Source organism: Bradyrhizobium iriomotense (assembly GCF_018130765.1).
GTDB lineage: Bacteria > Pseudomonadota > Alphaproteobacteria > Rhizobiales > Xanthobacteraceae > Bradyrhizobium > Bradyrhizobium iriomotense_A.
Window position 1 is genome coordinate 1 of record NZ_JAFCJZ010000012.1, and the last position, 113,871, is coordinate 113,871.

104 protein-coding genes and 1 tRNA gene (1 of these 105 only partly in view) are annotated in these 113,871 nt (G+C 63.4%); 57 read left to right on the forward strand and 48 right to left on the reverse strand.

The genetic code is table 11. The annotated features are described in order from the left end of the window. Positions 1-120: 120 nt before the first annotated feature. The gene (locus JQ635_RS20670; protein WP_211411633.1) at positions 121-759 is read right to left on the reverse strand and encodes a TetR/AcrR family transcriptional regulator; all 639 of its coding nucleotides are present in this window, start codon (positions 757-759) and stop codon (positions 121-123) included. An 84-nt stretch (positions 760-843) separates the two neighbouring features. Between JQ635_RS20670 and JQ635_RS20675 the strand changes: the two genes are divergently transcribed. From JQ635_RS20675 to JQ635_RS20725, 11 genes are all read left to right on the forward strand, one after another. After that, complete coding sequence (locus JQ635_RS20675; RefSeq protein WP_211411634.1) at positions 844-1,782, forward strand: SDR family oxidoreductase; 939 nt, start codon at positions 844-846, stop codon at positions 1,780-1,782. A gap of 26 nt (positions 1,783-1,808) precedes the next feature. Then, entirely contained in the window at positions 1,809-2,468 is a 660-nt protein-coding gene (locus tag JQ635_RS20680; protein WP_211411635.1) for an NAD-dependent epimerase/dehydratase family protein, read from the forward strand. Between the two features lie 81 nt (positions 2,469-2,549). After that, complete coding sequence (locus JQ635_RS20685; protein WP_211411636.1) at positions 2,550-2,999, forward strand: DUF2948 family protein; 450 nt, start codon at positions 2,550-2,552, stop codon at positions 2,997-2,999. A 281-nt stretch (positions 3,000-3,280) separates the two neighbouring features. Continuing rightward, on the forward strand, positions 3,281-4,576 hold the full coding sequence (gene hisD / locus JQ635_RS20690; protein ID WP_211411637.1) for a histidinol dehydrogenase: 1,296 nt from the start codon (positions 3,281-3,283) through the stop codon (positions 4,574-4,576). After that, positions 4,573-5,070 (forward strand): UPF0262 family protein, encoded by a 498-nt coding sequence (locus tag JQ635_RS20695; RefSeq protein WP_211411638.1) that lies wholly within the window; start codon positions 4,573-4,575, stop codon positions 5,068-5,070. The genes hisD and JQ635_RS20695 overlap by 4 nt, the downstream gene beginning before the upstream one ends. Before the next feature lie 5 nt (positions 5,071-5,075). Continuing rightward, positions 5,076-5,543: a low molecular weight phosphatase family protein gene (locus tag JQ635_RS20700; RefSeq protein WP_211411639.1), complete on the forward strand. Its 468-nt coding sequence runs from the start codon at positions 5,076-5,078 to the stop codon at positions 5,541-5,543. A gap of 155 nt (positions 5,544-5,698) precedes the next feature. Continuing rightward, complete coding sequence (locus JQ635_RS20705; protein ID WP_018646418.1) at positions 5,699-6,328, forward strand: Maf-like protein; 630 nt, start codon at positions 5,699-5,701, stop codon at positions 6,326-6,328. Between the two features lie 155 nt (positions 6,329-6,483). Further along, positions 6,484-6,666 (forward strand): DNA gyrase inhibitor YacG, encoded by a 183-nt coding sequence (gene yacG / locus JQ635_RS20710; RefSeq protein ID WP_211411640.1) that lies wholly within the window; start codon positions 6,484-6,486, stop codon positions 6,664-6,666. Between the two features lie 175 nt (positions 6,667-6,841). Next, positions 6,842-6,917, forward strand: a tRNA-Phe gene (locus tag JQ635_RS20715). A gap of 214 nt (positions 6,918-7,131) precedes the next feature. After that, a complete protein-coding gene (locus tag JQ635_RS20720) occupies positions 7,132-7,887 on the forward strand; it encodes an outer membrane protein (protein ID WP_211411641.1) in 756 nt (251 codons plus the stop codon). A gap of 81 nt (positions 7,888-7,968) precedes the next feature. After that, positions 7,969-8,271: a DUF6916 family protein gene (locus JQ635_RS20725; protein WP_211411642.1), complete on the forward strand. Its 303-nt coding sequence runs from the start codon at positions 7,969-7,971 to the stop codon at positions 8,269-8,271. On the opposite strand, the gene JQ635_RS20730 is transcribed toward JQ635_RS20725, so the two are convergent. The 6 genes from JQ635_RS20730 to JQ635_RS20755 form a co-directional block, all read right to left on the reverse strand. Further along, on the reverse strand, positions 8,253-8,783 hold the full coding sequence (locus JQ635_RS20730; protein WP_349631875.1) for a GNAT family N-acetyltransferase: 531 nt from the start codon (positions 8,781-8,783) through the stop codon (positions 8,253-8,255). The two genes, JQ635_RS20725 and JQ635_RS20730, sit on opposite strands and share 19 nt — an antisense overlap. A gap of 8 nt (positions 8,784-8,791) precedes the next feature. Next, positions 8,792-9,319, reverse strand: coding sequence for a phage tail protein (locus JQ635_RS20735; protein WP_211411643.1), 528 nt, complete (start codon positions 9,317-9,319; stop codon positions 8,792-8,794). 10 nt (positions 9,320-9,329) lie between these two features. Then, positions 9,330-9,851 carry a phage tail protein gene (locus JQ635_RS20740; RefSeq protein ID WP_211411644.1) on the reverse strand — a complete coding sequence of 174 codons (522 nt, stop codon included), beginning with the start codon at positions 9,849-9,851 and terminating at the stop codon, positions 9,330-9,332. A 9-nt stretch (positions 9,852-9,860) separates the two neighbouring features. Further along, positions 9,861-10,367 (reverse strand): phage tail protein, encoded by a 507-nt coding sequence (locus tag JQ635_RS20745; protein WP_349631876.1) that lies wholly within the window; start codon positions 10,365-10,367, stop codon positions 9,861-9,863. Positions 10,368-10,519: 152 nt separating this feature from the next. Next, positions 10,520-17,482: a cadherin domain-containing protein gene (locus JQ635_RS20750; RefSeq protein ID WP_211411645.1), complete on the reverse strand. Its 6,963-nt coding sequence runs from the start codon at positions 17,480-17,482 to the stop codon at positions 10,520-10,522. An 862-nt stretch (positions 17,483-18,344) separates the two neighbouring features. Then, complete coding sequence (locus JQ635_RS20755; protein ID WP_246583670.1) at positions 18,345-20,972, reverse strand: putative bifunctional diguanylate cyclase/phosphodiesterase; 2,628 nt, start codon at positions 20,970-20,972, stop codon at positions 18,345-18,347. A 251-nt stretch (positions 20,973-21,223) separates the two neighbouring features. Here JQ635_RS20755 and JQ635_RS20760 point away from each other — a divergent pair, with 251 nt between their 5' ends. Further along, complete coding sequence (locus tag JQ635_RS20760) at positions 21,224-22,027, forward strand: PstS family phosphate ABC transporter substrate-binding protein (protein WP_211411646.1); 804 nt, start codon at positions 21,224-21,226, stop codon at positions 22,025-22,027. A gap of 47 nt (positions 22,028-22,074) precedes the next feature. Here JQ635_RS20760 and JQ635_RS20765 read toward each other — a convergent pair whose 3' ends face one another. Together JQ635_RS20765 and JQ635_RS20770 are read right to left on the reverse strand one after the other, a co-directional pair. Beyond that, positions 22,075-23,085, reverse strand: coding sequence for a 2Fe-2S iron-sulfur cluster-binding protein (locus JQ635_RS20765; RefSeq protein ID WP_211411647.1), 1,011 nt, complete (start codon positions 23,083-23,085; stop codon positions 22,075-22,077). Between the two features lie 54 nt (positions 23,086-23,139). Further along, positions 23,140-24,882, reverse strand: coding sequence for an ethylbenzene dehydrogenase-related protein (locus JQ635_RS20770; RefSeq protein ID WP_211411648.1), 1,743 nt, complete (start codon positions 24,880-24,882; stop codon positions 23,140-23,142). A gap of 659 nt (positions 24,883-25,541) precedes the next feature. On the opposite strand from JQ635_RS20770, the gene JQ635_RS20775 reads away from it, so the two are divergent. The 9 genes from JQ635_RS20775 to JQ635_RS20815 all read left to right on the forward strand — a co-directional run bounded on the left by JQ635_RS20775 (position 25,542) and on the right by JQ635_RS20815 (position 32,965). Continuing rightward, a complete protein-coding gene (locus JQ635_RS20775) occupies positions 25,542-26,762 on the forward strand; it encodes an ABC transporter substrate-binding protein (protein WP_211411649.1) in 1,221 nt (406 codons plus the stop codon). 99 nt (positions 26,763-26,861) lie between these two features. Then, positions 26,862-27,227, forward strand: a complete 366-nt coding sequence (locus tag JQ635_RS20780) for a hypothetical protein (protein ID WP_211411650.1) — start codon at positions 26,862-26,864, stop codon at positions 27,225-27,227. A 427-nt stretch (positions 27,228-27,654) separates the two neighbouring features. Further along, positions 27,655-27,909 carry a hypothetical protein gene (locus JQ635_RS20785; RefSeq protein ID WP_211411651.1) on the forward strand — a complete coding sequence of 85 codons (255 nt, stop codon included), beginning with the start codon at positions 27,655-27,657 and terminating at the stop codon, positions 27,907-27,909. A 49-nt stretch (positions 27,910-27,958) separates the two neighbouring features. Then, positions 27,959-28,204, forward strand: a complete 246-nt coding sequence (locus JQ635_RS20790) for a hypothetical protein (RefSeq protein ID WP_211411652.1) — start codon at positions 27,959-27,961, stop codon at positions 28,202-28,204. A gap of 159 nt (positions 28,205-28,363) precedes the next feature. Beyond that, on the forward strand, positions 28,364-29,683 hold the full coding sequence (locus tag JQ635_RS20795; RefSeq protein ID WP_211411653.1) for an aminotransferase class V-fold PLP-dependent enzyme: 1,320 nt from the start codon (positions 28,364-28,366) through the stop codon (positions 29,681-29,683). A gap of 230 nt (positions 29,684-29,913) precedes the next feature. Next, positions 29,914-30,093, forward strand: a complete 180-nt coding sequence (locus JQ635_RS20800; protein ID WP_211411654.1) for a hypothetical protein — start codon at positions 29,914-29,916, stop codon at positions 30,091-30,093. 189 nt (positions 30,094-30,282) lie between these two features. After that, on the forward strand, positions 30,283-30,954 hold the full coding sequence (locus JQ635_RS20805; RefSeq protein WP_211411655.1) for an FABP family protein: 672 nt from the start codon (positions 30,283-30,285) through the stop codon (positions 30,952-30,954). Positions 30,955-30,973: 19 nt separating this feature from the next. Further along, a complete protein-coding gene (locus JQ635_RS20810; RefSeq protein WP_211411656.1) occupies positions 30,974-31,684 on the forward strand; it encodes a RibD family protein in 711 nt (236 codons plus the stop codon). A gap of 9 nt (positions 31,685-31,693) precedes the next feature. Then, entirely contained in the window at positions 31,694-32,965 is a 1,272-nt protein-coding gene (locus tag JQ635_RS20815) for a flavin monoamine oxidase family protein (protein WP_211411657.1), read from the forward strand. A 49-nt stretch (positions 32,966-33,014) separates the two neighbouring features. Here the strand turns inward: JQ635_RS20815 and JQ635_RS20820 are convergent, their stop codons facing one another. From JQ635_RS20820 to JQ635_RS20830, 3 genes are all read right to left on the reverse strand, one after another. Continuing rightward, a complete protein-coding gene (locus JQ635_RS20820) occupies positions 33,015-33,317 on the reverse strand; it encodes a hypothetical protein (RefSeq protein WP_211411658.1) in 303 nt (100 codons plus the stop codon). 163 nt (positions 33,318-33,480) lie between these two features. Further along, the gene (locus JQ635_RS20825; protein ID WP_211411659.1) at positions 33,481-34,050 is read right to left on the reverse strand and encodes a cysteine hydrolase family protein; all 570 of its coding nucleotides are present in this window, start codon (positions 34,048-34,050) and stop codon (positions 33,481-33,483) included. A gap of 170 nt (positions 34,051-34,220) precedes the next feature. After that, positions 34,221-34,568 (reverse strand): DUF3088 domain-containing protein, encoded by a 348-nt coding sequence (locus tag JQ635_RS20830; RefSeq protein ID WP_211411660.1) that lies wholly within the window; start codon positions 34,566-34,568, stop codon positions 34,221-34,223. A gap of 111 nt (positions 34,569-34,679) precedes the next feature. Here JQ635_RS20830 and JQ635_RS20835 point away from each other — a divergent pair, with 111 nt between their 5' ends. Continuing rightward, the gene (locus JQ635_RS20835) at positions 34,680-36,494 is read left to right on the forward strand and encodes an AMP-dependent synthetase/ligase (RefSeq protein WP_211411661.1); all 1,815 of its coding nucleotides are present in this window, start codon (positions 34,680-34,682) and stop codon (positions 36,492-36,494) included. A gap of 106 nt (positions 36,495-36,600) precedes the next feature. Then, the gene (locus JQ635_RS20840; protein WP_211411662.1) at positions 36,601-38,160 is read left to right on the forward strand and encodes an oleate hydratase; all 1,560 of its coding nucleotides are present in this window, start codon (positions 36,601-36,603) and stop codon (positions 38,158-38,160) included. Positions 38,161-38,172: 12 nt separating this feature from the next. On the opposite strand, the gene JQ635_RS20845 is transcribed toward JQ635_RS20840, so the two are convergent. From JQ635_RS20845 to JQ635_RS20880, 8 genes are all read right to left on the reverse strand, one after another. Next, positions 38,173-39,069 (reverse strand): LysR family transcriptional regulator, encoded by an 897-nt coding sequence (locus tag JQ635_RS20845; RefSeq protein ID WP_211411663.1) that lies wholly within the window; start codon positions 39,067-39,069, stop codon positions 38,173-38,175. Between the two features lie 121 nt (positions 39,070-39,190). Next, positions 39,191-39,826 carry a hypothetical protein gene (locus JQ635_RS20850; RefSeq protein WP_211411664.1) on the reverse strand — a complete coding sequence of 212 codons (636 nt, stop codon included), beginning with the start codon at positions 39,824-39,826 and terminating at the stop codon, positions 39,191-39,193. Between the two features lie 87 nt (positions 39,827-39,913). Then, complete coding sequence (locus tag JQ635_RS20855; RefSeq protein ID WP_211411665.1) at positions 39,914-41,698, reverse strand: tannase/feruloyl esterase family alpha/beta hydrolase; 1,785 nt, start codon at positions 41,696-41,698, stop codon at positions 39,914-39,916. Between the two features lie 324 nt (positions 41,699-42,022). Then, positions 42,023-43,879 (reverse strand): sensor histidine kinase, encoded by a 1,857-nt coding sequence (locus JQ635_RS20860; protein WP_211411666.1) that lies wholly within the window; start codon positions 43,877-43,879, stop codon positions 42,023-42,025. Positions 43,880-44,021: 142 nt separating this feature from the next. After that, positions 44,022-44,612: a hypothetical protein gene (locus JQ635_RS20865; protein ID WP_211411667.1), complete on the reverse strand. Its 591-nt coding sequence runs from the start codon at positions 44,610-44,612 to the stop codon at positions 44,022-44,024. A 189-nt stretch (positions 44,613-44,801) separates the two neighbouring features. Continuing rightward, complete coding sequence (locus tag JQ635_RS20870; protein ID WP_211411668.1) at positions 44,802-46,115, reverse strand: tetratricopeptide repeat protein; 1,314 nt, start codon at positions 46,113-46,115, stop codon at positions 44,802-44,804. A gap of 15 nt (positions 46,116-46,130) precedes the next feature. Further along, positions 46,131-47,141: an aldo/keto reductase gene (locus JQ635_RS20875; RefSeq protein WP_211411669.1), complete on the reverse strand. Its 1,011-nt coding sequence runs from the start codon at positions 47,139-47,141 to the stop codon at positions 46,131-46,133. A gap of 277 nt (positions 47,142-47,418) precedes the next feature. After that, on the reverse strand, positions 47,419-47,844 hold the full coding sequence (locus tag JQ635_RS20880; protein ID WP_211411670.1) for a PaaI family thioesterase: 426 nt from the start codon (positions 47,842-47,844) through the stop codon (positions 47,419-47,421). A 67-nt stretch (positions 47,845-47,911) separates the two neighbouring features. On the opposite strand from JQ635_RS20880, the gene JQ635_RS20885 reads away from it, so the two are divergent. Further along, on the forward strand, positions 47,912-48,541 hold the full coding sequence (locus tag JQ635_RS20885; RefSeq protein ID WP_433996571.1) for an NUDIX hydrolase: 630 nt from the start codon (positions 47,912-47,914) through the stop codon (positions 48,539-48,541). 56 nt (positions 48,542-48,597) lie between these two features. Next, positions 48,598-49,812: a hypothetical protein gene (locus JQ635_RS20890; protein WP_211411672.1), complete on the forward strand. Its 1,215-nt coding sequence runs from the start codon at positions 48,598-48,600 to the stop codon at positions 49,810-49,812. Positions 49,813-49,984: 172 nt separating this feature from the next. On the opposite strand, the gene JQ635_RS20895 is transcribed toward JQ635_RS20890, so the two are convergent. Then, positions 49,985-50,287: a hypothetical protein gene (locus tag JQ635_RS20895; RefSeq protein ID WP_183245829.1), complete on the reverse strand. Its 303-nt coding sequence runs from the start codon at positions 50,285-50,287 to the stop codon at positions 49,985-49,987. A 196-nt stretch (positions 50,288-50,483) separates the two neighbouring features. On the opposite strand from JQ635_RS20895, the gene JQ635_RS20900 reads away from it, so the two are divergent. The 5 genes from JQ635_RS20900 (at position 50,484) to JQ635_RS20920 (ending at position 55,608) form a co-directional block, all read left to right on the forward strand. Then, complete coding sequence (locus tag JQ635_RS20900) at positions 50,484-50,963, forward strand: hypothetical protein (protein WP_211411673.1); 480 nt, start codon at positions 50,484-50,486, stop codon at positions 50,961-50,963. A gap of 173 nt (positions 50,964-51,136) precedes the next feature. Continuing rightward, a complete protein-coding gene (locus tag JQ635_RS20905; protein WP_211411674.1) occupies positions 51,137-52,084 on the forward strand; it encodes a TAXI family TRAP transporter solute-binding subunit in 948 nt (315 codons plus the stop codon). Positions 52,085-52,265: 181 nt separating this feature from the next. Next, positions 52,266-54,374 carry a TRAP transporter permease gene (locus JQ635_RS20910; protein ID WP_211411675.1) on the forward strand — a complete coding sequence of 703 codons (2,109 nt, stop codon included), beginning with the start codon at positions 52,266-52,268 and terminating at the stop codon, positions 54,372-54,374. After that, entirely contained in the window at positions 54,335-54,748 is a 414-nt protein-coding gene (locus JQ635_RS20915; RefSeq protein WP_211411676.1) for a DUF1850 domain-containing protein, read from the forward strand. Before JQ635_RS20910 ends, JQ635_RS20915 begins: the two co-directional genes overlap by 40 nt. A gap of 53 nt (positions 54,749-54,801) precedes the next feature. Continuing rightward, positions 54,802-55,608, forward strand: coding sequence for an SDR family NAD(P)-dependent oxidoreductase (locus JQ635_RS20920; RefSeq protein WP_211411677.1), 807 nt, complete (start codon positions 54,802-54,804; stop codon positions 55,606-55,608). Between the two features lie 103 nt (positions 55,609-55,711). On the opposite strand, the gene JQ635_RS20925 is transcribed toward JQ635_RS20920, so the two are convergent. Continuing rightward, positions 55,712-56,482, reverse strand: coding sequence for a hypothetical protein (locus JQ635_RS20925; protein ID WP_211411678.1), 771 nt, complete (start codon positions 56,480-56,482; stop codon positions 55,712-55,714). 205 nt (positions 56,483-56,687) lie between these two features. Further along, complete coding sequence (locus JQ635_RS20930; RefSeq protein ID WP_211411679.1) at positions 56,688-58,265, reverse strand: cation:proton antiporter; 1,578 nt, start codon at positions 58,263-58,265, stop codon at positions 56,688-56,690. A gap of 81 nt (positions 58,266-58,346) precedes the next feature. On the opposite strand from JQ635_RS20930, the gene JQ635_RS20935 reads away from it, so the two are divergent. The 5 genes from JQ635_RS20935 to JQ635_RS20955 all read left to right on the forward strand — a co-directional run bounded on the left by JQ635_RS20935 (position 58,347) and on the right by JQ635_RS20955 (position 64,206). Further along, complete coding sequence (locus JQ635_RS20935) at positions 58,347-59,111, forward strand: tetratricopeptide repeat protein (RefSeq protein WP_211411680.1); 765 nt, start codon at positions 58,347-58,349, stop codon at positions 59,109-59,111. A gap of 98 nt (positions 59,112-59,209) precedes the next feature. Further along, positions 59,210-60,592, forward strand: coding sequence for a tetratricopeptide repeat protein (locus tag JQ635_RS20940; protein WP_211411681.1), 1,383 nt, complete (start codon positions 59,210-59,212; stop codon positions 60,590-60,592). A 363-nt stretch (positions 60,593-60,955) separates the two neighbouring features. Further along, a complete protein-coding gene (locus JQ635_RS20945) occupies positions 60,956-62,878 on the forward strand; it encodes a propionyl-CoA synthetase (protein WP_211411682.1) in 1,923 nt (640 codons plus the stop codon). Positions 62,879-63,000: 122 nt separating this feature from the next. Continuing rightward, on the forward strand, positions 63,001-63,267 hold the full coding sequence (locus JQ635_RS20950; protein ID WP_211411683.1) for a hypothetical protein: 267 nt from the start codon (positions 63,001-63,003) through the stop codon (positions 63,265-63,267). 192 nt (positions 63,268-63,459) lie between these two features. Beyond that, positions 63,460-64,206, forward strand: a complete 747-nt coding sequence (locus JQ635_RS20955) for an OmpW/AlkL family protein (protein ID WP_211411684.1) — start codon at positions 63,460-63,462, stop codon at positions 64,204-64,206. 300 nt (positions 64,207-64,506) lie between these two features. Here the strand turns inward: JQ635_RS20955 and JQ635_RS20960 are convergent, their stop codons facing one another. Then, positions 64,507-65,202 (reverse strand): DUF1013 domain-containing protein, encoded by a 696-nt coding sequence (locus JQ635_RS20960; RefSeq protein WP_211411685.1) that lies wholly within the window; start codon positions 65,200-65,202, stop codon positions 64,507-64,509. Between the two features lie 254 nt (positions 65,203-65,456). Here JQ635_RS20960 and ispH point away from each other — a divergent pair, with 254 nt between their 5' ends. The 3 genes from ispH to rnhA are packed head-to-tail and all read left to right on the forward strand — an operon-like array spanning position 65,457 to position 67,876. Next, complete coding sequence (gene ispH, locus JQ635_RS20965) at positions 65,457-66,425, forward strand: 4-hydroxy-3-methylbut-2-enyl diphosphate reductase (protein WP_211411686.1); 969 nt, start codon at positions 65,457-65,459, stop codon at positions 66,423-66,425. 6 nt (positions 66,426-66,431) lie between these two features. Beyond that, a complete protein-coding gene (locus tag JQ635_RS20970; protein ID WP_211411687.1) occupies positions 66,432-67,415 on the forward strand; it encodes a homoserine kinase in 984 nt (327 codons plus the stop codon). Beyond that, a complete protein-coding gene (rnhA, locus tag JQ635_RS20975) occupies positions 67,412-67,876 on the forward strand; it encodes a ribonuclease HI (RefSeq protein WP_211411688.1) in 465 nt (154 codons plus the stop codon). Before JQ635_RS20970 ends, rnhA begins: the two co-directional genes overlap by 4 nt. Before the next feature lie 156 nt (positions 67,877-68,032). Here the strand turns inward: rnhA and JQ635_RS20980 are convergent, their stop codons facing one another. From JQ635_RS20980 to JQ635_RS21005, 6 genes are all read right to left on the reverse strand, one after another. Continuing rightward, the gene (locus JQ635_RS20980) at positions 68,033-68,518 is read right to left on the reverse strand and encodes a peroxiredoxin (RefSeq protein WP_008543132.1); all 486 of its coding nucleotides are present in this window, start codon (positions 68,516-68,518) and stop codon (positions 68,033-68,035) included. A gap of 108 nt (positions 68,519-68,626) precedes the next feature. Continuing rightward, a complete protein-coding gene (locus JQ635_RS20985) occupies positions 68,627-69,181 on the reverse strand; it encodes a DUF924 family protein (protein ID WP_211411689.1) in 555 nt (184 codons plus the stop codon). A gap of 16 nt (positions 69,182-69,197) precedes the next feature. Beyond that, the gene (locus JQ635_RS20990; protein WP_211411690.1) at positions 69,198-70,883 is read right to left on the reverse strand and encodes a long-chain fatty acid--CoA ligase; all 1,686 of its coding nucleotides are present in this window, start codon (positions 70,881-70,883) and stop codon (positions 69,198-69,200) included. Positions 70,884-71,076: 193 nt separating this feature from the next. Then, on the reverse strand, positions 71,077-72,546 hold the full coding sequence (locus tag JQ635_RS20995; RefSeq protein WP_211411691.1) for a D-alanyl-D-alanine carboxypeptidase family protein: 1,470 nt from the start codon (positions 72,544-72,546) through the stop codon (positions 71,077-71,079). Between the two features lie 190 nt (positions 72,547-72,736). Then, positions 72,737-74,533, reverse strand: coding sequence for a glucan ABC transporter ATP-binding protein/ permease (locus JQ635_RS21000; protein WP_211411692.1), 1,797 nt, complete (start codon positions 74,531-74,533; stop codon positions 72,737-72,739). 84 nt (positions 74,534-74,617) lie between these two features. Beyond that, entirely contained in the window at positions 74,618-75,667 is a 1,050-nt protein-coding gene (locus tag JQ635_RS21005; protein WP_211411693.1) for an ABC transporter substrate-binding protein, read from the reverse strand. 226 nt (positions 75,668-75,893) lie between these two features. Here JQ635_RS21005 and JQ635_RS21010 point away from each other — a divergent pair, with 226 nt between their 5' ends. The 7 genes from JQ635_RS21010 to JQ635_RS21040 all read left to right on the forward strand — a co-directional run bounded on the left by JQ635_RS21010 (position 75,894) and on the right by JQ635_RS21040 (position 81,647). Then, positions 75,894-76,262, forward strand: coding sequence for a hypothetical protein (locus JQ635_RS21010; protein WP_211411694.1), 369 nt, complete (start codon positions 75,894-75,896; stop codon positions 76,260-76,262). Between the two features lie 130 nt (positions 76,263-76,392). Continuing rightward, positions 76,393-76,797: a phosphoribosyl-ATP diphosphatase gene (gene hisE / locus JQ635_RS21015; protein WP_211411695.1), complete on the forward strand. Its 405-nt coding sequence runs from the start codon at positions 76,393-76,395 to the stop codon at positions 76,795-76,797. A 36-nt stretch (positions 76,798-76,833) separates the two neighbouring features. Then, complete coding sequence (locus tag JQ635_RS21020; protein WP_211411696.1) at positions 76,834-77,436, forward strand: YqaA family protein; 603 nt, start codon at positions 76,834-76,836, stop codon at positions 77,434-77,436. A gap of 45 nt (positions 77,437-77,481) precedes the next feature. Further along, positions 77,482-78,021 (forward strand): hypothetical protein, encoded by a 540-nt coding sequence (locus tag JQ635_RS21025; RefSeq protein ID WP_211411697.1) that lies wholly within the window; start codon positions 77,482-77,484, stop codon positions 78,019-78,021. Positions 78,022-78,057: 36 nt separating this feature from the next. Continuing rightward, a complete protein-coding gene (locus JQ635_RS21030; RefSeq protein ID WP_211411698.1) occupies positions 78,058-79,458 on the forward strand; it encodes an aspartate ammonia-lyase in 1,401 nt (466 codons plus the stop codon). 260 nt (positions 79,459-79,718) lie between these two features. Next, the gene (locus JQ635_RS21035; protein ID WP_211411699.1) at positions 79,719-80,687 is read left to right on the forward strand and encodes an NAD(P)H-dependent flavin oxidoreductase; all 969 of its coding nucleotides are present in this window, start codon (positions 79,719-79,721) and stop codon (positions 80,685-80,687) included. A gap of 186 nt (positions 80,688-80,873) precedes the next feature. Further along, positions 80,874-81,647, forward strand: a complete 774-nt coding sequence (locus JQ635_RS21040; protein WP_211411700.1) for a thioesterase family protein — start codon at positions 80,874-80,876, stop codon at positions 81,645-81,647. A 370-nt stretch (positions 81,648-82,017) separates the two neighbouring features. Here the strand turns inward: JQ635_RS21040 and JQ635_RS21045 are convergent, their stop codons facing one another. After that, on the reverse strand, positions 82,018-83,580 hold the full coding sequence (locus JQ635_RS21045; RefSeq protein ID WP_211411701.1) for an AMP-binding protein: 1,563 nt from the start codon (positions 83,578-83,580) through the stop codon (positions 82,018-82,020). A 108-nt stretch (positions 83,581-83,688) separates the two neighbouring features. Here JQ635_RS21045 and JQ635_RS21050 point away from each other — a divergent pair, with 108 nt between their 5' ends. The 4 genes from JQ635_RS21050 to JQ635_RS21065 all read left to right on the forward strand — a co-directional run bounded on the left by JQ635_RS21050 (position 83,689) and on the right by JQ635_RS21065 (position 86,619). Continuing rightward, complete coding sequence (locus tag JQ635_RS21050; protein WP_211411702.1) at positions 83,689-84,672, forward strand: NAD(P)H-dependent flavin oxidoreductase; 984 nt, start codon at positions 83,689-83,691, stop codon at positions 84,670-84,672. A gap of 99 nt (positions 84,673-84,771) precedes the next feature. Next, positions 84,772-85,020: a hypothetical protein gene (locus JQ635_RS21055; RefSeq protein WP_183246881.1), complete on the forward strand. Its 249-nt coding sequence runs from the start codon at positions 84,772-84,774 to the stop codon at positions 85,018-85,020. A gap of 133 nt (positions 85,021-85,153) precedes the next feature. Beyond that, on the forward strand, positions 85,154-85,867 hold the full coding sequence (locus JQ635_RS21060) for a hypothetical protein (RefSeq protein ID WP_211411703.1): 714 nt from the start codon (positions 85,154-85,156) through the stop codon (positions 85,865-85,867). Positions 85,868-85,953: 86 nt separating this feature from the next. Continuing rightward, positions 85,954-86,619 (forward strand): hypothetical protein, encoded by a 666-nt coding sequence (locus JQ635_RS21065; protein WP_211411704.1) that lies wholly within the window; start codon positions 85,954-85,956, stop codon positions 86,617-86,619. 3 nt (positions 86,620-86,622) lie between these two features. Here JQ635_RS21065 and JQ635_RS21070 read toward each other — a convergent pair whose 3' ends face one another. After that, positions 86,623-88,203 (reverse strand): GMC family oxidoreductase, encoded by a 1,581-nt coding sequence (locus tag JQ635_RS21070; RefSeq protein WP_211411705.1) that lies wholly within the window; start codon positions 88,201-88,203, stop codon positions 86,623-86,625. A 228-nt stretch (positions 88,204-88,431) separates the two neighbouring features. Beyond that, positions 88,432-88,656 (reverse strand): cysteine rich repeat-containing protein, encoded by a 225-nt coding sequence (locus JQ635_RS21075; protein WP_211411706.1) that lies wholly within the window; start codon positions 88,654-88,656, stop codon positions 88,432-88,434. Positions 88,657-88,890: 234 nt separating this feature from the next. On the opposite strand from JQ635_RS21075, the gene JQ635_RS21080 reads away from it, so the two are divergent. Continuing rightward, a complete protein-coding gene (locus JQ635_RS21080; RefSeq protein ID WP_211411707.1) occupies positions 88,891-89,181 on the forward strand; it encodes a hypothetical protein in 291 nt (96 codons plus the stop codon). 137 nt (positions 89,182-89,318) lie between these two features. Here JQ635_RS21080 and JQ635_RS21085 read toward each other — a convergent pair whose 3' ends face one another. From JQ635_RS21085 to JQ635_RS21100, 4 genes are all read right to left on the reverse strand, one after another. Next, on the reverse strand, positions 89,319-91,241 hold the full coding sequence (locus JQ635_RS21085; protein WP_211411708.1) for a sensor histidine kinase: 1,923 nt from the start codon (positions 91,239-91,241) through the stop codon (positions 89,319-89,321). Continuing rightward, entirely contained in the window at positions 91,238-91,921 is a 684-nt protein-coding gene (locus JQ635_RS21090; RefSeq protein ID WP_211402892.1) for a response regulator, read from the reverse strand. The genes JQ635_RS21085 and JQ635_RS21090 overlap by 4 nt, the downstream gene beginning before the upstream one ends. Positions 91,922-92,035: 114 nt before the next feature. Further along, complete coding sequence (locus JQ635_RS21095) at positions 92,036-94,762, reverse strand: DUF2235 domain-containing protein (RefSeq protein ID WP_211411709.1); 2,727 nt, start codon at positions 94,760-94,762, stop codon at positions 92,036-92,038. A gap of 250 nt (positions 94,763-95,012) precedes the next feature. After that, on the reverse strand, positions 95,013-95,246 hold the full coding sequence (locus JQ635_RS21100; protein WP_211411710.1) for a hypothetical protein: 234 nt from the start codon (positions 95,244-95,246) through the stop codon (positions 95,013-95,015). Positions 95,247-95,369: 123 nt separating this feature from the next. On the opposite strand from JQ635_RS21100, the gene JQ635_RS21105 reads away from it, so the two are divergent. Then, positions 95,370-95,831 carry a DUF6314 family protein gene (locus tag JQ635_RS21105; protein ID WP_211411711.1) on the forward strand — a complete coding sequence of 154 codons (462 nt, stop codon included), beginning with the start codon at positions 95,370-95,372 and terminating at the stop codon, positions 95,829-95,831. A gap of 29 nt (positions 95,832-95,860) precedes the next feature. Here JQ635_RS21105 and JQ635_RS21110 read toward each other — a convergent pair whose 3' ends face one another. From JQ635_RS21110 to JQ635_RS21125, 4 genes are all read right to left on the reverse strand, one after another. Beyond that, on the reverse strand, positions 95,861-96,163 hold the full coding sequence (locus JQ635_RS21110; protein ID WP_211411712.1) for a hypothetical protein: 303 nt from the start codon (positions 96,161-96,163) through the stop codon (positions 95,861-95,863). A gap of 380 nt (positions 96,164-96,543) precedes the next feature. Further along, positions 96,544-98,373 carry a helix-turn-helix domain-containing protein gene (locus tag JQ635_RS21115; protein WP_211411713.1) on the reverse strand — a complete coding sequence of 610 codons (1,830 nt, stop codon included), beginning with the start codon at positions 98,371-98,373 and terminating at the stop codon, positions 96,544-96,546. 64 nt (positions 98,374-98,437) lie between these two features. Further along, the gene (locus tag JQ635_RS21120) at positions 98,438-98,722 is read right to left on the reverse strand and encodes a hypothetical protein (protein WP_211411714.1); all 285 of its coding nucleotides are present in this window, start codon (positions 98,720-98,722) and stop codon (positions 98,438-98,440) included. Positions 98,723-98,734: 12 nt separating this feature from the next. Next, positions 98,735-100,123: a HEPN domain-containing protein gene (locus JQ635_RS21125; protein ID WP_211411715.1), complete on the reverse strand. Its 1,389-nt coding sequence runs from the start codon at positions 100,121-100,123 to the stop codon at positions 98,735-98,737. A 312-nt stretch (positions 100,124-100,435) separates the two neighbouring features. Here JQ635_RS21125 and JQ635_RS21130 point away from each other — a divergent pair, with 312 nt between their 5' ends. After that, entirely contained in the window at positions 100,436-101,056 is a 621-nt protein-coding gene (locus JQ635_RS21130) for a recombinase family protein (RefSeq protein ID WP_211411716.1), read from the forward strand. 187 nt (positions 101,057-101,243) lie between these two features. Next, the gene (locus JQ635_RS21135) at positions 101,244-101,993 is read left to right on the forward strand and encodes an HpcH/HpaI aldolase family protein (protein WP_211411717.1); all 750 of its coding nucleotides are present in this window, start codon (positions 101,244-101,246) and stop codon (positions 101,991-101,993) included. Between the two features lie 281 nt (positions 101,994-102,274). On the opposite strand, the gene JQ635_RS21140 is transcribed toward JQ635_RS21135, so the two are convergent. Continuing rightward, positions 102,275-102,814: a hypothetical protein gene (locus JQ635_RS21140; protein WP_211411718.1), complete on the reverse strand. Its 540-nt coding sequence runs from the start codon at positions 102,812-102,814 to the stop codon at positions 102,275-102,277. Positions 102,815-103,167: 353 nt separating this feature from the next. Here JQ635_RS21140 and JQ635_RS21145 point away from each other — a divergent pair, with 353 nt between their 5' ends. Then, positions 103,168-104,757, forward strand: coding sequence for a hypothetical protein (locus JQ635_RS21145; RefSeq protein ID WP_211411719.1), 1,590 nt, complete (start codon positions 103,168-103,170; stop codon positions 104,755-104,757). Here the strand turns inward: JQ635_RS21145 and JQ635_RS21150 are convergent. Beyond that, positions 104,738-105,127 (reverse strand): hypothetical protein, encoded by a 390-nt coding sequence (locus tag JQ635_RS21150; protein ID WP_211411720.1) that lies wholly within the window; start codon positions 105,125-105,127, stop codon positions 104,738-104,740. The genes JQ635_RS21145 and JQ635_RS21150 overlap by 20 nt on opposite strands. A 55-nt stretch (positions 105,128-105,182) precedes the next feature. Next, positions 105,183-106,280 carry a PD-(D/E)XK nuclease family protein gene (locus tag JQ635_RS21155; protein ID WP_211411721.1) on the reverse strand — a complete coding sequence of 366 codons (1,098 nt, stop codon included), beginning with the start codon at positions 106,278-106,280 and terminating at the stop codon, positions 105,183-105,185. 245 nt (positions 106,281-106,525) lie between these two features. Here JQ635_RS21155 and JQ635_RS21160 point away from each other — a divergent pair, with 245 nt between their 5' ends. Together JQ635_RS21160 and JQ635_RS21165 are read left to right on the forward strand one after the other, a co-directional pair. Then, positions 106,526-107,572, forward strand: a complete 1,047-nt coding sequence (locus tag JQ635_RS21160) for a DNA N-6-adenine-methyltransferase (RefSeq protein ID WP_211411722.1) — start codon at positions 106,526-106,528, stop codon at positions 107,570-107,572. 68 nt (positions 107,573-107,640) lie between these two features. Continuing rightward, positions 107,641-108,546, forward strand: coding sequence for a hypothetical protein (locus JQ635_RS21165; protein WP_211411723.1), 906 nt, complete (start codon positions 107,641-107,643; stop codon positions 108,544-108,546). Positions 108,547-108,743: 197 nt separating this feature from the next. Here JQ635_RS21165 and JQ635_RS21170 read toward each other — a convergent pair whose 3' ends face one another. After that, positions 108,744-109,265 (reverse strand): hypothetical protein, encoded by a 522-nt coding sequence (locus JQ635_RS21170; protein WP_211411724.1) that lies wholly within the window; start codon positions 109,263-109,265, stop codon positions 108,744-108,746. Positions 109,266-109,329: 64 nt separating this feature from the next. Then, positions 109,330-109,557, reverse strand: coding sequence for a helix-turn-helix domain-containing protein (locus JQ635_RS21175; RefSeq protein ID WP_211411725.1), 228 nt, complete (start codon positions 109,555-109,557; stop codon positions 109,330-109,332). A 151-nt stretch (positions 109,558-109,708) separates the two neighbouring features. Between JQ635_RS21175 and JQ635_RS21180 the strand changes: the two genes are divergently transcribed. Then, positions 109,709-111,526 (forward strand): peptidoglycan-binding protein, encoded by a 1,818-nt coding sequence (locus JQ635_RS21180; RefSeq protein ID WP_211411726.1) that lies wholly within the window; start codon positions 109,709-109,711, stop codon positions 111,524-111,526. Positions 111,527-111,552: 26 nt separating this feature from the next. Here JQ635_RS21180 and JQ635_RS21185 read toward each other — a convergent pair whose 3' ends face one another. Together JQ635_RS21185 and JQ635_RS21190 are read right to left on the reverse strand one after the other, a co-directional pair. Then, the gene (locus tag JQ635_RS21185; protein ID WP_211411727.1) at positions 111,553-111,885 is read right to left on the reverse strand and encodes a hypothetical protein; all 333 of its coding nucleotides are present in this window, start codon (positions 111,883-111,885) and stop codon (positions 111,553-111,555) included. 289 nt (positions 111,886-112,174) lie between these two features. Next, a protein-coding gene (locus tag JQ635_RS21190; RefSeq protein WP_211411728.1) for a hypothetical protein crosses the window boundary here: on the reverse strand, positions 112,175-113,871 show its 3' portion. 1,147 nt of this gene lie beyond the right edge of the window; the window shows 1,697 of its 2,844 coding nt (coding positions 1,148-2,844); the start codon falls outside the window, past its right edge; its stop codon occupies positions 112,175-112,177.

Consider the following 113,871-nt stretch of genomic DNA (forward strand, 5'->3'; position numbering starts at 1 on the left):
TCCACAAAGCTCGGCTGTCCTGTCCGCTTAACCGCCATCGCTACCCTCCAAGGCTCTGCCCTAGGGAATCACAACTGACGGATTACGCAACAGGCCCACAAGGGGAGAAGGAAGAAGACCTCACTTCAATATCGCCCGGATCGCATCGAAGGTGCGCTTCACGAAAGCCTCTCGCTTGTCGCACGTGCCTTCGTTGAGCCAGCTCTCGCCGCCGACGCGCATCGCGCCGGTTGAGATCATGGCGACGAGCCGCGCCTGCAGCTGGTCCGATTTGTTTCTCGCGCGACGTGCAAGCCCCTCGGCGAGTGCCCGCTCGAGCTTTTCGTATTTGAGCTGGTCGCGGGCGTGGAGCGCGGGATTGTCGCGCTTGAGGCGCGACATCGCGGCCGCTTCCGCGGGATCGAACCGCTTGACCGCCGCGGCGATCGCGTTCTCCGCGGCGGTGAGCATGGATTCCTCCGCAGGCCGTGCGAGGATCTCGGTGACCAGCGCGGCCGCGGCATCCTCCTGCCAGGCTGCGACGACGTCCTCCTTGGAGGCGAAGTAGTGGAAGAAGCTGCGGCGCGAAATGTCCGCGCCGGCTGCGATGTCGTCGATGGTGGTGGCCTCGAAGCCGTGCTCCAGGAACAGTGCCATCGCCGCGCGTTTCAGCCGCTCGCGCGTCTGTTGCTGCTTGCGCTCGCGCAGGCCCGGCGCCGGTGATTTTCCTCCCGGCGTCAATGGCTTGGCGCTTGTCCCGGCGGATTTCGAAACCTTCAAACTATTTCACCTCTTGCAAATTTGCACTCAGTGCACATTTAGACACGTCGCGGGCTTTTTGTAAGCCCCGAACGGAGACATGGCATGACCGACTGGACCACGGCAGACATCCCCTCCCTCACCGGCAAGACCGCGGTCGTCACCGGGGCCACCGGTGGGCTCGGCTACGAGACGGCGATGGCGCTGGCGGGCGCCGGTGCCATTGTCATACTCACCGGGCGCAACGACGCAAAGGGGCTGCGGGCGATCGAGGGGATTTGCGAGCGGTTTCCTGATGCGCTGGTCGCCTATGAGCATCTCGATCTCGCCAGCCTGTCCTCGGTCGCCGATTTCGCCAGGCGCTTTGCCGCCGGCAACGAGCAGCTCGATCTTCTCGTCAACAATGCCGGCGTGATGGCGCTGCCGAAGCGGCAGCAGACCGAGGACGGTTTCGAGATGCAGCTCGGCACCAACTATCTCGGCCATTACGCGCTGACGGCGCGCCTGCTGCCGCAGCTTCGCCGAGCGAAGGCGCCGCGCGTCGTCAGTCTCTCCAGCCTTGCGCATCGCTCCGGCGCGATCAACTTTGACGATCTGCAGAGCACGCGGTCCTATCGTCCCTGGCGCGCCTATTGCCAGTCCAAGCTCGCGATGCTGATGTTTGCGCTGGAATTGCAGCGCCACAGCCTCGCCGCCGGCTGGGGTGTGACGAGCCTTGCCGCGCATCCCGGCTACGCGCGGACCGATCTCATTTCGAACGGGCCGGGTGCCAACACGTTCCAGTGGCGGGTCGGCCGGTTGCTACAGCCGTTGATGAGCCAGTCCGCGGCCGAAGGCGCATTGCCCACCCTGTTCGCCGCGACCTCGCCCGGTGCTGAACCGGGCGGCTATTACGGACCGAACGGATTCTACGAATTGAAGGGGGCGCCCGCGCCTGCGAGGATCATGCCGCAGGCGAAGGATCTCGCCGCCGCGGCCATGCTGTGGGATGTCTCGGCGACGCTGACCGGTCTATCCTTCGACGATATCGCGGTCGCCGCATGAGCCGCGAGGCCGACGGGGTCGTCCCGATGCGAGTGATCATCTTCGGCGCGACCGGCATGGTCGGGCAGGGCGTGCTGCGCGAATGCCTGATCGACCCCGGCATCGAGCGCGTGCTCGTGGTTGGCCGCAGCCCGACCGGCGTGCACGACGCCAAGCTCGCCGAGATCATCCACGATGATTTCCTGAATTATTCGGCGATCGAAGCCCGGCTCACCGGCTACGATGCCTGCTTTTTCTGCCTCGGCGTCTCCTCGATCGGCATAAGCGAGGAGCGCTACCGTCATCTCACCTACGACCTCACGCTCGCGGCTGCCACGACGCTGGCGCGGCTCAATCCGCAGATGACTTTCACCTATGTTACCGGCGCCGGCACCGATTCCACCGAGCAGGGCTCGCGGATGTGGGCGCGCGTGAAGGGCAAGACGGAAAACGATTTGCTCAAGCTGCCGTTTAGGGGCGCCTACATGTTCCGGCCCGGCGCGATCCAGCCGCTGCACGGCGCCCGTTCCAAGACCGCCTGGGTGCAGGCCACCTATACTGCAACCTGGCCGCTCTGGTCGGTGCTGCGCCGGATCTCGCCCAGGCTCGTCACCTCGACCGAGCAGATCGGCCGCGCCATGATCCATGTCGCCCGGGAAGGGTATCCGCGGAAGGTGCTGGAGATGGAGGATATCAATGGCATCTAGCCGGCCAGCCCGTTAGTTGTGAGGAAATTTCGGCGCCTGCGCGCGTTGAACCCCGTCCGCCCTGAAGGAGAAGCGCCGGCGATGTCTCCCCAGCTCAAAATGATCGCGCTCGATGCCGACGACCTCGCTGTCATCTCCACCCATGTCCAGGACGCCCGCGTGCAGGCCTCGGACATCATCTGGCGGCAGGGCGAGAAGCGGCTGGTGGTCGGCATGAGCCGGCTGGACTGGGAGCAGACCCTGGACGGCGCGGCCGAGCCGCGCCGGCTGGTCGCCGCGCTGCGCTTCGACCGCGTGCTCGCCTGCAAATCGCGCAACATCGATTTGGGCGCGCTGGACAAGGTTCTGGACCTCGTTGGCATCGAGTTTCACCCCCAGGACGGCCGCGCCGAAGAGCCCGGCGGCAGCGCCCTCCTGCTGTTCGCCCAGGGCGGCGCCATCCGCCTCGACGTCGAATGCCTGGAATGCGAACTGACGGATCTGGGTACGGACGATTTGGGGACGGGTGTGGAGGTCGAAGGGGAGGGGTGAGGTGGCGCTTTGCGGTATACCAGTAAAACCTGCTCAGATGTCGTCCCGGCCTAGTGCGCAATTGCGCACGGGGGGCCGGGACCCATAACCACCGATGGTGGTTGTTGAGCAGGTCGGAGCCACATCCTCTTTCAACAACAAAGCCTTGGGGTTATGGGTCCCGGCCTTCGCCGGGACGACGCCTCTCAAGGGTTGACGGCGGGGGGCCGCCGCGCCATTGAGCAGGGGGGCCTTGTGACGCCGATCTGCCCCTAAAGCCCAGCCAAAAGATCATAGCCAAAATGCCCGTCCGTCTCGACCGCAGCAGCGCCGATTTTGACCAACGATTCGCGGCCTTCCTCGCCGCCAAGCGCGAGGTTTCAGCCGACGTGGAGGCCGCCGCGCGCGCCATCGTCGACGATGTTGCGAAGCGTGGCGATGCGGCCCTGCTCGAGGCCACCGCCAAGTTCGATCGGTTGAAGCTGGATACATCCGGCCTGCGCGTCACCGCCGCCGAGATCGAGACGGCCGTGAAGGCCTGTGATACCGCGACGCTGGATGCGCTCAAGCTTGCCCGCGACCGCATCGAGACCTACCACAGCCGCCAGCTGCCGAAGGACGAGCGTTTCACCGATCCGCTCGGAGTCGAGCTCGGCTGGCGCTATACCGCGATCGAATCTGCTGGCCTCTACGTGCCCGGCGGCACTGCGGCCTATCCGTCCTCGGTGCTGATGAATGCGGTGCCCGCAAAGGTCGCCGGCGTCTCGCGCCTCGTGATGGTGGTGCCCTCGCCCGACGGCAAGCTCAACCCGCTGGTGCTGGCTGCCGCGCATCTCGGCGGCGTCACCGAGATCTACCGCGTCGGCGGCGCGCAGGCCGTGGCCGCGCTTGCGCACGGCACCGCGACCATCGCGCCGGTCGCAAAAATCGTCGGGCCCGGCAATGCCTATGTCGCCGCCGCCAAGCGGCTGGTGTTCGGCAAGGTCGGCATCGACATGATCGCCGGTCCCTCCGAGGTGCTTGTCATCGCCGACGACACCGGCAATGCTGACTGGATCGCCGCCGACCTCTTGGCGCAGGCCGAGCACGACGCCAGCGCGCAATCGATCCTGATCACTGATTCCGCGCGGCTTGCCGCCGATGTCGAAAAGGCCGTCGAGGCGCAGCTGAAGACGCTGCCGCGCGCGGCGATCGCAGGCAGCTCGTGGGCCGATTTCGGCGCCGTCATCATGGTGAAGAACCTCACTGAGGCGATTCCGCTCGCGGATGCGATCGCGGCCGAGCATCTCGAGATCATGACCGTTGATCCTGACACGCTCGCGGCAAAGATCCGCAACGCCGGTGCGGTGTTCCTCGGGGCCCATACGCCGGAGGCGATCGGCGACTATGTCGGCGGCTCCAATCACGTGCTGCCGACGGCACGCTCGGCGCGGTTCTCCTCGGGCCTGTCGGTGCACGACTTCATGAAGCGCACCTCGATCCTGAAATGCGGCCCGGATCAGCTCCGCGCGCTGGGACCTGCCGCGATGACGCTCGGCAAGGCGGAGGGGCTGGACGCCCATTCGCGCTCGATTGGATTGCGCCTCAATCTGTCATGACAAAGCCGCCCGAACAGGACGACTCGCAGAACCGCATCGTCGGCGTCACGCTCGACGAGGACTCGATCGGCCGCTCCGGGCCGGACATCGAGCACGAGCGTGCGATCGCGATCTACGATCTGATCGAGCAGAACCTGTTCGCGCCCGATGGCGCCGACGGGAAGGGGCCGTTCACGCTGCATATCGGCATCACCGGCAATCGCCTGATGTTCGACATCCGCCGCGAGGACGGATCGCCCGTGGTGGCGCATCTGCTGTCGCTGACGCCGTTCCGGCGGATCGTGAAGGACTATTTCATGATCTGCGACAGCTACTACCAGGCGATCCGCACCGCGACGCCGGACAAGATCGAGGCCATCGACATGGGCCGCCGCGGCATCCATGACGAGGGATCGCGCACGCTGCAGGAGCGGCTGAAGGGCAAGGTGCGGGTCGATTTCGAGACGTCGCGCCGGCTGTTCACGCTCATTACTGTCCTTCATTGGAAGGGCTAAGTGCGATGGCGGGTCCGCCACGCGCACGCGATCCGCAATCGGTGCTGTTCGCCTGCGCGATGAACAGTGTGCGCTCGCCGATGGCCGAGAGCCTGCTGCAGCACATGTTTCCGCAAGGCCTCTACGTGAAGTCGGCCGGAGCCAGGAAGGGTGAGCTCGATCCCTTTGCGATCGCCGTGATGGCCGAGCTCGGCCAGGATATCTCCACGCACAGGCCGCAGACCTTCGAGGAGCTGGAGGACTGGGAGGGGCTGAACTTCGACCTCATCATCACGCTGTCGCCCGAGGCCCATCACAAGGCGCTGGAGCTGACCCGCACGCTCGCCGCCGACGTCGAATACTGGCCGACGCAAGATCCCACCACCATCGAGGGCAGCCGCGACCAGAAGCTCGCCGCCTACCGCGAGGTCTGCGACCAGCTCCTGCTGCGCATCCGCCGGCGGTTCGCCAAGGTCGGCGCGGCGAGCGGGTAGCATCCGGCGGGCGTAACACCCGCGTCACAGACTGAGGGCACAGCGATGTCGGACAGCTCGAATCAGCAAAGTCCGGGTTCCCGGGTTGTGAAATCAGCCCCCTTCCGATAGGTTCCGCGCGCAATTCACCCCTGCCTCATCCCCCAAATCACCTGATGCTTGGCCGCCCCAAATTCGTACTTGCCTCCGGTTCGCCGCGACGCCTGTCGTTGCTCAACCAGGCCGGCATCGAGCCGGACGCGCTCCGGCCGGCCGACGTCGACGAGACGCCGCGGCGGGGTGAGCTGCCGCGCGCCTGCGCCAATCGGCTCGCGCGGGCCAAGGCGGACGCGGCGCTCAAATCGGTGCAGCTCGACGACGAGCTGCGCGGCTCCTTCATCCTCTCCGCCGACACCGTGGTGGCGGTCGGCCGCCGCATCCTGCCCAAGGCCAATCTCGTCGACGAGGCCGCGCAGTGCCTGCGGCTGCTGTCGGGCCGCAATCACCGCGTCTACACCGCGATTTGCCTCGTGACCCCGCGCGAGGCCTTCCGCCAGCGCCTGGTCGAGACCCGCGTCCGTTTCAAGCGCCTCTCGGAGGACGACATCCAGGCCTATATCGGCTCCGGCGAATGGCGCGGCAAAGCCGGCGGCTACGCCGTGCAGGGCATCGCCGGCTCCTTCGTGGTGAAGATGGTGGGGTCCTACAGCAACGTCGTCGGCCTGCCGCTCTACGAGACCACGACGCTGCTCGGCGGGGAGGGCTTTCCGATCCGCTTCGGCTGGCTCAACTCCACCGCGGTCTGAGCGCCAGGGGCGCGCTGACAAAAACCTCGAAAACAACCCCATGCACAGTAGAATGGCCCGGCCGGGTCCGGTCGGCGGCGCGCGTGCCGTCGCTCCAGGAACCCCTTTGCCGACAGGCGTTTGAACTTCCTCACCCCGTGTAAGCTGCGCACCTCATGGACGACCACGTCAAAAAGCCCATCGGGCCGCTCAAAACCTGCCCGATCTGCGGCAAGCCGCAGGCGCAGGCCACCCGTCCGTTCTGTTCCTCGCGCTGCCGCGACGTCGATCTGAACCGCTGGCTGAAAGGCTCCTACGTCATCCCCGGTCGTGACGACGAGGTGGACGACGTGGAATAGTCAATTAATATCAAATGCTTAAGTTAGCTTCCGTCCGACGGTGCCAGCAAGGCCCCAGCTTGTGCACAGCCGGGCCACGCCCCGCGAAGCCAAAGGCGAAGCGTGGGTGGACAGGCAGCTCTCGGCCCACTATAAACCGCCCGCTCGATGGGCTTTGGCCCCTCTCTTGGAGCACGCCCAGGTAGCTCAGTTGGTAGAGCATGCGACTGAAAATCGCAGTGTCGGTGGTTCGATTCCGCCCCTGGGCACCACTTGCGTACAAAACTGCGAACGTTGGGGTCGCGTTTTGATCGCCCGCAATGACCTGCTCCAGGGATCGCGCGATCCCCCACAATGCTGATCGCTTTGTCATCGACCTCGACGCGGTCCACCACACAGGCCCACTTTAAGTTGCGCTTGTTGTCTCCCGGCTACAGCCAGCACCGCCGAATCCGGCTATTTTCGCCGGTCTAAGAGGGAACCGAGATGAAGAAACTACTGCTGGGTGCCATTGTTGTTGCTGCGTTGGATTTTGCCGGTCCGGCCTCCGCCGCCGACTTGGCGGCGCGCCCCCACACCAAGGCGCCGCCGATTCCGGTGGCCGCCGTGTATGACTGGACCGGATTCTACATCGGCGCCAACGGCGGCTGGGGATCGAGCCACAAGTGCTGGGACTTCACCACCCCGGCCGGCGTATTCGTCGCCGACGAGGGCTGCCACGATGCAACCGGCGCCGTTGCGGGCGGCCAGATTGGGTATCGCTGGCAGGCCAGCAACTGGGTGTTCGGCGTGGAAGCCCAGGGCGACTGGGCCGACCTCAAGGGCTCCAACACCAGCTTGGCGTTTGCTCCCTTCGTCAACGCCTCGCGCATTGACGCATTTGGCCTGTTCACCGGACAACTCGGCTACGCCTGGAACAACGTGCTGGTCTACGTGAAGGGCGGCGCCGCCGTGACGGCCGACCGGTTTCATGTCGACACCACGGTTGGCGGCGTGCTGGCGGCCACTGCGAGCAACGATACCCGCTGGGGTGGCGCTGTTGGTGCTGGCTTCGAATTCGGCTTCGCGCCGGGTTGGTCCGCCGCAGTCGAATATGATCATCTCTTCATGCAGGATCGCGTGATCACGTTCACGGACACGACCGGGGCCTTCTTTGCCACAGACCGGATTCGCCAGGACGTTGATCTCGTGACGGCACGAATCAACTATCGCTTCGGCGGCCCGGTCGTCGCCAAGTACTAGGCGGACGCGACGCTGACGAAAGAAGGGCCGGCTCGTCGCCGGCCTTTTTCATGGGTCGGAGCCAAGCAGGGGAGAGCGAAGATGGCGCCATCGGTGGATCTTGCGGCCCTTGTGATCGACGATTTCAGGCCACATCTCAACGGAACCTTCAATCTGCGCAACGGCGGGGAACAGGTGGCACTGCGGTTGGTCCGCGTCGATCGCGCGGGCGAGAGCGGACGCGCGGGCGGCGCATTCTCGCTGTTGTTCGCAACGGCGCAGGGGGCCTGGTTGCCGCAGGCGATCTATGCTGTCGAGCACGCAGCCTTCGGCGCGATCGATATCTTTCTGGTGCCGATCGGGCCGATCGCGGAAGGCAACGGCTATCAGGCGGTGTTTGCGTAGGCGGGGGACGGCGGCGCGCTCCAGCGCATCAGGTCGTAGACGCCCTTGTCCTGCTCGGTGATGAAGCCGAGCCGGCGATAGAGCCGCATGGCCGGGTTCTGTTTCTCGACATGGATCTCGACGCTGCGGCCGGCGGCCGCGGCTTCGTCGAGGAGATCGCGCAGCAGCGCTTCGCCGAGGCCGCATCGGCGATGCTCCGGCAGCAGAGCGATGTCGATGATGCGATCCTCCGTCGGCAATCGCTCGAGATAGAGCCGGCCGACATCCTCGCTGCCACGCATGATGATCAGCCAGTCGGCATCCGGATAATATTGCTGGTAGTGCGTGTGCTGGGCGCGGAACTGCATGTCCAGAAATGCCCTCTTCTGGGTGTCGCTCCATGGCACTGGCGCGAGTTCCTCCGTCCGCGTCGAGGCATAGATGCGTGCGAGCAATGGCAGATCGGCGTCCGTGATGCGCCGGAACGTCAGGCCGGCCTCGACCGCACGTCTCCAGTCCGGCGCCGCTATCACTTGCAAGCTCAGCCGCGCGGCGGGAAGACGCCCTGCAGGGCGATGATGTAGGTCAGCGTCAGGAACGGCGACATGTTGTTGTGCGGCTGATTCCCGCCGGTGAACGTCAGCGTCCCCTGGTTCATCTGGACCAGGTTGGTCGAGACGTTCGACTGATAGTTGGTGCCCGCCTTGGATTTTGCGAGAAACTCCGTCGGAGCCGGCTGCTTGAGTGTACCGACCTCGGTCGAGCCCTGGCCCAAATGGTTGTGGAATGGCATTTCTGATGTCAGCAAGGTGACGCTTTGGACGCCGCTGACCTCGCCGAGGATGCGGTCGGAGAGACCCGGGCCCTGTCCCTGGCCAATCGCGGACGAGCCCTGCAAGTTGGGCAGGGCGAAGGTCGATTTGCCGTCGCCGCCATAGGTGGTGCCGAGCAGCGAGAACAGCGCCGTGTTCTGCGAGATCGGCATCAATTGGCCGTTGCACAGCGCCCATCCGGTGGGCGCGAAAGTCCCGGCGAAAATCCTGATCTCGGCGACGAACGGATTCGACATGGATGGACTCTCAGGTTTGCGAGGGGAAGACGCCGAACAGCGACAGGATGTAGTTGATGCACAGGAACGGCATCATGTTCTCGTGCGGCTGGCTGCCGCCGACGCCCGTGATCGCGTTCGTCGCCAGCGTTGGACCGGCGACGTCGAGGACAAAGGATTCGATCGTCGGCGAGGTCGCCATGATGTTGCCGTTCGGGTTCGTGGCGGTCGCGGCGGCTGCCGTGCACACGAAGGTGTGGTTGTGGCTCGGGATTTGCTGCGTCGTCAGCGTCACGCTCTCGACGCCGTCGAACTGGCCAATAACGTAGCTCTGGGTGATCCCGGGCCCCTGGCCCTGATGGAGCGGCACGCGCCCGCGCAGATCGGGCACCGCGAAGGTCTCCTGCCCGTCGCCGCCATAGGTGGTGCCGATCAGGTTGAATAGCGCGTCGTTTTCCGAGATCGGCAGCAGCCTGCCGTCGCAGAACACCCAGCCGGTCGGTGCGAAATTGCCGCCGAACATCCTGATCTCGCCGATGAAGGGACTGGACATGGCAGGTCTCTAGTTTTGGGACGGGAAAATGCCCTGCAGGGCGATGACGAAATTGATCACCAGGAACGGTTGCCGGTTTTCGTGCGGCTGGTTGCCGCCGGTATTGGTGATCGTCGTGGGATGCAGCGAGGTGGCGCCGGGGAATGCGCCGTAGGGCTTGCCGACCTCCTGCGCGAGGAGGTGGCCCTGCACGGCGGTTTGGTCGCCCTGTATGTTGGACGCGTTGACCAGATGATTGTGCATCGGCATTTCGTTGATGATCAGCGTGTGAGCTTCCTGGCCACCGTTCTGACCGACGGTGAAACCCGAGCCCTGATGGATCGCCGCGCGTCCGCGCAGATCCGGCAGCCCAAACGTGGTCTGACCGTTGCCGCCATACATCGTGCCGAGAATCGAAAAGAGCGCCTGGTTCTGATTGATCGGCAGCAACTGACCATTGCAGAACGCCCAGCCCTTTGGCGGGAAATTCCAGGAAATGAGTTTGACTTCGCCGATGAAAGGTTGGGCCACGCTCACCCCCTGAGATTGGTGCGTACTATCTTACGTTTATCGAATTCGACTATGCTCGTCGATCGTATTGTGCAGGTCAGGCGGAACTTTTTCGATGGACAACCGCGCCACCCGTCGAAGCAGAGGGGCGCGCGGTTGTGTCTGAAAAAAACTACACGTCACATCAGCAGATAGCCGTGGGCCGTGTCGAAGTGCCACAGGCCCGCGAGTATTTTCGTGCCAAGGGCATGCACGTCGGGATGGATGGTGATGACGTCGCCCTGCGGCGGGATTGCCGGGCTGGAGAAGACGGAGAAGTCGCCGCTCTGATGGGTATCGCTGCTGGGCGTCCCGCTCGGTCCGTGCGTGGTCGGTGCGGCGTTCGGATCGAATTGGCTGGCTGCGAGCCATGCCGCGGGGAAGGCAGCGGTATTGTGCACGTCGACGAAGCCGGTGGCTGACGCTGGCGCCGTTGTCGTCGGTGCCCCCGGCGCCGGACCGTGCGGCTCGGAGAACACGAAGTTCTGGCTGGCCGAGGCATTCATGAAGCTGGTGTCGGATTGTGTGGTCGTTGCCTGTGGGGTCGTCGCCTGCGTGGTCGTCGCTTGTGTGGTCGTCGCTTGCGCCACGTCGGCCGTGGTGACCAGCCGCCGCTCACCGGTGTCGAGGTCGACGTTCATCACCCCGTCCTGGCTGGTATCGGGCAGGCCGAGCACGTGGCCGAGCTCGTGCTCGAGCACAGTGAGCAGGTCGATATGGCCGGCGGCGGCGCCTGATGTCGCCACCAGATCGTTCGGCGTCGCGGTGGTCTGGTATTCGCTGTTGTCGGATGGCGTCGGATCGACATACCAGCCCCAGCCCGCCGCGTTGACGTCGATGGTGATGCCATTGGCGTCGGTGTTGGCGAGATAGCCGGAGTCCGGCAGGTCGGCGATCGTCAGCTTGGTATTTTCCAGCAGCGCGATCTGCGACGCGGACGCGCCGGCATCAGCCCAGTGCTGGATCGCGGCGGCCAGAACCGGGGCCAGCGCATCCATGGTGAGGTCGGTACCGCCGTCATGGCCCTGGCCGCCCAGCGCCAATTGCGGCGTCGCCGGCGGCGTCGGCGGCGCCGCATGGTTGAAGGACACGTTGGTGTCGACGCGCATCGTGTTGCCGACCGCGTTGCTGGCGGTCAGGCCGTTGTCGGAGGCCAGCGTCGCGGCATTGGCCTGCGTGACGTTGACCGGGTCGGTGCCGGCGGGCGCGCCGCCGACACGCGCGGTCGTCAGCGTGCCGCTGCCGTCGGCATTGGAGAAGGTGTTGCCCGACAGCAGCAGGTTGATGGCGCTGGTGCCGGCGGTGTTGGAATCGAGCACGGTCAGGCCGCGGAAATCGAGAATGTCGCGGATCGTGTTGCCCGTCACCGTGGCATTGAGGACGCTCGCCGAGTCCTGGGTACCGACGGCGTTGGTGATCGCGATGCCGTCGGCGCCGTTGCCGTCGCCGCCGAGGCTCTGGATGATGTTGTTGGTGATGCTGACCGTCATCGTTCCGCTGGCGGCCTCGTCATGGATGTCGAAGCCGCTGCCGATCTGGACGCCGGAATCCTGCACGCCCTGGATGCCCACGGTGTTGTTCTGCAGGAAGCCGGTCACGGTGCCGGTGCCGAAATGATTGACGGCAATGCCGACCGCGCGGTTGTTGGTCAGCGTGTTGTCGTTGACGTCGAAGTTCAGCGATGCCGACCCCGTCTGGGTCAGCGTGATGCCGGAATCGTTGCTGTCGAACGTGTTCAGGCCGCCGGCGGTGCCGTCGCCGAGATGGACGTTGAGCGTGCCGTCGTCGACCGAGCCGGCAAAGCCCGTTGCGGTGAAATTGGCCGGCGTCGAGATGTTGCCGCTGAAGGTGTTGTTCGTCGCATGCACCGTCGCGGTCGGCGATCCCGCGATGCCGCCGGCGGCGAGATCGATCTGGAATTCGTCGCCGGCATGGGTCGACGCACCATTGTTGGTGAAGGAGCTGTTGGTGACCTGCAGGTCGGTCAGCGTGCCGCCGGTGTTCTTGATGAACACGTTGTGGACGTAGGAATTGCTGACGGTGAGGTTGTTGAAGGTGGTGGGGTGGCTGGCGTTGCCGGTCAGCTCGTAGAGATAGATGTTGCCTTCGCCGTCGCCGGCGGTCGAGTTGCCGTTGCCGGAGACGGTGTCGCCGTTCAGCACGATGCCGTTGACCGTGTTGCCGAGGATGCCGTTGCCCTGGCCGTTCTGGATATTCATGTTGCTGAGGCTGACATCCTGCGTCGATGTCAGGCTCACGCCGTCGCCGGTCGAGTTCTGGATCGTGCCGCCGGAGCCGGCGGTCGTGCCGGTGCCGGTCACCGCGAGGTGGCCGCTGGTGCCGGTATTGTTGAGCACGATGCCGTTCACGGCGCCGTTGGTCGAGATGCTCTTGAACGTGACGTCGTTGGAACCGATCGTGGTGTTGGCGATGTTGAGCGCGGTGCCGGTCGAGGTCGTCAGCGTATTGTTGGCCCCGGTGACGGTCACCGTGCCGCCGCCGGTCGCGGTGAAGGCGTTCGAGGTGCCCGTCGACAGGGTGACGCCGCCGTCGAAGCTCATCGTGGCGCCAGTATTGTTGGTCAGCGAGATGGCGCCGCCGTTGATCGCGCCGTTGAAGTCCTTGGTGCCGCCGGTCTGGCTCGAGATCGCGACCGTGCTGCCGATCGTATCGTTGATGTTGCCGTCATAGGTGAAGTTGACGTTGTTGGCGCCGGTGATGGAGACGTCGGCGGCGGTGGCAGCGCCGTTGTTCAGCGTGCCGCCCGATCCGGTGAACGATCCCGTGGTGTTGTTGAGCGAGATGGCGCTGGTGGTGGTGCCGCTCGCGCTGATGCTGCTGAAATTCATGGCGAGCGTGCCGCCATTGGCGATGTTCACCGCGCCGCCATTGGCGTTGTTGATCGAGCTGTGCGCGACGGTGGCGGTCCCGACAGACGCACCGGAATCCTGCAGCGAGAAGCCGCTGGTGTTGCCGAAGCTGACGCCGTCGATGGTGTTGCCGCTTGCCAGCGTCACCGTGCCGTTGATCGTGACGGAGCCGGCGACCGCTGCTTCGAGCGTGGTGCCGTTGATCGTCAGGCCCTGGTTCTGCGCGATCAGCTGCTGGCCGTTTTCCAGCACGATGCCGCTGTTATAGGTGCCGTTGTAGAGGAAGATGGTGTCGTTGGCGCCGTCGAGCCCGTCCGCAGAGCCGCCGGTCGACAGCGGCGCAAGCGAGGCGAAAGGCTTTTCGGATGAACCGTCGCCGGTGGTGTCGCTGCCGGTCGCCGAATTGACGTACCAGACTTTCGGCGTCGCGACATTGATCGTCACCGTCCCGGTGCCGAGCCCGACACCGGAGGCGCCGGCGTTCTGGTCCGAGACCTGGTAATTGAAGGAATCCGTTCCGGTAAAGCCGACCGCCGGCTTGTAGATGAAGTCGCCGTCCGACTGCATGGTGACGCTGCCGCCCTGCGCGGTCGCAATCGTGCCGGCGACAACGATCAGCGGTCCGGGGCCGTCGATGTCGCTGGCGCCGCTGAGCAGGCTGCCGGAAATGGTCTTCTGCGGGCCGGCCGGATCCGGCGCGCCGTCGGTCGGATCGTTGACCACGAGGTCGGTGTTGCCGATCGCGCTGTTGGCGCCGTTGAAGGTGAAGTTGCTGGCGACCGGCGCATCGTTCACGCCGTTCACCGTGACATGAAGCGTCGCCGTCGAGGTGTCGCCGGCCTGGTCGCCATGCAGCGTGTAGGCGACGTCGAACGTGGCGCTCTCGCCGTCCTGCAGATGCTGGAAGTCGGAGCCGAGATTGACCACGATCTGGTTCGAGCCGTTGACGCTGACCGCGATGTCGGTGACGTCGATGCCTTCGCCCGCGGGCCCAACCACGTTCGTAACTGCACCCGTCGTGATGTTGTTCGGCGCGCCGTGGTCGGCATCGAGCGTGTCGTTGGTGAGCACGGTGAAGGCATGGCCGGACTGGTCTTCGGTCATGCTGCCGGAATCATCGACGGCGACCGGCACGTCGTTGACGCCGTTGACGGTGACGACGAGGTTGGCCGTCGAGGTCTCTCCGGTGTCGCCGGTCAGCGTGTAGGGCACCGTGACGGTGGCGTGCTCGCCGAGCGCCAGCTGCTGGAAGTGGGCGTTGTTCAGCGTCACCTGCACCTGGTTCGCGACGATCGAGGCGGTCGCGTCGGTGTTGACGAAGGTCTCGCCGGCCGGGCCGGTGACGGTGATGCCCGCCGGTCCGAGCGTGATGACGTTCGACGCGGTGGAATCCGGGTCCTGCGAATCGTTGGCGATGACGTTGAACGAGGTCGGCGCATCGTCCTCGGTCATGCTGCCGGTGTCGGCGACGGCCACCGGAAGATCGTCCGCACCATGGATGGTGAAGGTGATCGTCGCGGTGTCCTGCAGGCCGCCGGTGTCCTGGATCGTGTAGTTGAACTGGTCGGTGATCGTGTTGGCCGACGTGTGCAGCGCCTGCACCTGCGCGTCGTTCTGATTGACGGCGTACGTATAGGTGCCGTTGCTGTTGAGATGCAGGGTGCCGTGACTTCCGATCAAATCCTGGCCGACCGTGCCGGTGCCGGTCGAGGCACCCTCGGCGCCGGTGTGAACCGCGACGACGGTCAGCGCGCTGCTCGGATCCTCCGCGTCGGTGTCCTGGACGGCGCCGGCCGAACCGGTGCCGAGGATGACGTTGCCGGACGGATTGGAGCCGGCGATCGCATTGTTGGCACCGCCGGCCTCGGTGGCCGAGAGCGAATCGTCGTTGGCGACGGGCGGTGTGTTCGGGACGATGGTGATGGTGAAGGTCTGCTGGCTGGTCAGCGTGCCGTCGCTGGCCTGAACCGTGACGTCGAAGGTCGGGCTGCCCGCGTTGTAGGGAATCTTGGTGGAATCGGCGACCTTCACCTGACCGGTGGACGCATCGACGGTGAAGCCGCCGCCGGAGGTGTCGCCGACCAGCGAATAGGTCACCGCCGGTCCGTTGACGTCGGTCGATGACGCGGTCACGCCGGCATAGGTGCCGGCCGGGGCATTCATCGACACCTGGTTGACGGCGCCGTCGCTGTCGACCGGGGTCGAGGGCGCAACGTCGGTGACGGCGATGGTGAAGGCTTGCGAGCTCGCCAGCGTGCCGTCGCTGGCTTGCGCGGTCACGGTGTAGCTGCCGCCGGAGGTTTCGAAGTCGACCTTGGTCGAATCGGCGACGGTGACGACGCCGGTGGTCGCATTGATGGTGAAGCCGCCGCCGGAGGTGTCGCCGATCAGCGACCAGGTCACGGCCGGGCCGTTGACGTCGGTCGCGGACGCGGTGATGCCGACGGTCGAGCCATTGGCCGCGCCCTCGGCGATCGTGTTGGTCGCTGCGTTGGCGTCGACCGGGGTCGACGGGGACACGTCTGCCACGGCGATGGTGAAGGTTTGCGAGCTGGTCAGCAAGCCGTCGCTGGCCTGCGCGGTGACGGTGTAGCTGCCGCCGGAGGTCTCGAAGTCGATCTTGGTGGGATCGGCAACGGTGACGACGCCGGTGGTCGCGTTGATGGTGAAGCCGCCGCCCGAGGTATCGCCAGTCAGGCTGTAGGTTACCGGCGGGCCGTTGACGTCGATCGACGACGCGGTGACGCCGACGGTCGAGCCGGCAGCCGCGCCTTCGGCGACCGAGTTGGCCGCCGCGTTGGCATCGACCGGGATCGACGGCGCGACGTCTGACACGGCGATGGTGAAGGTCTGCGAGCTCGCCAGCGTGCCGTCGCTGGCCTGCGCGGTGACGGTATAGGCGTGGCCGGCCGCGCTCTCGTAGTCGATCTTGCTGGGATCGGCGACGGCGACGACACCGGTCGCCGCATTGATGGTGAAGCCGCCGCCGGAGGTGTCGCCGATCAGGCTGTAGGTGACGGCGGGACCGTTGACGTCAGTCGACGATGCGGTGATGCCGACGGTGGTGCCGAGAGCAGCCCCTTCCTGAACCTGGTTGGTCGCGGCATTGCTGTCGACGGGCGTCGACGGCGCCACGTCATCGACCGCGATCGCAAAGCTGCTCGAGGTCGTCGTGGCGCCGTTGGTCGCCTGTACGGTGACGCTGTAGCTGTGGCCTGCGCCGCTGCTCTCGAAATCGATCTTGGTCGGATCGGCGACGGTGACCACGCCGGTGGCCGCATTGATGGTGAAGCCGCCGCCCGAGGTGTCGCCGATCAGCGAATAGGTCGTCGCCGGGCCGTTCGGATCGATCGCGGAGGCGGTGACGCCGACGGTGGTGCCGACTGCGGCGCCTTCCGAGACATGATTGGCCGCGGCATTGGTGTCGGTCGGCGCGCCGATCGTGACGTCGTCGACGCCGATGGTGAAGGTCTGCGAACTCGTCAGCGTGCCGTCGCTGGCCGTGATCGTGACCGAATAGGCGTGCCCGGCCGCGTTCTCGTAGTCGATCTTGCTGCCGTCGGCGACGCTGACCACCCCGGTATTCGGGTCGACCTTGAAGCCGCCGCCCGAGGTGTCGCCGGTGAGCGAAAACGTGACGGTGCCGCCATTGACGTCGGTCGATGCCGCGGTGATGCCGACGAGCGTGTTGACCGCTGCGCCTTCGGCAACGTGGTTGGCGCCCGCATTGCTGTCGGTCGGCGTCGACGGCGCGACGTCCGTCACGTTAATCGTGAACGACTGGGTCGAGGCGAGAATTCCATCGGAGGCCTTCACGCTGATGGTATAAGCATGACCCGGCGCGCTTTCGAAATTGATCTTGGTTGGATCGTTGACTGTGACCACGCCGGTCGCGGCGTCGATCTTGAATCCGCCGCCTGAATTGTCGCCCACCAACGAATAGGTGACGGGACCGATCGCGCTCGTCGCCGACGCAGTGATGCCGACGGGGGTGTTCGCGACCGCGCCTTCTGCCACGCTGTTCGCTCCAGCGTTGGTGTCGACAGGCGTCGATACCGAATCGTGCACCGGGGGCCAGGGCGTGCCGGGCGGGCAGCCGAGATACAGGGCCTTCAGGCCGTAGGTCGCCGCGAACGTCGACGCCGCATCGTCGAGGACGATGTTGCCGTGCGAGTCCAGGATGAGGGCCGGTCGGGTGATGCCACCAGAGGTGTAGGCCGGAATGGTCGTCATGGGAAACTCCTGCAACCGGCGTTGCGCCGATCATTCGCTACGCTGGCCTGGCGCGGATGTTTGTGAACTAGTTAACACGCTGAAGTTGAATTCCGCTTGATGATACGTCGATCGAGCGGGACCGACGTCGATCGGGCCGACGCGCGTAGCGGGATAAAAGCGCTGGCTCAGAAAGCTGATGGTCGGCGGAATCGAAATCGGCCGTCATTGCGCAAACGCCTCACACAAACTCGACGCCGCGACCGGGATCAAAAACAAGGTTCAATAAAAGGGCGGCGACCAAGAAAATTAACGCTTTGGCAACCAAGACGTTAGTGGGGGCGCAACCAGGAGTCAATGTGGCGAAAATGTTCGCCAACTATTCCTGGTAGCATGTTGATGCGGCTGATGTCTTCGCAACCGGTGCGCGTGAGCTGCGCTCTTCGAGCAGGGGACGAAAGCCTGACAGCGATCCGCCCGTCGTTTGGCATGCTGCCGATCTATTTGGACCCGGTGTTGCCGAGGAGTGTGTCGCGCGCGTCCGCCCGAGTCAGTGCCTCCATAGCGCTTGGGTAACGGATCACGGCTCGTGTTGGACGACCCCGGCTCATCTGAACTGGCTCGCGCTCGGCGCCCGGTTGATAAATGCTTTTGCCGCCCATGGCGGTCAACGCTTGGTTCTGTAAGCCCCATTCGCCGTCTGCATCTGGGCCAGCGGCCTTCGAAATTATATCGCAATTTCAAATATATAAGAGTTCGCGGTTTTGCTCTGAATGGCGCACCATTTTCCCACCATTCAGTATAAAACCGCGAGCCATTGCAGAGCTCTCATAGGCCTGTTCGGTCTCCGATCGGCATCTGCGGCGGTGTCGTCGCCGACGCCTCAGCGGATAGCAGCCTGCCGCTCCGCTCCGTGTCGCCCGGGCGCCACTTCGACCGCCGAAGCCAAAAGGCTCGGCTGGAGCAGGACAGTGAACGCTTCGAGCGATATCGGCGGAGAGAAAATATAACCTTGCGCCATGGTCGCGCCGTGTTCGGCCGCGAACCGAAGGTCTTCGGCCGTTTCGATGCCTTCTACGACCGTTTCGAACCCCAATTCGTCCGCAAGTCCGAGCGCCAGGCGAAGGATCGTCTGCTTCTCGCGGTCTTCCGCGACACCCGCGACGAGCGTGCGATCGAGCTTCACGGCATCGAAGGGGAGCCTCGCCATCGTCGAAAGATTCGAATAGCCGGCTCCGAAATCGTCCATAGCGAAGCGTATGCCCAATTGCCTGAGCAGGCTTATTCTCTCGCGCACGACATCAGGATTGCGCATCGCGACCGATTCTGTGACCTCGATCTCGAGGTGTGGCGGCGGGAAGTCGGCCTCGCGAACGGTCGTGACGATATCCTTGATGAACAGCGGGTCCTCGATTTCCGTCGCCGCGACATTTACGGCGAGCACGAGGTTTGAGCCGGCTCGGATCAAGCCCCCGATTTCGGCGAGCGCGCGCCTGAGCACAAAGCGGTCGATCTCCATGATGAGGCCGATCTCTTCCGCGATCTTGATGAAGCGTTGAGGAGGAATGTCACCCTCCTTCGGATGATGCCAGCGCGCCAGCGCCTCCACCCCCAGGATGCGGCCATCCACGCAAGACACCTTGGGCTGGTAATGGACGACGAGCTCTTCATTGCGGATCGCCAAGGCGAGATCGGTTTCGAGCGCATGCCGGGCACGCGCGACCTCTGCGAGATCCGGAGTGAAGAACGCGTGGGTATTGCGTCCCGAGCTCTTCGCGACGTACATCGCAAGGTCGGCGCGGATCAGGAGATCGTCATAGGTTGTGCCGTGGGTGGGCCAGATCGCAACGCCGATGCTGACGCCGATGGTCGCATGGTTGCTCTGGAGCTTGAAGGAAACCTGCAGCGTCTCGATCATATCGCGGGAACAGAGGCTCGCGGCCTCGACCGTCTTCACCCCAGCGATGATGGCGACGAACTCGTCGCCCCCGACCCGGGCGAGCAGACTTTTGCCGGCAGCGACCTTGGACGTCAGCAAATTGCTCAAGCGCTCGGCCACCATCCTGAGCAGCTCGTCGCCAGCCTTGTGCCCGAAAGTGTCGTTGATGGATTTGAAGCCATCGAGGTCGAGGAAGAACAGCGCTCCGCCTTCTTCAGCGTCGATGAGCGCCGGCGCATCGACGCGCATCTTCTCCCGATTGGGAATGCGGCTCACCGTATCGTAGAAAGCGAGTTGACGAATTCTTCGCGTGCTGGCCCGCAAATGCGTCAGCATTCGCTCGAATGCGAGGCCGAGGCCGCGAACCTCGCCGATGCCCGTTGCGCGGAACGGAACGTCGAGATTGCCTCCCGCGATTTCCTGGGCGGTCTTGGCGAGCGCCGAAAGTCCTTTCGTGAAGTGCCTTACGGCGGCCAATAGCGCGACGACCAAGGCACCGAGCGCCAGCGCCGCGGATGCCAGGAACTGCCACATCAGCGAACGGGTATGGGTGGCGCCGATCTGGAACATCTGATCGCGTGTCGTCGTCACGAGCGATGCGCTCGCGAACGTACACACCTTGAGCGTCGCCTCATATTCAACACAGCGCGCGACGTAGTTGCCGTCATCGGAGCGCTGCAGCCCGCCCAAACGCGTCCTGGCGCTGCTGAATTTCACCCCTTCAGGCCCCGCGGAAGACACGATCTCGTTGTCACCCGTGATGATGACCACGCCGGCATTAGCTAGCGAAGTGAAGTTCTCGAGAGTCCGCTCCGTGCGCCCGAGCGGTCGGATGGCGACAAGCGCGCCGATGAGGTCGCCGAAGTCGTCGAACACGGGCTCGATTGCCGTGTGCGCTATAGTGTGGCGCTTCGGCAGGCCTAGCGCTGACAATTCACCCGCTTTGAGCTCATAGGTGCCTTCCTCACCCCGCGGGTGCGAGCGGCTATTGTCCTTGAGGATCGCCCTGAGATTGACAGAGAGGTCGGTCCCCTCGATCGCCCCGTTCAGAGCGAGGAGGTCGAGGGGCGTGTTGGCACCGATCACGCGGCCGGTTTCGTCGAAGGCGATCAGCCTTTCGAAGCCGGAGGTCGAAGCAACGATGCTGAGCAGCTCGCGGATAGTCACATCGTTGTTCGAGGCGACCGCCTTTGCGATATCGGCGCGCTGAGCGATCTGACGCAGGCGTGATGCGGTTTCCGCGCCGAGGACCTCGATTCGCGCGCGCGCCAACTGCGCCTCGCCGTCGAGGCGATGAGCGAGCTGGTCTTCTGAGAGTTCGCCCAGTGCCGCAGCCTGCTGCCCCAGTTGCTGCTGCAGGCGTAGCGCCGTCACGCCACCGATGAGGCCGAGCCCGAGCACGCCGGTCGCGAGCACGACGGCGACAAGGCGCATGGCGATAGAGGAGGGAAAACCTGGAACCCCGGACGGAACGGCCCAACGACGCCAGCGGGGCGGCGCCCTCGATGCCTTCGCCATATCGGTGTCAGTCGCCACCACTGCCAGCACCCTGAACTTGCGGGGACCGATCAAATGTCGCTCACTGAGGCCCCCACTGACTTGTCTTCCAGGCGCCGAATTTAGGCGAGTGAAACCCTCTAAATCGTCTATTTGTCGTCTATTTGTGGCTAGTTAATTACCAACTGGTTTTTCGAAACCATCAGATTGTGTGCTTTTACTTTCCGTTCGCCACACTGATGATTCCAAAAGGCACGGCGTTGCGACAACAGAAGGTTTAGGTTTCTTTGCCAGATTGTGCACCTCGTGGTTCGAAGGGGTCTGCAATGGCATTTTCGAGGTTAATGGCAGCCCTCTTGGGCCTTTGCCTTGCGGGGGTGAATGCCGCTGGCGCCGAAACACGCAGGCTCGACATCGTTGGGACCGGAGACGGCATCGATGTCCTGCGCGCCATCGCCGCGAGCTTCATGCAGCAGGAAGGATCGGCACAGGTCGAGGTCCCGCCGAGCATCGGTTCTGGCGGAGGCATCGCGGCCGTGGGGTCCGGTAAGGCGATCTTGGGGCGCGTCGCACGCCGCCTGACCGACGCCGAAGCGGCTTCCGGCATCGTCTACAAGGCGATCGCCCGCCTGCCCTCAGCTTTCATCGTCCATCCCGGCTGCGGAGTGAGTGCCGTCACAAGTGCTCAGCTCGTTGCGATCTATTCGGGCCGCGTTGCGAATTGGAAGGAGCTGGGCGGCGCCGATATGCGCATCCGCGTCGTGCGGCGCGAGGACCAGGACAGCACTCTCACCGTGCTACGGGCCAGCATGCCCGGCTGGCATGATCTCGAGATCACCGAGAAATCGAAGATGGCAACGACCACACAGGAAGCGATCGAGACGGTTCGCGATGTGCAAGGCGCGATCGGCTTCGGTCCTTTCTCGCGGCCGTTGGAACAGGGGCTCACGGTGCTTCGCGTGGACGGCCACTACCCGACGGACGCGGATTATCCCTCGAGCGTGGTGCTGGCGCTGATCTATTTAAATACGTTGCAGGATCCGGACGCCCTGGCCTTTCTGCGCTTTGCCGATGCGCAGAAGGCAGCCGACGTCATCACCGGCCTCGGTAGTCTGCCCGTCAAGCCGTGAGGCGCCGGGGCTCGGCGGCCGCCGGCGCTGCTGAACTCGGCATCGGCTCACAGACCGGGGCGATGAGGCTGCTCCCGGCTTCGCCAAAGACGGGTGACTTTGTCCATCAGCGATGGGGTTTGAGAGCTCGGCAGGAAAGGATCGGCGTAGCATTGCGCATTGGCCGAGCGCGCCTTGTTCTTTACGGTCTCGACGAGACCAACGGGGCCGGCGACGTAGACAGTATCCTCCAGCCCAAGCAGGGGCAGGTAGTGCGACGGGCGCCCGGGCCTGATCGGCAGGGTAGACCCGACCTCCGTCGTCGCAATGACGTCGCGGACACCGTCGTCGATCAGCCACTGCAACGAGGGAAGCATATAGAGATTGTCGGCATCCCGGCTGCCGGCGACGACCGTTATCTCGCGGTTGCGCTGGGTCGAGCGCGCCGAGCGGGCGAGCGCCCAGATCGGGGCCCAGCCTGCTCCGCCGGCGACCAGCACCAGCGGCCCCTGACCCTGTCGTAGGTAGGCTTGTCCGAAGGGGCCTTGCACATGCGCCGCATGGCCGGGCCTGATGGCTTTGCCGAGCTGGCCCGACACGGTGCCGTCAGGCAGGCACCGGATGTGGAAGACGAGTTCGGCTTGCTTGAAGGAACCATCGAGCCTGAAGGTCGGGCTGAACTCGCGCGCAGGATAGCCGGAAAACTTGACGCGCACATATTGGCCCGGCCGAAACTCGAGCGGCGCTGAGGTCGTCAGCACGACTTCGGCGATCTCCGACGAGAGCTGGTTGATCTCGGTGACGGCGCCCGCCCGCTTGACCGGCAGCGGCAATTCTTCGAATTCGATCTCAGCATCGCCTGCGACCGCTGCCTGGCAGGCGAGCACAGTGCGGCCATAGCCCGAGCCGCCGGCATCGACCGAGCCCGAAACGACCGTCACCCGGCAGCTCTGACATTGTCCCGATCTGCAGTCGTGTGGAACGAGTATCGAGCCGCCGAGCGCCGCGTCGATCAGGCTTTCGCCGGCGCGGGCTTCGACGAGCTTGCCGTTGATGACGAGCCGACAAGGCCTCTTCATCGCGAGGCCTCTAGGAGTGGCCTCCGGTCGAGCTCGTCGCCGATCATGAGAGCCCTATTTCTGCGACACGACACGCACCGGGCGGTTATGGGTCGCATGCCGCGTCTGTGCATGGTCGAAGACGGCGACCCACATGTAGAGATCGCGGCCTGGCACGAAGGCTTTGTCATATCTGCCATCGCTTTTCATGTTGCGCGTCAGCTCGAGCGTCCAATGTCCGTTGCTCCATTTTGAAACCCCAGTGACATTGGCTCGCTCTCCTTCGGTGTCGCCAGCAATAATCACGCCGGGCAGGATCGTGCCGACGGGAATCCTCGCGTCGGCCTCTGGAGTGTAGGGTTCGCTCTCCCAGTCGAACATGTACCAGCGGCCGTTCTCGTCGTCGCTGCTGTTGGGATCAAGATCGAATTTGCCGAGGGCTGCGACTTGCGCCTTCCAGTCCTTGGGAAGCCGCAGAACCGTGACGGGCCCTTTGTCGTTGCGGTGGATGAACTTGAAGTTATACGAATAAAGAGTGCGGCCAGGCTTATTCCAATAGCCGCCTTGGTAGCGGGCATCGTAATTCTGCTCGTCCAGGGTCGGGGCGTAGGGCGGGCCGATATATTGGCTGTCGACACGCCCGAGCATGCCCCCGCGGGACGCCTTCCACTGCCACATGTCTATGTAGCTGCCATCCGTCGTGAAGTGGAAGCCCCGGCCGTTGATCGGCATCGGTTTGCCGGGCAGCGGGTTGGCGCCGAGATCCGTCGCCCCTGCGCCGCCCAGCGATGGATTGTCCGAGAAAATGACCGACAGTTTGTCCTCGTAGAAGTCGGCGGCGTCTTGCAGACCCGCATGCTCGTCGACGGCGTGCCAGCCATCCTCTTGCTTGATGATCGGAATGCGGCGCAGGGAGCGCGTGGGATCCTCCCAGCGGAAGGCAAAATAGATCTTCTGCCCGTCGTGCAGGGCGCGCACCTCCACGAGCGATTCGCCCGATCCGCCGAGATTGGCACCTTGCTGCGTGCGAATGAAGACGGGGAGCGCGCGCGACCAGGCGGGATCTCCCATGGCGCCGTCGAGCTTGGGCGCGGCGCTCACCCGCGCGACGACGAGCGTATCGCGCGTCGCCCAGTCGAGCCCGGCGACGCCGCACGCGACTGCCACCCCGATTGCAGCGGCGACGAGAAGAGGCCTCGGCCGAACGGCCTTCGTGATCGCGAGCGGCGTCGGCCGAAACACACGGAAAATCTGCTGCCAGCCGCCATAGAGATAATGCGCGGCGACATGCGCGAAGATATAGGCGAGCCCGACGAAGGCGGCGGTCGAGTGGAGATAAGCCCACCAGCCGCCATAGCCGAGATACATCATGACGCCCGTCGCCGTGAGGAAGATCACGAGCGCATAGACGAACCAGTGCAGGACGACGTTGACGGCTCCCCATTTGAGGCGAGCCGGGGCGCGCATCGCGAGGATCCGCGTCTTCTTGGGGCTGTTGCGCTCGACGAGGCCGCTGCGCGCGAGGTAGGCGACGTAGGCCGACCCGCAGAAGAAGACCGCGAGCCCCCCGAGGAAATGCCAGGAAAAGATCTCGCCCTGCGGCAGGACCGGAGCGAGCCATTTCGAGAAGGGGGCGTGCAGCGCGTCCGCTGCGATGCGTATGCCGGTAACGAGGCTTACGACGAACGCGAGCGCGGTCGCCCAATGGAGGATTATCGTCCCGACATCGGTGCGTGGCGGGCTTTCTCGAGTCTTTGTTTGAGCGAGGCGTTTCTCGGTCAAGGCATCGGCGTTCGTTCGAGCGGTGACATCGTTCATTGCATAAAGCTTACCCACGGTAAACTAGCAGTTGCGCCCGAAAGGCTGCGAAGCATTGGGGATTTGGCGAGATGGGCGTGGTCGCCGAAGAAGCCAAGGCGACCAGCAACGATCATTATCCCAATCAATGCGGTCGGCCAACGAGCGTCTCTAATCCTGGTTAGCTCTGGTGCTGGGCAGCTCAGAGCGCGGCCGCTGCGCGGGTCGCCAAGCCGCGTCCATCATAAACTCGGCGAAAACCGTTGGGAGGACGCAGGTAGCCGATGCTCCCACGCGACTTGAATTTATATAGCAATTTCAAATGATTCCATTGGTTAGGACGCCCGGGTTCGAGCATAGCCACCGGTTTGGCGATATCGGCGCAGGCGACCCGTGAGGGGCGCCTTTCGCGTTTTGGCGGTCATCGCCGGTTTGAAGCCTAACGTCGAACCGCCCCAACGCTGCCGGTCGTTGCCGGTCGTAGGCTTGCCGAACACCGGGAAGATTTCCCAAACCACTGTGGGCAGGGCTCGTTGGACTGCGCTTGCCGGCTCTGATCCCATCCGGCTGAACAGCTTTCTCGCGGGCGGCGCCATGAGTTCGCTCTTCAGCCAGCGAAGAGGCATGCATGCCGTGAACGGCGCCCGGATCCACGAGCTCTCCAGCGAAGGGTTACAGCGATGAGCAAGAGCTTGCGCACGAATGCGGCCAGAGCGGCAATCCTTGTGGCCGGACTTTTCATCGCGCCCCCTTTGCTCGGCGGTGATCGTCAATATGGTCCAGGCGCGAGTGATACCGAGATCAAGATCGGCCAGACGATGCCCTATAGCGGTCCGCTTTCGGCATCCTCCGTGATCGGCAAGGTGCAGGCAGCCTATTTCCGCATGATCAATGATCGTGGCGGCGTCAATGGACGCAAGATCACTTTGATTTCCTACGACGATGCGGCGACGCCGTCCAAGACCGTCGAGCAGATCCGCAAGCTCATAGAGAGCGACGAAGTGTTGTTCACGTTCGAGACGCTCGGCAATGCCTCGAACATCGCGGTCCAGAAATATCTCAATGACCGCAAGATCCCTCAGCTTTTCGTGGCCGGGCGGTCGACGCGTTTCGAGGATCCGGTCAACTTCCCCTGGACGATGGGATTTGCTCCCAATCTGCGCACGGAGGTTCGCGTTTACGCGCGCTTCATCCTGGATAACTATCCGAATGCCAGAATCGGCCTGCTCTACCAGAACGATGAGAGCGGCAGGGACTATCTGACCGGGTTGAAGGAAGCGCTCGGCGCACGGGCCGCCGAACTCATCGTCAGTGACGCTTCATACGATGTGACGGACCCGACCGTCGACTCGCAGGTCGTGCGCCTCAAGGCGGCCGGTGTCGACGTTCTCGTCAACATGGCTGCCTCGAAGTTTGCCGCCCAGGTCATCAGAAAGATGGCCGAGCTGGATTGGAAGCCCGTTCACCTCCTTGGCGTCGGCTCGTCCTCGATCGACGCAGTTCTGATTCCCGCGGGCATCGAGAACGCACAAGGCATCATCTCGGCAAGCTCATTCAAGGAGGCCACGGACCCAACCTGGCGTGATGACGAAGGCATGAAGCGATGGAGCGCCTTCATGGACGGTTACTATCCGGGCGGTGACCGGAAAAGCATCTTCACGGTCTATGGCTATAGCGCCGCCGAGCTGCTGCTGCAGGTCTTGAAGCAATGCGGCGACAATCTCTCGCGCGAGAATGTCATGGCGCAAGCGACGAGCCTGAAAAACGTGAAACTCGATCTGCTGCTCCCGGGGCTCTCCGTCAACACCCGCCCGGCCGACTATCGTGTGGTCAAGGAGTTCCGAATGATGCGCTTCAGGGGGGACCGATGGGAGGCGTTTGGACCGATGGTCACCGATTGATCCCGTGCGCGGGCGCACAGGGGGCGGACGCACGAGACGATCAATACGTGTTATCTATGCACGCATCCGCGCTACTTGCATGAACCGGTCGGATGCTGCGTGCCGTCGAACATGCTGACATACACGCTGGTCTTGCCGTTGCAATTCGCCTTGCATTGCTGCTCGGCGGCGGCGCACTTGCTCATGAAGGGAGCCTGCTCCGAAGCAGGCACCTTGAGCTTCACTTGGGACCGGCAATTCGCGCCGGCCGCCGAGCAGGAAGCCGGTTCAGCATGCAGCGAAGAGACGGCAAAGACGGCCGACAAGACAAGCCCGGCGACAGGCGCGATAACCTTCTTCATGGAAGCCCCCCAGCTCGATCAACACGCACCGGTCCAGAAAAACCGTGCGAGCACCGGTAAGGTGACATCGCAACTTATGCGCGTCAAACAGTCCGCGCTGCACTCCATGGCCGCGTCATCCTGACAGGTATAAAGGTGGGGCGGTCATCTCCTCGCATCTGCAATATTGCGGTGCAATCCGCGAGAGCTCGAGACAGGCTGTGACGGCAGGATGGGTTACTTGCACTCGTCGATAGGATAGGACTGGCCGCCTCCTGAGCCTTCAGGCCGGGTCTGGTCAGGAGCAGCGCGGCGGCCATGATCGCGCCATTCGAAAAACCTAGCGCGATCGGCGCCCCAAATCCGTGATGCGAGCGACATGTCTCCAGGAAGTTGGCTAGTACCGAGGCGCGCTCTGTTATGTCCGCTTCATCGACTGTCCGGTCAGGATGTCGATGGAAAAATGCGAAGCCGCCTTCAATCGCAACGGTTCCTCGGACACTAAGGACCGACCTCCGGGGAGACAGGTCACGGGCCAAAGGCAGGAGGTCAAGTTCGGTGCCGCCAGTCCCGTGAAGCAGCAGAAGTGGCGAGGAGACAGGATCGGCCCCTGGGGCAAAGAGATGAAAGATCTCGCTCATGCCGGCAGTATGGCAAGGTCGTCCATCCAGCTCCAGGTCCGCATCCTTGTGACGGGCCGCCTGGCCAGGCTGATGATTTCAAAAGGTGCGGGCCATTCGAAAAGTACCGGACCACCGCGCCGTGCGCTGCCGATTCCCGAACCGGATCTCGCCCGCCCATTCCTGGCACTGGGTTTGCTCCGCTGAGTCCAATCCAGGCCCCAGCAGAGGTGGCCGTTTCAGATTGAGGCAAGTGATGCAGGAAGTGTCCCGTTCTGGTGCTGGTGAACTCCAGCTCGATGCGTTGATCGCCGATTTGTGGTGGCGTGTTCGGCTGCTGAACACCGACATTCTCGAGGAAGAAGCGAAAACCGGGGTGTTCGACGTGAACCAGCCGACCTATCCGCTGCTCGCGGCCAATCTTCGCGCGCGGCGCGACAATCTGGTGTCGACGATCGGCGTGCTCGAGCAGCGTGCGAAATCGATGTCGGAAGCGGCTTGAGCGCGGTCTTCGGCTGAGGGCCGCCATCCGCGGCCCTCAGTCCCCCAACCGCCCGCGTGATGCACGCATAGTCCCTGTGCGGGGCCGCCGGGATCATCGGATTGTCATCGCCCGGTCAATGAATGCTGCTCCTTTCGCCGCGCTTCGCGGAGAGTGGACATGCATCTGATCAAGACAATTTCTTCCGACCGCCGGTCGATCCTGAAGGGCCTCGCGGCCGCAGCCGTCGCGCCGCTGGCGGCGCCGGCTTCTGCTGCCGAGGGCCTGCCGGCGCAGCCGAGCGGACCTGTGGCCGCAATCGCCACCGACAAGGCCTATTGGACGGCCGTGAAGGGGCTCTATGCCGTGACGCCGGACGTCGTCAATCTGGAGAACGGCTTCTGGGGCATCATGGCCGAGCCGGTGAGGCGCGAGTTCATCCGCCTGTCCGACATGGTCAACTATCAAAACACCTACTACGCCCGGCAGCGCGCGGGCGCGGATTTCGAGGCCGTGCGGGCCAAGGTGGCGGCGGCGGTGGGAGCTGCGCCGGAGGAAATCGCGCTCACCCGCGGTGCGACCGAAGCGCTGCAGCTGCTCATCAGCGGCTACAACAGGCTGAAGCCCGGCGACAGCGTGCTCTACGCCGACCTCGACTACGATTCGATGCAATATGCCATGAATGCGCTGAAGGCGCGCCGCGGCGTCGACGTGGTCAAGTTCGACGTGCCGGAGCCGGCCACCCGTCAGGGCGTGCTCGACGCCTATGCCCGCGCCCTCGAGGCCAATCCGAAGACCAGGCTTCTCCTCCTCACCCATGTCAGTCATCGCACCGGCCTCATCATGCCGATCACCGAGATCGCGCGCATGGCCAGGGCGAAGGGCGTCGACGTCATCGTCGATGCCGCTCATTCCTGGGGACAGATGGACTTCAGGGTGGGCGAGCTCGAGGTCGATTTCGTCGGCTTCAACCTGCACAAATGGATCGGCGCGCCGGTCGGCGTGGGCTTCCTCTACATTCGGAAGGACCGCCTTGCCGACATCGATCGCGACCTCGGTGACGAGGACTTCCCGGAAACCGACATCCGCTCGCGGGTGCATACCGGCACGGTCAATTTCGCGACGGTGCTGACGGTGCCCACGGCCGTCGAACTCCACCAGCAGATCGGTGCTGCGGCGAAACAGGCGCGCCTGCGCTACTTGCGCGACTACTGGGTCAGCCGCAGCAGGGGCTTCAGGGATCTCGAGATCCTGACGCCGGACGAGGTCGGCCTCTATGGTGCGATCACGTCCTTCCGCCTCGCCGGCAAGACGAGCAAGGCCGACAACGACGCCATCGTGGCGAAGCTCAGGGACACGCACAAGGTCCTGACGGTTCGCCGGGCCGGCGTCGCCAAGGGCCAGTGCATCCGCGTGACGCCGGCGCTCTACACAGAGGAGGCCGATCTCGACCGCCTCGTCGAGGCGCTTGCCGCCATCACGGGTGCGAAGGCGGGCTGAAGGCGCGCGAGGCGATCGGCCTGTTTGATCGTCGACAGGATCGCGTGACGGCTTCCGGGCGGGGTGCGCAGCGCCACTTGCGCCGTCGCCTGCGTCTCCTCCGATTGGACGACGCGGTCGCGAGCACGTCGACGGCCAGCGCGTGATTGACGACACATATCATTCTCGCAGGTCGATCTAGCCTGTTGTCGGGTGGCTCGCAGTGATCCACCAGGCAAAGGACAAGACTCATGCGCAACTACATCCTCGTGGCTCTCGCAGCGATCACCATGGCAGGCGTGATGACACCCGCGAATGCGCTTACCATCGTCCGCGACCACCGCGACCCGCCCGTGGTGCGCGACCATCGCAACCAGACCGTCGTCCGGGACCATCGCAATCAGCCCGAGGTCCGCGATCATCGCCACTAAACGTTCCGGCGGCGGAGCCGAACCAGGTCGGTTCGGCTCCGCTTCGCGTCATGTTGCAGGGAGCTGCGAGGTGCCCCAGCGACCGTCTGCGCGGGGCGCCGGTGCCTATTCGCAATTGTGAGGCTGGAGCACGAGCCAGGCTCCCGCCGCCGTGCTATGGCTGCTCCCCGCAACGACGCGAGGCCAGCCATGCTCCCCATTCCCGCCGACATCTTCACCGAGCCTGAGGACGTCTCGCCCGACGCCCTCGCCAATCTCGGCCCGCTTCGCCGACTTGCCGGCACGTGGCAGGCGGACAAGGGCATCGACATCAATCCGAAGGCGGAGGGGCCGGAGCGGCGGACCTTCATCGAGCGCGTCAGGATGGACCCGATCGATCCGCAGGCCAACGGCCCGCAGCTGTTCTATGGCTTGCGCTATCACATCCACATCAACACGCCGGAAGAAGACATCACCTTCCACGATCAGGTCGGCTACTGGCTGTGGGAGCCCGCGACCGGGCTGATCATGCAGACGCTGGCGATCCCGCGCGGGCAGGTGCTGCTGGCCTCGGGCAAGGCCGCGCCGGACGACAAGAAGATCTCGGTCACCGCGAAGCGCGGCGATACCGCCTACGGGATCTGCTCGACCGACTTCCTGGAACAGGCCTTCCGCACCGATTCCTACCGCTGCGACATCACCTTCAACGACGACGGAAGCTGGACCTATCTGATCCAGACCGAGTTGTTCGTCCGCGGCGCGCCGTTCAATCATCACGACACCAACACGCTCCAGCTCATAGCGCCGCCGAAGCTCAATCCGCTCGCGGTGATCGCGAATGATCGTGCCAAAGGTGGCGGCGGCAGCGGAACGGCGGCTTGAGCGTCATCAGGAGATTTGCATGAAGCCGTATGTCATCTGCCTGATGCATTCGAGCCTCGACGGCCGCACGCATCCCAGCCGCTGGCGTCCGAAGGGCGCAGGCACGGACTGGTTCGAGAAGATCCATGAGGAGCTCGGCGGTGATGCCTGGGTGATCGGCCGCGTCACCGGTTCGGAGTTCGCCAAGGGCAAGCCCTATCCCGCGATGTCGGGTGAGGCGTTTCCGCGTCAGAACTGGTTCGCGCGGCGCGATGCGAAGACCTACGGCGTCGTGCTCGATGCGCAGGGCAAGATCGGCTGGGGCCGTTCGGATATCGGCGGCGATCCGATCGTGGTGGTGCTGACCGAGAGCGTGCCGGATTCGCATCTTGCGGGGCTCCGCGGCGAGGGCGTGTCCTACATCTTCGCCGGCAAGTCCGAGATCGACCTGGCGCTGGCGCTCGACATCCTCAATCACGAGCTAGGGGTGAAGCGGCTGCTGGTGGAGGGCGGCGGCGTCGCCAATGGCGCCTTCCTGCGCGCCGGTCTGATCGACGAATTCAATTTGATCCTCAGCCCCGCAATCGACGGCGCCAAGGGCGCACCGTTCGTGTTCGACTCGACGGAAGCGGATAGCGACAAGCGCGCGCCGCTTGCAGCGATGACGCTGGAGAGCGTGCGGGAGCTCGGTGGCGGCGTGCTGCTGCTGCGCTATCTGATCAAGAACGATCCGCAAGGCGTGGCCGGGTAAAGCGCCGCCATGTCGGACACATCGGAGCACATTGTCATCGTCGGCGCCGGTGCGGCCGGCCTGATGGCGGCGCGTGAACTCGCGCGCGGCGGCAAGAGGGTAACGATCCTCGAAGCGCGCGAGCGCTGCGGCGGTCGCATCCACCCACTGCCGGCATCGGAGTTCGGCTACCCCGCCGACGGCGGCGCCGAGTTCGTCCATGGCGAGGCGCCGGTCACGCGCGCCCTGCTGCGCGAGGCGGGGCTGTCGCTTCAGGAGATCGAGGGCACGCAATGGAGCTTTGACGGCGCGGATTTCTCGCGCGAGGACCGGCACGATCCGCATGAGGCGGAGCTGCAGGCCGTGCTCGGGGCGTTGAAGGACGATCTCACCGTCGCCGATTTCCTGCGGAGGTACTTTGCCGGACCTGAATACGAGCGGCTGCGCCATTCCATCGAGCGCATGGTCGAAGGCTACGATGCGGCCGATCCGGCGCGCGCCTCGATCCTGGCGCTGCGCGAGGAATGGATGGACGGCGGGCATCACGCGCAGGCGCGCATCGTCGGCGGCTATGGCGCGTTGATCGAATTTTTGGCGGGCGAGTGCCGCAGGCATGGCGCCATCATCCGCTTCGGCTGCGTGGTCTCGGCCATCGATGAGGCGGACGGCGCGCTTGTCATCCGTTGCGCCAATGGCAACGTGCACGCCTGCGATCGCGTGATCGTCACCGTCCCGCTGCCGCTGTTGCGGGACATCGCTCTGCCCGTGGCTGCGCGGACGAAGGCCGCTGCTGCCGACGACATCGGCTTCGGCAGCGTGATAAAAATCCTGCTGCGCTTCGCGCGGCCATGGTGGCGCGAGCGCAAGCCTGACCTCACCGACATGACCTTCCTGCTGTCGGACCAGACCATTCCGGTGTGGTGGACGCGCTATCCGGACAAGCATGCCGCGCTCACCGGCTGGTTCGGCGGCCCGCGGACGGCGGAGCTGTCGCATCTCGATTCGCAGGGACTGATCGACGCCGGGCTGTCTTCGCTCGCCACGATCTTCGATCTGCCCCGCGAGGCTGTCGCGCGCGAGCTCGTCGCGGCCGCGGCGACCAACTGGACGCATGACCGCTTCGCCCGCGGCGCCTATTCCTGGGCGACGCCGCGCACGCGCGATGCGCAAGCTGTGCTCGCGGGCGCCGATGGTGCCGTGCTGTTCTCCGGCGAAGCGCTCTATCGGGGACGCGACATGGGCACGGTCGAGGCCGCGCTGGTGAGCGGGCTGGCGACGGCGGAGACGATGTTGCGCGGATGAAAAAGGCCCGCGCATTCGCGGGCCTTTCGTTCATTCCGTGCTGGTCGATTCACCAGCGGCTGCCGCCAAAGCCGAACGATACGCTGGGGCCGCCGCCGTAATAACCGTACGGTCCGCCACCATAATAGCCGTGGTGCCGCGGGTAATAGCCGTAGCTCCGGTAGTGCGGACGATAATAGCCGTGGTGGGGATGGCGCCAATGATGATGGCGGTAGCCATGATGGTGCCGGTGCTGCGCGCTGATGTCGGTCGGCGCGTTCTGCTTCGCGCTCGTGGTGTTGGCCGCCTGCGCCGCCGATCCGCCGGCAAGCGCCGCAGCTCCGACGGCCATCGCGACAATGAGATACTTCATGTCATCACTCCAGTTGAATGTCGTGTGACAACACATGGGTGCTGGCTGCGTTCCGGCCAGTGCGGGCGTCGAAACGACGCAGTTCGCGATGTCCAACTCGGGATGATAATCGCGCGTCGTGGGATTTATTGTCGCATCATCCGCGTTGATCGCATTGTCGCCATTACTTCGCCGCGAATGATGCGATCACCTCATCCGTGGTGACGATGCGTGCGAATTCACCGTTGAGATTCGACAGCGTCATTGCGTGGATCGCCTCGGCGGGATGCGCATCGCCGTCGGGCCCGATCCGGTCGAACGTCCAGGTCGCATCGCGCACCAGGCGCGCATCGAAGCCGAGATTGCCGGCCATCCGCGTCGTCGTCTCGACGCAATGATTGGTGGTGGCGCCGCAGATGACGAGCGTGGTGATGCCGCTCGCACGCAGGCGCGTCTCGAGGTCCGTGCCGATGAAGGCGCTGTTGACGCGCTTGACGATCACGGGCTCGCCGTCCTGCTCGCGCGCCTCGTCCTTGACGGCGTAGCCGGAGCGTGAGGGCAGAAACGACGAATTCGGCTTCGTGCCCTCGTGGCGGATGTGGAAGATCGGCGCGCGTTTCGTCCGGAAGGCCGCGAGCAGTTCGGCGATGCGCGCCACGGCCTCGGGATTGTTGCGCCGCTTGCCCGCAGCCTCCCATTCGTCGAAGGCGCGCTGGACGTCGACGACGATGAGGGCGGGGAGGGGAACGGGCATGGTGGGGCGGGCTCGGTTGGCTTGTCGCGTCGACTATGCGCAGCGATCGGGAAGGCGCAATGCCAATCTTCCCTCGTTTCGCGACGTGCCTGTAGCCGGATGAGCGAAGCGATATCCGGGGCCGCTGTTCCCGCATGTCGCTGCGCTCATGCGGGCTACGGGACCATTCCCTACGGATGTGGATCGGGAAAGCCGTGGCGTTCGGAGAGCGCGGCGAGGATTGCGTCCTTGTCGGCGATGAAGGCGCGGCCCTGATGGCTGCCGGTTTGGTGCCGGGACGTCGCGCCATCGGCGAGCACGAGCAGCGGCAGCCACTGGTTCTCCTCGCCGACCAATTCGATCAAGGCCTGCCTCGGCTTGGGCCAGGCGATGCGCTCGACGTCGAGCTTTTCGGCAAGCTGTGGAAACGAGGCGAGCACGCCCTCTATCAGCGCGCAATGCCAGCAGTAGAAGCGTTGGCCCGGATAGGCGGGGTCCTCGAAGCCGGGGCGCAGCAGGAACAGGCGGTCGCGCGTCATGGGTCGCTCCGGAGCATGGCCGCCTTGCTGAGGATCAAGGTCTGAGCGGCTGGCGGCTCTAGTCTTCAGGCTTAAGTCGATGGAGAATCGACGAGGTCAGGAAAGGACGCCATGCCGGGGCCGATCAGTCAACCGCAGACGCTCGCGGACGTCAGGACATTGCCGGAGCTGCTGCGCTGGCGCGTCAAGGCGACACCGGCGGCGGAAGCCTATCGCCATTTCGACGGCAAGGCCGCGCGCTGGGTCAGCCAGTCCTGGCGCGAGATCGACGTGGAATTCGAACCCTGGCGGCGGGCGCTGGCGGCCGAGGGCTTTGCGCCAGGCGAGCGCGTCGCTATCCTGATGCCGAACGGCATTCCGCATATCGCAATGGACCAGGCGGCGCTGTCGCGGGGTCTCGTGCCGGTGCCGATGCATGCGGTCGACAATCCCGACAGCATTGCCTACATCCTCGTCGATTCCGGCGCGCTGCTGCTGTTCGTCGACACGCTGGAACGCTGGCAGGCGATCGTTGCCACCGGACAACCGCTCGATCATCTCAAACGCGTCGTCTGCGCGGATGTGGCCGGGCTCATCACGCCTGATGCGCGCATCGTCGGGCTCGACCACTGGCTTGCGACCGCACCGGGCGCGACCGCGCCGCTGTCTGATGTCGCCGTGGCGCCGAACGATCTTGCCGCCATCGTCTACACCTCGGGCACGACCGGGCGGCCGAAGGGCGTGATGCTGTCCCACGACAACGTCATCGCCAATGTGCAGGCGATCGCGCGGCGGATCGCCGCCGAGCCGCACGATGTCTTCCTGTCGTTCCTGCCGCTGTCGCACACCTTCGAGCGCACCGGCGGCTATTACTATCCGATCGCGGCCGGCGCCTGCGTCGCCTATGCGCGCTCGGTGCCGCAGCTCGCGGAAGATCTGAAGCATGTGCGGCCGACGGTGCTGATCTCGGTGCCGCGGATCTATGAGCGCATCTACGCGCTGATCATGCAGCACCGCGCATCGGCCGGAGCCCTCGAGCGGGCGCTGCTCGATCTCACCATTGCCGTCGGCGGCCGGCGTTTCGATGCGCGGCAGCGGCGCGTCGCGCCGTCGCTGCTGGACCGGCTGGCCTGGCCGCTGCTGAAGCGGCTCCTCGCCGACAAGGTGCTGGCGCAGCTCGGCGGCCGGCTGCGCGTCGCGGTCTCCGGCGGCGCGCCGATCGCGGAGCCGGTCATTCGCCTGTTTCTCGCGCTGGGGCTCGACATCCTCCAGGGCTACGGCATGACCGAAACCTCCCCGGTGGTCTCAGTCAACACGCCCGAGGACAACGATCCGCATTCGGTCGGCCACGTACTCGATGGCGTCGAGGTCAGGCTCGGTGAGAACGACGAGCTGCTGGTGCGCGGGCGCAACGTGATGCTCGGCTACTGGCACAAGGAAGAAGAGACGCGCCGCGTGAAGGAAGCCGACGGCTGGCTGCACACCGGCGACCAGGCGCGCATCGAGAACGGCCGCATCACCATCACCGGCCGCATCAAGGACATTCTCGTGACATCCACCGGCGAGAAGATCGCGCCGGTCGACCTGGAGACTGCGATCCTCGCCGATCCCCTGTTCGAGCAGGCGCTGGTGGTCGGCGAGCAGCGGCCCTTCCTCACCGCGCTGGTCGTGCTCAACGCCAAGGCCTGGGTGCAGGAGAAGGACAGGTTGGCTGCGAGCGGCAAGCAGGGCGGCGCGGCGGAGCGGGCCGCTCTGCTGGCGCGCATCGCGGCGGCGGTGAAGGCCTATCCGTCCTACGCGACGCCGCGCGCGGTGTGGTGGACGCTGGATCCCTGGACCATTGCCAGCGGCCTGCTCACGCCGACGCTGAAGAACAAGCGTCCCGCGCTTGAACATCGCTTCGCAAGCGAGATCGAGCAGATCTACGCGAAGAAGCCGCGGCAATAACGTCGACGTGATTCCTGCCTCAAGCCCTGCTTGATCCAGCGCAACTTTGACGGCGCCCCGCCATGCAATGTCGCTTTGGAAAGTGGAATTGCAATCGAGGCAAGTCATGAAGGCGTATTTCATCGGTGGTGGCATCGGATCGCTCGCGGGCGCGGCGTTCCTGGTTCGCGACGCGCAGCTGCCGGGGCGCGATATCGTGATCTATGAGGCGCAGCCGCTGGTCGGCGGCAGCCTCGACGGTGCGCTGCTGGCAAGCGGCGCCTATTCGCTGCGCGGCGGGCGCATGCTCACCACCGATCACTACGAATGCACCTGGGATCTCCTGTCGTCCATCCCCTCGCTCGAACATCCCGGACTCAGCGTGCGCGAGGAGACGATTGCGTTCAATCTGGAAAATCCGGCGCATTCGCGGGCGCGGCTGGTCGACCGCAACCGCTTCAAGATCGACGTGACCCATATGGGCTTCTCGGCGCGCGACCGGCTCGAGCTGCTGCGGCTCACCGAGGCTTCCGAAGAGACGCTCGGCAACAGCCGCATCACCGACTGGCTGTCGCCGAAATTCTTCGAGTCGAATTTCTGGTACATGTGGCAGACCACCTTCGCCTTCCAGCCCTGGCACAGTGCCGTCGAGCTGAAGCGCTATCTGCACCGCTTCATGAACGAATTCCCGCGCATCGAGACTCTCGCCGGCGTCAAGCGCACCGTCTACAATCAGTATGACGCGATCGTGCGGCCGCTCGCCGACTGGCTGAAGCGGCAGGGCGTGCAATTCGTGCGCGGCACGGCCGTCACCGACATGACGCTCGAGGACGAGGGCGGGCGCGTGCGCGTCCGCCAGCTCATGCTCGACCGTGACGGCCGCACCGCCAATGTCCGCCTCGAGGACGGCGACCTCGTGTTCTTCCAGAACGGCTCGATGACGGACGCCTCGAGCCTTGGTACCATGACCGAGCCGGCGCCGCACCTGACCAAGACAGACAGCCGGGGCTGGGCGCTGTGGGAGACGATCGCGCAAGGACGTCCCGAATTCGGCAATCCGTCCGCCTTCAACAATTCGATCCCGGAGTCCTACTGGCTGTCCTTCACCGTCACCTGTCGCGATCCGCGCTTCTTCGAGAAGATGGAGGCGTTCTCCGGCAACAGGGCCGGCACCGGGGGGCTGGTCACGTTCAGGGATTCCAACTGGCTGATGTCGGTGGTGCTGTATCACCAGCCGCATTTCGCAGGCCAGCCAAAGGACGTGCAGGTGTTCTGGGGCTATGCGCTGCATCCCGATCGCGTCGGCAATTTCGTCGGAAAGCCAATGTCGGATTGCGGCGGCGCCGACATCCTGAACGAGCTGTGCGGGCACCTGAATTTCGATCGCGGCGTGTTCGAGACCGCGACCTGCATTCCCTGCCGCATGCCCTACATCACCAGCATGTTCATGCCGCGCAATCTGACCGACCGGCCGCTGCCGGTGCCCAAGAATTCGGTCAACCTCGCCTTCGTCAGCCAGTTTGTCGAAATCCCCGACGACGTCGTCTTCACCGTCGAATATTCGGTGCGCGCGGCGCAGATGGCGGTCTATCAGCTGATGAAGGTCGATCGCCCGGTGCCGCCGGTGACCCGTCACGACAAGTCCCTCGCGGTGATCTTTGCGACGCTGGAGAAGGCGTTCGCGTGAGACCGCAGTTCGTCAGCGCAGGGTCACAAAGTGCTGGCGCACCATCTGCAGCAGCGCCTGTGCCGTGCGCGAGAGCGGCTTGTCGCGCCGGGTGATGACGCCGAGACTGCGATGGATGCTGGGGTTGCGCAGCGGCACGGCCGCGAGGCCCGCGACACCAGGCAGGCTGCCGGCGATCTTGGGCACGATTGCGATCCCGACATGCGAGAGCACCATCCCGACCGCCGTTTGGAGGTGCTGCACCTCGTAACGCCAGTTCAGCTTCTCGCGGCGATGGCCGAGCGCGTCATCGATCAGCACGCGGTTGCCGGCCTGCGGGCTTATGCGGATCAGCGGCGCGCTGCCGAGCTGCGACCAGTTGACGAAGCGCCGCTTCGCCAGGGGATCGTCCTTGGCGCACAGCAGGACAAAGGGTTCCGTCGCCAAGACCTTGACCTCGACGTCGGCGACGTTCGGCGACACGATGGTGAGGCCGAACTCGGCAGTGCCTGATTGTACCAGCTGCGCGATCTCGCGTGCCGAATTGTCGTAGATCTTCACCGACACCCCCGGATGGGCGGCGCTGAAGTCGCGCAGCACGCGAGGCAGCTGATAGGCCGCGATCGTCGGCAGGCATCCGATGGTGACGCGCTCGACTTTCTTGGCACCTTCGCCGCGTACACCCTCGAGCGTGTCGGACAATTCGTCGAGCAACGCGCAGGCCTTTGGCAGCAATTCGAGGCCGGCCGCGGTGAGCGAAACCTGCCGCGTCGTACGCACGAACAGCGCAACGCCGAGGCCCTCCTCGAACTTCTTCATCCGGTGGCTCAGCGCCGTCTGCGACAGGTTGAGATGGGCGGCGGCGCGCAGGAAACTGCCGCGCTCGGCCACGCTCACGAAGGCCTGCAGGCCCAGAAAATCGATCCGCATTCCGTCCCCGGTCTTGTCAGTCGCCGGGCTTTGATCGGCCGGCGTTCGCGCCGGCCACACTGCACGCGCCCGAACCAACATTCAACTCGGCCAACGGCGGCGCCATAGCGGGGAGCTGCCATTACCGCGATCCCGCCTCGCCCTGGCGCAAGATCGCCGTCCAGTCGAAGGCGGCGACGGGTGTCGGCGCGCGCGCCCTCGGCCGCGCTGCTGCGAGCTCCGCGGCGGCTTGAGGCGGAGGGGCGGCCGCAGGTGCTGCGGCAGGCGTGGTGTCCGGCGATGCAAGCGTCAGCACCGCGAGCGCGCCGTCCTTTTCGAACACCGCGAGGCCACGCCGCACCTGCTTGATCGCCCAGCCATTGTGTTGCTCGCCGACCTTGAGACGCAGCGCGCGTTTGGCGATGTCGTCGATGAAAACACCGATTCCCCGCCCTCCGTCCGCTTCCGTCACCGTTCCGAGCAGGGACAAGGCCGGCCGGTCCGGCTGCGCTTGCGCCTGTTGGGGGGCGGGCGTTGCCGGAGGTTCGACGGTCTTTGGTGCTGAGGGGCGGCGTGTCGCCGCGAAGATCGGGCGCTCGCCGGTCGCGCTCAACTCGGCGAGCGGGACCTCCCACAACGGATTTCCGGTTCGTTTTGCTTGCGGCGACTCTCGATGCTGGCCGGCCGCGGCATCCGCCGCCTCGGGCCTCGCCGGGCCGACGGCGAGCAGGCCCGTCAACACGATCATCGGAAGCAGCATCATCACCTGCCAGCTCATGAGGGAAACGGCTTTCGCCGCTTCAGCTCTGCGACAACGACGCCGCGCGCCAGCCCTGCGTCCTGGCCTGGCGCGCAGCGCAACGCGTCACCTCTGGGCTTCGTCGTGACGGCCGTCGCCGTCGTGCCTGCGGTCATTCGAGCAGACGAGCTTGGTCCCCTCGGCGTGGCACCTGGCCTGCGGATAGTCGGGCGAGAACAGGTAATTGCCGACGAAGTCGCTGACCGGCGGCTCCTTCTTCGGCGTGTAGGCGACAAAGTTGGCGGCGACCTTGGGATCGAGCCCGGGTGCCTTCAGCCGTGCCACGGCCGGATACGGATAGACGGGGCGCGACGTCACGGTCGAATTGTTGGTGGCGACGATCGCGTTCGGCGCGGTGTTGGTCTCGACCCAGGACATCAGCGGCGTGACGATGTCGAAAGTGTTTGGCCCAAGCCCGCCGCCGCAATGCCCCATGCCGGGGAAGAGGTAGAATTTGGCGAACCGATCGACCTGCTGGTCGCCCAGCACCTCCTTGACGGCGTGCCAGTACTTGATGGTGCCGCGCGGCGGGATGTGCTGGTCGGACCAGCCGTGCCACAGCAGCAGCTTGCCGCCGTGCCGCGCGAACGGTCCGAGATCCGGATTGTTCGCGGCGTAGAGCGTCGAGGATGCAACGGTGGCGTTGAAGCCAGGCACGGTGAGCTTGAGATCGTTCAGCGTCCAGCTTGCGTTGTAGGTGTTGAAGAAGGTCTTGTAGGCGGCCCACGAGTTCACGAAGTTCTCGCTGCCGACCGACTTGCCCTGGGCCGATGGCACGAACAGCGTCCAGTCGAGCTCGGAGCCCCATTCCGAATTGGCGAGCGGCTCGAGCCGCTGGCCGTCGGCGGAGACCGCGCCATCATGGATGCGACGCACGACGTCGGCCTGGGCCTGCGTCAGGCAGCCGGTCTCGTTGCCGTTGTTGCCGCAGACCAGCGTCTTGGTGTCGAAGCTGCAGGCCCTGGGGTCGTCGATGACGCCGTCGGCGAGGCCGTCGATGGCGTCACAGGCGGCCAGCACCTTGGCGTGGACATAAGCGAGCTTGTCGGACAGCAGCACATAGGTGTCCCTCGACGGAATCGGGATCGTGCCGGGCGTGGTCTGGTTGGTGAGAACGCGCCAGCCGTGGTGATAGGTGTTCTGCACGTCCATGTCGCTCGCCGGCGCGCCGGCTGCGATGCCGTCGAAATCGTGCGGATAGCGCTGCGCCGCCATCAGCGCCTCGCGGCCGCCGTCCGAGCAGCCGCTGAAATAGGAATAGGCCGGCCTCTTGCCGTAGAATTTGGCGATGACCGCCTTGGCCACCTCCGAGGCAACGTGCACGCCGCGGTAGGCGAAGTCGATCTGCGCCTGCGGATTGTCGACCGACCAGGTGGAGCCTTGCGCGCCGGTGTGGCCCATATTGGTCGTGGCGCTCGCGATCGTGCCGTTGGTGATCGGAACGCAGCCGGTCGATTGCGTGTAGTTGATATTGTCGTTGCCGCATTCGCCGCCGCAGCCGGTCTGGAGATAACGCTGTGTCCAGGCGTTGGTCGGCAGCCGCATCACGATGGAATTGGCGCCGGGTCCGATGACGCCGCGCACGGCGCAGTAATCGGCCGGGTTGGTGGCCGATGCCGGCACGACGGCCGCAGAGGAGATGGTGACGGTGCCGCCGACCTTCTCGCTGATTTCGCCGAGATCGAGGCTCGTGAGCGAGCTGCACGTCATCACCGGCGCGATCGACGGCAGGTCCCTGAGGCCTGCGGCGCTGACGTCGGTATCGGGTGCGAGCATCGTTGCCGCCGCCGCCAGGGCGAGCCCCACCTTTCCGATGGATGTCGATTGAACGTTGGCACGCTTGTCTGTCATGAACGGTCCCCTCTCTCGGTTCGGTACTTCGGACGGCAGATGGCATCGCCGCATCCGGTCATGACGGGTCGATCTGGCAATCGCATTGCTGGATTGTCAGCGTCGAGCGTCTGATCGGAGAGCGAGATCGATGAAATGGTGCGCAGGACGTCGGGCGCAGCATCCCCCCAAGGATTGTGTCGTGTTATTTCAGACGAAAGTCGGATTTGGCAGCCGACAAAGCAAATGAATTGTTTTGCGGGATATATGAGCGCCTTGCATCTTTGGCGGTAGCGTAAGCATTGCCGAAAATGCGGAGCTGCAAATTTGCGAGGATGACAGCGTCTACCGCGCCGCTGCCAGCGGCAGGCTGACATGAAAGACGGCGCCCCCTGACGGCGCGTTTTCGGCCCAGATGCGGCCGCCATGTGCCTCGACGATGGTATGCGCGATCGAGAGGCCTATGCCCATGCCTTGCGCCTTGGTCGTGAAGAACGGCTTGAAGATCTCGGTCACCTTCTCCGCGAGGATGCCGTGACCTGCGTCGGCAATGGAGACAAGGGCGAGGTTGCCCTCGGCGACACTGGTTCGTCCGACGACGCGCCGCCGCTCGTCCGGAAGATGGGCCACAGCTTCCATGCCGTTCACGACGAGATTGAGGATCGCCTGCTGGAGCTGCACCTTGTCGCCTTTCACGCGGATCTCCGCGGGCGACGGCTGCGTCAGGAGCTCGACATCGTGGGTCAGGGCCTGCACGGAGAGGAATCGAAACACCTCGCCGACCGTGGCATTGAGGTCGAGCTCGCGCCGTTCGGTCGAGTCTCGCTTCAGGAACGAGCGCAGCCGGCCGATGACTTCGGCGGCCCGCTGATCGTCTCGGCGGATGTGGTCCAGGATGTCCCTGACTTCGTCGAGGTCGGGCGCCGGATTCTGCAATATCTGCTGGGCCGTCTCGGCATTGATCAGAATGGCGGCGAGCGGCTGGTTCAGCTCGTGCGCGAGCGAGACGGACATCTCTCCCGCGGTGGCGCGGCGATTCATGTGAGCGAGCTCCGACATGCGCTGGCGCGCCTCGACCTCGGCCACGAAGCGCAAGCGTCGCTCGCGCAGCAGAATGGTGATCATCAGCGCCTGCACCAGCACCACGCCCGCGATGATCACGGAGTGCCAGTAATACTGCTCCCAGAAGGTCGGTTGGCGGAAACGCACCTCGCTGCCGGGGGGCAGATTGGCTTCGTCCACATTCCAGCGCTTCAGCTGCCGCCAGTCGAAGATAGGCTTCACGTTGTTCCCGCTGAACGGTGCGATGCTCGACGGCGCTTCGCCGTCGAGGATCCGCATCGCCACGGCGCCGGCTTCCCGGCCGATGATTTCCGGCTGCAGCAGGCAGCCGCCAACGCCCGACCGCCCGAGGAACGTATCTGATGTGATGACGATCGGGCGGTTCGCATTCTCGGCAACGCGTGCGAGCGCGGAGGCGGGGGAGTAATAGGTGCCTTCGCCGTCGGAATACATCGCCGAGGTCAGGATCGCAGAGCGGGCCGGCAGGAAGGCGACGTGACTGCGGACCTCACGCAGCACGGCGCCGGACAGATCGGTGACTTCGAGATCGGGCATCTCGGCCGCGAAGTCCTGCTTCCAATGTCCGTATGTCAGCGGATTTTTCCAGGCATCGCCCACGAGGACGACATGGGTCAGATCGGGAACGATGGCGCGCGCTGCGGTCAGGAGCTGCGCCGGTCTCACCCTTGCGAAGACGACCGTCGTGTTGGGCAGGAACAGCGCGCGCGTCTCGGGCAGGTCAGGCACGAAGCCGTAAACGACGGGCGCGGCGGGCCAGATGTCCTGCTTGCGCGCTCGAAGGAATTTCGCCGATGTCACGCCGATCGAAACGATGACGTCGATCGGCCGCTGCGCATATTTGGTCTTGAGATGACCGACCAGACTCTCTTCGTAGTCCGGTCCCGGGAAGCGGGCGAGATCGAGGCTTTCGCCGTAGATCACCGTGTGCCCCTTGCCGTTCTGCTTCGCAGCGGCGCGGATACCGCTAAAGATCTCGGAATAGAAGGGCGAGCGAAAATCGGCTTCTTCCAGAACGAGGATCGAACGCTGCCGCGGGCCGTCGGCTGCAATGCATTCACGCGACAGGCTCGCGAGCAGGCAGACGATCACGACGCGCACGAGCCTGGTGATCATACGCATTGCTGGGCTCTCCGCCCCGCCTCCAGTTGCAACCGGGCTTCCTCGATGAGGACGCGCGCGAGAGCATACCCGCCGGACCCGGAGTTTCAAACGGAAGGATGCGCGTCCGCTCCGCTGACGCGCGGGACGGGACGACGTGCCGCTACTTGAACGGATCCTGGATCGACGGTGACGATTGCCGGATGCGGCGCACGCTCACCGGCGTACCGTCGGAGACGAACAGCAGTTCATATCGACGGCCTTCGCTGTCGGTCGCGGAGCAGGTCACGTCGTTCACCTTCCTGGCAGCGAAGTTGCCAGTCTGGCGACAGACGCCAGTGGAGGCCTGCTCGGCGGGCACCGGCAGACCGTCGACCTTGGGCCGGTCCTTGGAGTTGAGCAGCATGCGGTCGATCGGCAGCTCGTAGGAATTGTCGTCGGCGCGCTTGCCGTTCTCGCCGGAGAACGACACGACGTGGTTCGCATCGGTGGGATCGTCGACGGCGACCGCGAAATTGACCCGGCCCGTGTCGCCATGAGCGTAGGCAACCGTCTTGCAGGCGAAGGTGCGGCCCGCGACCTTCAGTGTCTTGCAATGGCCGGACATCAGCGCCAGCAGGTCGATCAAGGCGTTCTGCTGCGCCGGCGGATTGTTGACTGGAATGGGCTTGGAAGCTTCGGCGAAACAAGGGCTTGCCGAAGCCGCGACGGAGGCGGCGAGGGTTGCTGCGAGGACCGGTCGGCGGAGGCGCATCGTCAGGCTCGTAGGCCAGGGGACGCTGGAGGTCCGCTTCATAACCATCGAACCGCAAATTGGTTGCGATCCCGTTCGCGCCGCCGAGTCCGTCTGGAATACCACCGCACCACCCCTGGCGATTCGTCCAAATCGCCCCACCGTCCCAGCGGGCACTTGCCGCCAGGCCGGTGTTTTTTTCGTGGCAGGCTAACCCATTGCCGCCTGCCAGCGCGTATCGCGGAAGGAGGGGCGGCGGTGCAGGCGGGCGTCGAGCACGGTGCGCGCGCGGGAGAGCTCGCCGCTGCCCATGAGGGCGACGATGAAGGTGTCCTCGATCAGCTCGCGCTGGGCGTGGCTGCCGCCGATGCGGACGACCTCGCCAAGGACGGGCGCAAGCATTTGTGCGCAAGCGGCATAATTCTCATCCGCAAAGGCGGCCAGCGCCCGGCAGACCGCGGGGACCACGGGACCGGCCGGCAGCTTGCCCTCGGCGAGGCGTTGCTCGATCACGGCAAGCCGCGCCGCCAGCGCCTCATTGTTTTGCGTTGCGGCAGCGAACAACGCCATGTGGACGTCGGCGAACGGCAGGCCTGATTTCGGAAACAGTTTTTGCGCGGTCGCGTCGGCTTCCAGCCACAGTGCCTTCGGCACCGCATGGCCGTACGTCGACAGGCGCCAGAGCAGCGAGGCGCCATCGGTGATGACGTTGAGCGGCGGCGCCTGCGTCGCCGAGGGCTGGAGCACGTCGGCGTAGATCGCGAGTGCGCGTGCCGCATCGCCATGCTCGAGCGCGCCGAGCGCCTGGTGCCAGCGGATATGGCCGTGCAGGATGCCGGCGCGGTCGTAAGAGGGGATCCAGTCGTCGACGAGACGGTCGGCGTCATCGATCGAGCCGTCCTCGAACATCGCATGCAGCACCGCGTGCGCGGCATGGGCGTTGGCGCGGCGGAGGTTGAAGCCGCGCTCGGTGACGGCGCGGCCGTGGGCGACGTCGCCATTCTCCGTCATCGCCCAGCCGGACATGGTGAGAAACCACCAGTCCTCGCCGTAGTGCCGCGCGACGCGCTGGCACAGCTCATGGCGGGCGCGGTCGTGATCGGCCATGCCGGAGAAGGCGAACAGGCCGAAGGCGCCGAGCGGCAGCGACAATACCACGGCATCGCGCGGCCAGCTCTCGACATGTTTCAGCATTGCCGCGATCGCTTCGGGCAACCGGCCTTCGATCGCGAGCGCCAGCGTCTCGACATGCGAGCGCTCGCGCTCGGTGCCGCGCCTGGCAACGAGCTCTCGCGCGGCCGCCGCCTTCTGCCGCGCGAGATCGCCCTGCTGGTAGAAGGCATGCACGCGGCCGCGGGCGATATGAGCGAGCGCGAAATCCGGGTCAGCCGCAATCGCGCGCTCCAGCGTCTCCGCCGTACCGGTCCAGCCCGCGAGCATGAGGTCGACGCCGTCGCGATAGGCGGATGCCGCCGCATCGGATGCGGTGGAAAGCGGAAGGCCGTAGCGGTCCTCATGCGGCATCGTCGTCTCCCGCTGTCAGCTCGTCCGCGCGCGGCGGCCCTCGATCGGATAGGCCGGGTCGTTGTAGCCCGGCGTCGAGGGATGGCCCGGCACGACCAGTCGGTCGATCAGCGCCTCGTCCTCCGCCGTGAAGCGATAGTCGAGTGCGCGGATATAGTCGTCCCACTGCTGCTCGGTGCGGGGACCGGCGATGATGGAGGTCACGAATGCCGAGTTCAGCACCCAGGCGACCGCGAACTGGCCGGCGGTGATGCCTTTCTTCTCGGCGTGAGTCTTGATCTCCTGCGCGAGCTGGAGCGATTCCGGTCGCCACTCCGTCTGCATCATGCGGGTGTCGTTGCGGCCGGCGCGCGTCTCCTTGTCCGGGGCGGCATCCGGCTTGTACTTGCCGGTGAGCACGCCGCGCGCCAGCGGGCTATAGGGCACGATGCCGAGGCCGTAATAGGAGCAGGCCGGAAAATGCTCGACCTCGGGCATGCGGTTCATGGCGTTGTAATAGGGCTGGCTCACCGCGGGCCGGTCGATGCCGAGCCGGTCGCAGATGTTGCAGATCTCGGCGACGCGCCAGGCGCGGTAGTTGGAGACGCCGAAATAGCGCACCTTGCCGGCGCGGATCAGATCGCCCATTGCGCGCACCGTCTCCTCCAGCGGCGTCGCATGGTCTTCCTTGTGCAGATAGTAGATGTCGATGTGATCGGTGCCGAGCCGCGTCAGGCTTTCGTCGGCGGCCTGCAACACCCAGCGGCGCGACAGGCCGACGCGGTTGGGATCATCACCCATGGGGTTGGCGAGCTTGGTGGCGAGCACCCAGGCCTGGCGGTTGCCGGCGATGGCGCGTCCCACGACCTCCTCGGATGCGCCTTTTGAATAGGCATCCGCGGTGTCGATGAAGTTGATGCCTGCACCGTGCGCATTGTCGATGATCCGTTTCGATGCGGCTTCATCGGTCGGCCCGCCGAACATCATGGTGCCCAGACATATCGGCGAGACTTTCAGGCCGGTGCGGCCGAGCTGGCGGTATTGCATGGGCGGGGTCCTTGCTGCGTCTTGTGGCGTCAGCATAGCCGCCCGGTTGCGTCATGGCGAGCGCAGCGAAGCAATCCAGAGATGCTTCGACGCGGTTGCTCTCTCAGCTCGTCGTCCTGGACAAGCGCAGCGAAGCGGAGCGCACATCCAGGACCCATTACCCCGAGGAGTGGTTTGGCGAAGATTCGTGGTTGCGAGCGCGCGCCACAACTTCCCTTTGGGGTAATGGGTCCTGGCTTTCGCCAGGACGACGGCGGAGTACGGTGCAACAGCGCAGCTACGCCGGCCCCTTCAAAATCTTGAACACGCCATTCGCCATCACGATGCAGCGGTCGTCCACCGTCACTTCGGTGCTCATGAAGATCAGGCTGCGGGTCGAGCGCACAACGCGCGGGCGGGAGATCAGGATGTCGCCGATCTGGCCGGCCTCGACGAAATGGGTGTCGAGCTGCACCGTCGCCATGAATTCCTTGCCGGAGGTGTAGCGGGCGGTCATGCCGCAGGTGCGGTCGGCGAAGGTCATCATCACGCCGCCCTGGACCATGCCGCGGCGGTTGTGGTGCTTGTCTTCGGTCGCGAGTGCGAATTCATATTGGCCGTCGACCTTGCGCTCCCACAACGGACCGATCAGGTGCATGAAGCCCGTGGTCTCGAGGATGGTCCAGCCGTCCGATTTGAGCCTAGCGGCGGCCTTGCTGGTCATGTCGTCGTCCATCCTTGCACGTGTATCTCTCCTCGTTTCATCAGATGCGGTCCTGGTGTAGTCAAGCATCATGAGAGCTTTCGACGATGCCACCAGACGGAATATCGCAGAGGCCTGCGCGGCGTTCGCGCGGCTGCCTGACGCGGTTGAGCCGGCGGCACTGAAACGTGCCGCGGTGGTGCTTGCGCTGACCGTATCCAACGACGGCGACGACACCGCCTTCCTGCTCACCAGGCGCGCTTCACACCTGCGAGCCCATCGCGGCCAGTGGGCGTTGCCGGGCGGTCGCTGCGATGCCGGCGAGACGCCGGTCGAGGCGGCGTTGCGCGAGCTGGACGAAGAGCTCGCACTCAGGCTTTCATCCGACGCGGTGCTTGGCCTGCTCGATGACTATCCGACGCGCTCCGGCTATCTGATCACGCCGGTCGTCGTCTGGGCGACTGACAGTGCCGCGATCAGGCCGAACCCGGACGAGGTCGCCTCGGTCCATCGCATCGCGCTTGCCACGATCGAGCGGGACGACGCCTTCGATTTCACGGATATCCCCGAGAGCGCGCGCCGGGTGATCCGCTTCCATCACCAGATGAGCTTGATCCACGCGCCGACGGCGGCCTTGATCTATCAGTTCCGCGAGGTGCTGGCGGGCCGGAATACCCGCGTCACAGAGCTGGAACAGCCGGTGTTCGCCTGGAAGTGACGATGGTAAACGGCACGTTAACGTGACGGTTACCGGATGCCTGCTAAAAGGGCAGCATGCATCATTCGATTCGAAATAGCCTGGCACTGGTTCCGTTCGCGCTCGTCCTGCTCGCGCCCGCCGCGCGTGGCGGCGAGGCCGACGCGCTGCCGCCTTCCGTCCGCAATGCCAACGCCCAGCTGTTGTCGCAGTTTTTTGCGCAAGGCGGTGCCTCGCCCGCCGTGCTCGAATATCGCCGCAAGCTGCAGGAGTATCAGGCCGCGCGCGCGGCCTTCGACGAGGAGGCCGGCGCCTATTGGAGTCAGATCTCCGAGAAGCGGAAAGGCCGTAACGCCAAGCGGCGCAGCGGGCAGCAGATCACGCTCGACGATTATGTGCTGGAGCATCCGCCGGTCTATACCGGGCCGAAACGGCCGGTGAATCCGGAGCCGGAAGAGACGCCGGAGCGTCCGACCAAGAAGCCGATCCCCGTCGTCGCCGATCTCCTCCGCGCGGCGCAGGAGCTCTACCAGTTCACGCCGCAGCGCCCGTCCAGCGAGGTCGAGTTCAAGCGCGCCTATGCGCGCTACGCGCTGGCCTCGGGGCTGACGCGCGAGCAGGCGGTGCGGGTCTATTCGTTTGAGACCGGCGGGACCGGCAGCTACGACGTGCAGGCGGGTATCGAGCATGGCGGCAAGCGCGCGATCTCGACTGCGATGGGCTACAACCAGCTGCTCACCACCAACAGCGTCGAGCTGCTCGCCGAGCAGGGCCACGAATTCATCCGTGCGCTCTCCGACAAGGTGGCGCGGACCTCGGGGCCGCCGCGCCAGGCGCTCGAGCACAAGCTCGCTGTTCTCAAGAAGATGGTGGCGCATGCGAAAGCGGTGCCCGACACCTGGTCGGAGCACGAGAAGATCGGCAACACCGCACAGGGCTGGGCCATGCACGCGATGGTCCTGGACGTCGATATCGGCCCGATGCTGCAGACCCACAAGCTGCTCACCTCGGTGCTGTTCGCGCGCGCCAAGGGTTACACGCGTCCGCTCACCGCGGCCGAGCTCGAGATGATGAACCTCACCGGCGACGGCACCGGCCTCGACATGGTGACGATGCCGCAGGCGATGCGCGAGCAGGTGCCGACCTCGAACTTCTTCCAGCGTGGCGGCTACGAGCGCAACCCGGTCGCGATCCGCCACAACACGGTGGCGAAGCTGCTCGCGGTGACGGACACGCGGATGGACTCGAACAGCAGCAACGCCGGCGCAAGGGAGCTGACGGCGGCGTTTTAGGTGTCGGTGTCGTCCCGGACAAGCGCACCTAAAGCGCGCGCAGATCCGGGACCCATAACCACAGAATCAGATTTGGCGAAGACTCGTGGTTACCGGCCTCGCGCCGCAACTGCTCCCTGGGGCTATGGGTCCCGGGTTCGCGCTTCGCGCGCCCCGGGACGACAAAAAGGGATTACTGATCCGGCCCGAACTTGAACTTGCCGTCGCCTTCCAGATACGGGCCGCTGCGCATGTAGAGCTGGCCGTTGTGGCCGATGAAGAACAGCGTCCCCTTCGGCACCTTCTTGGCGCCCTTCAAGAGCTCGCCGGCATTGCTGGTGCCCATCTTGTAGGAAAAGGTCTTGCCGTCCTTGTCATAGGCGTAGCCCGTGTCGGGCTTGAGCTCCCAAGGCGTCGCCGGGGCTTGCGCCAATGCGGGTGCTGCGAATGCCGCGAGCGCGGCTGCGATTGCAAATGTCTTCGTTGAAAATGCCATGTCTCCATCCTCCCCATCCTCGGGGTGCCCGGCTTGAACAAATCACGAACGGTATTTTCCGGTCAATTCGCAAAAGCGCCGCGGCGCATTCACGTCTCGCCCAGCAGTTTGTGATTTTCCCTTCGTCCCCTCGCGACTATGTTCCGCTTTCCGTCTAGAACGCAATTCGACAAAAATATTGGTGGGGATGATTCGAATGAACCATGTCATTAAAGCCTGCTCGGCTGCCGCGCTGCTGCTCACGGTGCTGGTGCCGGCCGCCCGGGCCGATGATTACCAGCTCAGCCACAACCAGCGGATTTCCTGCAGCCGCGGCCTTGCCCCGGGCAAGCTGAACACGGCGACCTGCAAGTCCTACACCTATCTCTTCAACACCAAGACCTCGGAATATTTCCGCTGCCAGGTCTCGCTGGCGCTGACGCGGGACAACAAGGAGGTCATCAACGTCCAGACCGACGGCGGCTGCACCAAAAAGCCGCGTATCTTCGAGACGGACGGCAAGTATGATTTCGACGCCACCGAGACCGAGCCGCCGAACACCAACTCGTTCTTCGGTCCCGGCGGCTACTCGGTCTGGGCCGCCGACGTCACCACGCAGAAGGTGCGCGGCTGCATCATCATCTCCTCCGGCCTTGGCTCCGACATCTCCAAGTGCCTGGACATGACGTTCCAGTAGGACTTGCCAGCTACGGCGAGGTGCGCTCCTGCGCCACCTCGCCGCACCCGCCGGGTTCCCCAAAAGCCGAGCCGGAACGGCTGTTTACTGCAGTCCTGTTTTGCCTTTTGGATGGGTTGACCCGCATCCCCCGTCCGGCCAATTTCGCCGCCGGTTTGGGGAGTACAAAAATCATGAAACGGACGTTCTTCGGCGTGGCCGCGGCTCTTGCTCTGGCGGCGTCGGCACCTTGCGCGCATGCGCAATCCTTCATCAACGTGCTGACCGGCGGCACCTCAGGGGTCTACTATCCGCTCGGGGTCGCGATCGGGAAGATCTACGGCGACAAGATTCCGAACGTGAAGACGCAGGTGCAGGCCACCAAGGCGTCGGTCGAGAATTTGATCCTGCTGCAGCAGGGCCGCGGCGAGCTGGCGTTCACGCTGGGTGACTCGCTGAAGGCAGCCTGGGACGGCGAGGAGGAGGCGGGCTTCAAGACCAAGCTCGACAAGCTCAGGACCATCGGCGCGATCTATCCGAACTACATCCAGATCGTCGCCACCGCCGAGAGCGGCATCAAGACGCTGGCGGACCTCAAGGGCAAGAGCCTGTCGGTCGGCGCGCCGAAGTCGGGCACCGAGCTGAACTCGCGCGCGATCCTTAGCGCCGCCGGCATGAACTACAAGGACCTCGGCAAGGTCGAGTACCTTCCGTTCGCCGAATCCGTCGACCTCATGAAGAACCGCCAGCTAGGTGCAACGCTGCAATCGGCCGGCCTCGGGGTTGCCTCGCTGAAGGATCTCTCGACCTCGAGCCCGATCACGGTTGTGTCGGTGCCGAAGGAGACCGTCGACAAGATCGGCCCGCCTTTCATCTCGGCGACCATTCCGGCCAACACCTATACCGGCCAGGACAAGGACGTCCCGACTGCGGCCGTGGTCAACTATCTCGTGACCAGCTCCGCCGTCTCCGATGACCTCGCCTATCAGATGACAAAGCTGGTCTACGAGTCGCTGCCGGAATTACAGAATGCGCATGCGGCCGGCAAAGAGATCAAGCTCGAGACGGCCGCCAATGGCAGCCCGGTTCCGCTGCACCCCGGCGCGATCCGCTATTACAAGGAAAAAGGGCTGATCAAGTAGTCTCCCTCCGTTGTTATTCCGGGGCGGCTCGTTAGAGCCGAACCCGGAATCTCGAGATTCCGGGTTCGATGCTCCGGGCCGCGCTACACGGTCCCGTCGCATCGCCCCGGAATGACGGAGTGAGAGTGGATGCCCGGGTCAAGCCCGGGCATGACGAGTTTCAGGGCGCGGGGACATATCGATGTTGCAGGCTGAGGGCACTCAAGAGCCCATCAAGGTCGAGTTCGACAATTTCGAGCACGGTTTTCCGGAAGGATTCGGTCCGGGCTGGTGGGGCCGTCTCGCCTACTGGATCGGCATCGCCTTTGCCACGTTCCAGCTGTATGTCGCCGCCTTCAACTATCTGCCGAGCCAGGTGGTGCGCGGCGTCCATGTCGGCTTCCTCGTCCTGCTCACCTTCGGCCTGATCGCGAATTTCACCGCGAAGAGCAATTTTGGCCGCGCGCTCGGCTGGGTGATCGGCGCTGCCGGCTTCTTCTGCGGACTCTATCAGTGGATCTTCTATGCCGATCTGATCGCGCGCGATGGCGATCCGACCAGGCTCGACCTTGCCGTCGGCACGCTACTGGCGGTGCTGATCTTCGAGGGCACGCGGCGCCTGATGGGCGCGGCGCTGCCGCTGATGTGCGGCGCCTGCCTGCTCTACTGGTTCTTCGGCCAGTACCTGCCGTCGCCGCTCAACCATCGCGGTTATGATTTCGACCAGATCGTCACGCATCTGTCGTTCGGCACCGAGGGCTTTTACGGCGTGCCGATCTACGTCTCGGCGACCTACATCTTCCTGTTCATCCTGTTCGGCTCGTTCCTGGAGCGCGCCGGCATGATCCAGCTCTTCACCGACGTCTCGCTCGGCCTGTTCGGCCGCACCCGCGGCGGCCCGGCCAAGGTGGCGGTGTTCGCCTCGGGCATGATGGGCACGATCTCCGGCTCGGGCGTCGCCAACGTCGTCACCGTCGGCCAGTTCACGATTCCCTTGATGATCAAGTTCGGCTACCGCCGTGCCTTCGCGGCCGGCGTCGAAGCCACGGCCTCGATGGGCGGGCAGATCATGCCGCCGGTGATGGGCGCGGTCGCCTTCATCATGGCGGAGACGCTCGGCGTGCAATATTCCGAGATCGTCAAGGCCGCGGCGATTCCCGCGATCCTCTACTTTGCCTCCGCGTTCTGGATGGTGCACCTCGAAGCCGGCAAGCACGGCCTCGTCGGCATGAAGCGCTCGGAGATCCCGAGCGCCTGGAAGGCGCTGGTGACGCGCTGGTATCTCGTGCTTCCGCTCGCAGCCCTCGTCTACATGCTGTTCGAGGGCTTTACGCCGCTCTATGCCGGTAGCATGGGTCTTGCGCTGACCGTGACGCTGATCCTCGGCACCGCCATCACGACGGGCGCCTCCTCGATGGTGATCCGCACCATCTTCTGGGTCGGGCTCGCGCTGGTCGTCGCGGCGCTGTCGCGCGACGGCCTCCAGATCGTGCCGGTTGCGAGCGTCGTCGTTGGCCTGATCGTGATCACCGCCTTCATCCGTGGTGGCTTCAAGGCCTTGCGCGAGTGCCGCGATGCGCTGGCCGAGAGCGCAAAGTCCGCCATCACGGTCGGCATGGCCTGCGCCATCGTCGGCGTCATCATCGGCATGATGTCGCAGACCGGCGTCGGCACCATCTTCGGCAGCTGGGTGATCGGGCTCGGCGAAAAGAGCCTGTTCCTGGCGCTGGTCATGACCATGCTGCTGTCGATCCTGCTCGGCACCGGCATCCCGACCATCCCGACCTACATCATCACCGCCGCACTCGCCGCGCCGGCGCTGGCGAAGCTCGGCGTGCCCTTGATCGCGAGCCACATGTTCGCATTCTATTACGGCATCATGGCCGACCTCTCGCCGCCGGTCGCGCTCGCCGCGCTCGCGGCGGCGCCGATCGCGAAGGAGAATCCGGACAAGATCGGCTGGGAGGCGATGCGCATCGCGCTTGCCGGTTACGTCATTCCCTTCATCTTCGTCTATTCGCCGGCCTTGATGCTCCAGGCCGGCGATCCCATGGCGGCCAAGCTCGGTTTCTACGGCGCGGTGGCGCTCGCAACGCTCAAGGCGCTGGTGGCGATCGGCCTGTTCGGCATGGTCGCGATCGGCTTCCTGTTCACGCGGCTGACGCTCGTAGAACGCCTGGTCGCGCTCGGGGCGGCGTTCTGCCTGCTCGGCGACTTCGCGTTCAGCGACACCGCGGGCTTCGTGCTGTCCGCCGCGCTCGTGCTATGGCAATGGCGGCAGCGGCCGCCGGCGGCTGTCGAGGCGGTGTGAGCCTCTGCCTCGCAACAGCCGGCGGGGTGAAGGCGCTGGCGCTGTCCGCGTTCACGCTTGCATGGACGCATTCCATCGCGAAGGTCGAATGGCAGGAGGACTGGCACGTGACGCCCGCCGGCCTCGAACTGGCGCAGGCCCGCGTCAAAGGCACCGGTCCCGGCATGGAGCCGCCGCCCGAGGCGCGGCTCGTCGACGGCTGGTTTCAATGGCGGCCGCAGCGTGCGCCGATGCGGGAGGTGGTGCTGGGTAATTCCGGAGAGGCCGGGGAGTGGCGGCTATGCCATGACGGGACGTGCCGGACGTTGTCGGAGATTGTCGGGCATCCCATTGGTGCTAACGTCACGACGATGAAGATTTGCAACGATCCGTAGCCCGGATGTCGCTCCGCTCATCCGGGCTACAAGAACAACACGGGAGAAATACGATGGATCGGCTCAAGGGCAAGGTTGCGATGGTGGTGGGGGCCGGTTCGATCGGCCCCGGCTGGGGCAATGGCAAGGCGACCGCGGTGACCTTTGCGCGCGAGGGAGCGCAGGTGTTTTGCGTCGACCGCAACGGTGCCGCGGCCGAAGAGACCGCGAAGATCATCATGGGCGAAGGTGGCAAGGCGACGGCGTTCACGGCCGACGTCTCGCGTCCTGCCGAGATCGAGGCGATGGTTGCGGCGTGCCTGAAGGCCTATGGCCGCATCGACGTGCTCGACAACAATGTCGGCATCGCCGAAATGGGCAGCGTGGTCGAGGTCACCGAGGAGAGCTGGGATCGCGTCTTCAGCGTCAACCTCAAGAGCGCCTATTTCGCGATGAAGCACGTCATCCCCGTGATGGTGAAGCAGGGCGGCGGCTCGATCATCAACATCTCCTCGATCGCCTCGATCCGCCACATGGGCATCTCCTACGTCACCTATGGCACCTCGAAGGCGGCGATGAACCAGATGACGCGCACCACCGCGATCGAGTTCGCGCGCCATCATGTGCGAGTGAACGCGATCCTGCCCGGCCTGATGAAGACGCCGATGGTCGAGCACTCCGCGGGCCTCGCCAACAGCTATGCCAAGGGCGATGTCGAGGCGATGTGGCGCGCGCGCGACGCGCAGGTGCCGATGGGCCACATGGGCGATGCCTTCGACGTCGCCAATGCCGCGCTGTTCCTGGCGTCGGACGAGTCGAAATATGTGACGGGGATCGAGCTGGTCGTGGACGGCGGGATCACCTGCAAGGCGGGGGCGTAGCCTCAACCTCCGCTGTCATCCCGGATCGGCGCTCCGCTCCAGTCAACGCTGCGCGTTGTCTGGAGCTGCGCTTGTCCGGGACGACAGCGGAGTGTTTGGCGACCTACTGCGCCAGCGCCAGAATCCCACCGGCAAACGAGTGCCACACAGCCGTCTCGCTGACCGGCCAGTTCAACACCTTCACCGCCAGCAGCGCGAGTGTGCCGGTGATGTAGGCCGGATGAACCCGGCCCTCGGCGCGCCAGTCGCGCACCATGGCGACGACGAGCAGCAGTGAGGCGACCACGGCAGGGGCGATCGTCACGGGCACCGGCGGCGGGCCGGGTGGTCCAGGAGGTGCGAGGAAGGTGAGAAACCAGCGCGCGATCGCGGCGTCGAGGATCGAGACCGCGGCGAGCAGCATCAGACGCTTGTGAATCTCGGGCCTGCGCGTGTTCACGATCGCGAGCGCGAACACCACGACGAAGAACGCGATCCCGCTCATCGGCACGATCGAGAAGGCGATGCCGGCGTCTTTCTGCCCAAGCGCGGCGGAATGCTGCATCACATGCACTGAGGCGAGGAAGCCGAAGATCGTCATTGCGGTCGCAAGCGACACGCCGACAATGCCGAGCGAACGGTGGTTAACCACGCGGCCGGAGGCCGCGAGCCAGGTCTGGAGCACGAAATAGAGCGACCAGGTGAAGAACAACAATCCGTGAAAATGAATCACCGGGCTTGCGGAGAGTGTCCGGTGAGCGAGCGGCACCCAATAGGTCGGCGCGAAACCGAGAAAAGCGGTGGCCGCGCAGGCCAGAGCCATGTGGAGATAAAAATATCGTGCAGGCGACGCATCACGCGCGCGTACACGACGGTCGTCGGTCAGGGTTGTCATCAAGGATGAGTCTGGAGGGGCGGCGTTTGGTTCAAACTCGCCGTCGTCCCGGACAAGCGTAAGCGCAGATCCGGGACCCATAACCACTGGATTGTGTTTGGCGAAGACTCGGAGTTGCCAACCTCGTGCCAGAACCACATCCTGTGGTTATGGGTCCCGGATCGGCGCGCGCTTTGGGCGCGCTTGTCCGGGACGACAGCGGAGGTTAACCGCCCGCGCTCAATTCTGCGCGATCGAGCTCTTCTTCGAGCCGGTGAAACGCGTCGTCGCCGATCACCTCGGTGGCGCGCAGGTCGAAGATGGATTTGCGCGCGGCCTCGATGGCGCGGCGGCGCAGCGGATCGGCGGGCAATTCGCCGTTGGCGATGCCGCCGTTCGGATCGGTCTCGGTCTGCATCAGGATGGCGCGATATTCGAGCCGCAGGATTTCCGCTTCCTCCGATGGGTCGCTTTCGATCGCATCGAGCGCCGCGCGATAGGCGACGGCGCGACCGCGCGCGACCTCGATACCGACGGGATCGTCGTCCTTGAGGTCGAAAGCGAGGATCAGTGGCCGCAGCGTCAGGCCCTGGATGATGAGCGACCCCAGCACCACGGCAAAGGCGATGAAGACGATGAAGTCGCGATAGGGAAAATTCTCCGGCAGCGCAAAGGCGGTGGCGAGCGTGACGAGGCCGCGCATGCCGCACCAGGAGATGATGAGGCCGCCTTTCGGCGAGGCGACCTGTTTCGGATCCTTGGGATGGTAGAGGTTATGCGCGATCAGCACGCGCAACGTCGTGCGGTAGAACGTCACCCAGAACAGACGCACCAGGACCACCGTGAGCAGGATCCAGGCTGCGGCGATGCAATATTCCCAGCGCACGTCGGCATCGAGCCGCGTCCAGATCGGCCGCATCTGCATGCCGATGAGCATGAAGGCGAGCACGTTGAGCACGAACACCGTCGTCTCCCACACCGCATAGGACGGCACCCGCAGCCGCGCCGGCATGCGCGCCGGCGCGGTGCGCGCAATGGCGATGGCGTAGATCACGATGGTGAGGATGCCGGACAGGCCGAGATGCTCGGCACCGATCCAGATCATGAAGGTGGTGGCGAATTGAACGATGATCGCGCTCGGGGCTTCCGTCACGCGCTCCATCATGGGCGCAATGAGGCGGGCTGCGACAAGGCCGGCGACGACGCTGCCGACCAGCGCCAGCGCCATGGTCGGCGCGACCTGGCTCCAGGTCAGATGCTCGGTTGCGACCGCACCGACGGCGATGCGATAGATCAGCAGTGCGCTCGCATCGTTGAGCAGGCTTTCGCCCTCCAGCACCTTTACCATGCGGTGGGGCAGCTTGACCTGGCTGAGGATCGCGACCGCGGCGGCTGCATCCGGCGGCGCCACGATGGCGCCGAGCGCAACCGCAGCGGCCCAAGGCATGTCGGGCATCAACCGGTGCGCGACATAGGCAACGCCCGCCGTGGTCAGGCCGACGGCGGCGACGACCAGGGTGGAGACCGGAACCCAGTTGTTGCGGAGATCCCGCAGCGAGGTGTCGAAGGCTGCATCGAGCAGCACCGGTGCGACAAAAAGCGCCAAGGCCAGGTCCGGCTCCAGCGTCCAGGTCGGGCTCGACGGCACAAAGGCGATCAGGGCGCCGCCGATGGCGAGAAAGGTCGGGTAGGGGACCTTGATCCGCCGCGCCAGCGCCGATAAGGCAACGGCGCCGAGCAGCAACGCGATGATCCATTCGAATGTCGACACGATAGTCCCCGAGACCGATTTGGGCGGTGCCACAAGCTAGCACCAATCCGGCCGTATGATGGATAATGCGGCCCCAAGGCAAGAGTGAAGCAAGACCTTCCGACTGCAACAAGCATGCGTTTTCAAAAACTCATCCAATGGTCAGCTGCCGCGGCGCTCTCTGCGCTTCCGATCGGCGCGGCCCATGGTGCGACGGGCGGCGAGCCGGCGGCCGTCACGCAGGTCGATATCGCGCCATGCCTCACTGCCACTGCGGCCGACGACATCGACAAGGCAACTTCCGCCTGTGCGGCCGTGATCGACAACGAGAAGACGGCGAAGGCAGATCTGGTCAAGGCGCTGATCGCGCGCGGCGCGCTTTATGCGCGGCACGACCAGATCGATCGCGCGATTGCCGACGACAGCCGCGCTCTCTTGCTCGATCCCACGCTCGCCGACATCTTCAACGCGCGCGGCGAGCTGTGGCTGAAGAAGGGCGACAAGCCCAAGGCCGTGCAGGATTTTGGTGCCGCGCTCAAGATCGATCCGAACCACGAGAAGGCCAAGGCCAATCACAAGGCGATGGCGCGCGAGCTCGAGCGTATCGGCGCGCAGATGGCGGTCGCCGGCAAGCCCAGCTTCAATTGCGCCCGCGCGGCCCGCGCCGTGGAGAAGGCGATCTGCGGCAATCGCGAGCTTGCCGATCTCGACCGCGAGATCTACGGATCCCATTTGCGCGTCATCCGCGAAGCGCAGAGCCCGGCGGAGGCGCGCAAGATCCAGCGCGAGCAGGACGATTTCATCGCGCGCAGGAACGCCGGATACGGCCGGCCGGGCTATGATCTGAAGAAGGCGATGCAGGACAGGCTGCAACAGATCAACGGGGTGGACGGGTATTGAGTGTCTTCGCCTCTCCCCGCTGCTGACAGGCCCGGTTTGAACCCGGTCCCAGCCCGCCGCGACAACGGTAAGAACCCGATGTCACGGAGCCCAAAGTCATGTGCGGCATGCATCTTTCCGCGCAAACGTCCTCGCTCACCAAAACGTCGCTGTGCGCGCTCCTCCTCGGCACGGCAATGAGCCTCGCGCTCGTCGTCCCGGCCTCGGCTGCCGCCGATTGTGTCGCCGGCAGCAAGGCTGCTCCCGCCGAGCTGATCACGTCGTGCAGCGCCATCATCGACCAGGCCGCCAATTCGAGTTCCGATCGCGCCGCGGCGCTACTGGTCCGTGCTGGCGCCAATGCGCGCACGTCGGGTGGCCAGACGCAGGCCCTGCGGGACATCGACCGCGCCATCGCGCTCGACGGCAAGAACGCAAAAGCCTGGCGCGTGCGCGGCGACCTCTTGCGCGAGGCCGGCGGCGACCTCAATCGGGCCGCGGCGGATCTGACCAAGGCGATCGAGCTCGATCCGCAGGATGCGGAAGCTTACGAGCTGCGCGGCGTCGTCTACACCAACCAGCATCGCTTCGACCGCGCCATTGCAGACTATGACCAGGCCATCAAGCTGAAGGCTGGTTTCGCCCAGGCCTGGTCCGACCGTGGCGCGACCTTCTATCTGCGCGGCGACTACGACAAGGCCGTCGCTGACCTCAGCGAGGCGCTGCGGCTCGATCCGAACCGGGCGCGTAGTTACACCAACCGCGGCGCCGCCTACAAGAAGCGCGGCGAGCTCGACAAGGCGATCGCGGACGACAGCGAGGCGATCCGGCTCGATCCAAAAGTGCCGGAGTATTTCGACAACCGCGGTCTCACCTATGCTGCGATGAAGGAATACGACAAGGCCATCGCCGACTACGATCAGGCGATCCGTCTCGAGCAGCGGGTGAACTTCCTGACCAATCGCGGCGACTCCTACCAGTTCAAGGGCGAACTCGGTGCTGCGCTGTCGGACTACAACGACGCGCTGAAACTCGATCCGAATTTTGCCAAGACCTACAACAACCGCGCCGTGCTCTACAAGAAGATGGGCGAGCGCAAGAAGGCGCTGGCTGACTACGAGGCGACGTTGCGGCTCGATCCCGCCAACGAGAACGCGCTCGACGGCCGCCGCGCGATGATCGCCGAGATCGCAAAATTCGGCGGCGAGCCGTCGCGTGTGCTGAACGCCGCCGCCAGCGACCCGTCGTTCGACTGTGCCTCCGCCAAGCGCGAGGTCGAGAAGGTGATCTGCGCTGATCCGCAGCTCGGCGTGCTCGACCGCCAGATCGCCGAGGCCTACGAGCGCGTGCTGAAATCCGCGAGCAAGCGCTTGGCGGATGGCCTGCGCAAGTCCCAACGCGATTTCCTCGTCACGCGCGATGCAAGCTTCCGTCGCCCCGGCTACGATCTGAAAAAGGTCATGCAGGAGCGGTTGCAGCGATTGAACGCGATGGAGAGCTGATGCGTCCTTCGCCTCTCCCCGCGTGCGGGGAGAGGCCGGAATTTGCGACAGCAAATTCCGGGTGAAGGGGGACTCTCCGCGAGCTCATCTCTCACAGTCTTTACCGATGCAGCCCCTCACCCCAACCCTCTCAGCGCAAGCGAAGCTCGTCGCGGCCCCGTGAGAACGGGGCGAGGGAGCGCACCGCCGATGCGGCCAGCAGCCGTGCCTCCCCCAAAAGGCCCATCCTTTTCGGCTTGAACCGCGGCCCGTTCCCGGGAAAATAGCCCTCAAACAAGGCCGGCAATTGATCCTGGTCATGGCGGGACCCCTGTCCTGCCACAAGGGTCAGGGCCAGACCATAAAGGCAACGGGAGCGCGGGAATGAACGTCCAGGGAAAAGCCGACGGGAAGAGTCTCTATCACGAGGTCCATGCGCGCTCGCTGGCCGACCCTGAGGGCTTCTGGGCCGAGGCGGCCAAGGAGATCGACTGGATCGAGCCGCCGAAGACAATCTTCGATCCCTCGCAGGGACCCTATGGCCGCTGGTTCACCGGCGGCGTCGTCAACACCTGCTACAACGCACTCGACCGCCATGTCGAACGCGGCCGCGCCGACCAGGTCGCGCTGATCCATGATTCGCCGCTGACGGGCTCGATCACCAAACTGACCTATGCCGAGCTCCTCGCCGAGGTGCAGGCACTTGGCGCCGTCATGCAGGATTTCGGCGTCGCCAAGGGCGACCGCGTCATCCTCTACATGCCGATGGTGCCGGAGGCGGTGGTCGCGATGCTCGCCTGCGCGCGCATCGGTGCGGTGCACTCGGTGGTGTTCGGCGGCTTTGCCGCAAAGGAGCTCGCCACCCGCATCGACGATGCACAGCCCAAGCTGATCCTGTCGGCGAGCTGCGGCATCGAGCCGGGCCGGATCGTGCAGTACAAGCCGCTGCTCGACGAGGCGATCAAGCTTGCCGGCAGCAAGCCGAAGGCCTGTGTCGTGCTGCAACGCCCGCAGCTCACCTGCGACCTGACGCCGGGCCGCGACTACGATTGGGCGAGCCTGCGCCGCAAGGCGATGAACGACGGCAAGAAGGCGGCTTGCGTTCCTGTTGCCGCCACCGATCCGCTCTACATCCTCTACACGTCGGGCACCACGGGCATTCCCAAGGGCGTCGTGCGCGACAATGGCGGCCATATGGTTGCGGTGAAATGGTCGATGTTCAACCTCTACGGCGTCAAGCCGGGCGAGGTCTGGTGGTGCGGCTCCGACATCGGCTGGGTGGTCGGCCACAGCTACATCATCTACGGCCCGCTGCTGCATGGCGCGACCTCGATCATGTATGAGGGCAAGCCGGTCGGCACGCCCGATGCCGGCGCGTTCTGGCGCGTCATCAGCGAGCACAAGGCGGTCGCCTTGTTCACCGCGCCGACCGCGTTCCGCGCGATCCGGAAAGAGGATCCGGACGGAAAGTTCATCCGGCAATATGACCTGTCGACATTCCGCACGCTGTTCCTCGCCGGCGAGCGCGCCGATCCGCCGACGGTGGAATGGGCCGAGGAGCAGCTCAAGGTGCCTGTCATCGACCATTGGTGGCAGACCGAGACCGGCTGGTGCATCGCCGGCAATCCGGTCGGCCTCGGCGTGCTGCCGGTGAAGCACGGTTCGCCGACGGTGCCGATGCCGGGCTACCAGGTCGACATCGTGGACGAAGCGGCCAAGCCCGTCGGCCCCAACACCATGGGCTCGATCGTCATCAAGCTGCCGATGCCGCCGGGCTGCCTGCCGACGCTGTGGAATCAGGACGCGCGCTTCAAGGAAGGCTACTTGAGCGAATTCCCCGGCTATTACAAAACCTCGGACGCCGGCTACAAGGACGAGGACGGCTATGTCTTCGTCATGGGCCGCACCGACGACATCATCAATGTCGCCGGCCATCGCCTGTCGACCGGCGGCATGGAGGAGATCCTGGCCTCACATCCCGACGTGGCCGAATGCGCCGTGCTCGGCGTCAAGGACGCGATCAAGGGCGAGGTGCCCTGCGGCTTCCTGGTACTCAAGGCCGGCGTGAAGCGCGCCCCCGCCGAGATCGAGAAGGAGATCATTGCGCTGGTGCGCGACAAGCTCGGCCCGGTCGCCGCTTTCAAGCTCGCCATTACCGTCGGCCGGCTGCCCAAGACGCGCTCCGGCAAGATCCTGCGCGGCACCATCAAGAAGATCGCCGACGGCGAATCCTGGACCATGCCGGCGACGATCGAGGATCCCAAGGTGCTGGACGAGATCGGCCAGGCGCTGAAGGGAAGGGTGTGAGGTTTTGCTCTTCCGTCATGCCCGGGCTTGACCCGGGCATCCATCAATGAGCAAGCAATTGCCTTGATTTCGATGGATTGCCGGGGCAAGCCCGGCAATGACGAATGAGACAGGACCGACCAATGTCAGCCAAGCTCGCGCAGTACGGGGCGATCTCCCTGCTCGCCATCGCTCTCTCCGCCTGCTCGGCGCGCTACCAGACGCCGGTGGCGGTGGGCGGCGACGATGACGACGCGGTGTGCCAGAGCCGCGGCTACGCCCAGGGCTCGCCGGAATACGTGGCCTGCCGCAAGGACCGCGACGTCCAGCGCAACGCCGCCACCGCGCGCGCCGACCGCCGCCAGCGCGATCTCGGCGAGTACATGCTGAACCATCCCGAGCGGCCATGAGCGCAGGGGGCAGGAATTATCCTGCCGCGTCACTGCCTCGCACCTGCATCTGTCGTGACACATCTGCAACGTCGCGGCCAAATCGTGTCGCGCTTGTCCTGATTTGATCGGCATCAAATCCTTCACCGTCCCCTTTCTGCTCTGACGCACATGTCGCGCAACGAAGCGCGCCTATGGCTGAAGGGGATTGAAATGGACGGAACGATAAGAAACTTGGCGCGGATCGCGACGATTGGCGGGATGCTCGCGGGGACCTTTGCATCAGTGCAGGCCGCCGATCTGCCAGTCTACAAGAAGGCGCCGCCGCCGGTAGAGGCGTTCAATCCCTGGATGGTGCGCCTGCGCGTGCTCGGCGTGTTGCCGGATGCCGGCGGCTCCACCGTCAATGTCGCGGGCGTTCCCTCGCTGTCGTCGCCGAATTCCGGCCTCTCGATCAGCGACCAGGTCGTGCCCGAGCTCGACATCAGCTATTTCTTTACGAAGAACATCGCGGCCGAATTGATCCTGGGCGTGACCAGGCACTCGATCAGCGGCACCGGCTCGCTCGCAAATCTGCCGATCGGCAAGACCACGCTGCTGCCGCCGACGCTGACCCTGCAATATCACTTCGACAATTTCGGCGCGTTCAAGCCGTATGTCGGCGCCGGCGTGAACTACACGGTGTTCTTCAACAATTCCGCCGCCAACGTGCCGGCCGCCATCGTCGGACCGCCCGCGATCGTCGCCACCACCACGAACCTGCACGTCAGCAACGCGTGGGGCGGTGCCGTGCAGTTCGGCTTCGACTACATGCTCGACCGGCACTGGGGTCTCAACGTCGACGTCAAGAAGCTCTGGCTGCGGCCGGATTACTCGGCGACCGTCAGCGGTCTGCCCGTCACCGGCACTGCGCATATCGATCCCTGGCTGGTCGGCGCCGGCGTGACGTACAAGTTTTGAGACGACGCTTGAGGCGGGCTGTAGCCACGGCTGACCCTGCGCTCCCTCCCCCCTTGCGGGGGAGGGCGGGGGAGAGGGGTAGCCCAGCAAACGGTGCGAGTGAGTCTGCTGCGAGGTGATGGAGAGAGTCCCCGTGGGGCACCCCTCTCCCTAACCCTCCCCCGCAAGGGGGGAAGGGACGCAGACAGCATGTGGTGACATGTCTCGCCCACACTCACTGTTTACATGCAAAACAAAAACGCGACGGGTTTCCCCGCCGCGTTTTTGCTTTGTGTTCGATCGCGAACGAAGAGCGGAGCCTTACTCCTCGTCTTCGTCCTGCTTCTTGCCGCCGAGCGTCTTCAGCTTGGCGAACACGGCGTCGACATTGAGGTCGTCGCTGGACTTGTCCGCGGGCTCGTACTCGTCCTTGCGCGTGGTCTCGGAGGCCGGCAGCAGGGTGGCGCCGCCATAGGCTGCGTCGATCGGCTTTTCCTTGGCTGCGCGCTGGACCTCGAAATCGAGCTCGATCTGCGAGCAGAGGCCGAGGGTGACGGGGTCGATCGGGGTCAGCGACGAGGTGTTCCAGTGGGTCCGGTCGCGCACGCTGGCGATCGTGCTCTTGGTGGTGCCGACGAGGCGCATGATCTGCGCGTCCTTCAGTTCGGCATGGTTGCGCAGCAGCCAGAGGATGGCGCTCGGGCGCTCATGGCGGCGCGAGACCGGGGTGTAGCGCGGGCCCTTGCGCTTGGGCTGCGGCGGCAGCACCACCTTGCTCTCCTGGAGGCGAAGCCGGTAATCCGGGTTCTTCTCGCCCTTCTCGATCTCCTCGCGGGTGAGCTGGCCGTTGGAGAGGGGGTCCATGCCCTTGATGCCCTGGGCGGCGTCGCCGTCGGCGATCGCGCGCACCTCGAGGGGATGCATCTTGGTGAAATCGGCGACCTGGTCGAAGGTCAGCGCGGTGTTGTCGAGCAGCCAGACGGCGGTCGCCTTGGGCATCAGAGGTGCGTTGCTCATGGCAAATCTCCTTTGTGCTTCGCCCACCCCTCTGGAGGCGAAACCGGTGGTCATCAGCGATGACAGGGAATTCGCGCTATATAAGCCCGGAGGGGCTGGCCACGCAATGGTTCTGCTATAGATAGTGCCTTGACAGCGCCCGAAAGGGGGCCCAATTCCCTCTGCAGTCCCGTAAGCCCGTACCTAAGCCCTATTCATCCATCCGACCGCTTCCCGCCCCATTTGGCGAGGTGATTCGGTCCCGAGATCGCCCAATGTCAGCCAAACCAGACCTCAAGATCGTGCTTTGTTCTCCCCGCGGCTTCTGTGCCGGGGTGGTCCGGGCGATCGACACCGTGGAACGGGCGCTCGATAAGTACGGCGCCCCCGTCTATGTTCGCCATGAGATTGTGCACAACAAATATGTCGTCGACGGGTTGAAGAAGAAGGGCGCCATCTTCGTCGAGGAACTGGCTGAAATCCCGGAAAATACCACCGCGCCGGTGGTGTTCTCGGCCCATGGCGTGCCGAAATCGGTTCCGGCCGACGCCCAGTCCCGCAATCTGTTCTCGCTGGACGCGACCTGCCCGCTGGTGACCAAGGTACACCGCGAGGCCGCGATCCATTTCAAGCGCGGCCGCGAGATCTTCCTGATCGGCCATTCCCATCACCCCGAGGTGGTCGGCACGCTCGGCCAGCTTCCGGCCGGCGCCGTGACCCTGATCGAGACCGCCGAGGACGCCAAGACCATCAATCCGAAGGACCCCGACAACCTCGCCTTCGTGACCCAGACCACGCTGTCGATCGACGACACCGCGGAGATCGTGGCGCTGCTCAAGGAGCGCTTCCCGAACATCAACGGTCCGCACAAGGAAGACATCTGCTACGCCACCACCAACCGCCAGCTCGCGGTGAAGAAGGTGGCGCCGGTGGTGGACGCACTCATCGTTGTCGGTGCCCCCAATTCGTCGAACTCGCAGCGCCTGCGCGAGGTCGCCGAACGCGAGGGCTGCAAGATCGCGGTGCTGGCGCAGCGCGCCACCGATATCGACTGGACCAAGTTCGGCAACATCACCAGCCTCGGCATCACCGCGGGCGCCTCCGCGCCGGAAGTGATCGTCGAGGAGATCATGGACGCGTTCGCCGAGCGCTACACGCTGCACGTGGAGACGGTCTCGGCCGCGGAGGAGAACGAGTTCTTCCCGCTGCCGCGTCAGGTGCGCCCCGAAGCTGCCGCCGAGTAGACCCTTATGGCGGTCTACACCGACGTCGCCGCCGACGAGCTTGCGGATTTCCTGAGGCAATACGATCTCGGCGAACTGCTCTCCTACAAGGGCATCGCCGAGGGCGTCGAAAACTCCAACTTCCTGCTGCACACCAGCCAGGGATCGTTCATCCTCACGCTCTATGAGAAGCGCGTGGCGAAGAACGATCTGCCGTTCTTCCTCGCGCTGATGACGCATCTGGCCGAGCACGGCGTCAATTGCCCGCTGCCGGTGAAGGGACGCGACGGCGAAGCGCTGCGCGAGCTGTCGGGCCGCCCCGCCGCGATCATCACCTTTCTCGAAGGCGTCTGGCCGCGCAAGCCGAATGCGACCCATTGCGCCGGTGTCGGCGAGGGGCTGGCGCGGATGCATCTGGCCGGCGCCAATTTCGCGGTTCGGCGCGCCAATGCGCTGTCGGTTGCGGGCTGGCGGCCGCTGTTCGACGCGGCGTCACACCGCGCCGACGAGGTGCAGCCGGGCCTGCATGCGTTCCTCGCAGCCGAACTCGATCATCTCGAGAGCGGCGTCTGGCCGACCAATCTGCCTGAGGGTGTGATCCACGCCGACCTCTTCAACGACAACGTCTTCTTCCTCGGCGACAAGCTCTCGGGCATTATCGACTTCACTTTCGCCTGCAACGACATGCTGGCCTATGACGTCGCGATCTGCATGAACGCCTGGTGTTTCGAGCCGGATCATTCGTTCAACGTCACCAAGGCGCGCGCCTTCCTCAATGCCTATGGCCGTGTGCGCAAGCTCTCCGAGGCCGAAGAGGCTGCACTGCCGCTGCTGGCGCGCGGCGCGGCGATCCGCTTCCTGCTGACGCGGCTGGTGGACTGGCTCAACGTGCCGCCCGGCGCGCTGGTCAAGCCCAAGGATCCGCTGGAATATGTCCGCAAGCTGCGCTTCCACCAGAGCGTGACGAGTGTGCGTGACTACGGGCTGATGTCGTCGGGGCTGGTGGCGTGAGCGAGCTCCCCAATGTGACGATCTATACCGACGGCGCCTGCTCGGGAAATCCCGGGCCGGGCGGCTGGGGCGCAATCCTGAAGTTCGGCGACAAGGAAAAAGAGCTGAACGGCGGCGAGCGCCACACCACCAACAACCAGATGGAATTGATGGCGGCGATCTCCGCGCTCGAGGCGCTGAAGAAGCCGTGTACCGTCGATCTCTACACCGACAGCCAGTATGTCCGGCAGGGCATCACCGGGTGGATCTTCGGCTGGAAGCGCAACGGCTGGCGCACCGCCGACAAGAAGCCGGTCAAGAATGTCGAGCTATGGCAGCGCCTCGATGCCGCCTTGAAGCAGCACCAGGTGCGCTGGCACTGGGTCAAGGGCCATGCCGGCCACCCCGAGAACGAGCGCGCGGATCAGCTTGCGCGCGACGGGATCGCGAAGGCGCGGTTGCAGCAGCGGGTGGGGGAGTAGGGGGCGCCGTTGCCCGCGTCGCCCGGTTTCGTAGGGTGGGCAAAGCGAAGCGTGCCCACGGCTTTTTCTCAATCGAGGAAATATGGTGGGCACGGCGCTGACGCGCCTTTGCCCACCCTACGGCACTTCCCGCTTGGAAGGAGCCGGGGCTAAAGCTTACAGCTGCCCCAGCAGCGTATCGCCGCCCGAAACTTCGACCTTGCCGGGCATCGCCTCGAGGTTCAGCTTCTTCACCACGCCGTCCTCGACCAGCATCGAATAGCGCTTGGAGCGAATGCCGAGGCCGTTGGCGGAGGCGTCCAGCTCCATGCCGATCGCCTTGGCGAACTCGGCATTGCCGTCGGCGAGGAAGATCGCCTCGTCGCGCTGGTCGGTGTCGCGCTTCCAGGCGTTCATGACGAAGGCGTCGTTGACCGAGACGATCGCGATGGTGTCGACGCCCTTGTCCTTCATGGCATAGGCGTTGAGGAAGATGCTCGGCAGATGCATCTTGTGGCAGGTGCCGGTGTAGGCGCCGGGCACGGCGAACAGCGCCACCTTTTTGCCCTTGAAGATATCGTCGGTGGTCTTCACCTGCGGGCCTTCCGCCGTCATCACGCGGAATTTCGCCTCGGGCAGCTTGTCGCCAGTCTGGATCGCCATCGTCAGTCTCCCTGAAAATCGATGGGGCTTTTTAGACCGGGCGGCGGGCCTGCACAATATTGCCGGCGGGGAAAGCGGCGCAGGCCGCCGCCTTTCACCGTGATGTCATCAGCCGGAAAAGCCGCCATTGTCGAGGAAGGCCTGTTCTTCCTCCGTGGTCTCGCGTCCGAGGACGCGGTTGCGGTGGGGAAAGCGGCCGAACCGCTGGATGATATCGGCGTGCTCCCGCGCGTATTTCTGGTTCTCGGTATTGTCGGTGTTCGCAAACAGCGCGACGCAGTGCAGCTGGTCGGCCAGGTGCTCGGAATGCATGAAGGGCATGTAGAGGAATTCGAGCAGGGTGGGATCGATCCTGCGGTCGACGCCTTGCTCGATGGCGCGGTGGGCGACCTCGCGCGCCAGCGCGTCGCTGGCGAAGGCCTCCGGCGTGCCGCGGAACATGTTGCGAGGAAACTGGTCGAGCACGATGACCAGCGCGAGCGCGCCGTCGTCGCCTGCCTCCCATGATGAGAGTTCGCCGGCGGCCGCCTTCTGCCACAGCGGGAGAAAGCGGCGCGTGATCTCCGCGTCAAACGCGTCGTCGCGCTTGTACCAACGTTCGCCGCCGGCCTCGCGCCAGAAGGCGAGAATACCGGCCGGGCCGATATTCCCAACGTCAGTCATGAACCGGATGAGCGGTTCAAGCCGCCTCCGCCTTCTTCTCGTCGCGGAGCTGCCGCCGCAGGATCTTGCCGACATTGGTCTTCGGCAGGTCGGTGCGGAACTCGATGTGCTTGGGCACCTTGTAGCCGGTCAGCTGCTCGTGACAGAACTTGATCACGGCTTCGGCGGTGAGGTTCGGGTCCTTCTTCACGACGAACGCCTTCACCGCCTCGCCGGACTTGGAGTCGGGGATGCCGATCACGGCGCATTCGAGCACGCCCGGATGGCTCGCGATCACTTCCTCGATCTCGTTGGGATAGACGTTGAAGCCGGAAACCAGGATCATGTCCTTCTTGCGGTCGACGATCTTGGTGTAGCCCTTCTCGTCCATCACGCCGATGTCGCCGGTGCGGAAATAGCCGTCCGCCGTCATCACCTTGGCGGTCTCTTCCGGCCTGTTCCAGTAGCCCGACATCACCTGCGGGCCCTTGGCGCAGATCTCACCGGCTTGGCCGAGCGGCACTTCGTTGCCGTCGTCATCACGGATCGAGATCCAGGTCGAGGGCACGGGAATGCCGATCGATCCCGAGAACTCGGTCGTGGTCGCGGGGTTGCAGGTCAGCGTCGGCGAGGTCTCGGACAGGCCGTAGCCTTCGGCGATGAAGCAGCCGGTCACCGCCTTCCACTGCTCGGCCACCGGGCGCTGCACCGCCATGCCGCCGCCGTTGGAGATCTTCAGCTTGGAAAAGTCGAGCTTCTTGAAATCAGGATGGTGCATCAGGCCGTTGTAGAGCGTGTTGACGGCCGGGAAGCTGTTGACCTGGTATTTCGCAAGCTCCTTGACGAAGCCCGCGATGTCGCGCGGGTTGGGGATCAGGAGATTGCAGCCGCCCGCGCGCACCGCGAGCAGGTAGCAGGCCGTCAGCGCGAAGATGTGATAGAGCGGCAGCGCGCAGACGATCATCAGCTGCTCGACATGCGGCGGCTGCGCCAGCGCCGGCTGGAGCCAGGCATCGTTCTGCAGGACGTTGGCGACGATGTTGCGGTGGAGCAGGGTCGCGCCCTTGGAGACGCCGGTGGTGCCGCCGGTATATTGCAGGAAGGCGACGTCGCCCGGCGACAGTTTCGGCTTGTTGAAGGTCAGAGAGCGGCCGGCTGACAATGCGTCGTTGAACGACACCGCGCCCGGCAGCGACCAGGCCGGCACCATCTTCTTGACGCGGCGGACGACGAGGTTGACGATCATGCCCTTGAAGCCGAGCAGGTCGCCCATGCTGGCGACGATGACGTGTTTCACCGGTGTCCTGGCGATCACCTGCTCGACGGTGTGCGCAAAATTCTCCAGCACGACGATGGCTTCGGCGCCGGAATCCTTGAGCTGATGCTCGAGCTCGCGCGGGGTGTAGAGCGGGTTCACGTTGACGACGGCGAAGCCGGCGCGCAGAACCGCGGCGGTCGCGACCGGATATTGCAGCACGTTCGGCATCATGATGGCGACGCGCGCGCCGCGCTGGAGCCCGCGGCCTTGCAAGTAAGCGGCGAGCGCGACGGACATCTGGTCGAGGTCGCGATAGCTGATCGACTTGTCCATGCAGATGAACGCCTTGCGGTCGGCGAACTTGGTGAAGCTCTCCTCCAGCAGGTCAACCAGCGATGCGTATTGCGTCGGCTCGATGTCGGCGGGCACGCCGGGCGGATATTGCTTGAGCCAGATGCGCTCCATGGAAAACTCCCCTCAATTTACCAGAGCCCGTTGTGTCTCGGGCTTGCCTCATTGCCGCCAGTATCGAGCCTGCCGGAACGGGTGGCAAGCCGTCGAGGCTTAGGGCAAAGGTCGGAGAGTGGCTACTGGAATCGTCGCAAATCGCGCTTGCCGCAGGTGCGAAGCGCGGGCGGAGGTTTAATTCCGAACGGCGTTAACTGTTGTTGGCCGGCTTGGCGGGAGGCTTGGTTGCGGCCTTGGGCTTGGCGGGTTTCGCGGCCTGGTCGCCGCTTGCCGCGGGCTTTGCCGCCGCATCGGGCTTGGCCGCGGCATGCTTGGTCCCGGCCGGCTTGGCTGCGGTCTTGCCGTCGTTCTTGACGCCAGCCGGCTTGGCATCCGGCTTGGCATCCGGCTTTGCCGCTGCCGTCTTCGCGTCCTTCGGCTTGTCAGTGGGCTTGTCGGCTGCGTCAGGCTTCTTGGCGACGCGCGACTTCTTGCCACGCGGCTTTGGCGTCGCCTGCTGGTCGGCATCGGCCGCGACCGCCGCGATCAGGGCGGTGCCGGTGCGGGTCGGGCCGGTATAAACCAGTACGGGCTCGGCTGCCGCCGGCGCCGAGGCCATCAGCTCGGAGGCCTTCATCAGGGGCGGCTGGAGGCCGGCGGTGAAGAAGGTCACCTGGGCTTCGCCACCGGTGGCGGAGGCCGATCCTGATGTGCCGCCATTGGCTGCGATCAGGGCGTCGTCATCGTCGCTCGCCGGCCGCTTGCGATGGCCGCCGCACATCTCGTCACGCAGGTTCGGCGGCGAGGCATCGACCGGCGTCAGCTTGTCGACGGTGCCGAGCGAGGGGCGGAGCCAGGTGAGACCGTCCTGGCTGAAGCCACGCTCGAGCAGCTGCGCCGCCTTCACCGCGCGGGCGGTGCCGGAACTCGCACCCAGCACCACTGCGATCAGTCGGCGGCCGTTGCGTGTCGCCGACGCCACGAGATTGTAGCCGGAGGCGCAGATGAAGCCGGTCTTGAAACCGTCGGCGCCGGGATAGCGGCCGATCAGCTTGTTGAAATTACCGGTGACGCGCTTGCCGAAGCGGATTGCCGGGATGTGCACGAAATATTCGTATTCGGGCAGGTCGCGCAGGAACGAGCGGGCGAGAATGCCGAGGTCGCGGGCCGAGGTGATCTGGCCGTCCGCGGGCAGGCCGTTCGGATTGACGTAGCTCGTCTGCGTCATGCCGAGCTTCTGCGCGGTGTCGTTCATCATCGCGGAGAAGCCGTCGATCGAACCGCCGACGCCTTCGGCGAGCACCACGGCCATGTCGTTGGCCGACTTCACCATCATCATCTTCAGCGCGTTGTCGACGGTGAGCTGCGTTCCCGGGCGGAACCCCATCTTCGAGGGCGACTGCGAGGCGGCCGTCGGCGACACCGTGAGCAGCGTGTCGAGCGTGAGCCGGCCGTCCTTCACTGCCTTCAGCGTCACATAGGCTGTCATGATCTTGGTGACGGAGGCCGGATACCAGGGAATGGTCGCGTTGTCTGCCTGCAGCACCTTGCCGCTGTCCGCTTCGATCAGCAGGAGCGCTTCGGCGCTCGCCGCACGCGGCGCGAGCAATGCAGCGCATGCGAGGGTCGCAGCGAACAGGTTGAACAGGGATTTGCGAAGCAGCGGGCGAAAGGCGTGCACTATCCGATTCCGGTCCTTGGAGATCCGCCTGATACGGGCGGTTCTCGTGATCTGAGTTTCGGGTTCTGAAATCCGGCGCCGCCGCTTGCGGCGTCGCAAACCTATACCGGCTCGTGCGTCGAGAATAGGGGCTTCGGGCCGGTATTCCGCAAGGAAGTAGGCCGAATTTCGACGGTCCTGTGGGGACTTGCTAGGGGGATTTGACGGCTGTCGCGGCAGCCTCGGCGGCCGTCACGCTGGCCCGCGCGTTTTCCTGAACCATGAACTGGGCCCTGGCCATCTCGGCAAAATGGCCGCCTTTGGCCACGAGTTCATCGAAAGTTCCGGTTTCGATCACGCGCCCGTTCTCAAACACCAGGATCCGCGTGGCGTTGCGGATGGTGGAGAGGCGATGGGCGATCACGAAGGTGGTGCGGCCCTTCATCACTTCGTCGAGAGCGGCGTTCACCTTGACCTCGGTGACGGCATCGAGCGCGGAGGTGGCCTCGTCCAGGATCAGGATCGGCGGGTCCTTCAGCAGCGCGCGGGCGATCGAGAGGCGCTGGCGCTCGCCGCCCGAGAGCATGCGGCCGCGCTCGCCGGCATTGGTCGCGAAGCCGCCGCTGCGCTCGATGAAGTCGAGCGCCTGCGCGCGCTCGGCCGCTTTCCGCATCTCGGCCTCGGTCGCGTCCGGCTTGCCGACGCGCAAATTCTCCTCGATCGAGCGGTTGAACAGCAGCGCTTCCTGGAACACGACGCCGATGTTCCGTCGCAGTGAGGTCAGCGTCACGCCGCGCACGTCCATGCCGTCGATCTTGATGATGCCGGATTGCGGATCGAAAGCGCGATGCAAGAGCGCGATCGCGGTGGATTTGCCGGCGCCGGTCGGGCCGACCAGCGCAATGGTCTGGCCGGGCAGTGCGGTGAAGGTGAGGTCCTCGATCGCCGGGCGCTTGCCGTCATAGGAGAAGGTGACGTCGTTGAACTCGACGAGGCCGGACAGCCTGCCGGCGTCGATCGCGTCGGGCCGGTCGTGGACAGCGGGCACGGCGTCGAGCACATTGAAAAATTCGCGCAGCCGCGGCGCTTCCATGAACACGTTGTTGATGAAGCTCACGACCTGCTCGAGCTTCTGGATCAGCATCGTCGCGAAGCTCACGAACATCACGATCTCGCCGACCGAGGTCAGCCCCTGGTCGTGCAGGGCGATGCCGAGGGTGAAGATCGCGAGCACCGTGATGGTGGTCGAGGCCCGCGTGATGACGGTGACGAGTGCCCACCAGGACAGCACCGGCATCTGCGCGGCCAGCAGATCGTCGGCGACGGAGCGCAGCCCCTTCACCTCGGATTCGACGCGCACGAAGCTCTGCACCAGAGCGACATTGCCGAGCGCGTCGGAGGCACGGGCGGAGAGCTCGCTGTAGTGCTCCTCGACCTCCATCTGCATGCCGAAGGTCTTGCGCACCACGAAGGTCGTCAGCGCGGTGAAGACGACACAGAGCACGAACAGCAGGATCGCGAGCCGCCAGTTCAGATACAGCGACAGCGGCAGCAGCACCACGACGGAGAGGATCGCGGCAAAGTGCTCGCGGAAGAAGCCGAGCCACAGCCGCCACAGCGCATCGGTGCCGTTGAGCATCACCTTCATCAGCCGGCCCGAATGGGTGCCGGAGTGGAAGGTCAGCGGCAGCTGCAGGATGTGCTCGAAATAGTCGGTCAGCACCGCCTGGCGCTGGCGGTGCGAGAGCCGGTCGGCTTGCAGGGCCACGAGTGCGCTGCAGCCGATGGTGAACAGCCCGAACGCCACCCAGGCGGCCAGAAACGGCCAGGCCGAGCTCGAGCCGGCCACGGTCTTGCCCGAGAGCACGTCGACGATCCGCCCGAACAGCACGGGCTCGGCGAATTGCGAGGCGGCGAGCAGGAGGTTGGCGACCGCCAGCAGCCAGCCGAGCCGCGCCTCCTTGCCGAGCAGCTCGAGAACGCGGGAATAGAGACGGAGCATGGACATGCGGACTGGCAACTCGGGCAGCTGATGGGCCCGTATTCTAAGCCGGGATCACCCGCGAGATACAGCGGAAGCTTTCCGTTTTGCTCAATTGATGAGCCGGCTCGCGACCGGCGGCAGGAACCGGTCATCGAAGATGTCGCCTGCCGCCGGCCGCTTGCGGAATTTGAAGTCCTGGGCGATCTGGTCGATCGAGCGCTCCAGGCGCGCCGGGTCGATGTCGCCGAGGCCGTTGCGCCTGACCTCGTCGGTCAGGATGTTGTCGACGAGCACGGTGCGCAGGCGCTCCTGCTCGAGCTCGCGGTCGCCATCGTCGATGCGGCTAGCAGCCTCGTCCGCCGCACGCGCCGGCTCTTTGACCGTTGCGTTGATGCCGGCGATCAGCGCGCGGACGAAACCCTTCACGGCGTCCGGCTTCGTCGCGGCGAAGGCGGGGTTGGCCACCACCGCGAAGCCATAGGCTTCGCAACCATAGTCGGCATAACGCAGCACGACGAGATCGCCGCCGGGCACGCCGCGGTCGCGCAGGTTCACCGCCGACAGATGGCTGAAGCCGGCGACGGCATCGACCTGTCCTGCGGACAGGATCGGCTCGCGCACGGCTGCGCTGATCTTGTGGAATTTCACGCGCGAGGTGTTGATGTTGTTCTGCTGCACCAGCGCCGGCCACAGCCGCATCGACAGATCGCCGTCGGCGACGCCGACGGTCTTGCCGTCGAGGTCGGGCAGGAGGTGGATGCCGCGGCTCCTGCGCGCGACAATCGCGTAGGGCGCGCGGTTGAACAGCACGAACACCGCCTTGACCGGCGCCGCATCTTCCTTGTCACGGAAGCGGATCAGCTCGTTGATGTCGACCAATGCGAGCTCGCTGTCGCCCCTGGCGACGCGCGCAAGCGCCTCCGGCGATCCGGCCGCGGTGTTGAAGGACACGTTGAGATGCTCGGCGCCGAACTTGCCGTCCTTCGCGGCAAGGAAGAATGGCGCCATGCTGGCATCGATCGGACGGTCGAAGATGAAGTGGATCGCTGTAGAGGGGGCTGCGCTCTCGGCCGCCGTGACCTCGCGCGCCGTCAACGCGGCGAGCGAGACTGCAAGGGCCAGCAGGCCGCGAAGGGCGATGGTCTTTAGTCCTGACATCAACTGCGCCGGTCCCGCATTGTTGTGGTTTGTGACGCTCGCAGCGCCGGCCGGCGATGACCGTGCGCGCGCCAACATGAACGGTGGATGAGCGGCGGTTGCGTCACGATCACGCAACCCCGTTCAGCTTGTGTTGGGGTTGGGGAACCCAACATGGGATGCGGGTGTTTGAGAGACATGAGCCTGTCTCAAGGCACCATTCAAGGTCCCAAGGAGGGTCCAGCACATGTTTGACAGATTTTCGAGCCTTACCGGCCGCAAAGCCGTCCTCGCGACGGCTGCGGTGCTGGCGCTGACCGCGGTCGCTCCGACGGCCTCTTACGCAGGCGGCCGCCACTGGCATGGCGGTGGTGGCGGTGCGGCGGCCGCCGCGGCTTTCGCAGCCATTGGCACCGGTCTCGCCATCGCTGCGACCCGCGACGCGTATGCCTATGACTACGGTCCGGGCTACGGCTATTACGGCGGTCCCGTCTATTACAGTGCCCCGGCCTACGGCCCCTATTACGGCCCGGGCCCGAACTACCAGTATCAGCGCTACGGCGGCACCGCGCCCTCGGAGCTCTGTGGCCAAGGCTACTTCACGAACTGCTACTAGGCTTGCCGGCCCCCTTGGCTACCAAAGGTTGACCAAAACAGGCCGTCGCGCTTGTCGCGCCGGCCTGTTTTTTGCTTTTATTGCCGGGCGTTAACGCGCTCGCCATTGGTTTAGAGTAGTTTTGAGTACCATGAGTGATTCGCTTGAGCGGCTATATCTGGCTGTGCTCGCGGCCAAGGATCTCGATCCGGCAACATCGCGTACGGCCCGGCTGTTTCAGCGCGGCCCCTCCAAAATGGCGAAGAAACTGGCCGAGGAGGCCATCGAAGTCGTCATCGATGCCGTCAATGGCGACAGTGAGGCCGTGATCCGGGAAAGCGCCGACCTGCTCTACAACCTGACCGTGCTCTGGGCCTCGGCCGGCGTGCGCCCCGAGGATGTCTGGCGCGAGATGACGCGGCGGGAAGACATGCTCGGCATCGCTGAGAAGTTGCCGAAATCGACAATGAAGCTGCCCAAAGTTGCGTCACCGCGCGTGGCCGCCAGGCGGCCAATTGTCGCGCTCGAGAGCCGCACCGCGCGCAAGCGCCATTAAAAGCGTCACAAAACTCACGATGGACAAATCCGTCCCATGGTGCTTCATCGCGGCGCCATGCTGAAACGTATCTACGACTGGTGCATCGACGCCGCCCACAAGCCCTACGCTCTCTGGATCATGGGCGCCGTGGCTTTCGCAGAAAGCTCCTTCTTTCCGGTTCCGCCGGATGTGATGCTGATCCCGATGTCGCTGGCGCGCCCGCAGCGCGCCTGGGTCTATGCCATGGTCTGCACCGTGACGTCGGTGGTCGGCGGCCTGTTAGGCTACGCCATCGGCGCGTTGCTGTTCGACTCGGTCGGTCACTGGCTGATCCAGGTCTATGGCCTCGGCGACAAGGTCGATGCCTTCCGCGCCTCCTATGCCGAGTGGGGCGCGGTGATCATCCTGCTCAAGGGGTTGACGCCGATCCCCTACAAGCTCGTCACCATCACCTCGGGTTTTGCCGGCTACAATATCGTCCTGTTCATCCTGTGCTCGATCGTCGCGCGCGGCGGCCGCTTCTTCGTCGTGGCGATCCTGCTCAACCGCTACGGCGACTGGATCCGGGACAGGCTCGAGGAGCGTCTCGGATTGTGGGTGGCGATCGGTGCCGCGGTGCTGGTGCTCGGCTTCGTGGTCGCGGTCAAGCTGATCTAAACCGTTACGCTTTGCCGCTGCGCCGGCTTCGGCTACGGTTGCCGCATGATGGGTCGATCCGGCAATCCGGTCCTGCGGCGGGGGACGCTGATTCTCACGGTGATTTCACTCCTGCTGGGTGCCGGCGGGACCGGATGGACGCAATCCGCGCCGCCCACGTTGGGCTTGCAGGAGCAGGGTCCGCAGGCCGCGCCGCCGCCGTCGACATCAGCTCCATCGGCGCCGTCGGCGCGCGAAGAGAATCCCGGGCTGATCAACGAAATGGGCAAGCTGTTCGACAAGCTGCCCTCGATCCTGCCGCCGATCAAAAGCCCGAGCGAAACCATGAACGACTTGTCGCGGCTGACCAAGCCCTCGACCATGGTGTCGGGGCGCGTGGTCTGCCCGGTCTCGTCGAACGGCGCGCCCGACTGCAAGCAGGCCGCCGACCAGCTCTGCCAGGGCAAGGGTTACAGGGAAGGCAAGAGCCTCAACGCCGACTCCGCCGAGAAATGCTCGGCCAAGGTTCTCATCCCGGGCAGGCAACGTAAACCGGACGACTGCCGCACCGATACTTTCGTGACCAGCGCGCTGTGCCAGAACTGATGTGATGGCCTCGCGCGCATGCAACAAGGAGCGCCCATGAGTCGTACGGAGCAGGATTTCCTCGGACAGCGTGAGATCGCCGACGACATCTACTACGGCGTCCAGACCATCCGCGGGAAGGAGAACTTCCACATCACCGGCATTCCCATGAACCAGGAGCCTTACTTCGTGAAGGCGCTCGGTTACGTGAAGAAGGCCGCCGCCATGGCCAACCGCGACCTCGGCGCGATCGACGCCAAGGTGGCCGACGCAATCATCCTCGGCTGCGACCGCGTCATCGCCGGCGACATGATGGACCAGTTCGTCACCGACTTCATCCAGGGCGGCGCCGGCACCTCGACCAACATGAACGCGAACGAGGTGATCGCCAACCTCGCGCTGGAATCGCTCGGCTTCAATAAAGGCGACTACCAGCACGTCAGCCCCAACGATCACGTCAATTACGGCCAGTCCACCAACGACACCTATCCGACCGCCTTCCGCCTCGCGCTGATCCTGCGGCTGGAGAGCTATATGACGGCGCTGCGGCACCTTCAGGAGGCGTTCTTTGCCAAGGGCCGCGAGTTCGACCGCGTGCTGAAGATGGGCCGCACGCATTTGCAGGACGCAGTGCCAATGTCTCTCGGCGCCGAATTCCGCGGATGGGGCACCACGATCGGCGAGGAGGTCGATCGCATCTCCGAGGCGCGCGCGCTGCTGCGCGAGATCAATCTCGGCGCCACTGCGATCGGCACCTCCGTGACCGCAGCGGTCGGCTATCCAAAACTCGCGGTCCGGCATCTGAGCGCGCTCACCGGCCTCGACTTCATTCTCGCCGGCGACCTCGTCGAGGCGACCTCGGACACCGGCGCCTATGTGCAGCTCTCCGGCGTGCTGAAGCGCACCGCGAGCAAGCTGACCAAGATCTGCAACGACATCCGCCTGCTTGCCTCCGGCCCGCGCGCCGGCTTCAACGAGATCAACCTGCCGCAGCTTCAGCCCGGCTCCTCGATCATGCCGGGCAAGGTCAATCCGGTCATTCCTGAGGTCGTCAACCAGACCAGCTTCCTCGTCATCGGCCTCGACACCACGGTGACGCTGGCGGCAAGCGCCGGCCAGCTCCAGCTCAACGTGATGGAGCCGGTGATCTCGTTCGCGCTGTTCTTCTCGATCCGCACCATGGAGCGCGCGGTCAACAGCCTGCGCGAGAATTGCGTCGTCGGCATCACCGCCAACGAGGACCACACCCGCAACATGGTGCTGAACTCGCTCGGCATCGTCACGGTGCTGAAGCCGCTGCTCGGCTACAAGCAATGCGCCGAGATTGCGCGCGAGGGCTACAAGAGCGGCAAGTCGCTGCACCAGATCGTGGTGACCGAGCGCAAGCTGCTGACGCAGGAGAAGTGGGACGAGATGTTCTCGTTCGAGCGGCTGATCAACCCGGATTTGATTGGGTAGACGCCGGTCTCTCCCTCGTCATTCCGGGCCGACGCGCAGCGTCGAGCCCGGAATCCATCGGGCCTCAGCGCAAATAGCGAAATGGATTCCGGGCTCGCGCTTTAGCGCGCCCCGGAAGGACGGGAGAGGAATTCCGCTGCTTGGAATTGCGGTAACGGCATCCGCCACGGCGTCAAAACGCAATACTTGACAGTGGAAAGATTGCCTTGTTGGTATGGCTCCCAACTCCAATATGATTGCCAGAAGAGGATCGTGCCGCAATGTCCATGCCTGCCTTGTTCAAGGGGCGCCTGTCGATCCCCGTGATCGGCTCGCCGCTCTTCATCATCTCGGTGCCTGATCTCGTGATCGCGCAGTGCAAGGCGGGTGTGGTCGGCTCGTTCCCGGCGCTGAACGCGCGGCCGCCGGAGCTGCTCGATGAATGGCTGGCGCGGATCACCGAAGAGCTCGCGGCCTATGACCGCGCGCATCCCGACAAGCCGTCGGCGCCGTTCGCGGTCAACCAGATCGTGCACAAGTCGAACAACCGGCTCGATCACGACATGCAGCTCTGCGCCAAGTACAAGGTGCCGATGATCATCTCGTCGCTCGGCGCGCGCGAGGAGCTGAACCAGGCCGTGCACGGCTGGGGCGGCATCGTCTTCCACGACGTGATCAACCAGAAATTCGCGCACAAGGCGATCGAGAAGGGCGCCGACGGCCTGATCCTGGTCGCGGCCGGCGCCGGCGGTCATGCCGGCACGATCTCGCCGCTGGCGTTCGTTGCAGAGACGCGAAAGTGGTTCGACGGCCCGATCGCGCTGTCGGGCGCCATCGGCAACGGCAAGGCGATCCGCGCCGCGCGTATCCTCGGGGCCGACTTCGCCTATATCGGCTCGGCGTTCATCGCGACCAAGGAGGCCAATGCGGTCGAGAAGTACAAGGAGATGATCGCGGGCTCGAGCGCCGACGACATCGTCTACTCCAACCTCTTCACCGGCGTGCACGGCAACTATCTGAAGCCCTCGATCCTCGCCGCCGGGATGGATCCGGAAAACCTGCCGACGTCCGATCCCTCCAAGATGAATTTCGGCACCGACGCCTCGGGCGAGCGCGCCAAGCCGAAGGCGTGGAAGGAGATCTGGGGCTCGGGCCAGGGCATCGGAAGCGTCGAGGGTATCGTGCCCGCCGCGGAACTGATCGCGCGCTTCAAGAAGGAATACGACGAAGCGATCGATCCGCCGTTGTAAGGTCCTGTCGTCCCGGACAAGCGAGCAAAGCGAGCGCAGATCCGGGACCCATAACCACAGGGAGTAGTTTGGCGAAGACTCTTGGTTACCAGTCTTGTGCCACAACTTCTCCCTGGGGGTATGGGTCCCCGCCTTCGCGGGGATGACACCGGTTGCTGCGCTCCGAATATGCCCCACGGAGAAAAGATGCCCCCCATCTACCGCGTCGACGGCAACAGCGTCGTCACCAGCCCGGACGCTGCCGGTCCCTGGGACCGGCGCATGCAGCACGGCTCGGCGCCGGCATCGCTGGTGACATGGGCGGCCGAGCGCATCCCGACGCCTGCCCCGATGGACATCGCGCGCGTCACCATCGATCTGATGCGGCCGGTGCCGGTGGCGCCGCTGACGATTGCGACCGAGGTGCTGCGCGAGGGCCGCAAGATCCAGCTCTGCGAGATCAAGCTGCTCGCCGACGGCGTGCAGGTGGTCGGGGCCACCGTGCTCAAGGTCAGGCGCCAGGCGCAGGCGTTGCCGGACGATGTCAGGGAGCTGCCGGTCACGCTGCCGTCTCCGGAGGACTCGTTGGTGGAGGACGGTGACGCCGCGACCAGCCCGTTCGTGCGATCGGTCTCGATGCGCGCCGCGCGCGGCCGCTTCGGTCAGGCCGGTGCCGGCGCGATCTGGTTTCGCGTCGACCATCCGCTGATCGAGGGCGAAGTTGTCTCGCAGGCCATGCGCGCCGTGGTCGCCGCCGACTTCTCCAACGGCACCGCCTCGACGCTGGACTTCCGCGCCTGGACCTACATCAACGCCGATCTCACCGTGAGCTTTGCGCGCCAGCCGGTCGGCGACTGGATCCTGCTCGACGGCGACTCCTGGATCGGCCCTGATGGCGCGGGCCTTGCGATGTCGCGGCTGGCGGACCGGCAGGGCTATTTCGGCCGGGCTGTGCAGAGTCTGGTCATCGAGAAGCGGTGAGCGTGATGGCTTTCGCCGTGTTCAGGCCGGGAGCCGATTGAATGGCAGCTTCCGCCGCCGCGGAAGGGATGCCCTGGTCGCGAACCTCTTCTTGTCCGGAGGCCTCTTGTTCGACGCCAGCGTCCTGCCAGTTCACAGACCGTAGAAGATTTTGATCTCCCACAGCACGACAACAATAGCCGTGATCAACGTGACCGCGGCAACTGCACTTTCCAAGGAAGCGACTCTCATTTGATACTCCGCTTCCCAGCCCCATCAGCGGTCTAGTTGATTCCCTGATTCGTCGGCAATCGCGCGGACATCGCCGGCGCGCACTCCGTGGCGCGCTGTGGTGCCGGAGCCACAACGACGCCGTAGAATTCCGGGGTATTTACCCCACCATCCGGTCCCGTCCGCTCCAGAAGCCTGCACGCAATACCTTCTTGTCGACCTTGCCGACGCCGGTCATCGGCAGCTGCTTGACGAACTGGATCTGCTTCGGCGCATGCGCCGAGCCTTTTCGCGTCTTCACGAGGTCGATCAGCTCGTTCGGATCAGGCTTTACGCCTTCTCGCGGCACGATGACAGCGGTAACGGCTTCGCCCCATTTTTCGTCGGGGATACCGACGACCGCGACCATGGCGACGTCGGCATGCTGCGACAGCACGTCCTCGACCTCGCGCGGGAAGATGTTGAAGCCGCCGGAGACGATCATGTCCTTCTTGCGGTCGAGGATGAACATGTAGCCGCGCTCGTCCTTGCGCGCGATGTCGCCGGTGTGGACCCAGCCGTTCTTCAGCGTCTCGGCGGTGACATCTGGCCGCTTCCAGTACTCCGCCATCGCATGCGGGGCACGCACGCAGATCTCGCCGGCTTCGCCCGTCGCCACCTCCTGGTCGTTGTCGTCGAGGAGCTTGACCTCGCAGGCTGCGATCGGAAAGCCGCAGGACAGGAACAGCTCCGGCGTTCTGGGATCGTGATCCGCCTTGCGCAGCACCGAGATCGGATAGCATTCGGTCTGCCCGTAGAGCTGCGAGAACACCGGCCCGATGCGTTCGATGCCTTCGACCAGCCGGCTTGGCGACATCGCGGACGCGCCGTAGAGCACGAGCTCGAGTGAGGACAGGTCGGTCCTGCCGAGCGCCGGATGGTCGAGCAGCACATAGATCATCGTCGGAACAAACAGCGTGAAGTTGATGCGCTCGCGCGCGATCGTCGCCAGCACGGCCTCGGGATCGAAGCCCTTCAGCATGTGCACCGTGCCGCCGCGCATCAGGGTCGGCAGCACTTTCGTGCCGGCGACATGGCTGATCGGCGCGACCGCGAGATAGCGCGCACCTTCCGGGATCTCGAAGTCGGCGAGGATCGCGGCCGCGGCGCCTGCATTTTCGCGGTGATAGCGCAGCGCACCTTTGGACTTACCGGTCGTGCCGCCGGTGTAGTTCAGTGTGGAGAGATCGTCAGGGCGGGCGAGGCATTGTGCGCTGGTGTGGCCTTCGATCTCGATTGCCTGCAACAGGTCGACGCCATAGTCGGCCGGTCCCATGGTGAAGACTGCCTTGAGCTGGCCGGCGCTCGCCGCGAGCTCGCCGCCGCGATCGCGGAAGGCGGCCGCATCGACCACCAGCACCTCGGCTTCGGAATCCTCGAGCTGGAACAGCTGGTCTCCTCGCGATCCCAAGGGATGCAGCCAGGTGATGCAGAGCCGCGACAATTGCGCGGCGACACCGGCGCACCAGGTGTCGGCGCGGTTTGCTGTGAGGAAGGCGACGCGCGCGCCGGGCTGCAATCCAAGCCGCATGAACACACCCTGGATGCGTCCGATCAGGTCGATCGTCCCACGGTAGCTCAGCGATCCGCCGGGCCAGGCGAAAGCGGTGCGGCCGGGATAGCGCGACAGTGCCCGTAGCGTCTGCGCGCAAGTCGGGGACGATGCGTGGAGCGGATCGGACATATGTTTCCTCGTTGCTTTGTCATCGGCGTCTAGCGTGCCATTGTTTGCGGTAACGCTAGCACAGGGAATGCGGGAGGAAACGACAAAGCCCGCGCGAGGGAGGCATGCGTGACATCAGAGCGACTGCAACGTTTCGGCGATCGTCTTGCCCTTCCGCTGATCGCCGCGCCGATGTTTCTGGTGTCGGGCGTCGAGCTCATGGTCGCGGCCTGCCGAAGCGGCGTGATCGGCAGCTTCCCGACTGCGAATTGCCGCAGCACGGAGCAACTCGATGAATGGCTGAGCGAGATCGAAACGCGGCTGCGGCAGCACGAAGATCAGACCGGCCGCAAGGCCGCGCCGCTCTGCCCGAACCTGATCGTGCACCGCTCCAACGTTCGATTGGAGCAGGATCTCGCGGTGCTGTTGCGGCACAGGCCGGAGATCGTCATCACCTCGGTCGGCTCGCCGGCGCCAGTCTTGAAGCCGCTGCACGACGCCGGCGCGCTGGTGTTCGCGGACGTCGCCTCGATCCGCCATGCCGAACGCGCGGCGGAAGCGGGGGCAGATGGGCTCGTGCTGCTCACTGCGGGCGCGGGCGGACAGACCGGCTGGCTCAATCCGTTCGCCTTCGTCCGCGCGGTGCGCGCATTCTATGACGGCATCATCGTGCTCGCGGGCGGCATCAGCGACGGGCGTGCGCTGCATGCGGCCGAGGTGCTCGGCTGCGATCTCGGCTATATGGGCACGAAGTTCATCGCCACACGCGAGAGTATGGCGGATGATCGTCACAAGCGAATGCTGGTCGAGAGCAGCGCCGACGACATCCTGCTCACCACCGCGTTCACGGGCCTGCAGACCAGCATGCTGAAGCCGTCGATCGTCGCTGCGGGTCTCGATCCCGACGACCTGCCGGCGCGCGGCGCGATCGACATCGCAGAGGATATCGACGTCACCGCGCGCGAGAACCGGCCCAAGCGCTGGCGCGATATCTGGAGCGGCGGGCACTCGACGTCGGGCGTCACCGACGTGCCGGCGGTCGATGATCTCGTCGCGCGGACGATCGCGGAATACCGCGAGGCAGGTGGGCGCGATAGCATCGGTCACAGTTAATCCCGCATACCTCAAACCCCCCTCATTTAACGGCGGATTAACCAAGCCTCGCCAAGAATCCCTCTCACGGCCGCCAATCAGGACCGAGAGGGACAGGCGATGGACTACGAGTTTCTCAACACCAAGACGGCGGCATCGCTGGACGAGATCCGCGTCCGGGTCGCCCATGCGCTGGCCCGCCACCCGCTATGCCGCAATGTGCGCTTCGACATCGTCAGCGTCCCCCGCACCCGCCGGGGCGGCAACTGGACGGTGACGCTGCAATCGGTCGAGCCGCGCGCAGTGTGGGAGGCCTCCGAGATCGTCGCCGACATCCAGGACGCCTACGATCTAGCGGCAGCTGCTTGATTTCACTGAGTTTTTCGGCGTTGTCGCCGCAGTCCGCGCGATTGCCGCCGCGATGGCACGGTTAAGCCTCAATTATCGCCCAGTTTCCGGGCAGTGATCACGTGGACTTGAAGTTGTGGGCGCGGAGAGACGTTTGTCCAAAGCCATCACCATCGTTGTGCTGACCTGTTTCCTCGTCCTCGGCGCCGCCACCACCGCCATCCTCGGCCGTGACAGCGTGCCCAGCGTCAGCGCCGAGATGATCACCGAAGCCCCGCCAGCGAAGCCGCTTGCCACCAATCGCGCCGCCAAGGCCGATCGCCTGGTTCCGACGCTCGCTCTGGCCTCAGCCGCGATCGAGCCTGTCCAGGTGCCTGCCGACAGGCTCGCGCAGGCGCCGGTTCTCACCGAACCGCTGCGCCAGGCCTTTGCCGCTGCGACGCCGTCCGATTTCCCGATGCCGAAAGCAAATGCGCATGAGGCGCCCGCCGCGGCCGAGGTTCCTGCCGTCGACGTCCCGGCCAAGCCGAAGGTCGTCGCCAAGCCGCAGCCGCAGAAATCCTATTCGCTGCTCTCCGACGTTCAGATTTCGGGCATCAAGGATCGCCTGAAGCTGTCATCGTCGCAGGAATATTACTGGCCGTCCGTCGAGACCGCGCTGCGCAACGTCGCGCGCAGGATCCAGGCGAACAAGCTGTCGAATCCGAATGCGCCGCCCAGCGCGCAGATCGATCCGAATTGCGACGAGGTGCAGCAGTTGAAATCGGCCGCGATGCCGCTGCTGTTCCAGTTGCGCGACGACCAGAAGGAAGAAGTGCGCAAGCTCGCCCGTCTCATCGGGCTCGAGAAGGTCGCGCAACAGATCTGACGCGGTTTCCCTTTTCGGAACCCGCCGGCATCAGGAACATCTGGTAATCCCCACGCGTTGCCCGCCCCAAAAGAGGGAGTGGATCAATGCGCGCCTCGACAGCCTATTTCGTCGGTGCCGGAACGATCATCGTGGCCATTGGCATTGGTCTCGGCGGCGGCATCGTTGCCGGCAACATCATGAATCCGATCGCACCCAAGCAGGGTGCGGACACCAGCAAGATGGCGCAGCGCACTGAGGCCGCGTCGGCCCAGGCCAATGCGTCGTCCGAGCGCGTGAACTATCTCACCGGCTCGCAAGCCTTTGGTGCGATGATCGCTGCGCCGGCCCAGGCCGAGGCAAAGCCTGAAGCCGCAAAGCCCGACGCGCAGACCACTCAGGCGAACGCTGGACCGCCGGCGCCTCAGCCTTCGCAAGCGGCCGCAGTTGAGCCGCCCAAACCCGCACCGGCTTCGCGCGCCGCAAAACCCGTAGAGCAGCAGGCTTCGACAGAGCCGTCCTCCTCACCCGACAACGCCTATGCCAAGGCCAGGGATTCCGACGTGAAGCGCGCTGCGTCCGAACGGCGCCGGATGGATCGCCGCGAGCGTTGGGCGGAACGGCACCGCTACGACCCCCGCGATCCGCGCGGCCGCACCGATTGGGACGACGTGGCACGCAGCATCCGCGAAGATTCCGATGCGCGCGACTATGCGGGCCGGCCGCGTGGCGGTTTTCCGCAGATCAGGCTGTTCGGGTCTGACGACGATTAGCGCCTAGCCCAGGATCGCCGCGGCCGCGCATTCGGCAATCAGGACCGTCGGCGTCTGGATATTGCCCGAGATCATGATCGGGATGACCGAGGCATCGGCGACATGCAGGCCGTCGATGCCGCGCACCTGCAACCGCTGCGGATCGACGACCGCCAGATCGTCCGTGCCCATGCGGCAGGTCGAGGCGGCATGATAGAGTGTCGTGCAATGGCCGCGGATGTAGTCGGCGATCTCGGTGTCGCTGACCGCTTCCGCGCTGGGCGTGATCTCCCCCTCGATCATCTCCTTCAGCGGCGATTGCGCGGCGATACGGCGGTTGATGCGCACGCCTTCGATCATGGTCGCGATGTCGTTGCCGCTCGCGTCCGATGCGAAATAGCCGGGGTCGATCGCGGGATGTTCGATCGGATCGGCCGAGCGCAGCGTGATCCGGCCGCGGCTGTTCGGCCGCTGCAACGTCGTATGCAGGGTGATGCCTGACTTCGACGACAGGAAGCGGACATAGTCGCGGTGCGGGCTGATCGCGCCGTAGAGCTGCAGGTCGGGCTCGACGTCGGGGCGGCTCTTCACATGCGCGCCGGCGGCGACCCAGGGCGAGGTGCGCGGGCCGCTGCGGCTGGTTTCCCATTCGGCAAGGCTCGCGGCCAGGCTCTCCTCCGTCCAGGCGCCGACGCCGATCTTCTCCTTGGTGTAGAAGGTGATGGGAATGTTGATGTGATCCTGGAGATCCCTGCCGACGCCGGGAAGATCGTGCACGACCTCGACGCCGGCCGTCTTCAATTCGTCGGCCGGGCCCACGCCTGACAGCAGCAGCTGTTGCGCCGAGCCGATGGCGCCGGAGGCGAGCACCACCTCGGTGGTGGCGAAGGCAATTTTCGACTGTCCGTTCTCGAGATATTCGACGCCGATCGCGCGGGAGCGCTCGATGATGATGCGGGTGACAAGCGCGCCGGTCTTCAGCGCGAGATTGGCCCGCGCCAGCGCCGGGCGCAAATAGGCCTTGCCGGTGCCGAAACGCTCGCCGTCCTTGATGACGAACTGGAAGAAGCCCGCGCCTTCCAGGGTGGCGCCGTTGAAGTCCGGATTGTGCGGCAGGCCCGCGGCCTGCGCGGCCTCCAGCCATTTCAGCTCGTTCGGGTCGACATGGGGAACGTCCGCCACGTGCAGCGGTCCGCGCGTGCCGTGGAAGGGATTGTCGGTGAAGCGCGCATTGCTCTCGAAGGCGATGAACTTCGGCAGCACGTCGCGCCAGGCCCAGCCTGCGCAGCCCGCGCGCGCCCAGCCGTCATAGTCGGACGGCAGGCCACGGATATAGATCATCGCATTCATCGCGCCGGAGCCGCCGACCATCTTTCCGCGCGGCCAGAAGATGCGCCGTCCGCGGCAACCCGCCTGCGGTTCGGTGTAATAGCCCCAGTCGACCGCCGTGTTGAACATCGTCGGCCAGTCCGAGGGAATGTCGGACGCGAGCGGCGCTGTGCGGCCGGCTTCCAGCACCAGAACCTTGCGGTGCGGATCGGCCGACAGCCGATTGGCCAAGACGCAGCCGGCCGAACCGGCACCCACGATGATGGTGTCGTACATTGAAGAGCACTCCGCGCAGAAACGTCCGCTGCGGAGTGCTTGCAAGATTTGTGCTTCAAGAAGCACGACGTGTTCCTACCCTCTCCCCTTGTGGGAGAGGGTGGCTCGCCGCAATAGCGGCGAGACGGGTGAGGGGTCTTTATCCTCACGGACAGTCTTGCAAGTGGTGAGAACCCCTCATCCGGCGCTTCGCGCCACCTTCTCCCACAAGGGGAGAAGGAAGAAAGTCTAGCCCCCGTGCGACTCCACGACCTTGCGGCAACCGTCGGAGAGCTTCGACTTGTTCTCGCGCAGGCAGGCGTTCATCTGCGGCGGCTTGCCGATGTGCTCGGCGCAGAACTTGCTGGCATCGCTGCGGCAGGCCATCTGCTCCTGTGGCGTCGGGCCGGATTGCGCTGCGACGGGCAGGGCGGTGGCGGCAAGCAGCAGCGCGGCAAGAGCTGAAATCTTCATAAAGCACCTCTTTGGGATTGTCGGTGGTCCCGTTCGGGATCAAGCGGCCGGACGATGTCGCGAAGGGCAGGTGCCGGTCCATGCCATGTTCATGGCATCGGCTCGCCGCCCCGGCCGCCGCACCCCCATCTTCATGGCATGTATCCGCGCGCCGTCTTTTGCCATTCAGGCTGCACGTCGGCTGCGAGACCCGGTGAATTGCATCGGGCGCCGAACGGGAAGCAGGAGAGCAAGATGTCGAAGAAAGCGGGAGCGCTGAGCGCCGGGCTGACGGTCATGGTGCTGGCGGGTGCGGCGATGGTGTCGCTGGGCACGAGCCCGGCGCAGGCCGTGGTCTATTGCAAGACCGTCGGCGTGCCCAAGGGCTGCGTGGTGCGGCCGACGGCGGCGGTGGTGGTTGCACCGGGAGCCCCGGTCGCGGCGGCTGCGGTGGCGACACCCGGCGTCGGTGCGCCCGGCGTTGGCGTTCGTGCCGGCACGCCGATGAATCGCGGCGGTCCGGTCAATCGTGTCGGCGTGCGCTGACGATCTCGTTCGATTGAGTTGATTGCATCGTTTCGGGCAACGGAGCCCCAGCGGACGAACCCCCCGTCCTCCGCAGGCAAAACACTCCGGCCCGTTCCCTCTCTCCGCGCGTCCCACACGTTCGGGGAGGGGGCTTTTCAGCCGCCGGCAGCGTCGCTGTCGGGAAAGACCTGCGGCAATTGCAGCCGCACCCGCGTGCCCGAGGCATTCGAGCCCAGATCGAGCACCGCGCCGCAGCGCGCGGCGCGGCTTCTCATATTGCGCAAGCCCCGGGCGGTCTGGCTCGCGCCGGCGGTCTCGCCATTGCCCGAGAGCGCAAAGCCGCGGCCGTTGTCGGTCACGCTGATCACGCCATAGGGCCCCTGGCCTCCGTCGAGCGTCTCGATGGTCACCTCGATGTTGCGGGCCTGCGCATGCTTGACGGCATTGGTCACGGCCTCGTCGAGGATGCGCACGATCTGGATCACGTGCCATGGCCGCAGCTCGGGATGCAGCGGCAGGCCCTGCGGCGTCGCCACGCGCCAGTCGAGCGCGATGTCGTGCGGCCGCAACTGTGCCGTCGCGCGCTCGCGCCAGGAGCCGAGCGCGAGCATGAGGTCGCCGCCGATGTCGTCCATGGAGTCGATGACGAGGCGCAGATCCTTCAGTGCCGCGCGGGCGGCGTCGGTGATGGTCGCGCCCTCATGGCCGCGCTCGGAGAGCGCGACGATGCTGACGAGCTGGCCGCCGAGGCCGTCATGGAGGTCGCGCATCAGCCTTGTGCGCTCATTGGCGAGCGCGGCCGCGCGGGCGCGCTCCTCCTCGCGGGCAAAGCTCGCCTTCAGCCGCTCCTCGGCCTCGCGCACGCGCGTAACGAGCTGCCCGGCAAAGCTGTCGACCTGGTTCAGCGCGCGGGCGAAGCGCCAGGTCAGCCCGGCGCCGATCGCGACCAGCATCGCCGAATAGGACAGCCGCGAGACGAAGATGCGTTCGTTGGTCACGATCTCGAACACCGACAGCATGTCGTGGACCCAGCAGGTCAGCACGATGGTCACCGCGCAGCCGATCGTGAAGCTCGCCGCGTCCTGCCGCCGCACCACCGCGGTCGCGGTGACGCAGGCCATCAGGAACAGGCAGATCCCGACCATGGGAACGCCGAGCGTGAGAAACAGGACGCGCGGCAGCGGCGGGCCGGCGATCAGCCCGACCACGAAGATGACGAGCCCCGGGGCGAACAGCAGCGTGCCGTAACGCGGCCAGCGCCAGCCGAAGAACAGCACGCCGAACATGACGATCAGCGCGCTCTCGGTCGGCGCCGAGGCCAGCAGGACCGCGGCAAGCCGCGACGTGGTGACCGGCGGCACCGGCGCTGGCACGAAGGCCTGCATGACACCGAGCACCATCGCCACCGCCAGCACGCCGTAAACCGGCTCGTGCCGCCGCATCAGCCACATGATCGCGAGGATGACGGCGAGGATCGACTGCCACGCGGAAAACACCACCTGCAGCGTCACGAACAGCAGAGTGCGCGTTTCAAAGGCCGGCCGCAGGGCCGTGTCGGGTCCGACATAGACGGTGTCGAGAAAACCCCTCAGCGGTCCCCATACGAACAGCCGCACCGTGATTTCGTTGCTGCCGTCGCGCAGCAAGGAAGCCGGAATGAGTGCGATCTGCGGCGTGTTGCGGTCGGGCCGGTTGGCGTTGGCATCGCGGCGGGAGTCGAGCACGACGACGCCGTTGACGGCGACCTCCACGGCGTTGCTGAAGCGCGGCAGGAACACCGACCACCCCGACGCGGCTTGGTCGCGCCGGAACGTGAAGGCACCGGTATAGAGCGGCGGATCGGCCAGCGAATAGCGCGACGAGGTGAAATGCGGCAAGGTTACCGGGCGCGTTATGCCGTCCTCGCGCAGGGAAAATCCGCTGACCGCAAAATCGTCGGGGTCGCTGGGCTGGAGCAGCCGCAGCCCGAGGATGGTCGCGATCACGATCAGCGCCTGGAGCAGCAGATAGGGCATGAGGCGCGACACGATCAGCCGGCGCCGCGGGCGTGTCGGTGCCTTCGCCGCAATCTCGCTCACAGCTTGATCAGGCCCTGCTGCACCGCCTCGAACACCGCTTCGCTGCGCGTGTGCACCTCGAGCTTGCGATAGATGTTCTTGATGTGCCCGGGCACGGTCTGCCTGGACAGGCCGAGATGGCTCGCGATCTCGGCGTAGCTGAAACCTTTCGCGATGCCCCAGAGGATGTCGATCTCGCGCGGCGTCAGCTTTGCGGTGTTGAGCACGGGGCCCGGCGACGGCTCGGCCGAGCTCTGCGCGGCACCTTGCGTCCGGCGCACGATGAAACGGGCGATCGAGGCCGAGATCGGGGAATGGCCGGCGACCAGATCGCGCACGGTGGTGGCGATATCGGTCGGGAACGCGTCCTTGAGCAGGTAGCCGGTGGCGCCGACCGTGATCGCAGAGATCACGCTCTCCTCGTCGCCGAGCGCCGAGATCACCATGATCTCGGTGTCGGGAAAGCGCTGCCGGATCTCGCGGATCAGCTCGACACCATGGCCGTCGGGAAGCCTGAGATCGGTGAGCAGCACGCGCGGTGCCGCTTCGGCCAGCGCGGAGCGGGCCTCCGCCAGCGTGCCGGCGCTGCGCACCTCGTAGCCGGCCTTGACCAGCGCGTCCTGGAGCCGCCAGCAGGTCGGCGCGTCGTCCTCGACGAGGAGGATGGTGATGGCTTCACCCGTCTCGCCCTGTTCGCTCATGTTCATGGTCCCGCACCACGTGTCCCCCGCGGCGCGAGGCAAGTCTAGCCGCAGCGTGGAGGGCGCGACACCCATAATCATGGGGGCGCGATGAAACGGCGCCCGGGTGGACGCCTACTGCTTCGCCAGAGCCGGTTTATCGGTTGGTGCGGACGGGCCCGGCAGCCGCTGCACGACGATGCGCGCGGTACCGGCATTGTTCCTGTAGAATTGATCGTATGGCCCCTGGATTGCGTCGAGCTTCGCCGGGCGCAATCCTACCGGCAGCAGGGTCGGATAAATCTGGACGGCGTCGTTGACGTAGAAGAACAGATCGCCGGCGTCGGGCGCAACGAATTCGGCGACCAGCCGGGCCGACAGATTTTGACCGTCCCAGATCGTGCGCGCCGCGGGGTCCTTCGGCACCGGCTCGAAATCCCCGAGCTTGACCACCGCGAGCTTGAGCGGATTGTCGTTCGGAAGCGCCTTGTATTCTGTCGTGTCGTCGAGCCGGATGGGATACCGGCCCTTGCTCTTGTCGGCATCGTCCTCAGCCGGAACGGTCGGATGCATGCGTCTTGGCAATTCGTCGGCCGGCATGACGTTGACGGCCTGAAGCGGGATGTCGCTCATGCCTTTCGCGCCGACGCGAACGACAGGCTGGAACCAGTCGGCGCCGAACAGGCGGAGGGTCGGCAAGGCGAGGTAATGACGCCCGAAATGGGTCTTGAAGCCGTTCGTCCCGCTCATGATGGTGCGGTCGAACCAGGGATCCTCGATCTGGACCCAGACGCGATATTTGCGCCCCTTCTCGACCGCAAGGCCGCTCCACCAGCAGAAGTCCTTCGTCGCAAACAGGCCGCGCGCATCGGTCGGCTCGTCGGATACCGGCGTTGCGGAGTTCTGCCCGGACGTCTCGCAAATATTTCCAGTCGCGGTACGGGCCGTGAAGACGCTGGTCGATCCGATGAGCAGGGCCGAGTAAAAGATGATGAACAGGAAAATCGCGGGCAGCACGAGCCTGGCGAAGAGCCAGCGGGCCGGCCCGGCATTGAGCCGCATCCATCGGGCAAAGCCCAGCAGCAGGCCGGGATCGTCGGCATGCTGCCGGCTTGCGATACGGCGTGGCTCGCTCCAGGCCAGCCGCGCACGCTCCTGGATGGTGTCGCGCAGCACCGTGTTCCTGCGCCAGATCAGATAGGTGAGGATCAGGACGAGCGAGGTGGCGAACGGGTAGTACAGCGCGATGTCCAGCCACGGTGCGGCATAGGACGGCAGCACGTTCCTGACCAGATTGGCGAGCGGACCAAGGACGCCGCCGACGAGCCAATCGATGGTGGCGGCGATGCGCAGAAAGAGGGTGCCTTGCAGGCCATTGTCCTTCGACACCCCGATCAGGCTGCGCGCCACCCACGGCCAGACGGCGATCACGCCGACCATGAACAGCAGCGAGAAATAGGCGACGCGCCGCCACCACACGGTGTCGCGCGTGAGCCGCGCCATTTCAGGGCTGGGCACGTTCATCAGCGTGAAGGCTCTGGCCTCCGTCTCGCGCCGCGGGCCCTGGGCCTTCGCGAGATAGGCCTGCTTCATGTCGTCGCGCGTGGCGTCCGCCATCAGGTTCAACTTGCGGCCATCCGGCATCAGCACCAGTGAGTCCGCCGGAAGCATGATCGGCGCATAAGCGTCGCAGCCGAACAGCATGCGTTCAACCACGGCGAAGTGCACGACCGGCAGTCCGCCATTGACCTCGCCGGCGAGGACCGGGCGCGGCCCATAACGGTAGAGGACGGCGGCGCCGCTGCGCGAATCGTGCTTCGGTCCGATCGCCGATTGATATTCCTTGAAGTGCTCGATCTCACCGTCCTGGAACCGGAGCCTGCCGCTGAGCCTATCGGCCATCCAGACCAGCGGCACGAAGGACAGCGTGGATTCCGGATAGCCGCCGCCGACGTCGGAATGGACGCCGGCGAACCACACCTCCTCGACTGTCTGGCCGGCCGCCAGATGGCTCTGGTCGATCCGCAGCGGATGGAAGGTGGTGCGCTCGTCGTCTAGCGCCAGCGCATGACAGATGTGCTTCACCTTGCGCGAGGGCCGATGATTGCGGAACGAGATCGGCCAGATCGCCCAGTCGATCGCGACGCGCAGCTCCTCGATTGGGACGCCGAAGGCCTCGACCGTGTCGAACAGTCCGAGGAATTCGATGTCGATCTCCTTGCGGCCGTTCATCGCCGCGCGGACGTCGGCATAGGAGCGGTGCCCGCAGAGCGAATGATAGAGATAGAGCAGGAGATCGCGGATCAGGCGGGCGATCCAGATCGTCGGCAGGCTCTTTTTCAACGGCACGGTGTCGCGACGGTATTCCCGCCACGCGGCCATCGCGTTGCGCTCCATTTCCTCATGCGATACGGGGGTGCCGTCGATCTCCGCAGGCACAAGGCCCTGGCTCGCGATCATGGACGCCAGCGTGCGCGCAGTGAAGGCGCCGCGGCTGAAGCCGAAGATGTAGATCTCGTCGCCCTCGCGCCAATTCCAGCACAGGAAGCGGTAGAGCTTGCGGACGTTGGAGGGCACGCCGAAGCCGGTGGCGCCGTCGAGGGCTGCGAGCGGCGCCCAGCCGGCGGTGCCGACGCCCTTGATGTAGTGGGAGATCTGGTCCGGCTGGGTGTGGTCGAGCGCCTCGTAGAGACGCCAGACGCTGGATTCCTGGGTCGTGAACGCATTGCCCGTGCCGTCGGCGAACAGCACCAGCTTGCGTTTTGCCGGGGCGGCGTCGGCCGTCCCGCCGGCATTCATATCGCGGTGTGGGTGTTCCGGTCCGGCAGTATTAATGTTCGGCGCGCCATCATGGTGTGACATGGGGCTTCTCCGGCAATTTCGCGGGAAAGCGCTTCAGGCCGAGTCGGGCTGCATTCCCCGGACTCGATCAATAATTGCATCATGAAATAAGATGTATTCTGTACACAATCCCGCTGAGGTAGCAAGCGGGAACACGCCGCCTCGCCGCGGCCGGAGCCACGGAATGTTGGTCGTGAATAAATCTGTCTTGCTGATGGGCGGACAGTTGTTCGGTTTCATCGAATAGGGAAGCGGTGGGGTGACGGCTGCCCTACAGGACGTCAACCCGCGGCGGCGGATACCGCCGCGCCAGCGCCGACAGCGGCAGGTGCCGTTCGCCTTCCGGCAGCTCCAAATACGCCAGCACCAGCGGCCGCTTCCAGTCGCCGATGCCGAAATCCATCGCCATCCATTTCTGTGGCTCGGGGCCTTCAAGGCCCCGGACCCAGACGAAATAGCGAGGGAGGTCGTCGGCGTCCGCTTCCGTCGTGCGTCGTCTCGCCATCAAAGCTGCTCGCTGCATCACCATCCGTTGCGGTAGGATATAGGTATCGGCTCGCTGAAGTCGAACTCCCGGCTGCGGCTCCTGCAAGCCTGGACCGGTTGGTTAACGCGCGGGCCTGAAGATATGAACGAAGCTACGATCGATCGCTGGGGTGAAGCCTCGAAAGTCACGAAAAAGCTGGTCGGCTCGTGGTCCTTCAACCGGGTCATCGAAGGCCAGGCCACGATGCAGGGTATCGCGACTTTCACGCCACTCGACAGGGAGCGCTTGGCCTATCGCGAGCAGGGACATCTGAAGCTCGCGAACGGCACCATTGTGCAGGCCGAACGCGAATACGTCTTCAGCAACAGCGACGGAGGATTCAAGGTCTTCTTCAGGGAAGATCCACCGCGGCTGTTTCACGAGATCTCACTGTCCGTATCTTCCGGAGGAGAGCTGATCGGACATGCGCGCCATCTCTGCAGGCGCGACGAGTATCGGTCGGCCTACATGTTCCTGCCGGACGGAACGTTCGTCGTCCGTCATGTGGTGTCGGGTCCAAGCAAGGACTACACGATGAGCACGACCTACACGCCTCTCCCGTGATCAAGCCGGCGCGATGGCGGGGTCGCCTTTCACTGCCAGAGCTGGCTTTCCGCCACGCGGTTGATGTCGGCGAGCCGGCGGTCGGCATCGGCATTCAGATCGATGCTCGCGACCAGCGCCAGCAGGCGGCGATAGGCGCTGTCGGCGACCTCGACCGGCAGCGGGGCCTCGTCATAGGCCTCGACGTAGCTGCCGACGAGGCTGCTCAACAGGCGGCACAGGCCGCGCTGGGCGGGATCGTCCCGGCCGAGCGTCTCGAGCTTTTGCTGGAATGTCCGGAAGGTGCGCAGGCCGTGATGCTGTTCAGAAAGCCACGCGTGCAGGTCGTTCATATGAGCTCCTTCGAATTACGGAAGAAGCTACTGGTTTATACAGTGGGGATGGGAGGATGGCTAGTGGAGGGGAGCGTTTCGCCGCGGCAGTCCGTCTTCGCCAAGAGGCTTCGCCGGACACGCTTCACTCTTCGGTCTTGCGTGGCCGTGCCACGCGAAGCCCGAAGGGCGAAGCGTGGTGCCCCTGGCCGGGCAAAAATATTTGAGACAGATCAATCGCTTGGCGGGAAGTGGGACTTTCAAGGCTCCCATTGTTTTCCATTGCGTTTTTGCACCATTGTCCCACCGCGCAAAGCGGACAGGCCGACCACCGGGCAGGCCGCGATTGGGGAAAGAGATGCTTGACGCGAGTGGCGCCCGCCTCGTCCGATCCGCCGGGATCAACGAGACCGAGGCTTATACGTCTTGGTCAACCCCGCTTTTTTGAGGACTTTATAAAGAGTTGGCCTGGAAATTCCGAGTTGCTCGCAGATTGCATCTTGCTTGTGTCCAGCCTTTGCTAACGAGATTGCCTGATCTGTTATCGTATCGTCATATCTACGAAGATACTCAGCGGGGCTTTTCTGCTTTCCTCGCGCTGCGATGATCCGGTTAATCGTTGATCGCCCAACGCCAAAAGCATTTGCGACCTCCTGGCTTGTTTTGCCCGAATTGTAAGCTCTCACAATCTCGACCTCCGTATCGGCCTCAATAGCTCGGCCATAGCCGCCTGCGGGAGCACCCATAAGCCCGTTCAAAAACACGTGGCCCTCTCGCGAACATTGGCCGCGTATGCGCGTGATGAGATCACGTTCAGCTTCGGCAGCCGCATTTGCCGCAATTACTCCGGGGAGAATTTCGATTGTTACTATTTCTTCTATCGGCATGCCGACAGACCGCGCCTCACGGATTGCTTCTCTGATAAATGCTGTCCTCTTATTGCGCGTGTGCGAGCCCTTCGCCGCCTGCGCGATGTGCTGACGCATCCGCATTAGCGGATCTATGCTTTGCCCGGCGTAGAGACCCACTGTCTTACCGGGTATCGTCACCTTCATTATGTACAAATAAGTGTCTCGCTCCGAATGCCCCGTAATCTCTGACGGACTAAGTGGAATGAGGCCAAGTGCGCGACCCGAAATGCTTATTCCACCGGCGCGTTCGGCAAGACCCCGCTCGCGTATTACCTGTATCACCGACTTTTTCGTCCTCCTGGCCTCCGCATAGATTTCTCGAACGAAGTCATGGGAGAACACTTTCCGCGTCGTCCCCATACCTTGGCTTACGATAAGCCCCATCTTTCTCATGCGCTCGTAAAGTGAAGAAGCGTTGACGCCGTACTCTTTCGCCAGCGTCGAAATGCCGATTCTCTCGGCAATCCGGCGACGATGGATCTCCCTGATCTGTTCGTCCGTTAACTTTCGTGGCCAACTGGCTCTTGCCCGCGCAGCCTTTCGACGAGGCTTTAATCGACGAGAAGTTGGCACCTTGGCCTTTTCGCGGTCTAGAGCCGCGCTAAGTCCGTCGATTGATAGACCCAGCTCGCTCGACAGAGCTTCTAACGGAATACCTGTCTCAAGCAGTAGCCCGACCTTTCGTAATGTTGCGGATCTCATCCGAGGCAAGGTTACGCCGTGACGCGCCAAACCTTGTCGTAGCCCTGCGGAAGAGAAACCAAATTCTTTTGAAATTTCCGGAAGCGACGAGCCGGCCCTAAGACGCTCACCTATAATGCGAGCCAATGTTGGTGTCATGCGCGACCAAGCTCGTACTTGTAGGTCATACTTACGGAATGCATCCGTCAGCGACGCCTTTGATAATCCCGCCTCCGCAGCCAATGATGCAATGGTTTCGCCGTTCAAGTAACGATTGTGATACTTCTCAACCTCAGAGCGCTTGAGCTTTGCCCTGCTTCTAAGCGTTTCATACCGGTCACGCGCTTGATAGCCGTTGGCTCTGAGATATTGCGCGAGAGTAGTTCGCTTGACATTCAGCCGACGAGCGATTTGGTCCTGTGACAGACCTTCATCATAGAGCCGAACAGCATCTACAATTGTCTCAGCCGCTATAGTCGGATGTCGCTTATTAAGCGTGATCCCTCGCCGCTTTATTGCTTTGCTGAAAGCACTCTGACTGAGTCCAATCTCGGCCATCAAGGCCGTAATGCTTTCTCCTCGATCATATCTTTCAATCACATCATTGATGGTTTTGTCGTCCAGTCGTTTACTACGCAAGAATTATCTCCCCCGACCGCAGGACCTCAATCGCGACCAGCGGCACTACCCATGGCTCTATTCTCTATGGTGATGCTTCGATCGAACAAAAATCTCTTTCTTCTGCGCAGAATAGGGGAGACCTGCTCTCCTCGAAAATCTCATCGCACCCGTAAGCCTTCAGCTCGCGCCGTTGCGCCTGATCAAATGGGAAAGCCGCCATGATCAGCAGGGCGAGAATGCTGGCTCGCTTATCGACGTTGGTGCCCTTTTCGGCCATCACACGGTTGGAGGCTTCGAGTAAGTTCGCATCCAGTCGCGTACAAAACTCGGTGAGCGGCGATGGGGCCTTGGTCGTGAACCCGAACATTGTGAGCGCGGCCTAATCTCTCGACTTCAATTGTGCTAGATGCCGTGCGTCTCCGCTTCTACCGTCAAAGGCGCCATCAAGCGTCTCCGGCTGGACCCCAGCCAAATGAAGATAAAGCGCTCGCAGGAAGCAAACGAGCCGAACGCAAGCATCGAACATCTGCTGGTTACTCAAGATGTTTGAGCGGAGTGCCTCGTCCCAATGCGTGTAGTAGTTTCGTGTATCCACCCAACTTCGTGGCACATCCTTGCCTCCCAAAATCCGGGATCGCAGCGCGGCCGGAAGCATCTCTGCGAGTCTGTTCAGACGCTTGGCAAGCGCTATTTGGTTTCCGTACCGAATCCGACTAGTTAAGGAGGCGCGGTGATCTGCCGTAACCTCAACGGGGATAGCGTTGACCAATGCGTCTTTTACGCCCCTGTAATTCTCGGGCGTCATGTAGTTACCCGGCAACAACGCACGATGCAGTCCTTCAAGTGCTTGCAGCAGAGAAAGGAACTTCACGTGAGACCACAAATCTTCCGAAGCCATTGTACTGAGTGCAAGGCCAACCGGCATCTCGACGCGAGGGTACAGGTCAAACCAACTCACGAGAACGTGCGGAAGGGCGTCACTTAGCTGTGTCCGACTTACGAGAAAGTCGTGGTGTTCTGTGTGATCACAATACTTCGTCGATGGCCTCGGCACGAGAACGGACAGAACGAAGCCATGTGCGCCTACCTTGAGCTCGATTCGATCAGGCGGCATGGGCTTCTCGGCCAGAAAAGCGAGCAAGCTGGTAGTCGTCGAGAGCTGCTCCAAGAACCAACTCAGCAACTTTGGTTCGTGTGGTCGTATATGCAGCCAACCGGAGGCAACAATGGTGGCCGTGGAATGCGCAGGCGAGCCGATAGCGGAGAGACTAAAGTCAATTTCCGCACCGATGCTCGGTATTGCGATTGTCTCGGTTGGAACGTTCTTGACCCGAAATGCATAGCCTTGGGCGTCTTTCACCGTCTCAATGACGCGCGGTAATAGCCACATCTGTAGGCCGGGTATCCGGCACCTCAACTCTGGATATACCTGCTGGTCTGATACCTGTGCCCCTACGATAGCCAAATGGCTCCAAAGAGTTTCCGGCTGACCAAAGCCACCACTAGCGAACCTCATCGAATAGCCGATGCGAGTGCATTGAAAGAGCGAGACCGCTTCCTGATCCCGAGTGATCCCGTGGATGACAGGGTATTGGACTATCTCAGCTCGAATAGGCCCGCCCTGCATCGGGCGAAGTGCGTCCGCAAGCTCCAGTTCAATTCGTTCAGCCTTCGATGAGAGCGTCCCGGCGACACGTCGATCTGGTGTATCCGGCAGAAACCATGTGCCTACCGTCTCGAAGGTCTCGCTCATGTCCCGGTTAGCCATCGATCACCTCCGGCGAGACAGCGCGCTCCTGATAGATTTCTCGCTTCGCCATCACCTCCCGAACGATAATTCATGATTCGTCACATCAAGAGTTATGCAAAACGGAATCACAGGGATTCCAAAAGGCCGCTTGTAAAAAACCTAATTGGTCGGGGGTTTGCTGCAGTCGGATGAGCGCAGAACGCCCGACGTAGTTCAATTTGGGTGTGCTTCCAGCGAACTGGCTGGGAGCTGGTTCAGTAATCTCGATTGACCTTTTTAAATGAACCAGTATTATATGAACCATCCATAATGAACTCAGGGGCAGTGCTGATGTTTGTCAGGGCCTATTTGCGCGCGAGCACGAATGAGCAGGACGCAAACCGTGCCCGGGGGCAACTCAAGGCGTTCGCTGCCGAACGCGGGCTGAGGATTGCCGCGTGGTACATCGAGAACGAGAGTGGCGCTAAGCTGGCCCGACCGGAGCTATTCCGGCTCATTGCGGATGCTGAGCCGGGAGACGTTCTGCTGGTTGAACAGGTAGACCGGCTTTCTCGTCTATCAGGCGCCGATTGGGAGCGCTTAAAGGGTGAGCTTACGGCGCGTCAATTACGGGTCGTGGCTCTCGATCTACCGACGTCGTGGATGATGGCCACCAAGACCTCTGACGAGTTCACCGGACGCATGTTCGAGGCAATCAATGGCATGCTGTTGGATATGCTCGCTGCGGTGGCCCGGAAGGATTACGACGATCGACGTCGCCGACAGGCTCAAGGACAAGCTAGAGCCAAGGCTGAGGGCCGCTACAAGGGTCGTCCAGAAGATGTCCAACGAAACGATGCAATCGCACGCATGCTCGCATCGGGCCAATCATGGGGCTCTATCCAGTCTGCCACTGGCTGCAGCCGCGCAACCATTGCCAAGATCGCTAAGCGCGTGAAGGCAGCAGCTTGAGCCCTCAATATGCGGGCGTTATCAGCGCATGACCGCTTCCGGGCGACAAGCTGACCTCCTGCCGCGCTCGGACCATTTCGGCTTGTGACCCAAGGCGGACAATTGGTCGCATGGTTTGAGTAAGCCCGATCCGTAGCCTTTGGTTTAGTTGCCGAACGTCAACTGTTCCGCTCAGGGGGGCTTTTAGATGTCAGTACCAACTCCCAAAATACGTGTCTCCTTTATTTGCACAATTCCATCGGCAGTGGTTACGCAGGCATTGGCACAAGCCGGTGCGGACGCCGTTGTCATCGACCAAGAGCACGGCGCGATTGGTCCCGAAAACCTCCATGCGATGATCGCGTCAACGGCAGGCACCAACTGTCGTCCGGTTGTCAGGGTCGGCAAGCGCGATGAAGCAATGGTGAAGCTGGCGCTCGACATGGGCGCTGCTGGTATTGTGTTTCCGCAGGTGAACACCGCCCAAGAGGCTACCGAGTGTGTCGCGATGACACGCTATCCGCCTCGCGGAAGGCGCGGTTTCGGTCCTTTCATCGGGCATTCCCGGTGGGGCGTATCCTTTCAAGATTATCTACCCAAGCTCGGGGACACTGTCGTCTGCAACATTCTGATCGAAACAAAAGCCGCGATTGACAATATCGAGGCTATCTGCGCCGTCGAAGGCATCAGCGTCTTGGTTCTCGCGCCGCTCGACCTTTCGGTCGAGCTAGGCTGCCCTGGCCAGTTTGACAATCCCGTCTTTTTAGAAGCGGTGGAGCGGTTCGAGCGAGCCACAACCGCTGCCCAAGTGCCAAAGAGCACACTCGCTGCGACGGAGCAGCAGGTCCAATCTGCTATAGAGCGCGGTTACGCGACCGTGGGGCTGGGCTTCGACGTTCTGTTACTCAAGAACGCCGCCGCAACGGCGATCGGCTGGGCAAGGCAATCTGCAATTTGAAAACGGCCGGGGAGGGACAAACTACGACGCAAATGTCGCGCATGCCTAAGTCAGCTTCTGGCCCATTTGCGAAGCTGGTCGGGTCTGACCCAGGTCCGCTCACTGCGCTAGAGCGGACGAGATTGGCTCGACCTGAGTTCTTCGCTGTTTGACCCGTTTTGGACCTCAACTGATGTGTGGCATGAGACTTCAAGGCTGCACGCCGGGTGTGAGGAGCGCGACCAATCGGTCGCACTATGAGGAGTGTCAAGCCGCTCGGCGCGACATCCGGGTTTACTCAACTAGCGGCCACGCTCGTCGCTAACTGGCGGCAATCCCATATGCCAGGTTTCGATCCGAAACTCGCCATCGCGCGCAGCCTCAATTCGAGCAAAGAGCGCCGGTCCTTGAATCTTAGCCGCAAAGGACTCAATGATTTGAAAAACTTCTGTCGGGCGAACGAGATGGCCACGTATCACAAGGCGCCCATCATCTCTCCGCACGATCGGGTAACGAAAGACTTGTGCAGTATGGAACTCAGAGAGCTTCTCCACTAGAGCCTCAACGTGATCGCCCGTTACCATAAGGCCTAGACCGCACGCTCGTTGATAGGCTGCCTGTATGTCGTGCTTGAGCTTCCCTACATCGTCATAGGAATCTCCGCGGGAGAGAAGATAGGTCTTAAGCAGCAGCTCCAACCCATGACTCATCAGAAAGTAAGCCGGGGGTACCACGCCCGGCTCAGCCTCATCATGGATGAGAATTTCAGCTGCTCGCAGATAGGCCGCAGCCTCGTGCCAAAACTGCAGCGCCAAAATTCCAAGAGGAATGCGATTGCTCATCAAAGGTCACTTTGTTCTGGATGATCCTCGGAAATGAACCGCCAAGACGAGCGAATACCGTAAATCTGCCTAGAGCCGTTTGCAACCGCCCAAAGAATTCTGAGCCTGCCGCATTGGTGATGACGATGGGCTTGCGCTTGAGGAGGACTCAACGGACATGCAGCTCTACCAGTGGCAACCGATAGACCCGGAAAGCCAGCGTGGGCGACCAGCTCGGCAACGCTTTAACCTTTTCAGAGATCTGGACATCACGCATCGAGCCCCGCTCTATGTAGCAGCCTTCGTGCGTGCATCCGTGAATTTAGGTAAGTAGGCCGCATTCCAACCTTTTGCTGATCAGGTTGACATCACCCATGAGGTACAAGCGAGACAAGGCACGGAAGAAATTGAACGAACTCCTCAGCCTTGCCGATGATGAGGCCTTCCTCATTATGGTGTGGGCGGTGGACGCTCTCCAGTCAAAACGGGCCCAGGCCGCTGGTCGATATTTGACCTTCCCTGCTGAAGCACAGGATGCCCAGCTCGGCGACCGCTACTTCGTCTTCAAGTGGGTACTTGAAACGCTCGTGAATGAACTACTGACGATCCCGAAGAAGCGTCCCTCGCGCCGAGGTCGGTCGCGGACACTCAACTGTAGTCAATTTGACACGATCGCAAGCTGCGCCAATGTCCTTAAGGACCTAGAGAACGAGGAAGACGGGATCTTTCTAGCACGCTCCAGCGTCATCGACATGATGCACAAGATAGGACACCGGCAATTTGAGTGGCAACGAGGATTCGGTAATTTTGCGCAGATCTATCGCTCCTTGTTTGTTTTTGGAGGTGACCTCGCGAAGGAACATTTCCAAAGGACTCACGGTCTGACTCTGGCGGATTTTTTCCTTTGTGGACTTGCATTCTTTGGCCTTTCGCAAGACCGCCCCGGATTCGAAACGACAGTGGCGATGTCTGATCTATCTATTTCCGGCGCAACGCGAGATGCAGCGCTTCGTTTATTGGCCGCCCCCTCACTGCTTGAGGCTCGAAAGCAAGCTGCCGCGATAAGAAAGGCAGGCGGTCAATTCACTGCATATAGGCAGAGCGTTCTACGCAAGACACCCGCGATCCTCTTTAGGCGGGAGGGGAATGTCATTGCACGCGCCCCTCTACCTCTTCTCATTATGCAGCGCATAACGACCGGCCTGTACTATGACCTTGTCGGGGGCGGGTCGAGGATCTGGCGCGAGATTGGCGGGCGCTTTGAGAGTTACTGCTTGGAATTGCTGAGCGAGGCGCTCCCGGAATCTGCGCCAAAGGGTAGCTTCAAATACCGATTCAAAAGGGACTTCGATTCGCCCGATATCTTTCTTCATGACAAGACCGGCGCCATAAAGCTCGCGATCGAATGCAAAGCCAAGAAGATGTCGATCGTCGCGAAGTTCTCCGACGACCCACTCCAGGAGGCTCGCGAGGCGTTCTCGGAGATAATCAAGGGCGTTGTTCAGATCTGGCGGTTCTTTTCGCACTGCCGACGCGCGAACAACATCCATGCGATCACCCCAGACGCGGCCGGGGTGGTTTTAACTCTCGATCCTTGGCTGCAAGTATCCAACTACCTGGATCGCGTGTTGGCAGAGGCGCACACGCTCGCCACACAGATAGATCCTGAAATCTCTGAAAACGACAGAAGGGCCATCATCTTCTGTACGATCGAGGACCTGGAGAGCACCCTTGGCGCCTGCTCTGACGGATCTTTTTTCGAGGCGGCTCTCGCTGCTGCAACTAACGCGGAATTCAAAGGCTGGGCGCTCGCCAATGTTCACGATCGGATATCACAGGAGCAAAGACAGAATGAGTATCCTTTCAGGGACCGAATTGCCGACCTTTTGCCGGTCTGGAAGCTTTTGAAAGATCGAGCAGCTGCTACAATGTCTGATCGAGCAACTACAAACGCCGCTCGATGAGCTTCTGCACCCATTGCTCGATTGATTTAGTTGGAAACTCAAAACCAGCAAACTCGGCAAATAGTGGCCTCAGAGCCGCCTCGACGGCTGGAGCTATCGAATTCACCGAGGCTTCAAGCGGCAGTTCTACCGACGTCGTCACCACATCCGTACCGGTTTGGCGCGGCAAGCTGAAGTAGCTTGAATAGGCCCACGATATTAAGCCCCGACCCGCGAGCCGACTCCAACGAAATGCAAAGCGAAGCGTGGTTTCTTCTTCACTCCAGCCGAGCGCGCGAGCGAATGAAAGCCCGACTGCAATAGTCTCGGCTACGTCTAAGATGGCAAAAATCGGCTCAAATGCCGTGCCGGGCGCAACCTTTTCAGTCACGTCGTCTGGGAGATTGCGCAGCAGATAAAACCTGCCGCTTGGATCAAACCAGTTGTTACTCTAGCTTGGAGACAAACTCATTCACATCTTCGGCGTTGTCGTTGATCCAGGCCTTCATCTTGGGAACGAAGCTATCAGGCTCCTCTAAGAATTCGCTCATTGGCTTGAACGTGACGACGGTTGTCCAGCCCGTCGTTTCTGCGTAGGTCCATGGCGCTCGGACCAACGGTGCAGAAGCCCGGATGGCCTGTATGGTGCGCTTGTCTTCCGCGCCCACGCAGATGAACACTGAATCGCGGGAAGGAATTCTACCCTGCTTAAACGTGGAGCTTGGGTCGAGGGCGATACCGTAGCCAAAGAACAAGTCGTTGAAACCGCTGTGGGTAAGAAAGGTGTATCCCCAAATCAATTTCTGCTGTGTGTGAAATTCTAGGCTCCGTTCATTCACCATTCTGCTGCGGTAGAAGCAGCCTTTCAGAGACTTGAGATGCAGATATATCGAATGAAACGTGTGGTACATTCGCGCCCCCGATCGCAAATAGACAATCGAAGCTGCGTAGTCGTCTCGTCCCGCAAATTCGTTGTTCATTCCATTCTCTCCAAGAAAAGAAAATAGCTCAGTGGCGAGGAGTTTAACGTCGGCGGCGGCGCTGTTCGCAAGATTGAGAAGAGAGACGCTCAGAGCGGGCCAGCTTAGTAGGTGCGGGGTTGCTCCTCCTGTGGCGGCTCCACCATCCTGAAACCCCTCGGGCGCTCCGGTAAGATGAGTCAGCAAGCAGACGACCCCGGGCAGTTCCGGATAGTGTTCGGCGCTAATCCACCTGCCGTAGCGGGCAAGCTGGTCTGGTTGCAGCGGAGCGTCGATTTTGTTCTCAACTGCGACGATAGGCCTGCCGTCGGCGCACAATACGAGGTCTATCCGCCCCTCAGGGATCCATTGCTGCACCTCAAGTGAGAAGACCGCCACCTCTGAGGTGGCAGCTTCGAATCTGACTCGAAGTAGGTCAGGAACGAAAACAAGGGCAAGCTGCTTCTGCACCGTTGCGGGAAGTCGGTTGAAAAAATCGGCGAGACATTCGCTCGTGTAATCTTCAAGTGGCGTTCTTCCGTTCGTTGCGCGATAGCGAAAGAGTCTTCCGTAAAGTGAGGACAAATGCTGGCCCTATAATGTGAAATTTCAATGCGAAGACCGCTGCTTCGATGTCTCCGTTTGTCCTCTCTGATTCGTCAGTGCGCCCCAACCTCCAGCCGAACAATACTCCAAAAGGCTAGGGTTCGCCTCCCCGAAAAGTATCCAAGTGCTATGCCACAACCTCTCTCGGGCGAGCCTCCGGCGCAAATGAGGCTTCCCGCGATGGTTGGAAATCCCTAACATCTTGATGGGCTGGGGGCTGGAAAATGATTCGATATACCCGCGTGGGCAGTCTGGTCCGGACTGCCCGCAAATCGGCAGGGTACACGCAGGCTAGTCTGGCTAAGAAGGCGCGCATTGGACTCTCGGCGCTGCAAGGTGTCGAGCAGGGAAAGGGGCGCGCTTCGAGTCTAGGAGCCATCCTGAAGGCTCTTGGCCTTGAGCTGAGGGGGCGCCAATTACCGGCCGGACCTGTGGGGGCCGCGCTTTTGCAAGTTCGTGAACGACGCAAGCTCAGCCGAAGGCGGTTGGCCAAAGCGCTGGGTGTCAGCGTCGATGCGTTGGTCTCGACCGAGCGTGGGGGAGGACTTGTTTCCGTCTTAGAGAGCTACGGTGACGCAGTAGCAGCGCGGTTCTATCTGGCACCTCCCGGCGAGAAGAGAAAGTTTAGCGTTAACCAAGGCAACAGCACAGGGAACGATCTCTGGGAGACTCCGACCGAACTAGGTCAGCAACTGAGTACAGCGGTCGGAGGATTTGACCTCGACCCTTGTGCAGCGACCGCAGATCGGAGAAGGGCCAGTGTAAAGGCCAAGGTGCTCCTCACTGCTGACGATGATGGTCTTGCAGCTCGGTGGCATGGTCGTGTCTTCGTCAATCCTCCCTATTCGCGCGGAATAGCGGAATGGATTCGGAAGTGCTGGCATGAGAGCGAACGCGGCTGTGTCGTTATCGGTCTTGTACCGGCTCGACCTGATACCGGATGGTGGCACGACTACGTCGCGAACAAAGCCGATATTTACATGCTCAAGGGGCGTTTGAAGTTTGGCGCAAGCCGCACAAATGCGCCATTTCCATCGAGTGTCGTATGCTGGAATGGAACGCCGGAGTTGGTCCAGAAACTGACGTCCGTGCTGGCGGATGCTTGGCATATTCCAAAGACGGTTCAGGCAAGGACCAAACATTCGAAGCAGGGTTTTTCCAAGCGTTCCGGCCCGACTAGGGCAAGAGGGCAACAAGTCTATCCAACTAATCAAGGCAGGATCAAAAACCCCATGAAAAGCCGAAATCACTCGGCGCCGCGCGAAGGCTAAAAGCGTGGCGCGTTCTTCGTCCAGTATCGATTCTCCCAACAACACAAATGTCAGAAGCTCCTTGTGCGATGCTGGACAACAACGACACGTTCACAGAGTGGTTTGCGAAAATACTTCCCGAGATACCAGTCCGCTTGGAGATCAGGCATAGCTCTCGCGTACCCGGCGGAATTCGTCGAGAATGCTCAGGTATCGAAGATGTGCTGAGTTGCTATCGCTGGCGAGCCGAGTGGCTCGACATACACGGCCTCCCGCACAAATCGGAAAGCTGGGTCGAAACACAAGAGTCTCTCTTTGAGCTGAGGGCTTGGCTCGCAGAGAGCATCAGCCAAACTTCTTGCGACAGCCAATTCTTAAAAGCCTGCGAAGCAGTCATAAGGTGGGGCGGCGGGGCTCGCAGCGGACACAATGGAGCGAAGGGCTTCGTTCTCTCTAAAGCCAAAGACGGAAAGTTGCGGGATTATTTCGCAAGAGCAAAGAAGGCGATGAGGCTCGATAGCGCGCAAGCGATTCGCGGCATCGAGACCATGAATGCGATGCTCATCAAGATACATTCGCTGCTGTCAGATGATGGGCTACCGATATACGACTCTCGCGTTGCTGGGGCCGCCGGGGCGTTGGTCGAACTTTACTGCCGGTCAAATGGCAACAATGAGGATCAAGGCAAGTTGCCGCAGTTTCCAAGTACTGATGAGAACCGAAGGATCAGTCGCTTGATCGAGAACTGTCGCGTCAGTGAAATCATACGATATCGTTCGACGGGGTACGCGACCAAATGGGCGTCTGCTGCAGTTGCCCTTGGCCACCTTTTCCGAGATGCACTGGTTCTCAGGCCAGACTTGTTCGATAAACTCGAAGGTCTCTCCAACCGAATGCATGCGCTTGAAGCTGCAATGTTCATGATCGGATCCGACCTCAATAGCCTTCGCCCAGCATTTGCTGCGTACAGCAGAACACCCGTTGAATGGACGTGAGACCGCGAGCGACAGTTAGAGTAAGTCGATCAATCTTCCGCTGGCATCGACCGCCCGGACGCGATGAGCTGGGTATCGCTTCTGCACAGACTCGAGATTTAGCGCAATGTTCTGCGCATTGTTCCAGACACGGGAGACAGTTAGCCAAGTATGCGAGTTTGATTGCAGGATCTGGATCTCGACCAAATCCATCGCCCTCATCCATTCTTCAAATGATGCAAAAAATGTCCGCTCGTATCCGGCCCCCCGATTTCGACCTCAAGCAATTCACCCAGCCTTGCGTTGGTAAAAGCGCGAAGAAGGTTCGGATGTTTAGTCCAGTCGTACTCTGCGAGAACCGCTGCTAATTCGTTCAGCAGATCGCGATTAGCATCTTCGTCCGAGACATAGGTCTTTCGACCATTCTCTGACCAATCATCATCCACGAGACGGTACCCGAACTCGACTAAGACATGATCCGTATGCATGCCCATCTTAAGCTCTGCTGTGACCTGTCGTCGGGCGGATGACCAACGAGCAGCCTTGGCCCACAGACCGCCACCTGCGCTGATCCAATCCTTGAACCGGACCTGTTCGACAGCGAATGCAGCTTCCTTTACGCGGCGGGCCCGCGCGCCTCTGAGCCGCTCGTATTCTTCATTCCCCAGCAGAGGCAAACCGGCGCTCCGCCTTAGAGCGTTTCGGGCATCAATGTCGGCATTGATTTGGTCATCCCTCATGCCGACCACTATACAGGGGCATGGCCGTTTTGTCAGCTATCCATACGGGCCTGAGAGCGACACACTACTTCGAGCTTTGCCGCTTCGCTCTCTTTAGGAATTCGTCGGGCTCGACCTTCAGGGTGGCAGCGAGCCTGCCGATCACCTTGATGCTTACAAAGAACACACCCTTTTCCAACTGGCTGAGATAGCTCCGGCTTATTCCAGCATCGTACGCCAGTGCGTCTTGCGAGAAGCCTTTTGCCTGCCGCAAACGACGGAGATTAGTGGCGAAGGTGTCCCGCAAGTCCATGCGGGGTTAGAATGACAATTGTTTGGTATCTAGCACCTCTGTATACTGAACAAACGCTCCTCAACCTTAGGCAGGGTGCGGGGCTGACCTGTTTCGACCATTTTGCGTTGAAGTTCTTTGCTCTCGATTGCCTACAAAATTGTTGGCTTCTATGTCCAAAATCCTGCTTCTGATAGTGATATTTTCATTCGGCGCTGTTACATCAGCGCTCGGCCAAGCCGCCGATCCACGGGTGCTCAGCGACATTTTGCGCACCATCCGGCCATTGCTGCCGCAGGAGCACTCGCCGCAATCATCGGCGACGTCGTCCGGTAAACTGTCCGACCATCCTTCTATCGATTGCAGGAGGGTTGCTCTTCAGGCGCGAAGTCTCATTGGGTCGGTTTTGTGCTCTGGAGCGGAAGGGGCGGCTGCTGATTGGGACTTGAATTCCGCTTTCTGGGCTTACTATGGCGGCCTAAATCCTGCTGATCAGAAAGCTGCAGACAAGGCAGAAGACCAATGGCGGCGCGGGCTCATAGTTCGGTGCCAATTGCCCCAGTCAGTATTCGGCATCTCGCTGGCTCAACGCAAGTGTGTGCTTGCAGAAGTGCACCGCCGGGCAGAGTTCTACAGGTCAAAGTTGGCTGGAGATGCCCTAAATGAGGCGCAGCTTTCACCCGACCTCCACGGTGAACTTCAACGCGCATTAGCTGATCGCGGCCTGTTAGCGGACGCGCCTGATGGCGAGTTTGGTCTCAACACGCGAGCAGCGATCAAGCGCTTTCAAGAACAAACAGGTGAGGTCGCATCAGGATTCTTATCCTCGCAACAAATGCGAACCCTGCTCGCAAGCGGCACCAAGCCGGACCGGTCATCTCCTACAGCAGGTGATCCCAACCTCGGTAAGAACGAGTCAACCCGGTTGAGCGAAGGTGAGCGAGAGGCGCTCGTGTCACGGCTGCGGAGCGCTTGGAAAATTGATGGCCTAATGGACCGGCCAGAAAACCTTATTGTCGATGTTCGTATGAAGCTCGGGAGAGACCACAAACTTGTCGGCGTCCCAGAGATCATCAACAAAGGCACTTCGCAGCAAGCAAATGCAGCCGCCGACGCGGCAATTCTCGCGATCATTCGTTCTCAGCCATTTGATATGCTGAACGACGCGACGTTCGCTGCATGGAAGGAGCTAGAGGTGACCTTCGATCCCCGAATTCCCGCAGGTCAGAATACAGCTACCACCAGCCCCACACCACCTGCGGTGAAGACGGAAGAGCAGGCAACACTCGACGCAGCTTCGAGCGGAGATACTGATGCACAGTTTAAGCTCGCTGGTATGTACGCCACGGGAAAGGGCATGCCAACTGATAGCAAGCAGGCGGCTACTTGGTGGCGCAAGGCAGCCGAACAGGGTCATGCCCAATCGCAATTGGCGCTTGGGATCATGTACGAGGTAGGCGACGCGAATGCCGGAACCCCTAAAGACATTTCTATCGCAGAGGATTGGTACAAGAAAGCAGCAGCGCAGGGTTTGCCAGAGGCAAAGGCGAGGTTGGGCGATCTCTATGCAAAGAGAGATCCCGATGATGTGGTCGCACAGGTCCTCAATTACAGCACCTTTGGCCAAGACGAAGGGGGCAGTGAATTGGCTGATCTGATGAAGTTAGCTGGCAAGCCAGCTCCCGACGGAGGTTATTGGTATAGGATTGATGGAAGTACTTGTGTTTATAGACTTCACCCCGGAAAGAGCATCGCTGGGGCCATGCTGGGACGCAAAGAAATCGATCTTAACGGCCTCGACCCCAAGAATATTACCTTTCGCTACGACGATAGCAGGAGCTTATGGGGATCTGGCGGCATGGGCACGGTCGTTCAGCACCTGAATGACACGGTCATAATCGCGGCTGGTCAGCTTAACATGGAACGACTTCAACGAGGCTGGGCGTTGATCTATCAAAAATATTGCCGTGGGAAGCACCGCGCGTTCTAACTTGGAGTTGATGTGCACAATTTTGACTATCCCTTATAGGCGTACTCCATAGCTCGATCTTCCGCGTCATCGAACAGCTTCTGTGTTTGCGGATCGAGCATCCCATACAGAGAGGTCGAGATCGCGATCCTAATCTGGTCAGTCTCGGATATCACGTAGTCGATCATATCGCCTGCACTCTTGAACCGCGTCTCTGCAAAGCAGAGAATTGCCGTGTCGATCATGTCGAGTAGAGCTTCTTTCCGGTCCTCTTCAGCGATATCAGAGGCTTGTTCGCGAAGCTCTTTGAGCCGTTTCCGAAAGCTTCTCCTGATATCCGTTTGGGATAGCCGAAATCCGTCACTAATTTTCCGCTTCATTCGCTCCTCGATCAATTCATGGATATGGTCCTCTATTTAGTCCGACAAAGATCTTGCCGGAGTTGAATTGCCTCGGCCACGGGCCTCGGCAATGCTCGGACCGCAAGCGGTCCTCACGGCCATGGCGATGAACTGCGAAGAACATTTATGCTGGTCGCATCAGATCGGCGCGTTATCGGCATATTGCCGTCCAATTGGGACCCCCCTCAACTAACCGTTTCCCTAATAATATAAAGGCGCCTTAAGATCGGGGGGAGAGAGAAAGACATCCGGTTCTCAATGCGCTGAGTTACGGCACGTACAATTCGACTCTGCTAGAGCCCGACATTCGCGAGCGAAGCTGGGATGAAAGTTGGTTGCCGGAAAACACCTGAACAGTTGCCCCACGGTCTCGGAAACCTTTATTTCGTCCCACTGCCTGACAGATGAGATCCTCGTAGTAGAGCTCGATAATGTCAGAAATCCCGAGCCACTGCCCCAGAACATTCAAATCTGCATAGTGATCCGGGGCCAACATTGTCGGGACGATGCTGAGATTCTTGGAGCTTAGATCGTTTTGCCCCTTCATGTTTTGAAAGTTAATCGTTCTCTCCAGATCTCCTAGATTGTTGCCGATCACAACGGCATTGCAATCGCCAGCCAGCAGACCTCTTGCAAGCTCGGAAATGCCATCGGCTTTCGCTCTGGGGTCGACCCGATGTGGCACTTTCACCGGATAGATGCCTCGCATGTCGCATAGAATGAGCGCAATTAGATTTCTTTTGCAGTGGCGGTATGCCGCTTCGATGATCGCGGCGGGGAGCCTTTCCGTGGTCAAAAAGGCAAGCCGGAATCCGGGCGAGCGTACCCAGTCCTTAAAGCCAACGTAATATGATTGGCCGTGTCGGAGAGCATACACGTTCCTATCGCGGCGCCCTCGTCCGAACGGAATCGCGTCGTAGTTCACCTGCACCCGCGTAAGGCGTTCCAGATCGATACGCATCAGCTCGTCAAACTGCTCGAACAATACCGGCAAATCATTTCGATGCGCGGCGTAGATCTGCACTTTCACGCTGTATCTCGTGTCGGACCAGTCCGGGTAATCTCGCTGCATACATCCAATTTGATTGTACAACTGAGCTGAGATGATGTGGACGAATTCGTCGTATTCGGCTTCGTCATACACGACCGAAGACAGCTTAAAGGTCTTGCGCAGTTCGCTTAGGTCTTGGCTATGATCTTCTGGACAAAAGTCGGGATGATACCAAGCGCGGGTCATCATGTTCTGTTGCCAAGTCCGGATAGTGGCGTTGCTTGTGCAGAGGATCGTGTTAGGCCCACTGTAAGCATGATCTTCCCACAAACTGGCACGCTCTCGCTCAAGGGCGCGATAGACATCGGGCTGTTTTGACTTGATCTGCTCGTAACATTGGTGGGGTTTAAGGCTGTCAAAGCCGCCTCTCGGAATTGGGGAGGCGCCATTCTCACGGCAAGCCTTGCAATAGTGGTGTGACCAAAAGGATTGTAGGTGCATCCCATCCGCGAGCCGCCCAGCGTCGGGGGCATTGCTCAACTCAGCGGCCTTCTCGGCTGCTTGATGATTGCTGCGTGTTGCAACGCAATTGAATGTTTGGCCTCGTCCCGTTTTGGATGCGATATCCATTGCCTCGGTTGCTAGGAGGCTGAAATGAGCAGAGGTCTTGCCAGCTCCTTCTCCAGAAATGATCAGATAATCTGTGCCAAATCCTCTTACCTCACGGATAGCTTCGTGCAGTTTGCGTCTATACAGGGGTCTTAGATCCATAGGATCCGCCGTGACGGTCGTGATCGGAAGAGATCGCTGTTTCCCGCGTGCCCAGACTTCGGTATGGCTAAGGCCGATATTCAGGCGACTTTGCTCTTTCAGCCGCTGGAAGGATGTCATCGGCGAACACGGCGTGGGCTCGGTCGCTATTTTCGGCAGCTCCGTCCGTAACCCAAAGCGCAGGGCTAGATGGGCTAATAGCT

Excerpts from the sequence above, each read along its gene's own strand:
- JQ635_RS20955 (WP_211411684.1), top strand. The coding sequence starts at position 63,460 with ATGGACGGAACGATAAGAAACTTGGCGCGGATCGCGACGATTGGCGGG.
- JQ635_RS20900 (WP_211411673.1), top strand. The coding sequence starts at position 50,484 with ATGAACCATGTCATTAAAGCCTGCTCGGCTGCCGCGCTGCTGCTCACG.
- JQ635_RS21180 (WP_211411726.1), top strand. The coding sequence starts at position 109,709 with ATGTCCAAAATCCTGCTTCTGATAGTGATATTTTCATTCGGCGCTGTT.
- JQ635_RS21125 (WP_211411715.1), bottom strand. The coding sequence starts at position 100,123 with ATGGCTAACCGGGACATGAGCGAGACCTTCGAGACGGTAGGCACATGG.
- JQ635_RS20850 (WP_211411664.1), bottom strand. The coding sequence starts at position 39,826 with ATGAGCTGGCAGGTGATGATGCTGCTTCCGATGATCGTGTTGACGGGC.
- JQ635_RS21025 (WP_211411697.1), top strand. The coding sequence starts at position 77,482 with ATGATGGGTCGATCCGGCAATCCGGTCCTGCGGCGGGGGACGCTGATT.
- JQ635_RS21130 (WP_211411716.1), top strand. The coding sequence starts at position 100,436 with ATGTTTGTCAGGGCCTATTTGCGCGCGAGCACGAATGAGCAGGACGCA.
- JQ635_RS21105 (WP_211411711.1), top strand. The coding sequence starts at position 95,370 with ATGAACGAAGCTACGATCGATCGCTGGGGTGAAGCCTCGAAAGTCACG.
- ispH (WP_211411686.1), top strand. The coding sequence starts at position 65,457 with ATGTCAGCCAAACCAGACCTCAAGATCGTGCTTTGTTCTCCCCGCGGC.
- JQ635_RS20775 (WP_211411649.1), top strand. The coding sequence starts at position 25,542 with ATGAGCAAGAGCTTGCGCACGAATGCGGCCAGAGCGGCAATCCTTGTG.
- JQ635_RS20870 (WP_211411668.1), bottom strand. The coding sequence starts at position 46,115 with ATGCCGCATGAGGACCGCTACGGCCTTCCGCTTTCCACCGCATCCGAT.
- JQ635_RS20770 (WP_211411648.1), bottom strand. The coding sequence starts at position 24,882 with ATGAACGATGTCACCGCTCGAACGAACGCCGATGCCTTGACCGAGAAA.
- JQ635_RS20740 (WP_211411644.1), bottom strand. The coding sequence starts at position 9,851 with ATGTCCAGTCCCTTCATCGGCGAGATCAGGATGTTCGGCGGCAATTTC.
- JQ635_RS21135 (WP_211411717.1), top strand. The coding sequence starts at position 101,244 with ATGTCAGTACCAACTCCCAAAATACGTGTCTCCTTTATTTGCACAATT.
- JQ635_RS20685 (WP_211411636.1), top strand. The coding sequence starts at position 2,550 with ATGTCTCCCCAGCTCAAAATGATCGCGCTCGATGCCGACGACCTCGCT.
- JQ635_RS20765 (WP_211411647.1), bottom strand. The coding sequence starts at position 23,085 with ATGAAGAGGCCTTGTCGGCTCGTCATCAACGGCAAGCTCGTCGAAGCC.
- JQ635_RS21040 (WP_211411700.1), top strand. The coding sequence starts at position 80,874 with ATGCCCCCCATCTACCGCGTCGACGGCAACAGCGTCGTCACCAGCCCG.
- JQ635_RS21170 (WP_211411724.1), bottom strand. The coding sequence starts at position 109,265 with ATGAGGGATGACCAAATCAATGCCGACATTGATGCCCGAAACGCTCTA.
- JQ635_RS21070 (WP_211411705.1), bottom strand. The coding sequence starts at position 88,203 with ATGTACGACACCATCATCGTGGGTGCCGGTTCGGCCGGCTGCGTCTTG.
- JQ635_RS20980 (WP_008543132.1), bottom strand. The coding sequence starts at position 68,518 with ATGGCGATCCAGACTGGCGACAAGCTGCCCGAGGCGAAATTCCGCGTG.
- JQ635_RS20990 (WP_211411690.1), bottom strand. The coding sequence starts at position 70,883 with ATGGAGCGCATCTGGCTCAAGCAATATCCGCCCGGCGTGCCCGCCGAC.
- JQ635_RS21080 (WP_211411707.1), top strand. The coding sequence starts at position 88,891 with ATGTCGAAGAAAGCGGGAGCGCTGAGCGCCGGGCTGACGGTCATGGTG.
- JQ635_RS20705 (WP_018646418.1), top strand. The coding sequence starts at position 5,699 with ATGCTTGGCCGCCCCAAATTCGTACTTGCCTCCGGTTCGCCGCGACGC.
- JQ635_RS21185 (WP_211411727.1), bottom strand. The coding sequence starts at position 111,885 with ATGAAGCGGAAAATTAGTGACGGATTTCGGCTATCCCAAACGGATATC.
- hisE (WP_211411695.1), top strand. The coding sequence starts at position 76,393 with ATGAGTGATTCGCTTGAGCGGCTATATCTGGCTGTGCTCGCGGCCAAG.
- JQ635_RS20960 (WP_211411685.1), bottom strand. The coding sequence starts at position 65,202 with ATGAGCAACGCACCTCTGATGCCCAAGGCGACCGCCGTCTGGCTGCTC.
- JQ635_RS21055 (WP_183246881.1), top strand. The coding sequence starts at position 84,772 with ATGGACTACGAGTTTCTCAACACCAAGACGGCGGCATCGCTGGACGAG.
- JQ635_RS20720 (WP_211411641.1), top strand. The coding sequence starts at position 7,132 with ATGAAGAAACTACTGCTGGGTGCCATTGTTGTTGCTGCGTTGGATTTT.
- JQ635_RS21005 (WP_211411693.1), bottom strand. The coding sequence starts at position 75,667 with ATGTCAGGACTAAAGACCATCGCCCTTCGCGGCCTGCTGGCCCTTGCA.
- JQ635_RS20680 (WP_211411635.1), top strand. The coding sequence starts at position 1,809 with ATGCGAGTGATCATCTTCGGCGCGACCGGCATGGTCGGGCAGGGCGTG.
- JQ635_RS20835 (WP_211411661.1), top strand. The coding sequence starts at position 34,680 with ATGCCGGGGCCGATCAGTCAACCGCAGACGCTCGCGGACGTCAGGACA.
- JQ635_RS20915 (WP_211411676.1), top strand. The coding sequence starts at position 54,335 with ATGGCGGCAGCGGCCGCCGGCGGCTGTCGAGGCGGTGTGAGCCTCTGC.
- JQ635_RS20875 (WP_211411669.1), bottom strand. The coding sequence starts at position 47,141 with ATGCAATACCGCCAGCTCGGCCGCACCGGCCTGAAAGTCTCGCCGATA.
- JQ635_RS20860 (WP_211411666.1), bottom strand. The coding sequence starts at position 43,879 with ATGCGTATGATCACCAGGCTCGTGCGCGTCGTGATCGTCTGCCTGCTC.
- JQ635_RS20945 (WP_211411682.1), top strand. The coding sequence starts at position 60,956 with ATGAACGTCCAGGGAAAAGCCGACGGGAAGAGTCTCTATCACGAGGTC.
- JQ635_RS20790 (WP_211411652.1), top strand. The coding sequence starts at position 27,959 with ATGCAGGAAGTGTCCCGTTCTGGTGCTGGTGAACTCCAGCTCGATGCG.
- JQ635_RS21100 (WP_211411710.1), bottom strand. The coding sequence starts at position 95,246 with ATGGCGAGACGACGCACGACGGAAGCGGACGCCGACGACCTCCCTCGC.
- JQ635_RS21140 (WP_211411718.1), bottom strand. The coding sequence starts at position 102,814 with ATGAGCAATCGCATTCCTCTTGGAATTTTGGCGCTGCAGTTTTGGCAC.
- JQ635_RS20970 (WP_211411687.1), top strand. The coding sequence starts at position 66,432 with ATGGCGGTCTACACCGACGTCGCCGCCGACGAGCTTGCGGATTTCCTG.
- JQ635_RS20855 (WP_211411665.1), bottom strand. The coding sequence starts at position 41,698 with ATGACAGACAAGCGTGCCAACGTTCAATCGACATCCATCGGAAAGGTG.
- JQ635_RS21045 (WP_211411701.1), bottom strand. The coding sequence starts at position 83,580 with ATGTCCGATCCGCTCCACGCATCGTCCCCGACTTGCGCGCAGACGCTA.
- JQ635_RS20830 (WP_211411660.1), bottom strand. The coding sequence starts at position 34,568 with ATGACGCGCGACCGCCTGTTCCTGCTGCGCCCCGGCTTCGAGGACCCC.
- JQ635_RS21120 (WP_211411714.1), bottom strand. The coding sequence starts at position 98,722 with ATGTTCGGGTTCACGACCAAGGCCCCATCGCCGCTCACCGAGTTTTGT.
- JQ635_RS20985 (WP_211411689.1), bottom strand. The coding sequence starts at position 69,181 with ATGACTGACGTTGGGAATATCGGCCCGGCCGGTATTCTCGCCTTCTGG.
- JQ635_RS21065 (WP_211411704.1), top strand. The coding sequence starts at position 85,954 with ATGCGCGCCTCGACAGCCTATTTCGTCGGTGCCGGAACGATCATCGTG.
- yacG (WP_211411640.1), top strand. The coding sequence starts at position 6,484 with ATGGACGACCACGTCAAAAAGCCCATCGGGCCGCTCAAAACCTGCCCG.
- JQ635_RS20800 (WP_211411654.1), top strand. The coding sequence starts at position 29,914 with ATGCGCAACTACATCCTCGTGGCTCTCGCAGCGATCACCATGGCAGGC.
- JQ635_RS20920 (WP_211411677.1), top strand. The coding sequence starts at position 54,802 with ATGGATCGGCTCAAGGGCAAGGTTGCGATGGTGGTGGGGGCCGGTTCG.
- JQ635_RS20795 (WP_211411653.1), top strand. The coding sequence starts at position 28,364 with ATGCATCTGATCAAGACAATTTCTTCCGACCGCCGGTCGATCCTGAAG.
- JQ635_RS20925 (WP_211411678.1), bottom strand. The coding sequence starts at position 56,482 with ATGACAACCCTGACCGACGACCGTCGTGTACGCGCGCGTGATGCGTCG.
- JQ635_RS20805 (WP_211411655.1), top strand. The coding sequence starts at position 30,283 with ATGCTCCCCATTCCCGCCGACATCTTCACCGAGCCTGAGGACGTCTCG.
- JQ635_RS21110 (WP_211411712.1), bottom strand. The coding sequence starts at position 96,163 with ATGAACGACCTGCACGCGTGGCTTTCTGAACAGCATCACGGCCTGCGC.
- hisD (WP_211411637.1), top strand. The coding sequence starts at position 3,281 with ATGCCCGTCCGTCTCGACCGCAGCAGCGCCGATTTTGACCAACGATTC.
- JQ635_RS20840 (WP_211411662.1), top strand. The coding sequence starts at position 36,601 with ATGAAGGCGTATTTCATCGGTGGTGGCATCGGATCGCTCGCGGGCGCG.
- JQ635_RS20810 (WP_211411656.1), top strand. The coding sequence starts at position 30,974 with ATGAAGCCGTATGTCATCTGCCTGATGCATTCGAGCCTCGACGGCCGC.
- JQ635_RS20815 (WP_211411657.1), top strand. The coding sequence starts at position 31,694 with ATGTCGGACACATCGGAGCACATTGTCATCGTCGGCGCCGGTGCGGCC.
- JQ635_RS20950 (WP_211411683.1), top strand. The coding sequence starts at position 63,001 with ATGTCAGCCAAGCTCGCGCAGTACGGGGCGATCTCCCTGCTCGCCATC.
- JQ635_RS20865 (WP_211411667.1), bottom strand. The coding sequence starts at position 44,612 with ATGCGCCTCCGCCGACCGGTCCTCGCAGCAACCCTCGCCGCCTCCGTC.
- JQ635_RS21000 (WP_211411692.1), bottom strand. The coding sequence starts at position 74,533 with ATGTCCATGCTCCGTCTCTATTCCCGCGTTCTCGAGCTGCTCGGCAAG.
- JQ635_RS20825 (WP_211411659.1), bottom strand. The coding sequence starts at position 34,050 with ATGCCCGTTCCCCTCCCCGCCCTCATCGTCGTCGACGTCCAGCGCGCC.
- JQ635_RS21090 (WP_211402892.1), bottom strand. The coding sequence starts at position 91,921 with ATGAGCGAACAGGGCGAGACGGGTGAAGCCATCACCATCCTCCTCGTC.
- JQ635_RS20735 (WP_211411643.1), bottom strand. The coding sequence starts at position 9,319 with ATGTCGAATCCGTTCGTCGCCGAGATCAGGATTTTCGCCGGGACTTTC.
- JQ635_RS20905 (WP_211411674.1), top strand. The coding sequence starts at position 51,137 with ATGAAACGGACGTTCTTCGGCGTGGCCGCGGCTCTTGCTCTGGCGGCG.
- JQ635_RS20890 (WP_211411672.1), top strand. The coding sequence starts at position 48,598 with ATGCATCATTCGATTCGAAATAGCCTGGCACTGGTTCCGTTCGCGCTC.
- JQ635_RS20820 (WP_211411658.1), bottom strand. The coding sequence starts at position 33,317 with ATGAAGTATCTCATTGTCGCGATGGCCGTCGGAGCTGCGGCGCTTGCC.
- JQ635_RS20895 (WP_183245829.1), bottom strand. The coding sequence starts at position 50,287 with ATGGCATTTTCAACGAAGACATTTGCAATCGCAGCCGCGCTCGCGGCA.
- JQ635_RS21075 (WP_211411706.1), bottom strand. The coding sequence starts at position 88,656 with ATGAAGATTTCAGCTCTTGCCGCGCTGCTGCTTGCCGCCACCGCCCTG.
- JQ635_RS20940 (WP_211411681.1), top strand. The coding sequence starts at position 59,210 with ATGTGCGGCATGCATCTTTCCGCGCAAACGTCCTCGCTCACCAAAACG.
- JQ635_RS21160 (WP_211411722.1), top strand. The coding sequence starts at position 106,526 with ATGATTCGATATACCCGCGTGGGCAGTCTGGTCCGGACTGCCCGCAAA.
- JQ635_RS21095 (WP_211411709.1), bottom strand. The coding sequence starts at position 94,762 with ATGTCACACCATGATGGCGCGCCGAACATTAATACTGCCGGACCGGAA.
- JQ635_RS20935 (WP_211411680.1), top strand. The coding sequence starts at position 58,347 with ATGCGTTTTCAAAAACTCATCCAATGGTCAGCTGCCGCGGCGCTCTCT.
- JQ635_RS20880 (WP_211411670.1), bottom strand. The coding sequence starts at position 47,844 with ATGACCAGCAAGGCCGCCGCTAGGCTCAAATCGGACGGCTGGACCATC.
- JQ635_RS21020 (WP_211411696.1), top strand. The coding sequence starts at position 76,834 with ATGGTGCTTCATCGCGGCGCCATGCTGAAACGTATCTACGACTGGTGC.
- JQ635_RS21165 (WP_211411723.1), top strand. The coding sequence starts at position 107,641 with ATGCTGGACAACAACGACACGTTCACAGAGTGGTTTGCGAAAATACTT.
- JQ635_RS20695 (WP_211411638.1), top strand. The coding sequence starts at position 4,573 with ATGACAAAGCCGCCCGAACAGGACGACTCGCAGAACCGCATCGTCGGC.
- JQ635_RS21175 (WP_211411725.1), bottom strand. The coding sequence starts at position 109,557 with ATGGACTTGCGGGACACCTTCGCCACTAATCTCCGTCGTTTGCGGCAG.
- JQ635_RS20845 (WP_211411663.1), bottom strand. The coding sequence starts at position 39,069 with ATGCGGATCGATTTTCTGGGCCTGCAGGCCTTCGTGAGCGTGGCCGAG.
- JQ635_RS20675 (WP_211411634.1), top strand. The coding sequence starts at position 844 with ATGACCGACTGGACCACGGCAGACATCCCCTCCCTCACCGGCAAGACC.
- JQ635_RS20700 (WP_211411639.1), top strand. The coding sequence starts at position 5,076 with ATGGCGGGTCCGCCACGCGCACGCGATCCGCAATCGGTGCTGTTCGCC.
- JQ635_RS20725 (WP_211411642.1), top strand. The coding sequence starts at position 7,969 with ATGGCGCCATCGGTGGATCTTGCGGCCCTTGTGATCGACGATTTCAGG.
- JQ635_RS20910 (WP_211411675.1), top strand. The coding sequence starts at position 52,266 with ATGTTGCAGGCTGAGGGCACTCAAGAGCCCATCAAGGTCGAGTTCGAC.
- JQ635_RS21145 (WP_211411719.1), top strand. The coding sequence starts at position 103,168 with ATGAGGTACAAGCGAGACAAGGCACGGAAGAAATTGAACGAACTCCTC.
- JQ635_RS21010 (WP_211411694.1), top strand. The coding sequence starts at position 75,894 with ATGTTTGACAGATTTTCGAGCCTTACCGGCCGCAAAGCCGTCCTCGCG.
- JQ635_RS20760 (WP_211411646.1), top strand. The coding sequence starts at position 21,224 with ATGGCATTTTCGAGGTTAATGGCAGCCCTCTTGGGCCTTTGCCTTGCG.
- JQ635_RS21035 (WP_211411699.1), top strand. The coding sequence starts at position 79,719 with ATGTCCATGCCTGCCTTGTTCAAGGGGCGCCTGTCGATCCCCGTGATC.
- JQ635_RS20750 (WP_211411645.1), bottom strand. The coding sequence starts at position 17,482 with ATGACGACCATTCCGGCCTACACCTCTGGTGGCATCACCCGACCGGCC.
- JQ635_RS21030 (WP_211411698.1), top strand. The coding sequence starts at position 78,058 with ATGAGTCGTACGGAGCAGGATTTCCTCGGACAGCGTGAGATCGCCGAC.